A 115,343-nucleotide genomic window follows, 5' to 3' on the forward strand; every position below is an offset into this window, starting at 1 on the left:
TTTTGCATCATCTCGTTGTTGTGCATAGAGCAAGGTCGGTTTTAAGATATCTTTCCAGTAAGTATTTAATTGAGCATATTGTGATTGTAGCGATTGATTACTTAGGACTTGAAGTAACTCCACACTGTCTAAGTCAGTTTCTAATTCATGAAGATAATAACGATGCTGTTCATCTAGAGGTAACGCTGATAGCAAGCGATAGCTTTGCATTCGCAGCGATCCTGATTTATTAATGGCATGAGCATTACCTTGCACACTCAAAATAATATGGTTAGAAATCGCCATTCCCACCACACCCAATAGCGTGAAAAGTAACATCAAAATCGCTATCTGGTTAATAATTGAAAAACGGTAGTGCCATTGGATTTTATGTGTACTCATCGTTATTTTCCAAATTTATTCTGGCGCTATATTGCCTTAAAAAGACATCAAATGTCATATACTACTAAAGTGTTACCCCTAAATATCTGATAGAGATAATTTCACTGATAAATTACAGTGGTATTTGTTTAACTTATTAATTTAAAATAAAAAATTAAGAGTAACCCTATTAATACTTAGGTGTGAAAAGTCATTTCAGCTTAAAAATTAAACAAATATTTGCTTGATGCAGATCATGACTAATTAACAATTCTAATCGTAAAAAGGTGCCAATCTAACCGTTAACCGAGGTTGTTATGGCACTCACTCAACACCCAGAAAAAATGAGAAAAGGGGTGATCGAAGATTGGCATCCTGAAGATAAAGCTTTTTGGGAAAAGACTGGTCAAAAGATCGCTTCACGCAATTTATGGATTTCTGTTCCTTGTTTACTTTTATCATTCTGCGTATGGATGCTTTTTAGTGCCGTTGCAGTAAATTTGAACAAAGTTGGTTTTAACTTTACCACAGATCAGCTATTTATGCTGACTGCACTGCCTTCAGTATCAGGTGCTATTTTACGTGTTCCTTATTCCTTTGTTATTCCTATTTTTGGTGGTCGTCGTTGGACAGCGATCAGTACCGTATTTCTCATCATTCCTTGTATTTGGCTTGGTTTTGCAGTGCAAGACACCACAACATCTTATTCAACCTTTATTGTGATTTCACTTTTATGTGGCTTTGCCGGTGCAAACTTTGCCTCAAGTATGGCAAACATCAGCTTTTTCTTTCCTAAAGCACGTCAAGGTGGGGCATTAGGATTAAATGGCGGATTAGGCAATCTGGGTGTCAGCGTCATGCAGTTAGTTGCACCATTAGTGATTGGTGTTGGCATGTTTGCGATGTTTAGTGGTCCCGGTATTGTTCAGCCTGATGGTTCACGTTTATGGCTAGAAAATGCTGCATGGATTTGGGTTCCTTTCTTACTTATTCTGACATTTGCGGCTTGGTTTGGTATGAACGACCTTGCGGCTAACAAAGCGTCTTTAAGCCAGCAATTGCCTGTATTAAAACGGGGACATCTCTGGCTATTAAGTATTTTATACCTGTGCTCTTTTGGTTCATTTATTGGTTTTTCTGCGGGTTTTGCCATGCTTTCTAAAACCCAATTCCCCGATATTGTCATTTTGCATTATGCCTTTTTTGGACCTTTATTAGGCGCTTTAGCTCGCCCTGTTGGCGGGGCTTTATCGGATAGATTTGGGGGGATTAGAGTCACACTGATTAACTTTATTATCATGGCAATTTTCTCCGCGCTACTCTTCTTAACACTACCTGAAAACGGTGCTGGTGGCTCGTTTATCGCATTCTATGGCGTCTTTATGGTGTTGTTTTTAACCGCGGGTTTAGGGAGTGGTTCTACATTCCAAATGATTGCAGTGGTATTTAGAAAAATCACAGTTGACCGCATGAAAGCACAAGGTGTTTCAGATGAAGCTGCTCAAAAAGAAGCCGTAACAGAAAGTGCAGCTGCATTGGGTTTTATCTCTGCAATTGGTGCAATTGGTGGTTTCTTTATTCCTAAAGCTTTTGGTACATCACTGGCTATGACTGGCTCTCCTGCCGGTGCCATGAAAATCTTTGTTCTATTTTATATCGCCTGCGTCTTGATCACTTGGTTGGTCTATGGACGTAAACACAATAAACAATAATGACGAATTATACGCAATGTGAGCGCGCTCGCGCGCATTGGGAGAGTATCTGATGAGTAAGTTTCTCGATAGATTCCGCTATTTTAAGCAACTTGGTGATACGTTTTCACAAGATCACGGGCAAGAATTAAATGTTAATCGTGACTGGGAAAATAGTTATCGTAGTCGCTGGCAACACGACAAAATTGTTCGTTCTACTCACGGTGTAAACTGTACTGGCTCTTGTAGCTGGAAAATTTACGTCAAAAATGGGTTGGTTACATGGGAAACCCAACAAACTGACTATCCACGTACACGTCCTGATTTACCCGATCATGAGCCTCGTGGCTGTCCTCGTGGTGCGAGCTATTCATGGTATTTATATAGCGCGAACCGCGTTAAATACCCAATGGTACGTAAACGTCTAATTAAATTGTGGCGTGAAGCAAAAGCACAACATAGCGATCCCGTTGATGCATGGGCATCCATTGTGAACTCGCCAGAAAAAACGAAAAGCTATAAACAAGCTCGTGGGCGGGGAGGATTTGTTCGCTCTTCATGGTCAGAAGTGAATGAAATTATCGCAGCGTCGAACGTGTTTACAGCAAAAGCGTTTGGTCCTGATCGTATTATCGGTTTTTCGCCAATACCTGCTATGTCGATGGTGTCATATGCTGCGGGTGCGCGCTATTTATCTCTAATAGGGGGTGCATGCTTAAGTTTCTATGATTGGTATTGCGATTTACCTCCTGCATCACCTATGACTTGGGGTGAACAAACAGACGTTCCTGAATCAGCGGACTGGTATAACGCTTCTTACTTGATTGCATGGGGCTCTAACGTACCGCAAACACGTACGCCAGATGCTCATTTCTTTACAGAAGTTCGCTACAAAGGAACAAAAACCGTTGCAGTGACACCGGATTACGCTGAAATCGCGAAACTGTGTGACCAATGGTTAAATCCCAAACAAGGTACTGACAGTGCAATGGCAATGGCGATGGGACACGTTATTCTTAACGAATTCCACGTTAAACGCCAAACGGAATACTTTAGTAACTACGTGCGCACTTACACTGATATGCCAATGTTAGTGATGTTAGATGAACATGACTCTGGCAAGTTAGTTGCGGGTCGTATGTTACGTGCTTCTGATTTAGTGAACAATCTGGATCAGGAGAAAAACCCAGAGTGGAAAACCATTGCTATTGATGAGAAAACACAGCAATTAGTGGCTCCTCAAGGTTCGATGGGCTTTCGTTGGGAAGGTGCGGCTAAATGGAATCTTGAACCTAAAGACGGTAAAAGTGGTGAAGAAGTCACTTTACAATTAGGTCTTTTAGAAAACCACGATGATGTTGTTGATGTGGCATTCCCTTATTTTGGGGGTATCAAGAGTGAATACTTTGAAGGTGTTGCTCTGGATGATGTTCTCGTTCATAAACTCCCGGCTAAACGTATTACACTTGCCAATGGCGAAGAAAAATACGTTACAACCGTCTATGACTTGCTATTAGCCAACTACGGTATTGATCGTGGTTTAAATGATGAAAACTGTGCATCAAACTACGATGAAATCAAAGCCTATTCACCCGCATGGGCAGAAAAAGTCACAGGGGTAAGTCGTCAAGATATCACTCGTATTGCGCGTGAATTTGCAGATAATGCAGAAAAAACACATGGTCGTTCTATGGTGATTGTGGGGGCGGGTATTAACCACTGGTATCACATGGACATGACCTATCGTGGCATTATCAATATGCTGATTTTCTGTGGCTGTGTCGGTCAAAGTGGTGGGGGATGGGCACACTATGTTGGACAAGAAAAACTGCGTCCACAAACGGGTTGGTTACCATTAGCCTTCGGTCTTGACTGGCAGCGCCCGCCTCGCCATATGAACAGTACGTCATTTTTCTATAACCACTCAAGTCAGTGGCGTTATGAAACCGTATCACCAACAGCGTTGTTATCACCATTAGCAGATAAATCTCGCTTTAGTGGCAGCTTGGTCGATATGAACGTACGTTCAGAGCGTATGGGGTGGTTACCGTCGGCACCACAATTAAACGTTAACCCATTATCTATTGCCAAGAAAGCTCAACAAGCTGGCGTCAGTGCAACGGATTATACCGTTAATGCATTGAAATCAGGTGAGATCCGTTTTGCTTCAGAGCAACCAGATAACCCACAAAATTTTCCACGAAATTTATTTATTTGGCGTTCTAATTTGTTAGGTTCAGCAGGTAAAGGACACGAGTATTTACTGAAATACTTGCTGGGAACCGAAAACGGATTGCAAGGTAAAGATTTAGGCGAGCAAGGGCAAGTTAAGCCACAAGAAGTGGAATGGCAAGATAAAGGAGGGGAAGGGAAAGTTGATTTAGTGGTGACGTTAGACTTCCGTATGTCAAGTACTTGCCTATTTTCCGATATCGTTTTACCCACTGCCACATGGTATGAAAAAGATGATATGAATACGTCGGATATGCATCCATTTATTCATCCATTAACCGCCGCGGTAGATCCCGCTTGGGAGTCCAAAACCGATTGGGAAATTTATAAAGGTATTGCTAAAACCTTTTCTAAATTGTGTGTCGGTCATTTAGGGGTTGAAACCGATTTAGTGACACAGCCAATACAACATGACTCCGCCGCTGAAATGGCACAGCCTTTCGATGTGAAAGATTGGAAAAAAGGCGAATGCAATCTTATTCCAGGCAAAACAGCACCACACCTTATTCCTGTTGAGCGTGATTATCCAAATACCTATGCTCGTTTTACCTCACTGGGTCCTTTAATGGACAAATTGGGTAATGGTGGTAAAGGAATTAGTTGGAATACACAAGCAGAAGTTGATTTTCTGAAAAAACTTAATCGCGTTCGTCATGATGGTGTGGCAAAAGGACGTCCTGCGATTGAAACGGCGATTGATGCCGCTGAAGTTATTCTCTCTTTAGCCCCTGAAACTAATGGTCAAGTGGCGGTAAAAGCGTGGGATGCACTCAGTCAAGTGACAGGTCGTGATCACACGCATTTAGCTAAAGTAAAGGAAGACGAAAAAATTCGTTTCCGCGATATCGTTGCCCAACCTCGTAAGATTATTTCAAGCCCTACATGGTCTGGTCTTGAAGATGAGCACGTCTCTTATAACGCCTGTTATACCAACGTTCACGAAATGATCCCTTGGCGTACGTTAAGTGGTCGTCAGCAGTTGTATCAAGATCACGAGTGGATGCGTGCTTATGGTGAAAGTTTAGTGGTCTATCGCCCCCCTATTGATACTAAGGCGATTGATGCAGTTAAAGGTAAAAAACCCAATGGTTTCCCTGAAAAAGCGCTGAACTTTCTGACGCCTCATCAAAAATGGGGTATTCACTCAACATATAGCGATAACTTACTGATGTTAACACTGGGTCGTGGTGGCCCTGTGGTTTGGCTGAGTGAAGATGATGCCAAAGAGATGGGAATTAGTGATAACGATTGGGTTGAAGCATACAACAGCAATGGTGCGCTAACGGCAAGAGCGATTGTCAGTCAACGTATTCCTGATGGCATGATTTACATGTATCACGCACAAGAGCGTCAAATAAACCTGCCAGGCTCTGAAATGACTGGAATGCGTGGGGGTATTCACAACTCTGTGACACGCGTTTGCCCTAAACCAACCCATATGATTGGTGGATATGCTCAGTTGGCTTATAGCTTTAACTATTACGGCACTGTGGGTTCTAACCGTGATGAGTTCGTTGTGGTGCGTAAAATGAAACAGATTGATTGGCTTGATGGTGAAGGTGATGCTTATCAACAGACCCTGAATGGACAGGAGAAGGCATAATGAAAATTCGTTCACAAGTCGGTATGGTACTGAACCTCGACAAATGTATCGGTTGCCATACCTGTTCAGTAACCTGTAAAAATGTTTGGACCAGCCGTGAAGGCGTTGAATATGCATGGTTCAATAACGTCGAAACTAAGCCAGGTACAGGGTATCCCCAAAATTGGGAAGATCAAGAGAAGTGGAAAGGCGGTTGGATCAAAAATATTAAAGGTAAGTTAGTACCAAGAATGGGTAACCGTGTTGGTCTATTATCTAACATTTTTGCCAATCCCGATGTTCCCGCATTAGACGACTACTATGAGCCATTTGATTATGACTATGAGCATTTAAAAAATGCACCAGAAGGCGCATTACCGACAGCACGTCCTCGTTCGTTGATCACGGGTCAGCGTATGACCAAGATCGAAAAAGGCCCCAACTGGGAAGATGATTTAGGGGGGGAATTTAGCAAACGTGCTGCGGATAAAAACTTCGCCAATATGCAAAAAGAGATGTACGGGCAGTTTGAAAATACATTCATGATGTATTTACCTCGCTTATGTGAACACTGCTTAAATCCTGCTTGTGTCGCGACATGCCCTAGTGGTGCGATTTATAAGCGTGCGGAAGATGGTATTGTGCTTATCGATCAAGATAAATGCCGTGGATGGCGCATGTGTCTAACTGGATGCCCGTACAAAAAAATCTATTTCAACTGGAAAAGTGGTAAGTCAGAAAAATGTATTTTCTGTTATCCACGTATTGAAGCGGGTCAGCCAACATTGTGCTCAGAAACCTGTGTTGGACGTATTCGTTATTTGGGGGTGATGCTGTATGACGCAGATAAGATCTCACAAGCCGCCAGTGCAGATAACGAAAAAGATTTATATCAAAGCCAATTAGATATCTTCTTAGATCCCTTCGATCCTGAAGTTATTAAAGCCGCAGAAGAGCAAGGTATTCCATTAAGTGTGATTGATGCAGCACAACGTTCACCTGTGTACAAAATGGCTGTGGATTGGAAGCTGGCATTACCACTGCACCCTGAATATCGTACTTTACCCATGGTGTGGTATGTACCACCGCTGTCACCGATCCAATCTGTTGCTGATGCGGGTGTGTTACCACATACAGGCGTTTTGCCTGATGTAGAAAGCTTGCGTATTCCTGTTCAATATTTAGCAAATTTACTGACCGCTGGGGATACGGCACCTGTGTTATTAGCATTAAAACGCATGTTAGCGATGCGTCATTACAAACGTGCTGAAACGGTAGAAGGAAAAACTGACTTAAGTGCGTTAGAGCAAGTGGGGTTGACTGAAGCGCAAGCACAAGAGATGTATCGCTATCTGGCTATTGCCAATTATGAAGATCGCTTTGTTATTCCATCAAGCCATCGAGAACTTGCAAGAGAAGCTTTCCCAGAACGTAATGGTTGTGGTTTTAGTTTTGGTGATGGCTGCCATGGGAGTGATAGCAAATTTAATTTGTTTAACAGTCATCGCATTGATGCGATTGATATCACTTCAAGAACACCTCAGGATGAACGTCGTTCAGAGGAGAAAATATGATGATCTCTCTGAAAGTTATTTCTCATCTTTTAGATTATCCCACACAAGAATTATGGGATAACCGTGGCGAGCTTATTGATGCGTTACAGGAAGCCGATGAGCTTCCAGTAACACAAGTTGCAAAATTGATGGCGTTTATTCACGCGTTAACGCAACAAGAGTTATTAGATGCGCAATCTCAATACAGTGAGCTTTTTGATAGGGGTCGAGCACGATCACTGTTGTTATTTGAGCATGTTCATGGTGAGTCTCGCGATCGTGGTCAGGCAATGGTTGATCTGCTCAATCAGTATCAACAAGCGGGGATCACATTAAGTAGCCGTGAACTTCCCGACTATTTACCTACTTACCTTGAGTATTTAACACTTTTACCTGCAACAGAGTGTATTGAAGGGGTAAACAATATTGCGCCTATTTTGGCTCTGTTAGGTGAGCGTTTAAAACAACGAGGCAGTGATTATCACGCTCTCTTTGATGTATTGCTTTGTCTTTCACAAAGTGGGTTAGAAGCGTCACAACTCTCGGCTCAAGTCGAAAAAGAGCCGTTAGATGATACACCCGCGGCGTTAGATGCAGTGTGGGAAGAAGAACAAGTGACGTTTCTTGGCGAGGGTACGCAATGTGGCAGTAGCAATATTGTCCAACATCAGCGTCGTTTTGCACAAGAGACGGCAGTTCAATATCTCAATGTGGGGAATTCGTTGGGTACGGGAGCACAAAAATGAATTACATCAATATGTTATTTTTTGATATCTATCCCTATATTGCGGGTGCTGTTTTTATTATCGGTAGCTGGTTACGTTATGACTATGGTCAATATACATGGCGTGCTGGATCTAGTCAGATGTTAGACAAGAAAAACATGCGCTTAGCTTCTAACTTATTTCATGTGGGGATCCTCGGTATTTTTGCTGGTCACTTTCTAGGGATGTTAACGCCACACTGGGTGTATGGATCTTTCTTACCAATTGAATATAAGCAAATTATGGCGATGGTAGGTGGTGGTACGTGTGGTGTGTTAATGCTGGTTGGTGGGGTAATGTTATTAAAACGCCGTTTAACCAATCCACGGGTAAGAGCGACATCTTCATTTGGTGACATTATGATTTTAACGCTGCTGGTTGTTCAAGTTGCGTTAGGTTTGCTGACTATTCCCTTCTCTGCTCAACATATGGATGGTAGCGAAATGATGAAGCTGGTGGCTTGGGCACAATCTATCGTGACTTTCCACGGCGGTGCTTCAGCAAACCTTGAAGGTGTTGCATGGGTATTTAAATTGCATATCTTCTTAGGAATGACGATTTTCTTATTATTTCCATTCTGTCGATTAGTGCATATCTGGAGCGTGCCAATTGAGTATTTAACTCGTCGCTATCAAATTGTGCGTAATCGTCATTAATGAATACCCTTCTCCTGATAGTAAATTAGAGATCTTTTTATTGCGCTTATCTCACCCCCGCCCGCGGGGGTTTTTTTATCTCTTTTGCTTGCCTTAAAACATCAACAAAATTTTTGAATGGTTAAAGCAATAATCTTTAGATTCATTTAAGAATGGTTGCACTTATAATTCTTTTCAACGAAATGAATTTATATCAGACAATAAACAGTTAATTAAATATAGTGATATTTAATTAAATTTAAAGATTCAAAATCGATTATTTATTAATAATAAATAAACTTACTTGTAAATTTAAATTAATCTGAGTATTGCCATGTAAATTTGGTGCTATGATTTAATTGAGTCTTACCTCTATAAAACTATTGGAGATTATTATGAGCTTTAAATATCATCGTATTGATAAAAATAATGCCGCTGTTCTGTTGGTTGACCATCAAGCAGGATTACTCTCTTTAGTTAGAGATATCGAGCCTGATAAATTCAATAATAATGTATTAGCATTAGCTAATGCCGCTAAATACTTTAATCTACCTACCATTTTAACGACTTCTTTTGAAGATGGTCCTAATGGTCCTCTCATGCCTCAACTTGTTGAGATGTTCCCTGATGCCCCTTATATCGCTCGCCCAGGTCAAATCAATGCATGGGATAATGAAGACTTCGTCAAAGCAGTGAAAGCAACAGGTAAAAAACAACTGATTATTGCCGGTGTCGTGACTGAGGTTTGTGTTGCATTTCCAGCATTATCAGCACTTGAAGAGGGTTTTGAAGTCTTTGTTGTCACTGATGCTTCAGGCACTTTCAATGCTATTTCTCGTGACTCTGCGTGGGATAGAATGTCAAAAGCGGGGGCTCAATTAATTAACTGGTTTGGTTTAGCTTGTGAATTACACCGTGATTGGCGTAATGATGTTGAAGGATTAGGTACTCTGTTTGCTAATCATATTCCAGACTACCGTAATCTTATGACTAGCTATAATACTTTAACAAAAAAGTAATCGGTTAATTTAAGTTTTATCTAAAAATAGGGCTTATATTATTTTTCGACAAATATAATTTAATTGAATTTTAAATATATTAAATTATAGATATAAGTCCTTAATTAAAAACGGAATAGAAATGAAACGTCAAATATTAAAAACCACCGCTCTCGCGATGGCATTAAGTGTAGGTGTTGCACAGGCAGCTGAATATAAAGCAAGTACTGCTGAAGGCCCAATAAAAATAGTCAACTTAAAAGCCATGGAAGCACAAGTTCAAGCGAATATGGAAAAAGGTGCTTTTGGTTATATTCGTGGTGGTGCAGAAGACGAAAATAATTTACGTTCAAATACGTCTGCATTTGATAAAAAATATATTATGCCGCGTTCATTACAAGGCATCGAATTTTCTGACTTAGATTTAACAACAGAATTTTTGGGTATTAAATTAGATACGCCTATTATTCAGGCACCGATGGCAGCTCAAGGGCTTGCTCATCAACAAGGCGAAGTCGCCACAGCAAAAGGTATGGCAAAAGCAGGTTCTATTTTTTCATTAAGTACTTATGGTAATAAAACCATTAAAGAAGTGGCGGATGCTCAACCGGGTTATCCTTTCTTCTTCCAGTTGTATATGAGTAAAAATGATGCCTTTAACGAGTATATTTTATCTCAAGCAAAACAGTATGGTGCTAAAGGCATTATTATGACGATTGACTCTTCTGTTGGTGGTTATCGTGAAGATGATGTGAAAAATAATTTCCAATTCCCATTAGGTTTCGCCAACTTAGAAGCGTTTGCAAAAATCAGTGATGATAAATCTAAAACAGGTAAAGGGGCGGGTATTAGCGAGATTTATGCACAAGCTAAACAAGCCTTTACACCCGCAGATATTCAGTATGTGAAAAAAATGTCTGGTTTACCTGTGATTGTAAAAGGTATTGAATCACCTGAAGATGCCGATACTGCCATCAAAGCGGGCGCAGATGCAATTTGGGTTTCTAATCACGGTGGTCGTCAATTAGATAGCGCACCCGCAACAATTGATGTATTACCTGCGATTGCAAAAGTGGTGAATAAACGTGTTCCTATCGTCTTTGATAGTGGTGTGCGTCGTGGCTCACATGTCTTTAAAGCATTAGCTAGTGGGGCAGATGTTGTCGCGGTAGGTCGCCCAATTCTTTATGGATTAAATTTAGGGGGGGCTGAAGGTGTTAATTCAGTTATCCAACATTTAAATAAAGAATTAAAAATTAATATGATGTTAGGTGGCGCAAAAACAGTGAAAGATATTCAAGCCACTCAACTTTATACTGATGCAAGTTTTAATCAATAATTAGCTTATAAATTTAAAAATAATAAAACCCGCGTTCAATATTGAGCGCGGGTTTTTCTATCAACTTAAAAAATATTGTTAGTTTAAGAATTTATTTTTGGGTTGATGGTACTTCACCAAAACAGAGGTTATTTTGATTATTAATCCCTCCATCTGGTGAGGTATAACCTAAGCAACCTAACATCGAATCAAAGATATTGTGATGATAGAACGTGCGCTCCGCATCTTGATTACGTTTTAGATTATCAAATAACTGTTTATTTTCAGGTTCAGCTAAATAACTATCCGACATCCAAACTAAGAAAGGCACTTTAAATTGTTCAGGTGGGGCAATTTCTTTTGGTGTGCCGTGTAAGCCACCTTTCTCTGAAATAGATTCACCGTGATCGGAAGTATAAAATACAATGGCTTTTTTATCGCGTAATGTGTCGAGTATGCCATCAATAAAATAGTCGGTATAAAGAATCGAGTTATCATAAGCATTCACTAACTGCTCTTTTGTACACTCGTCATCCACATTTAAACATTCAGGTTGATATTTTTTGAATGATTCAGGGTAACGCTGTGAATACATAAAGTGAGATCCTTTAGTATGTAAAATCACTAAATGATTTCCTTTAGGATGCTGAGAAATCGCATTTGCCGTTTCAGCAATTAATAAGGTGTCATCAAGCTCTTTACCAAAGTTGCTATTTTTGGCGGTCATCATCTCTTTCATTGCGTAGTTATTTAAATCAAGTTTATTGTAAAACCACAACTCGCTTTGCATTGAGAACAGCTCTGATGACATACCTAGTTGGCTTAATACTGAGAAAATATTATTCTCTTTTAATGTCCGCTGATCGTTACTTTCAGTTCCATTTTCTCGTACAAACATACATTTTAAAGAGAGTTTTGTTGCGGTATCACAAGAAACACCTTGAAAGGCAACCAGATTTTTCTCTTGGCTTAATAGCGGATTGGTTTGGCGTTCATATCCTAATAATCCCATATGATCCCATCTTGCTGTTTCACCAATAATAAAGACAACATACACATCCTCGTTAGCCTTTGATGGTTGGTATGTGAAGTGATCGGCAGGATCAAAAATATTTTGACTATTAAACGTATCGTCATACTGCGTTATCGCGTATTGGAATAAAGGAATAATCCAATTTGTAGGTAAATAGGCATAACTTAAGCCACCACTATAGCTTGGCAAATCCAGATTATTTTTTATTTCATAGGCTTTTTGTTTTGAATCAAGCGTTTTTAAATAGGTAAAAACGGCCAGTGCAATCACTAGCATTTTGACCGTGTTTTTTAGCCAGATTTTTTTCTTTTGTTGCTTTGTTAGATTTTCCTCTGGTTTTTTACATAGCCAAATAAGCGTCAAGGGTAAAATAGATAATCCAATAATCCAAATAATCACATTGGGGCTAACTAGCTCTTTAGATAAATCTGTATCCGTAGTGAGTGTTGAAATAATAATGCCGTATCCAATGACGACGTCATAAAAAGAAATATAGTAACTTGCACAAACACTCACGACGAGAATAAAAGAGGCAACTATTTTAAAGAAAAGAGAGCCGAAGAAAGAGAGTAGTCGTAATAAAAAGAAGGTAAAGGCAATATTAACGGCAATTTCACCTAAAATATATAATGCATCAATGAGGGGGTTGTTTGTATTCTGTGTGCCGTATCGGCCAATGTAAACGGAAAGATTAAGAAAGAAACCAAGGTAGACAGCTAAAAAAAGGGCAATACTTTCTTTAGAAAACCGTAAAAACTTTAATTTTTGCATATTCAGTTATTATCAATTTATCGTATGTAGAGGTCTTTAAGACCGCGAAGTTGTTTTCAGGTTCAGTATTATGTTCTTTTTTTGCTTGAAATTTAAAAATTTTTTATTTGAATTACATTAATGTCAAAATTATTAATTTTAAATAGTTCAAATAGATAGGAATATTGATAGAGATATAAGAAAGTTGTCATCATTATATATGGCGAGACGCCAATAAAGGCAGATAAGAATGCATATTTATTATTTTGATTTTACAAATAATAAGTATTATTACGTTATAAGTATTAATGTATAACGAGTTTTGATAGAAACGCCAGTCGACATAAATATCGTCATTAGTGTCGAGCATTCCCTGCTATTTTAGTTTTCATTGTTTTTTACTCATTCAGCGAATTTTGTTTTTCTTTATTTTTCATCGTGTTGAAGAAAAATAAAAAAGAGTGCTTATTTGGCACACTCTCTGCATAGATAGAGGAGAGAATCAGGTAATAACCTGAAAGTTGATGAACACAGGAGCAATGTTGATGAAAAAAGTCATCACGGTCTGTCCGTATTGCGCCTCAGGATGCAAAATCTACCTGAAGGTGGAAAACGGTAAAATCATTGGTGCTGAAGGCGCTAATGGTTTAACAAACCAAGGTGAGCTGTGTCTGAAAGGGTATTATGGATGGGATTTTATCCATGATACTAAGATACTGACTCCACGTCTTAAAACACCTATGATCCGTCGTGAAAGAGGCGGAAAATTAGAATCGGTTTCTTGGGAAGAAGCAATTGAGTTTGCAAGTAGTAAGCTTCTTGCTATCAAAGAGAAATACGGTGCTAAATCTATTATGACAACGGGCTCTTCGCGAGGGCCTGGTAACGAAGCTAACTTCGTTATGCAGAAGTTTGCTCGTGCAGTTATCGGAAATAATAATATAGATTGCTGTGCTCGTGTCTGACACGGCCCTTCGGTTGCAGGTCTGCAGCGTTCGGTCGGTAATGGTGCTATGAGCAACTCAATCGTTGAGATTGAAGATACCAAATGTCTATTTGTCTTCGGCTATAATGCAGCAGACTCGCATCCTATTGTTGCTCGCCGTATTGTTAAGGCGAAAGAAAAGGGTGCTAAAATTATTGTATGTGACCCTCGTTACATCGAAACAGCACGTTTAGCCGATTTACACTTAGGCTTAAAAAATGGCTCTAACATTGCGTTATTAAATGCGATTGCGCATGTGATTATTGAAGAAGGATTACATGATAAATCCTTTATCGAAAATCACACCGAGCAATTTGAAGAATATTGTAAATTAGTTGAAAGCTATACACCTGAATCCGTTGAAGAAACAACCGGTTTAAGTGCTCAAATTATTCGCGAAGCTGCACGTATGTACGCGAAAGCAGAAACAGCAACAATTCTTTGGGGAATGGGTGTAACGCAATTCTATCAAGGTGTTGAAACGGTTCGTGCATTGACGAGTTTAGCCTTATTAACGGGTAATTTAGGTAAAAAATACGTCGGTGTTGGCCCAGTTCGTGGTCAAAATAACGTACAAGGTGCGTGTGATATGGGAGCATTACCTAACACACTGCCTGGTTATCAATACGTTACTGACGAAAAAGCGCGTGAGAAATTTGCTAAATTCTGGGGCATTGAATCCATGCCTGATGAAGTGGGCTATGCGTTAAGTGAAGTCCCTCATAATATCGATCATGGCTTATTAAAAGCGCACTACATAATGGGTGAAGATCCACTGCAAACTGAGCCTGATCTCGCCACAATCCGTAGAACGTTTGAAAAACTGGAGCTACTGATAGTACAAGATATCTTTATGACCAAAACAGCGTCTATTGCTGACGTTATTTTCCCTGCAACATCATGGGGTGAGCATGAAGGTGTTTATACGGCGGCAGACCGTGGTTTCCAACGCTTCTATAAAGCCGTTGAACCTGTTGGTGATGTAAAAACAGACTGGCAAATTATCAGTCTGATGGCAACCGCAATGGGTTATCCAATGCATTACAACAATACCAAAGAAATTTGGGATGAGTTGCGTGAGTTATGCCCGATTTATTATGGTGCGACTTACGAAAAAATGGCGGACTTGGCTTATATTCAATGGCCTTGCCCAACAGAAGATAGCCCTGGTACACAATATCTGTACGAAGGGGGTAAATTTGATACCCCTAATGGTAAAGGTCAATTCTTTACTTGTGAATGGGCGCCACCTATTGACAAGCTATCCGATGAATTCCCAATGGTACTAGCAACCGTTCGTGAAGTTGGACACTACTCTTGCCGTTCAATGACAGGTAACTGTAAAGCATTGGCGGCGTTGGCTGATGAACCGGGTTATGTTCAATTAAACACGGAAGATGCCAAACAGTTGGGTATCAAAGATCAGGAATTAGTCTGGATACGTTCTCGTCAAGGTAAAGTGATTACGCGTGCTGCGGTCAGTGATAGACCGAATAAAGGCGCTGTATATATGACTTACCAGTGGTGGATTGGGGCTTGTAACGAACTCGTTGCAGAAAACTTAAGCCCAATCACTAAAACACCTGAGTATAAATATTGTGCAGTATGTGTTGAGCCAATCAAGGAACAGGCTCAGGCAGAACACTATGTGAAAACGGAATATAGCAATATTAAACGTCGTTTAAGAGAAGCCGCCGAGGGCTAATCTGACCTAATTAATCTTGTTTTTCTGCCTTAAGACCGAGTTTATTGACCTTGTGTTAGTAAACTCGGTTTTTTTATGGTTTTTTATTGTTGTAGGGCTTTTTCTCTTCTGTTTATCGTCGAAAAATCACTTAACTTTTGTCTAAATATTCACCATGCGTTGGCTCACAATAAAAAAAGTAACATGTTACTTTTAACGTAATCTGTTTCTAAATCAAATGGATAAATTGCTTTTTATTTAATGCCAGCGCAGGATGTTGTCATGGAAATGAGTGTATGAAAACAACAACGAGATACCGTATGAAAAAACTCATTAATGCCCTACAAGCGTTTGGTAAATCCTTATATGGCCCCGTCTTGATATTACCTATTGTCGGTTTATATATCGCTTTAGGTAATGTCTTTGGCAATGGCAATCTTGCGGAATATATTCCGTTTTTAAATCACCCCGTTATTCAAAGTATTGGACAATTACTTGCGAAATCATCAGTGGCTATTTTAGTTAATCTGGCACTGATTTTTGCTGTGGGTATTCCCGTTGGTTTAGCGAAAAAAGACAAAGGCTATGCCGGTTTAATTGGCTTAGTGGTGTTTGTCATTTTCACGAATGCCATGAATATAACGCTAACACTACAAGGTAAGTTGGTTAGTGCAGATGAGATGCGAGCTGCTGGTCAAGGCATGGTATTAGGTGTCCAGGTTCTAGAGATGGGGGTATTTGCAGGTATTTTAACTGGAGCAATATCAGGATGGCTTTATAACCGTTATTCAGGTCGTCAATTTAACGGCATTATGGCTATTTACTCTGGTCACTGCTTTGTCGCCATTATTGCTATCCCATTCACCATTGCGTTGGCTGTTTTAATGTGTGAAGTTTGGCCTTTTGCTCAGGCGGGGATCACTAAGATGGCGCTCGTTATTCATGATTCTGGTGCTTTTGGTGCGCTGATTTATGGATTCTTAGAACGTATTCTGATCCCAACTGGATTACATCATTTAGTTTATACCCCATTCTTGTATACAGAATTAGGCGGTGTTGCAGATGTTTGCGGCACAACTTATCAAGGTGCAAGAAATATCTATTTTGCTGAAATGGCATGCCCTGAAGTTAAACAACTTAGTCGCACTGTGATTTGGGATGCACGCGGTATCGCTAAAATGTTTGGTTTAACGGCGGCAGCGGCAGCCATGATCTCTGTGGCTAAAAAAGAGAAAAAACAGATGGCGAAGGCGATTTTAATTCCGGCTGCTGCGACTTCCTTTTTACTCGGTGTGACAGAGCCTCTTGAATTTTCTTTCCTATTTGTTGCGCCTGTTCTGTTTTTAGTTCACGCCGTATTAACCGGCATTGGCATGATGTTGTTCTATCTATTAGGTGTTCATGCAATTGGTGCGAACGGTGTTATTGATTTCATTTTATATAACTTGCCATTAGGTACTGAAAAATCAAATTGGCCTATGTATATCGTGGTGGGTTTGATTATGTCCGTTCTCTATTTCGTTATCTTTAGAATCCTGATTTTAAAACTCAATCTTAAAACACCGGGGCGTGAAGATGATGATGAAGAGACGCGTTTATACAGCAAGGAAGATTACAAGAAAAAAGCAGAAAAAATCGCTACTTCTGAAGAAACGGCTGAAGTTATCAATGAGTTAGGTGAAACGATTATTGAAGGGCTCGGTGGACGTGACAATATCGAAGTGGTTGATAATTGTTATACCCGCTTAAGAGTCATTGTTAAAAATGTTGATGTCATTCATGAAGATATCTTGAAAAAAACGGGTGCTAAAGGCGTTGTGCGCCATGGTAATAACGTGCAAGTTGTTTATGGATTACATGTAAAAAAAATGCGTGAAGCGGTCGAAGCCGCACTTTAATAGGAGAAAGAAAGATGACTAAATCACCCTTTATCTTAAGTATTGCAGGCGGCGGAAGCACCTATACACCAGGAATTGTAAAAAGCTTAATGGTGCGTTTAGAGGATTTCCCACTGAGTGAAATTCGCTTATACGACATTGATCAAGAGCGTCAAGACACTATTGCACCTGTGGTTGAAAAAGTGATCCGTGATCATAGCGATACTATTAAGTTTACGGTGACAACAGATCCAGAAACTGCATTTGATGGTGCTCACTTTGTATTTGCTCAAATGCGTGTGGGTCAATACAAAATGCGTGAACAGGATGAAAAAATTCCATTGCGTCATGGGGTCGTTGGGCAAGAAACTTGTGGACCAGGCGGGCTTGCTTATGGTTTACGCACTATTTTACCGATGGTTGAATTAATTGATTTAGTTGAGAAATATGCCTCTTCTAATGCATGGATTGTAAACTATTCAAACCCTGCGGCGATTGTGGCTGAAGGTGTGCGTCGTTTACGCCCTCATGCTCGTGTATTGAATATCTGTGATATGCCTGTTGCGGCGATGCGTAATATGGCTGCCGTATTGAATGTTGATCGCCATGATTTAGATGTAGACTATTTTGGTCTAAATCACTTTGGTTGGTTTACTTCAGTACGCGTAAAAGGTGAAGAAAAACTGCCTGAATTACGCGAACATATTGCTAAGTTTGGTCTTTTAACCGAAGATGCGGCACAAACTGACCCACAACATTCTGATCCATCGTGGGTAAAAACGTGGCGTCATATTCAGCCATTAATGGAAGCATTCCCTGAATATATTCCAAACCCATATTTACAGTACTACTTGATGCCAAATTATATCGTGGAACATCAAGATCCTGATTACACTCGTGCAAACGAAGTGATGGATGGTCGTGAAAAACGTCTATTTGAAGCGGCGCGTGAATACAAAGAAACGGGTATTTTACCTGATGCATTCCATGTTGGTGTTCATGGTGCCTTTATTGTTGACGTGGCATGCTCTTTAGCTTTTGATTTACGCCAGCGCCACCTGGTGATTGTTGAAAATAAAGGGGCAATTGCTGACTTACCTTATGATGCGATGGTTGAAGTGCCTGCTTATATCACGTCTCATGGCCCTGAACCTATTCGAGTCGGCGATATTCCTCGTTTCCATCGTACTTTGTTGGAACAACAATTGGCATCAGAACAATTATTGGTGGAAGCAACGCTTGAAGGTAGCTATGAAAAAGCACTTGAGGCGTTCACTTTGAATAAAACCGTGCCAAGTGTGATCCATGCGAAGCAGATCCTCGATGATATGATCGAAGCAAATCGTGAATATTGGCCTGAATTACGCAAAGCTTATGTAAATGGTAAGCGTGTTTGATCTCAACACTTGCTGTTAATGAATAATTGAATAAAAATGCTGTTCTATCACCAGAACAGCATTTTCCTTTATGTTGGTAAGGACGATGTATCAATTAAGGTAACCGGTATGTCGGCACGATTATCATCTTTACTCTCAAGAGCAACAGACTTAACACGCGCAGAATATCGTATTCTCTCTTATTTAATTGACAACCCAACACGGGTTGGAAAACAGACGATTAGAGCGCTAGCACAAGCTAATTTTGTTTCGACAACGACCATTATGCGGCTTTGCCAGAAATTAGGTTTCTCTGGTTATAGTGAGTTAGTTTATTACTGTAAACAGTTGTTATCCACGACTGAAAAATCCCACCAATTGAAAAGTGATGAAAATGAGATAACAGAGCCTCTTTTTGATCAGTTTTTGGCGAATTATTTAAAAACCTTCACGTTAATTTCAGAGGAGAAAAGACACGCTTTTGTGGATTTAATTAACAGCAAGAATTCATTTTTTATTTATGGTGCTGGGTTTTCCCATATATTCTCAGAATATATCAGTAAGCGGTTACAATTGATTGGTAAAGATGCTTTTCTTTCTGGACTCAGTGACAGTAAAAATATCTTTATTAATAATGCTTCACGCTATACCGTTTTTATTGCGATATCTCGTAGTGGAGAGACAGAGCAAGTGGTTGAAAAGGCGAGAATAGCAAAAAGTATTGGTATGAAGATTGTCGCATTTACTCGAGCAAGTGCCAATCCGTTGGCTGAACTTGCTGATATTCATTTCCCCATTTATGACGATGCAGTGAATTATCATAGCGACACTATCGAGAGTTCATCTTTTGAATCAAATCTTGTCTTGATTATTGATTTATTACTCAGCCGAGCTCAACGATTTTAATTTATGCAATAACGCGATATGACTAAGCGACGGACTGATTTAAATAAAGCGTTAAAGGCAAGTCAGGGTGTGAGTTCATCGAATCAAATTTATGTGATGGATGAGAATCAACCGTTGGATAGCGAGAGAGTAAAACGATAAAATCTTGGTAAGCCTGATTTTTATTATCATGCGTAAAAATAGGTGTACCACTATGATTTAATTCATTATCTGCAATTAATAAAATATCAAGATATTGCGCATTATCGTGTTCATAAAGTACATTTTCTGGGGCGATTTTTTGCCAAGGTGTTCCTATGGGTTCGTTCGGTGAATGAACACGTAAAGTTCCCGTTTTATCCTTAACGTTATTCTTATTCATCATCACAATCATGGTGTGATCAACGCCATCTTTATGAACACCTTCAATAGAAAGCTCACTTAAAGAATCGGGTTGGGCAATTAATCTTAAATGAAACACAGTGGATATTGATTTAGGGGAGTTTTGATCTGTTAAGTGACGAGGCGTAAATGTATTACCTTGAATTAATAGCATCTTTAATTTTAATAAAGCTTGATAGGCTGTATTACTCTGCCAGCGATCATCAATGGCCCTAAAGTGTCTTTGTGCACCACTGTCTTCACGAATAAAACCATCTTCTTCAGTAAGAACAAAGGGCTGATACTCTAATCGAGAAATTGTTTTTATATCATGATCAAAAAGATAGCGTCCTGTTCGTGAGTGACGAAATGAAAGGGTAGGATCTTGTGCTAAGTAATCACCATATTCCATTAGTGTATTAATATCTTTTTCTTCAGCACCTAAGTGTTTTATTAAATCGATAACTACATTTTGAGGAATAAAAACATATTTATTATTTTTATATTCATTTTTTATTTCACTAATTTTATTTATAAGCAGGTTGTTCATATATAATATGCTCCATTGATGGTTAATATTATTAATAGTTAATTAGAGGAATAATAGTTAAAATATAATCATTTTTATTATAGATAGGGATTAATAAATTTCAAATTAATTAAAAAAAGAGAATGTAATAAAACTATTACACTCTCTTATATAAATAAAAAAATTATTTCAAGATTAAAGTATTTCTGGAATTGAAATACCTAAACGTTGCATCCGTGATAATAACGTGGTTCTTTTTAATCCTAATTTTAATGCAGCCCCTCTAGCCCCCGCAACAACGCCATTCGTTTCTCTTAATGCTTGAATGATCCTCTCTCGTTCTTCATCATCACTTTCTGGCGCATTTGTTTGCATGCGCTTTTCAATGGATGAAGGTTGAGTCAGTACCTGTTTTAAACGAGAGGGTTTATTAATATGCAACTCTTTTAACTGAAGGTTTAATGTTGAACCTCGGGTTAAAATAACCGCACGCTCAATAATATTTTCCAGTTCACGAACATTACCCGGCCATGGATAAAGTGTTAATTGTTCCAATGCGTTAGCTGGAATACAATCTATTTTTCTATCCATTCTTCGTGCAATTTTTTGTGTAAAATATTTTGCTAAAAGCGGAATATCTTCAGGTCGCTCTCTTAGCGGTGGAATAATAATAGGAAAAACATTAAGACGATAATAAAGATCTTCTCTAAACTCACCTTCATCTGTTAAATCATGGAGATCTTTATTGGTTGCCGCAATCAGTCTGACATCCACAGGAATAACTTTATTACCGCCTAATCTTTCTATTTCTCGCTCTTGAAGAACTCGCAACAGTTTAGGTTGTAATTCAATGGGCATATCACCAATTTCATCTAGAAATAGCGTACTTTTATCCGCCATTTCAAATCGACCAATATGTGTATTGGTTGCACCTGTAAATGCACCTTTATCGTGACCAAAGAGGTCGCTTTCTAAAAGACCAGAAGGCACTGCTGCGCAGTTCATTTTTATCATAGTCTTACTTTTTCGCTGACTTAGACTATGAATAGCGCGTGCAATTAATTCTTTACCTGTTCCTGTTTCACCTAATATAAGAACAGTGCTATCACTTTGTGCCACTAATTCAATTTGTTCGAGCACATTATGCATCGCATCGCTTTGATAAATAATCTCACTAAAACATGCATTATTATCTATCTGTTCATTAAGCCAAATGTTCTCATTCTTTAAGCTATCCTTTAAATGTGTTATCTCTTCATACGCGGCTGCATTTTCAATGGCAATACCAATACGCGCCGCAATTTGTTGAAGTAATTGGCAAGTATCGTTAGTAAAAACACTTCCTATTTCATGCGCTAAAATTAATAAACCGAGAGGTTTATGATTAAAAGCTAGTGGCAATAACAAAGCCGTCTGCATATTTTGCTTAACTAGACGCTTAATCAAAACATCTTCCTGATCTTCTTTATTAATATCAATTAAGACAGGTTTATTCTGATTAATAATTTCTTCGGCTTTGTTATTCGCGCTACTAAATTTACGTTGTTGACGAATGACAGATTTTCCAGTCTGATAACGACTAGAATAAAGAATACCTTCACTACTATTTTGTGATGAGGTACGACATAACATAAGACTAATATGGTTCAGTCCAAAAAAACGATGTATTTCTTTAGAGACTTCAGAAATAAGACCATCCATGTCTAGATGAGCTAATACGGAGTTTGTGACATCGACCAATATTCGATATTGGTTACGCTCATTACGAAGGCTCTCCATAGTTTCAGCATTGTTACTGCTTAATTTCATGACACCACCGATTGCCTTAAAAAATTAGCTATATTGTAGTAGGTTTATAATAAATTTATATCAATGACTGAATCATTTTTGATCCAACCCGCTATTTTTATATATGTAATGAAACTTAAAAAAATAAATGTATCAAATCATTATATAATTATATATATATCGCTTTGGCTTATCGTCAAATCTGTCGAATAATTTGACGAAATGACTGATTTGTTAATTAATAATCATTTTTATTTGAAAATTATTCTATTGAAAAATAAGGAATAGTTATATCAGAAATATATTGGCATGAACCGTGCTAGATCCCTTCTATTAATACTCTAATTATTACTCTTAATTAGAATGACTCGTTGCATTTATCGCCATATATAATGGCTATATAACAAAGATCAGGAGAATATGATGAACCGTTTCATCATTGCAGACCCTAAAAAATGTATTGGTTGCCATACTTGTGAAGTGGCTTGTGTCGTGTCACATCAGCAAGCAGACCAAGATAATTTAGCCATTGATCAAATTAGTGAGCAGAATTTCCAACCCCGCATTCATGTGATCAAAGGATTTTCAATCAGTACGGCAGTTGTTTGTCATCAATGTGAAGATGCCCCTTGTGCTAATGTGTGTCCGAATGGCGCTATCATTCATAACAAAGATTATTACTATGTCGATCAGGAAAAATGTATCGGTTGTAAAACCTGCGTATTAGCTTGCCCTTATGGCACTATGGAAGTGGTTTCTCGCCCAATTATGCGCAAATCAACTGCACTTAATGCGATTGAGGCATTTAAAGCGGAAGCAAACAAATGTGACTTATGCCACCACCGTGAAGCAGGCCCAGCATGTATTGAAGTCTGTCCAACTCATGCTTTAGTGTGTATTGATAGAGATGCACTTGAAGAGATGGTTAAAGAGCGTCGTCGTAAAGCCGCTTTTGAAACGGGTGCTGAATTGTTGTTCTAAGATCAATAATAGAGCAACTATGTGCTGATACTATAGTTGTTATTATTTATCTTGCTTCAATAAGGTATCGATATGCATGAAATTACGCTTTGCCAGAGCGCATTTGAGATCATAGATTCTCAAGCTAAATTAAATAATGCAAAAAAAGTAAAAAGCGTATGGATGGAAATTGGCGCATTATCTTGTGTTGAAGTCAGTGCACTTGAATTTTGCTTTGATATTGTTTGCAGAGACACCCTTGCTCAAGGCTGTGAATTGCATATTGAGGTTATCCCTGCGAAAGCATGGTGTTGGGACTGCCATCAAGTTGTCACTGTTTCAACCTTTAATGCCGGCTGCCCATCTTGTGGTAGCCAGAATTTGCGCGTTGAAAATGACGATGCAATGCGAATAAAGCAAATAGAGATCGAATAGGGGCTGTTATGTGTCTTGGTATTCCAGGCCAGGTTGTTGAAGTTGGAAAAACAATCACTGAAAGTGCAATGGTCGATGTTTGTGGTGTTAAACGAGAAGTCAATATTGCGCTAGTCTGTGAAGGTGAGCCTCATACGATGATTGGAAAATGGGTGCTAGTGCATGTCGGTTTTGCTATGAGTATTGTCAACGAAGAAGAAGCAAAAGAGACGCTAGATGCTTTGATGGCGATGGGAGAAGTGGAAGACGATGTCTCTGCTTTTCTTTATGGTGAAGAGGGCGCACCTAAGAAAAACTGAGTTAGTTTTGTACTATTGCATGATCCATTTCTTTTTTTTATACTTGAACTCTATCTTTTAAAAGCTGGGACGACCCAGCTTTTTGTCTTTGTATTCAGGGGACGACCCCAACTTATCGAGTGGGGCAAGTGATGTCTTGGATTATTCTTTTTATCGCGGGTTTATTAGAGATCGTTTGGGCTGTCGGCCTTAAGTACACACATGGTTTTACGCGTTTAACACCCAGTATTATTACCATTAGTGCGATGGTTGTGAGCATGGGCATGTTGTCTTACGCCATGAAAGGCTTACCAGCAGGTACGGCTTACGCGATTTGGACGGGTATTGGCGCAGTGGGTACTGCCATCTTTGGTATTTTGGTCTTTGGTGAGTCTGCGAATATCTATCGTTTACTCAGTTTAGCGATGATTATTTTTGGTATTATCGGGCTGAAATTAGCAAGTTAATCCCCAAATATTTGGCATAAAAATAATATGATTCACTGTAATATATTGATAATCAATAATTATTATTTCATTATTTGACTGTGAGCTTATTAGTATAAATGCAATGACCTATTTTGAGAATGGAGCCTGTTAATATTCATTCTATGTTCAGGATAAGTGATTCTGAATTCTGTTTTATTAAAGCGTATTTTAATCAGCTAAACGTAATTAAAAAATTTTTTAATAAAAAAACCACTCAATTGAGTGGTTTTTTATCGTTACGTATTAATCAATTACAGTGTAAATACACCAATGATCGCGATAACGCTGATAATTGCTGCACCACCATAGAATACCCATTTGCTTGCAGGTACATGCACTTTAAAATCGTGCAACGTATGGTGAATACGGTGTAATGCACACCAAACTGGCAGAATAATCATTAGCAGTAAGAACAGACGACCAATGATACTTTGGCTAAATGCCATAATACGGTCATAAGTAAATGCTTCTGGCGCAATACCCATAGGGATTAGGATACCGAGCAGGATGATGATTGCTGGAGAAACAATCGCACTCCACATACCACCTGCACCAAATAATCCCCAGAAAATAGGTTCATCAGAGCGCTTAGGAAGTTGATTCTGATTCATTATTTCCTCCTGGGTTACATCAACGCCACTGCCAGAATAACGGCAGTAACAACGATAGTGACAGCCCAAAAACCACGAATGATAGGTTCTTGTGGCATTTTTTCATCTTTAACAACGATAACCACTGCTTTGGGTGCAAGTTTGAACCAAGTCGCAGCGTGGAAGATTGTTGCAATAAGGGTCACAATGTTAATCAGCATTACGATTGGGTTACTCAGGAATCCAACGAAACCTGCCCAACTTTCGGGTCCATTTTTCAGTGCGAATACACCAAACAGTACAACCAGACTGAACCAAAGTTGTGGAAGACAAGTTCCTTCACGGGTGATATAGAAACGATAGAATCCAAGTTTCGTCCACCAGTTTGGTTGCATGCCACGAACATAAGGCTTACGTTTTGTTGTCATGTCTTGTTTCCTCCTTAACGTGGTTTCAGCATCGCAATGACAAAGTCTTGCGCACTGGCTGCTTTACCTTGCTGAATAGCGGCAGCAGGATCCACATGTTTTGGACAGACTTCAGAACAGTAGCCAACAAAGGTACAAGACCAGACACCGTTCTCACCATTTAACTGAGGCATACGTTCTTTTGCCCCATGGTCGCGACTATCTGTGTTGTAACGTTGAGCTAATGTAATCGCTGCTGGACCAATAAATTCTGGGTTTAGACCAAACTGCGGACATGCTGCATAGCAAAGACCACAGTTGATACAACCAGAAAATTGATGGTATTTCGCCATTTGAGCAGGAGTCTGTTTATTTGTCCCTTCTGAAGCCTTGCGATCGTTACCGATGATATAAGGTTTAATCGCTTCTAAGCTTTCAATAAAGTGAGTCATATCGACAACAAGGTCACGCTCAACGGGGAAATTACCCAGTGCTTCAACTCTTACACCGTCTGGGTATTCACGGATAAATGTTTTACAAGCCAATTTAGGCACTTTGTTGACCATCATGCCGCAAGAGCCACAAATCGCCATACGGCAAGACCAACGATAAGAAAGATCAGGCGCTAAATTGTCTTTAATATAACCCAATGCGTCCAGTAATGAGGTTTGCTCATCATAAGGAACATCATAAGTGACGAAATGAGGCGCTTCGTCCGTTTCTGGGTTATAGCGCATGACTTCTATTTTAACGTGCTTCATGTCATCAGCCATTCGCTTTCTCCTTATTCTGCTTGTCTTGTGCCGTCGCTTCACCACCATAGACACGTTTAGCAGGAGCCGATTTCGTGATCTTCACATCGCTATATTCTAAACGAGGAGCACCTTCTGGGTTATAGAACGCCAGAGTATGTTTTAGGAAATTCACGTCATCACGCTCAGTACAACCTTCGTCAAGACGTTGGTGTGCACCACGGGATTCTTTACGATTGATTGCGGAATGAGCCATACATTCAGCGACATCTAAACCAAAACCAAGCTCAATTTTGTACAGTAAATCTGTATTAAAGACGCTACTGGTGTCTTTAATTTCAACGCGTTTGAAACGTTCTTTTAATTCAGCCAGTTTATCAACAGTTTTTTGCATTAATTCAGGTGTACGATAGATACCGCAACCTTCTTCCATTGATTCACCCATTTCATCGCGAATTTGTGACCAGCTTTCAGAACCTTTTTGGTTCATTAAATTTTTCAGGTCATCTTCAATATCACGAGTACGAGCATCTAATGCTGATGCGTTAGCTGGTGCTGCTTCTTGTGCACAACGAACGGCTTCTTCACCGGCAAGACGACCGAATACAACCAGCTCTGCCAGTGAGTTAGAACCTAAACGGTTAGCACCGTGTAAGCCAACAGATGAACATTCACCCACAGCAAACAGACCTTTAATACGCGTCTCAGTTTGTTGGTTAGTTTCGATACCACCCATAGTGTAGTGAGCAGTAGGACGAACAGGGATAGGTTCATTTACAGGGTCAACACCCACATACGCTTTTGCCAGTTCACAAATAAATGGCAGACGTTCATGAAGTTTTTTCGCACCCAGATGACGTAAGTCAAGATGAACAACGTCACCACGGTGAGTTTTAATGGTACGACCTGCGCGCCACTCATGCCAGAAAGCTTGAGAAACTTTATCGCGAGGACCTAATTCCATGTATTTATTTTCTGGTTTACCTAATGGTGTTTCTGGTCCTAGACCGTAATCTTGTAGATAACGATAGCCATCTTTATTGACCAGAATACCACCTTCACCACGACAACCTTCGGTCATCAGGATACCTGAACCGGGCAGACCTGTTGGGTGATATTGAACAAATTCCATATCACGCAGTGGAACGCCATGACGTAAAGCGATACCCATACCATCACCCGTAACAATACCGCCATTGGTATTGAAACGATAAACACGTCCAGCACCACCCGTTGCCATAATGACTGCATTAGCACGAATTTGAACTTTCGTCCCTTCCATCATATTAATCGCAACAAGACCACGAGCGTGACCTTCATCAACAAGAATATCCAGAACAAAGTGTTCGTCGAAACGTTGAATTTGTGGGTATTTTAAGGATGTTTGGAACAGGGTATGTAGCATATGGAAGCCGGTTTTATCGGCTGCGAACCAGGTCCGTTCGATCTTCATCCCACCAAAACGTCGGACGTTGACTGACCCGTCTTCTTTACGGCTCCAAGGACAGCCCCAGAGTTCTAGTTGAGTCATCTCTGTTGGACAATGCTCAACGAAGTAATCTACGACATCCTGTTCACACAACCAGTCACCGCCTGAAACGGTATCATTGAAGTGGAAATCATAGGAGTCGTGAGCCTGAGTCACTGCTGCTGATCCGCCTTCTGCTGCCACAGTGTGGCTACGCATTGGGTAAACTTTTGAGATCAGAGCAATTTTCAGTTGAGGATTCGCTTCCGCAGCAGCAATTGCTGCTCGTAAGCCTGCGCCCCCGGCTCCGATTATCGCTATATCGGCATTAAAGGTTTGCACTGCGCTTCTCCATTGTTCAAGTGAAAATTGGAATAATTGTCTAGAATTCAATTCACTGACATTATTAATTTGTAATGCTATTTTTTTAAGCTATCCGTAACGAAATTGTTTCACTGCCTTGTGACTGCGCTTGATAACATCTTTATTATCATTGACTGTAATTTTAGTATAACGAAATGTAGGGCACCGAAATTTGATATGAATGATGGTTTTCCCGTATTTCGCAAAAAAAGTGTGATCTACACCAAGAATTCTGGGTTTTGATAATAAGCCACCAGAGAAACTTGAAGATTAAATAGAATATATTTGTCTAAATTGAAAATTATAAATAGTAATGAATAATCTATTTTTAAAGTATAGATAATTTTAATTAAAAATGACAATGATTTTTTATTACATATTGATTTTAAAAGGTAAATTTTTTTATCTTTCTTAAACCTAATTTAAATTAATAAAAGTCTATTCTAAAAACTAAAATAAATTTTTTACTATTTATCTAAAACAAATCGGTTTGTCTTGTTAATTGTTAATAAAATATTAATAATATTTCTAAAGGTTTTTAATACTCATCAAAATACGTAAATTTAAATAGAAAGTTAACTTTGAAGTTTAGATGAGTTTAGCTATTTAAATATAAGCATAGTGTTAGTTTATTGTTATTCGTAATTGAGAAAAAGAATTATTCTAATTAACGCTTATTATCAAATAATAAAAAATCACTGAGTTTTTTACCCTAAACTGCTGTTTATTTAAACGGTAAAAGATGCCAAAAAGTAGATATTTTGTAGAGTTACATTTATTTATCTTATGTGTTTTTACTTAAAAAAAAACAAAAATCAGTGAAAAATATAAAATGAACCCCCTCTTTATTAGGAGAAATTTGTCTGTTGAAGAGGATGCGAGTAAACTGCACGCTTTGTTTTCTGTTGGAGTTTTTCGTTCATGAGTGAAATCGCGGATTGGCAGCCAAGCGCCTCAATCGCCAACTTACTAAAAAAGGCGAAAATAGTCAGTAATATTAGGCGTTTTTTCACTGATCGTGGTGTGTTAGAGGTTGAAACACCGATGATGAGTCAGGCTACCGTTACCGATGTTCATCTTTACCCATTTGAAACTCAATTTGTGGGGCCTGGTGCTTCTCAAGGGCTAAAACTTTATTTGATGACAAGCCCTGAATACCACATGAAGCGTTTATTAGCTGCAAACAGTGGGCCGATTTATCAAATGGGACGTTGCTTCCGTAATGAGGAAGCCGGTAGATATCATAATCCGGAATTTACGATGCTAGAATGGTATCGCCCTTGTTTTGATATGTACCGGTTGATGAATGAAGTCGATGATTTATTGCAAGAAGTGTTAGATTGTGAGGCTTCAGAGTCACTCTCTTATCAACAAGCATTCTTGCGTTATCTTGATATCGACCCTTTATCAGTAGATAAAGAGAAGTTGCGTGAAGTGGCCGCAAAACTGGATCTATCAAATATTGCCGATACTGAAGAAGATAAAGATACGTTACTTCAGTTGCTATTTGTTTCTGGGGTTGAACCTCATATCGGTTTAGAAAAGCCAACCTTTATCTACCATTTCCCTGCATCACAAGCCTCATTAGCTGAAATCAGCTCTGAAGATCATCGTGTAGCAGAGCGTTTTGAAGTCTATTTTAAAGGTGTTGAGTTAGCGAACGGATTTCGTGAATTAACGGATGCGCAAGAACAACGCCATCGCTTTGAACGTGATAATCGTCAACGTGTGGCAATGGGATTACCAGAGCAACCTATTGATGAGCGCTTTTTAGCCGCTCTTGAAGCAGGGTTACCTGCGTGTTCAGGTGTGGCTTTAGGGGTTGATCGCCTTATTATGCTAGCGTTGGGTGTTGAACGCCTTAGTGATGTTATTGCATTTCCTGTTTACAGGGCATAAGTGCGATATCGATAGTATTAAAAAGAGAGCCTTGGCTCTCTTTTATTTTTTAGATTTTCGGTTTTGTCTTCGTTTTTCTTCTGCTTCAAGCGCTTTTTCTTGAAACTTTGCAAACTTGTTTCCTGTTGCCTCTTTCATATAGCGATAATTAAGAAACCAGAACGTAATACACGAAAATAAAATAACCCACCAAATTAAAAGTAGCTTTAATGTAGAATTAACACCCAGCATTAAATGAAAACTAATTAAGACCATTAAGCTAACAAATATCGAGCTAAATAATCCTCCTGTAATTTGCGGCATATATTTTTTTAAAGGGGTGATACTGATTAATGGCAAAATAATGGCCATAGAGAACAGTACGCCAAATGTGGCAAACATAATAATTGAGATAGGTTCATCAAAGCTTAGAAACCAATCCGTTATACCCAAAAAAGAAAAGGGAATTTCTATCATAAAGCTGCCTCCCTACTAGGATAGAAAAGAGGAATATCTTTAAAATTAAAAATCAGTTTAAACAAGATATTGGGAAAAATATGTATTTCAGTATTATAGAGTGTGACGGATTGATTAAAAAATTCACGTCTATCGGCAATACACTCTTCTAATTCTTTCGCTTGCATTTGTAATAAGTGTAAATTTTTCCCACTGATAAGATCAGGGTATTTTTCAGCAATTATGAGTGATTTTTTTATTTGTGGTAATAACTGATTAGCTAAATTAATTTTTTGTTCTAATGCATCTACATGTAAATAGTGCTCTCTATTTTCAGCTAATTTTTCAAATAAGGCTTTCTCATGAACCATTGCTTTTTGTGTAATCACTATCAGCATGGGGATCAAATCGGCTTGTTTTTTTAATAAAACATCAATATTAGCGAAGGCTTTATAGCAATTATTTTTTAATATCACCATATTATTATAAATCATGACTAACTGACGTATTAAAAAATACATCAAGATAAGAATAAAAATGATAAATATAAGCCATTCCATATATCAATTACCGAGGAAGAGAAGTGTTACTAAAATAAAGCGTTAGTATGCCGTTTTGATAATCCATAGGTATCACTAGAATGGAAAAGATAACAAAAAGGGCAATGATAACGATGATGGTTGCGTTACGACGAAAAGGACGCGCTTTGTTCCAACGCACAACATAATCTTGTGGTGATAAACCTAATAGATAATGAGGAGCACTGTGTGTGATAACAACTTCATCATTGATAGATTCTGCACTCCCTATCAATAAATAAGTCGTATCTGCTTCTAAGATATATTCCTTAAAACGTTTATTATTATATTCCAGATCTTGATGAGGATTGATACCAAGATGAACTAAAGGTTTATCAAGGGCAAGAATTTGAATTGATCCCGTATCATCTGCCATTGTGAAATTATTAATCTTCTTTTCACAGAGTGTTTGGTGATAGCTTTTTTTACCTTCTTTATTTGTAGATATGTCATATTCATAATAGATGTAGCCATAACACTCTTTTTGACCCAAGCGACTCATTAATTTCTTGCCCGCAGTTATCTTACCTTCAATTTCAACAAGCCCAATGGCTAAAGAGCGAATTTTAGATGTCGCTAGAATTTTTTGAAAACGTAAAAAACGTTTTTCAGGTGTTCTTTTGACGATTTGGTAAACGAACATTAAAACGAAACTTAAAAAGAATAATCTTTGGTCAATAAACAAGCTGAAGCTTAAACTCAATAATAAAAGGCTAATAAATACCGTGTTTATCAATGCCGAAAACTTAGACTCACCTTCCATTTGTAATTGCTGATAATTTTTTATCGCTTTTTCACCAATATTTCCAATATGATTTGAAATGCCATAGGAGAAGAGCAAAATGACAGCAAATGCAATACAAGAGATAAGATTAACAACAGAATCTTCACCGCTAAGATAAAGGTTATTTTCTCGTGAAAAAAATAGGTAATTTCCAGCAGCAAAAACGATCCCTAAAAAGGGAACAATACCTAAGTTGTTCTTCTTTTTTTGAGCGCGTTTACTGCGTAAAAAATAGATTAATGCACCTACAGCACAGCCGATAGAAAAATAAATTAACACTGCAATTTATCCTTAATGCGGTTATTTAAAATGAATTCCTTCAAACTTCATTTCTTCTTTGGGTATTTCTAGTAATTGCATATGTTCAAAGCGGAAAAGGCTTGCAATTAAGCTATCAGGAAACATCTCTATTGCGGTGTTGTAGTTAGTCGTTGCATCATTAAACCCTTCACGACGTTGAGCTATTTTATTTTCTACATCACTAATACCTGTTTGAAGTAGCGCTAATTGTTCACCTGAAATTAATGTCGGATAATTTTCAGCAAGGGCAATCATGCCTCGTAGTGCTGTATTCATCTCATTTGCTGCACTGATTTTTTCATTAATACTTTGTGCTTTAAAATAGCGTTGTCTTGCGTCACTTAATGCAATAAATACACTTTTTTCGTGTTCCATGGCTTTTTCAACGACTGCCATTAATTGAGGAATTTGGTCAGCTCTTTGTTTCAAAATAACATCAATATTCGCAAACTGATTATTGACTTGATTACGAGTCGTAATAAGAAGGTTGTAAATTGAGATCCCCCAACCGATAAAAATAACAATACTAACAAGTAAAATAATAGCTATTATTGCCATAGTAATCCCTTCCTCTAAATATTTTATAAATAGTGATAGCTAAATTAAAAAGTAATTATAATTTTTAATTAAATTATTAGAGTAAATTAGAGGAAGATGAAGGAATATACAATCAGAAAGGGCGCAATTATCGAGGATACTCGTCATACTTCAAGTTGCAGCGTTGTTGACTACATTCATTCGTACTAGTCACATACTTCTGTATGCTCCTAGCATCTCATTCATTTGTCGCCTAGCTGCATCTTGAATTATTTAGAGTATCTACTGGCTATACTCTAATAGCTACACATTGAATTATCTAGAATATCTACTTGTTAGACTGCAAGTTGCAGCGTTGTTGACTACATTCATTCGTACTAGTCACATACTTCTGTATGCTCCTAGCATCTCATTCATTTGTCGCCTAGCTGCACCTTGAATTATTTAGAGTATCTACTGACTATACTCTAATAGCTACACATTGAATTATCTAGAATATCTACTTGTTAGACTGCAAGTTGCAGCGTTGTTGACTACATTCATTCGTACTAGTCACATACTTCTGTATGCTCCTAGCATCTCATTCATTTGTCGCCTAGCTGCACCTTGAATTATTTAAGCGTAAATAAAAAACGATGAGTTATTTAGCTTGTTTTTGTAAGAATTTAACGCCTAAATCAGGGAAGTCTGTAAAGACACCTTCAGCACCCGCTTGGTTATAAATGATGTCATAAAGCTGATCACCATCTTTTGCGTATTTAGGCAGTTTATCAATACGGACAGTAAACGGATGAATGGCCAGTTTATTCGCATGAGCATCGGCAGCCATACCGGTTAAGGTGATTTTTTCTGGCGTTGAATCTGTCTCAACTAACATATGATAATCAGGGCCGATAGCATCAGCATAAGTCGCAATTTCTTTCATTGCACCTGGCTTAAACATCCACTCATAGCTGTAGTTTGTCCATGTACCATCAGGTTGTTTCTCATAAGTCTCATTCCAGTCGGTATAAGCTATTAACTGAACAAGTTTTAGATCCATACCCATTTTGGGCATCAATTCTGTTTTGATGCGTTTTAGGTCGTTAGCATCGAAGGATTGCAGATAAACATTGTCAGTTTTTTTTGTATAACCATATTGTTTAAGTACTTCTAGCACTTTGGTAGTAATGTCTTTACCTTCTTGCTCATGGAACCAAGGTGCTTTAATTTCAGGGTAAATACCAATATCTTGGCCTGTTGATTTGTTTAGACCTTGGATAAATTCAATTTCTTCTTGGAAAGTATGTACACGGAAATCCGATTTGCCCATAGGGAAACGGTTTGGATAACTTTGGACTTTTTTACCGTCAACAATGTCAAAGCCTTCAGTAAATTTCAGCCCTTTAATTTCTTCAAGCGTAAAGTCGATAGCGTAATAACGACCATCTTTTCTTGCTCTATTAGGATAACGCTCAGCCACATCTGTTACACGATCAAGATAGTGATCATGTAAAACAACGAGTTCGTTGTCTTTGGTCATCACTAAGTCTTGTTCAAGATAATCTGCACCTTGGGCATACGCTAACGCTTTGGCAGGAAGTGTATGTTCAGGCAAATAACCACTTGCACCACGGTGAGCGATAACGACCTTATCACTTGCCGCTTGTGCGATTGCACTTAAAGATAGAGTTAAAAGAACGCCTGCAACTAACGGTTTTATTTTAAAAGATGTACTCATAAAGCTGCTCCATTTTAATTCTACGTACAATAAAGTTATGTACAGTTGGCAATAAAAAAGCCACATCAAAAGAAATGATGTGGCTTCGTTTTTAGAGATGAGATTTAATCAATTTCATAAATAATCAGTTAGCGATTATTCATATTTCTGAAGCATTTCACGTTTGTGTTTGGTTTCTGAAACCATCACGATAAGTAATAATACAACAGACAGCGCACTACCGCCGATCATGACCATAAAGCCACCATCCCAGCCGAAGTAGTCAACTGTGTAACCTACGATAGCACTTGCTGCAACAGAGCCCCCTAAGTAGCCGAATAGACCCGTAAAGCCTGCCGCTGTACCTGCTGCTTTTTTCGGTGCAAGCTCAAGCGCATGCAGACCAATCAACATAACAGGACCGTAGATTAAGAAACCGATAATTAACATACACGCCATATCAATATTCGGGTTACCCGCTGGGTTCATCCAGAATACGATAGTTGCGATTGTTACCAAGGTCATGAAGAACACGCCAGTCGCACCACGGTTACCTTTAAACACTTTATCTGACATCCAACCACATAACAGTGTGCCTGGAATACCCGCGTATTCGTATAAGAAGTAAGCCCATGATGATTTATCCATCGCGAAGTCTTTTACTTCACGCAGATAAGTTGGTGACCAGTCCAGCACGCCGTAGCGCAGTAAGTAAACGAACACGTTCGCGATTGCAATCATCCACAGAAGTTTGTTAGGGAACACATACTTCATAAAGATTTCTTTTGCAGTCAGTTCTTGCTCGTCTGTTTCTTTATAATCAGGTGGGTAGTCGTTTTTGTACTCTTCAATCGGTGGAAGACCACAAGATTGCGGGGTATCGCGCATTAATGCGAATGCAATCATTGCAACTAAAATTGCTGCAAATGCTGGCATATATAACGCTGCTTTCCAGTCGTTAAACCATGCCATACCTAATAAGAATAGTAATGGAGGTAAACCACCACCGACGTTATGCGCACAGTTCCAGATAGAAACGATACCGCCACGTTCTTTCTGTGACCACCAGTGCACCATGGTACGTCCACAAGGAGGCCAACCCATGCCTTGGAACCAACCACAAAGGAACAACAGAACGAACATTATCATAATGCTCGAAGTTGCCCATGGCACAAAGCCCATAAATAGCATCACTAAGGACGCTAAAATAAGACCTGCTGGTAAGAAATAACGAGGGTTAGCACGGTCAGAGAATGAGCCCATGATAAACTTAGAGAAACCATAAGCAATCGAGATCCCTGATAAAGCGAAACCGAGGTCACCTTTAGAAAACCCTTCTTCTACAAGATAAGGCATTGCTAACGCAAAGTTTTTTCTTACTAAATAATAAGCAGCGTAACCGAAGAAAATCCCCATAAAGATCTGCCAACGCAGACGACGATAGACAGGATCTATCTGCTCTTTTGGCAAACGCGCTTTATGTGGCGCAGGTCTAAACAGACTTAACATATTAGCCTCCGATGGCTTTATTTTAATATGTTGATATTAAATAATGACAAAACGAACAATGAAGTTATCAAAAAACTTTCTTTAACGAACTTAATAGTAAACTTATACAATCAAATTTACTGTGAGGTATTACTCAGTTGTCGAATAATTTTTCAAGATGTGCAATTTTGAGTGATATGTTAACTTTATCAAATACTTTTTGTTAAATAATTTGTGATTGGTATCACATATGTGGTTTTAATTTTTCACTCGTGAGCGTTTCTCTTTCGTTTTTGCTCATTATCAAACATTAACCACATTTTTTGTGTATCTTATACACTATAATTAACGCTAAAGAATAATTAAGCGTTTGCTGAATGTAATGTGAGAGGGCATCTCTATGATGAGCGGTTCACCAGTGACAGAAACTGATGTCATTATTATTGGCGGGGGAGCAACCGGTGCAGGCATGGCAAGAGACTGTGCACGCCGTGGATTACGTTGTGTCCTGCTAGAAAGACATGATATTGCAACCGGTGCAACCGGTCGAAATCATGGATTGTTACACAGTGGTGCGCGTTATGCAGTAACAGATCCAGAGTCAGCGCGTGAATGTATTGAAGAAAACATGATTTTAAAACGGGTCGCTCGTCATTGTGTCGAAAAAACGGATGGCCTTTTTATTACTCTTCCTGAAGATTCTTTAGAGTTTCAACAGACCTTTATTCAATCTTGCCAAGCTGCAGGTATTGATGCTCAAGCGATTTCACCCGAAGAAGCTATTCGCTTAGAGCCATCTGTTAATCCGAATTTGATCGGCGCAGTTAAAGTACCAGATGGTACTGTCGATCCTTTCCGCTTAACTGCTGCAAATATGTTAGATGCCCGTGAACATGGCGCTCAAGTACTGACTTATCATGAAGTCGTTGGGCTTATTCGTGAAGGCGATCGTGTTAAAGGCGTGAAAGTTTACGACCATCAAACGAAAAATTTGTATGAAATTCGCGCACAAATAGTTGCAAATGCGGGGGGGATTTGGGGACAAAAAATCGCTGAGTATGGCGAGTTAAAAGTGCGTATGTTCCCAGCCAAAGGGGCGTTGTTGATTTTGGGTCATCGTATTAACAATATGGTGATCAACCGCTGTCGTAAACCAGCTGATGCTGATATTTTAGTACCTGGCGATACTATTTCATTGATTGGTACAACATCAACTCGCGTACCTTATGATGAAATCGACAATATGTATGTTACCCCTGAAGAAGTCGATATTCTTATCCGTGAAGGTTCAATGTTAGCGCCAAAACTGGCTCAAACTCGAATTTTACGTGCCTATGCTGGTGTGCGTCCTTTAGTTGCAAGTGATGATGATCCTTCTGGTCGTAATGTTAGCCGTGGGATTGTTTTACTCGACCATGCACAACGTGATGGATTAGAAGGTTTTATTACTATTACTGGCGGTAAATTAATGACTTACCGTTTAATGGCTGAATGGGCAACAGATAAAATCTGCGAAAAATTAAATGTCTCTGCTAAATGTACAACCGCAGAAGAAGCCTTACCTGGCTCCCGCCAATCAGCAGAGCAAGCATTACGTAGCGTTGTTTCATTACCTGCGCCAATTCGTGGTTCTGCGGTTTATCGCCACGGTGATTTGGCGAATAAATTATTGAGCAATGAACGTAGCGATAAGAGTTTAGTTTGTGAATGTGAAGCCGTTACCGCTGGGGAAGTTCGCTATGCTGTTAACTCTTTAACCGTCAATAACTTACTTGATTTACGACGCCGTACTCGTGTGGGGATGGGAACATGCCAAGGTGAGCTTTGCGCTTGTCGTGCAGCGGGTTTATTAAATCGTTTACAAGTCACGACGCCTCACGAGTCAGAACAACAGCTTGCTCATTTCTTAAATGAGCGCTGGAAAGGTATTCGCCCCATCGCTTGGGGTAATGCGTTACGTGAAAGTGAATTCACCAGTTGGGTTTATCAAGGTTTATGTGGTTTAGATGCTGATATGATAGAAAACGCAGCTCCAGCGGAGGCAGATAATGAAATTTGACGTCATCATTATAGGTAGCGGGCTAGCAGGTTTAACCGCAGGTATTCGTCTTGCTGAAGCCGGCAAGTCTTGCGCAATTATCAGTAATGGTCAAAGTGCACTACATTTTTCATCAGGTTCGTTAGATTTGTTAACTCATCTTCCTGATGGTTCGTTAGTGACTCAACCTAAAAAAGCGTTGACAGCATTGGCGGAGCTTGCTCCTAAGCATCCTTATAGCCGAATGGGGGATATTCAGGTTTCAGCCTTAATTGAACAAGCCCAAGCATTATTATCCAGTACAAAAGGTCTTGAATATCAAGGTAATGGTGATGAAAACCATTATCGTATTACACCTGTTGGGCGTTCACGTATGAGCTGGATGAGTCCAAAACGTGTACCAACTCATGGTATTGATCAAGCATTGCCATGGAAAAAGCTGGCTGTTGTTGGCATTGAAGGCTTTTTGGATTTTCAGCCACAATTTGCAAGTAATACGCTGAATGAGCAAGGTGTAGAGTCTATTCCTTATCATATTCACTTACCGCTATTAGACAGATTACGTGATAACCCAAGTGAATTTAGAGCTGTCAATATTGCGCGCTATTTAGATAAGCCTGAAAATACGAAAGCATTAGCGGAAGAGCTGAAAAAGCATATCGATGATAGTGTTGAAGCCGTTATTTTACCTGCGTGTATCGGACTGGATGCCGAAGAGCCGGTGACGCTACTTCAAGAGCTTGTGGGCAAGCCTATCTGTTTATTACCAACATTGCCGCCATCACTATTAGGTATTCGCTTACATCAAGCGTTAAAGCAGCGTTTCCAAAAAGCTGGCGGTTTAATTATGCCTGGCGATCGTGCAGAACAAGTTGATTTAATTGGTAATAAAGTTACAGGTATTCATACTCGAAACCACACTGATATTCCTATTCGTAGTGAGCATGTTGTATTGGCAACAGGTAGTTTCTTCAATAATGGATTAATTGCAGAGTTTGATCGTGTTTATGAACCTTTGATGGAACTTGATTTGCTAGAGACATTACCACGCAATGAGTGGACACAAGTCAATGTCTTTGCAAAACAGCCTTATATGCGATTTGGTGTCGATACAGATAGCCAATTAAGACCGATGAAATATGGCGAAGTCTTAGAGAATGTTTACGCCATAGGTGCTGTATTAGGTGGGTTTGATCCCTTAAATGAAGGTTGTGGCGCAGGTGTTTCAATGATCAGTGCACTTTATGCTGCACAACAAATTTTACAGCACAATAAATCAGAACAGACCACATCTGCGGTTGTGGAGGCAGCACAATGAGTTTACATGATAACAGTTTTGAAGCGTGTATTAAGTGTACGGTTTGTACGACTTACTGCCCAGTTGCAAAAGTAAATCCTCTTTATCCTGGTCCTAAACAAGCGGGCCCTGATGGTGAGCGTTTACGTTTAAAAGATCCAATGCTCTATGATGAAGCATTGAAATATTGCACTAACTGTAAGCGTTGTGAAGTTGCTTGTCCGTCAGATGTGAAGATTGGTGACATCATTTCGCGTGCGAAACTGAACTACAATACAAAAACACCAAAACTTCGTGATGCTATTTTAAGTCATACTGATTTAATGGGAACATTATCAACGCCAATGGCGCCGATAGTAAATACTATTACAGGATTAAAACCTGTTCGTCAGATCTTGGATAAAGCACTTAAAATCGACCATCGACGTGAATTACCAAAATACTCTTTTGGTACATTTAGAACATGGATGAAAAAACAGGTTGAAGAACAGGCACGTTTTAAAGATCAAGTTGCCTTCTTTCATGGTTGTTATGCGAATTATAACCACCCACAATTAGGGAAAGATTTAGTTAAAGTATTCAACAAAATGGAGATTGGTGTTCAGTTATTGAAACGCGAAAAATGCTGTGGTGTTGCATTAATTGCGAATGGTTTTGTTAAACAAGCTAAAAAACAAGCCGCTGTAAACCTTGAATCTTTGACAGAAAAAATTGTTGAAAACAATATTCCTGTTGTTGCCACATCATCAACCTGTACTTTCACTATTCGTGATGAATATGAACATATTCTCGATATTGATACATCAAAAGTACGTGAAAATATTGAATTAGCGACACGTTATATTTATCGCTTATTAGAAGAAGGTCGTGAATTACCACTGAAACATACTCCACTAAAAGTGGTGTATCACACACCTTGTCATATGGAAAAAATGGGATGGGCTGCATATTCTATTGATTTAATTAAACGTATCCCTGGTGTTGAGGTCATTGTTTTAGATTCTCAATGTTGTGGTATTGCAGGAACTTATGGTTTTAAATCTGAAAACTACGATGTTGCTCAAGGTATTGGCGCAGGTTTATTCCGTCAAATTGAAGAGAGTGGCTGTGATTTGGTGATCACAGACTGTGAAACCTGTAAATGGCAAATTGAGATGTCAACGACGAAAAAATGTGAACACCCCATTAGTTTATTGGCAAGAGCATTATAAGTATTACCTATAAGATAATAAAAAAGTAATTGATTACTAAGATAACAAGCAGATAGGGAGTAAAAGAGGATCTTTTATTCCCTTTTTTTATATTCAATAAAAAAGATGTGAAATATAAGATAATAAGGAAATGACCTATCCCTAATATTGTGACGCACTGATTATGTAAATACTCTTATTTTTAATGAGAGATATAGGTGTTTTGATAAAGCCAAATATTTTGGATCTTTTTAAGTGTAATATTTTGCCCATCAACCAGCGAAAGCGCTTGTTTTCCCGCCTCGTTAATAATTGGAATATCTAATGCATGAGCTAATACGGTTGTATTAGACAGTGGATTCCCATGACTTAATAAAATACCTTTGATTTTGTTGGTATCAAGAGCCATTAATGTAGAGGGATGAAGCTGTTTTGTGACGAGAATTGCGTTTGTATATGGGGAGTGTGTGACAGGCGTAGGCGCTGAAGTTAAATAGCGTAGTAATCGAGATAAAATATCATCTAAATCACTTTCACGAGCACGCATATTATCATCATCCATTTGCGCATAAGTATCTATTAAATCAATGAAGGTCTGCTGTAAGGCAAATTCAGCATTACAGTGATGTTTGCTTATCATGCTACAGACAGTCAGTTGTAATTCGGCATTTTCTAATAAGAAACGGTGACTAGAAAAAATATGGGCATTTTGTTCTCCAATTTTGCGCTCTGCAGCTTCAGTTAACCAGTCGATATCCTTTTTGGAGCGCTCGATCGCTTTCACAAAACGTTTTTGCTCTTCAAGTAATAAATGAGAGGATATCTTTTTACGAGGGATCACAAAACGATGATAAGGATATAGCCAAACAGGCGCGGTGATCACTCTGACAGGTTCGTAATGTGTATTTTTAGGGTGAATATTAAAATGAGAAAAATTTTCGCTTAATCGCCGTTTTTTAATTATCACGGTTTTATGCGCTGCTTTTTCGGCTTCTTCAAGCGAAGCTCCTAATGCAATGCTATTGGCGGCAGCCAAGGTGCCTTCTACAATCGGTGCCGAACTTAATGTGACGTTAGTGGCAACGTTATGCTCAAGATTAGCGATAGCGAGTGCTGCATTTTGTGCGGAATGATAACTATCGAGTAAAACGAGTACACCTTGTTTGCTATAACATTTTTTAATTGTTGTAAGTATCGTTTCGGGTAACACTTCATGAGAAAGATCAGAGGGGGTTTGATAGTTGGTCGCAATGGCTATTTTTACTTGGTGATTTACAGTCTGATTAACGAGTTCTTTAATCCCATTGGCGAGTGTAAGACTCTTTGAAACTAATACGATACTGACCATAAAGCACCTTTTTTGTAAATACAAACAGGGAGATAAACACTCCCTGTTTACTCAGGCTTTAATAAAGCCATTCCCGCCCTAATTGGTCGGCAGTTAAAATCGCGGCATAAACTTTATCGGAATCGACGTCAAATGGCATGTTGTAAATTGTCTCACCTTCAGCACAACTTAACTCAGCAACCGCCATGATTTTTTCATTTAATTCATCGCCAGTGGCATTAATACCTAGCTCTTCTAACGTGACGGGTAGACCGACTAAAACACAGAAATCAAGGAACTCTTCTAACTCTTCTAATGGACTATTTTCTAACACTAACTGGACTAATGTACCAAAAGCGACTTTTTCACCGTGATACATGTTGTGACACTCTTCTAATGCCGTAAACCCATTGTGGATAGCATGAGCAGCGGCAAGACCTGCACTTTCAAATCCAATACCACTTAAAAAGGTATTAGCTTCAATAATATTTTCTACCGCACTTGTACAAACACCTCGGCTGACAGCGAGTTTAGCTTTGTATCCATCTTCTAATAACGTGTTATAGCAAAGTTCTGCAAGGGCAAGCGCCGCGAGCGTTGAACGCCCCCCAGCCATAGTCTGTTTTTGGGCATGACTGCAGGCTCTTGCTTCAAAGTAGGTTGCTAAAGCATCTCCCATTCCTGCCACCAATAAACGCGCGGGTGCAGAAGCGATGATATTCGTATCCATTACAACCACGTCGGGATTTGTTGGATAGAAAAGGTAACTATCGAATGCGCCTAATTCAGTATAAATAACAGAAAGAGCACTTGTGGGGGCGTCAGTAGAAGCAATGGTTGGGGAGATAACAACAGGAAGTTGGCATTTATAAGCAACAGCTTTAGCTGTATCAAGTGTTTTACCGCCCCCAACGCCGATGATCACAAGAGAGGCTTGTGCTTTTGCTAGTTCAGATAGTCGATTGATTTCGTTGTGTGTACATTCACCATTAAAAAGCTCAAAGTGTCCATTAACTTCATACTGAGACATACTATCTTTAACGGTACTACCGACGAGATCCATAACAAATTTGTCAGCAATAATCAGTGCTCTATCACCAAAAGGCTTTGCGTACTTACCAATGTGATATAGCGCGTCTGGTCCTTGAATATATTTAGCGGGGGATTGAATAACTTTTAACATAATAGACTCCTACTATTCGCAAAAGAGAGTAAAAAATCCTTATGGTGAAACTCGTCATCCAACTGACATATAACAATATGGAGATGTTTCAAGAATACATTAACAGTTTAATGGATGAACAAAATAATTTATTGTAAATAATTAAGGCTTTTTATATTAGCATGTGAAAAATATCCTAATACTGATATTTAAGTCATATTTTGTGAATTGTTTAACTAATCATGCTAATTAATTGCTATATGAAATATTTACGTAAAATAATAAATTTTCTCAGTCGGAATAAAGCTTCATAAAATTGGCTTATGAAGCTTTATTATTTGAATTATGACATTAATATCATTATTTTTTTGCGAGGAGAGACAGATTATGAGTGAATTTCAGCATAATCTTGTTTTTGATTTTCTTGTGCGAAAAAATAGCGCAAAATAAAATTCAATAAAATTCCATAAGCCGGCAAGAAAAACAGCATACAAATGGTTAATTTGAATGCATAGTCGACTAAGGCAATTTCAACCCAATTCGCCGCCATAAATTCATCTGTACTGCGATAAAAGGCAATAAAGAAGAAGGCAAGCGTATCAAGTAAATTACCAAAGAACATTGCTGCACTTGGTGCTACCCACCATTTCTGTTGTTGTCTTAAACGATTAAAAACAGACACATCCATAATTTGACCTAACACATAAGCCATAAAGCTAGCTGTCGCAATTCTTGCCACCATAATATTAAAGTCAGCTAATGAGGCAAATCCCTGCCAACTGCCTTGGAAAAAGAGCGTTGAGATCAGGTAAGAAATCGTTAATGCAGGTAGCATAACGGCGGTAATAATGCGTCTGGCAAGTGGTGCACCGTAAATACGTACCGTTAAATCTGTTGCCAGAAAAATAAACGGAAAGGTAAAGGCACCCCAAGTGGTATGGAAACCAAAAATGGAGATGGGTAATTGTACAAGATAGTTACTAGAAGTAATTATCAGGATATGGAACAGAGAAAGCCATAACAGTGCCACCGCTTTTTGGCGGGGAGTAAACGTATACATAAATTGTACCTTTTTAGTGATTGGGGTGAGGGAACCCAATAAAACAGTGATTTCTCTCTTAGATGAGAGGATGCGCATAATACGCCTGTTGCGCAACAAAAGCAAAGGTTAGCGAAAAACGCCGTAAACCCTCGCCCAGTGCGGGCGGGGATATAAGGCGAAAAGCCCGCAGGGCTTTAAAGATCAATCAAGCGTTGACTGGCTCTGAACGTAGGCTCTGAGTGTTTCAATCGTTGCCCCTCCGGTGCTACAGACAAAGTACGACCTTGACCACAAAAGTCCCGTTTTACTTTGCGTCCGTAAATGTGTGTTTTGCTGGCGCAGCAGGCGCGACGATACTGATTTCAGATTGTTGACCATCACACTGACCGCCAGTTTTGGCGGGTAAGCAACCAGCAGATGCACATGGTCAGGCTCTCCGTCCATCTCAATAATTTCGCATTCAAGTTTTGCCGCAGCGGAGTCAAATGCATCACGCAGTTGAGCGAGCATCAGTCCGTCAAATAGCTTACGTCGATACTTTGTCGTAAAGATCAGAGGCACGACCAGTTTACTGACACGGTGCCGCTTTCTGAGGGGTTCCGCCAGTAAATCATTATGATTACTCAATTGATATATTGCCCTAACATGTTAAAATAAAAACATTATATCAATGAGCGCTGATGATGTTAAGAGCAACAAAAGTACGCATCTACCCAACACCAGAACAGGCTGAATATCTCAACGCTCAGTTCGGTGCGGTTCGTTTTGCGTACAACAAAGCGCTGCACATCAAGAAAGACGCTTACCAGCGGCACGGCGTAAATTTAAACCCGCGTAAAGACCTTAAACCGCTGCTTGCCGTGGCGAAAAAATCCCGCAGATATGGGTGGCTTAAAGAATATGATTCAATTGCATTGCAGCAGGCGGTGATTAACCTTGACGTGGCTTTCTCCAACTTTTTTAATCCGAAACTAAAAGCCCGTTTTCCCACGTTTAAAAGTAAGCATGGCAGACAATCTAGCTATCATTGTGTCGGGATCAAAGTCATTGATGGCGCGATAAAAATCCCGAAAATCGCACCGATTGAAGCGCGTTTACATCGTGAAATTACGGGGGCGCTGAAAAGTATCACACTGAGCCGCAGCGCAACCGGAAAATACTATGCGTCACTACTCTGTGATGACGGGGTAGAAGCACCGGCAAAGCCAACATTGATATCAAATATCACGGGGCTTGATGTGGGGCTGAGTCATTACGCCATCAAATCAGACGGCAATAAGATTGCTAATCCGCGCCACCTTATCAATGCCAGCCGTCACCTACGTCGAAAACAAAAAGCCTTATCTCGCAAGCAAAAAGGGAGTGCTAATCGCCGTAAAGCCCGAATACAGCTTGCAGGTGTACACGAACGGGTAGCCAATGCCCGTGCTGATTTTCAACACAAACTCTCTCGTGCAATTGTTGACGAAAACCAAGCGGTAATTGTAGAGACACTGAAATCGGCGAATATGATGAAAAACCACTGTCTGGCTCGCGCTATCGGTGATGCAGGCTGGCATGGTTTTATCACAAAGCTGGAATATAAAGCCGCAGAAAAAGGCGTCCATCTGGTAAAACTGGATCAATGGTTTGCCAGTTCGAAAACCTGTCATTGCTGCGGTCATAAAATGTCAGAAATGCCACTACATAAGCGTATCTGGCAATGCCCTGAATGTGGAGTTGAACATGACCGAGATATCAATGCGGCAATCAATATCCGACACAAGGGCATATTGGAATTACACGCGGCGGGACTCGTCGTTTCAGCCCATGGAGACCCGCGTAAATCCGTCGTACAGAGGGTTGCGGTCTGAGAAGTGGGAAGCCTCGCCGTTTACGGCGGGGAGCAGTCACGAGGAATACCTTTGTGCTTAATGTGCCGTGATGTGAACACGAAAGCGCGATATAATGACACAATCTGTCAGTATAAGAAGAATGGTTAATAGAATGAATGCTCAATTTGATGATGCAACTAAGACATTAGATACTCTAGGATTACGTTGTCCTGAGCCAGTAATGTTAGTTCGTAAAACGATAAGAAATATGGCATTAGGCGAGACGCTTTTAGTCATTGCGGATGATCCTGCAACAGTACGTGATATTCCTGGTTTTTGTCGCTTTATGGAGCATGATTTATTAAATCAAGAGACTGAATCTGCCCCTTATCGCTATCTTATTCGTAAAAAAGAGAGCAATCTGTAATTTACATTGTAAATATTGCTTACCTGCGCGCTAAAAAATAGCCCAAACTCCAACTTAGCTGAAGTTTGGGCTTTGTGATTTTAGTGTACTTACTTTTTATTTGAGGTGTTAACTTTTACTCTTAGTAGCCTTACCGCATTGGCTGTAACTAGTGCGGTTGCACCGGAATCAGCAAGAACGGCAACCCAAAGTCCAGTGATACCTAATAAGCTTGTTACTAAGAATATCGCTTTTAAGCCCAGTGCTATGGCGATGTTTTCACGGATAATTTTACGTGTCGCACGAGATAATTTAATAATTTCAGGTAAGCCCGTTAAACGGTTATGTGTTAATGCAGCATCCGCTGTTTCAAGTGCAACATCAGTACCGCTTCCCATCGCGACACCAATGGTGGCCGCTTTCATTGCTGGCGCATCATTGATACCATCGCCCACCATCATTGTGTTATGCGTTTTGCTAATTTCCATTACTGAAGTCACTTTATCTTCGGGCAGTAATCCAGCTCGGAAATCCATACCTAGTTTTTTCGCAATAGCAGCTGCTGCTCTTGGATTATCACCCGTTAGCATAACGGCATTGATGTTCATCTCTTTCAATAATTTCATTGATTCAACAGCATCACTGCGTAAAGTATCTTGCATCGCAATAACACCGATAAGTTGGCTCTCTTTTAAGACAACAACAACGGTTTTACCTTCATCTTCAAGACGTGCAACTTCTTGTTGCCATTGAGAAGAGAGCGATGTCGCTTCTGATAATTGAGAAGGGGCGCTCACTAGGATGTGTTGACTATTTAAATAACCTTCAATGCCTTTACCCGCTAGCGCTTTACGCTCTTGTGCTTCAACAACAAGCACTCCTTCATCTTGTGCTTTATTGATAATTGCTTTTGCTAATGGATGATGAGAGCCAATTTCGACGGATGAAGCAAAAGTCAGCACTTCTTTTTCATTAAATCCAGATTCAGCTACAATATCAGTAACTTGAGGTTTCCCTTCTGTTAATGTACCCGTTTTATCTAATGCGATAGTATTAACTGTGCCTAATTGCTCTAACGCTGCACCGCCTTTGATCAACGCTCCGCGTTTAGTTGCTGCCGCTAATGCTGAAGTGATTGCCGCTGGTGTTGAGATAACCAAAGCACAAGGACAACCAATGAGTAATAGCGTTAAACCGCGATAAATCCATGTTTCCCACGGTTGTGAAAACAACAGGGGGGGAACAATGATAACCAGTGCGGAGAACAGCATTATCGCAGGGGTATAGTAACGGCTAAAGCGGTCAATAAAGCGTTCAATAGGGGCTCTACGCTCTTCAGCTTCTTCAATCAATTGCAAAATACGGTCGATAGCATTTTGCCCCTGCTCAGATACCACCTTCATCTGTACCGATCTATCCACAGATAAACAACCCGCAGCCACTTTTTCACCTTGTAGGCGTTCTACTGGTACGGATTCACCGGTTAATGCACTTTCATCAAAGCTTGCAAATGCGCTGACTAATTCTGCATCTGTTGGTAAACGAGAACCTGGGGCAATTTCGATAATATCGCCAGGGCGCAGTTGCGCAACAGGAACTGTTTGTTTTTTGCCATCTTTGATTAATGTCGCTTCTTCTGGCACCAATGCCATTAATGCACTTACACCACGACGAGCACGCCCTGCGGCGTAAGACTCTAACATCTCGCCAATCATAAACAGCAAAATAACCATTGCGGCTTCTTCGGTAGCATTAATAAAGAGTGCCCCAATTGCGGCAACGCTCATTAATGTTTCGATAGCGAATGGTGTACCACTGCGAATAAGTTGTAAGGACTTTTTCACAATGGGGAATAAACCAATTAAGGTGGTTGCAATAAAGGCAGCACGGCCGGCTTGAGGGTCAATAAACTCTGCACCCCAGCTAATGACCATTAAAAGCGCCAAGACAATAACAAATGCGCTCTCTTTTAATAAGCTCTGCTTAGCGACTTTTTGGGATTGAGGTGATGAGAGATCAAAAAGTTCAAAACCTGCACTGTTAATTGCCGCGATCACGTCAGCGCGTAGATCGCTATCTGCATCAACGACCAATTTTTCAGTGGCAAAAAGGACTTTTGCTTGTTTTACACCCGCGACTTTAAGTGCGGCTGTTTCAATTTTTTGAGCGCAACTCGGACAATCCATTCCTTGCACTTTCCAACTAAAGCGTTGCTGTGCAATCTTTTCTGGCTCAATGTTAGAAACAGGGGCGTTGATATCACAGCTTGCATGAGCATGATTGTGCCCATCGTGATTATGTTCGTGAGAATGCTCGTGATGATGCTCATCCTCGCATTCAGGATCACTTTTATCTATCTTAGTATGAGAATGTCCGCTTTCTGTATGTGAGTGCGTACTATTCTCAGAGTGACCTGAACAGCATTGAGAGCTTGAGCAGCAAGCATCGGTATGTTTATGATTATCGTGTTGATGAGCATGTTTAGTCATAACTGGCTCTCCTTGTTCAACAAAGTAAAGTCTAAATTCATTTCTGATAAGTACTTTACAGCTTGGAGTAGAGTCCAGAGTCAAGATATCAACGGTATATTCATTGGCAAAAAGTGCTAACTAGGTCAAAAAATTAACCCCTCATTCTATTTTGTAAAGACAAGGGGTTAATCGATACTAAAGAAATAAAGCTCTAACAATGAAGAAATGCCCAATAAAATAACAGGCGCTGACAAGCCCTTTGGATGCTGAAAATGAGAAGCGGAAGCGATTAATTAGCCATATGGAGTAAGCAATTACTAACAGGAATGAACCCACCATGACTGACAAGTTGTAATCATTGCTTAAGTAGAAGAATTTTTCACCTGCAATCCAAAACATAGCAAATGCCGCTAATAAAGTTAACGAGGCTGGAATTGCTAATTTATCGAGCTTAGTCCAGACAATCGCTAAAATGATAATGAAAGCAAGAATAACGAATCCAAGTAAAGGAAGATAGAAAGAGAGTTGGAGCGGTAGTAAAAAGCTTACCATATAAAGTATATAGCTCAGAAAAACCAAAGCAAAAGAAGGTAGTAAATACTTACTATCAAAAATTCTTAAGATATCAGAAAGTAGTGTCGCTAATAATGCACCTACAATAAGGTAGCTATTAATATTGTGTTCGGGAACTTGCCATGCCCAAAGTAATAAAAGGAGTAACGTGATAGGACGGAATAACCATTGTTGCCAATTAGGGCCTCGATATGCGGCATCGATATAAAGCCATCCGGAGAATAATACGGCGAGAAAAGGCCAACTCATAATATCTTCCTTATATTCAGAACTGTTTTATTATTCATAACAGAAAGATTAATTTAAGAATAGCGGTTAATGACGAAATTGATGGACTTATTAAAATAATATAAAGCACACTATTTTTTTGTCCATATAACGATAGGAACTAATGTAATGAATAAAGCGGCTATTTTAGGAATTGCGATACTAATCATAATTATAGCGTCGGCAACTTATCGTTTTTTTGAACAAAAAAAACAGCGGATAAGTGACGATAATTCGCCTATTAAACTTTATATGGTTGAAATAATTGATAAAAAAGAAATTGCAGCAAATGAACGGCGCTCAAGAGAAAATGACGTTAATGGTCCAGAAACAACATATTATTATCAAGTTACTTTTCGTTTAACTACTGATGAGCGTAAAGATTTAGTGTTAAAAATTGATAAATCATCTTATCAAGATATCGAACCTGGAATGAAAGGACGTCTATTTATGCAGGGAAGTCGTTTTATTAAGTTTGAAACAGATATGCCAAGTAATGATCAAGACAATAAATAAGATAATATATTCATGATATTGGCAATCTCTGGGGCTAATTGTCGACCCCAGATAATTGCGAGGGTATAACACTATTTATGGCTGCTGTTTGGTTTTGTTTTTCTGTTTTTCTTCGTATTCTTTACGTAATTCTTTTTGTATTTTTAAGAGTTCAAAGATCCCAAAGAAGAAAACACGAAATTGTAATGCTGTTGACGGTTTTTGATCTTTAGGTTGTCCTGCTTTATACATAACGATTTGTAATCCATGCATGATTACCATAAAAATCAATGCGATATCCATAAAATATTTTAGAGGCTTAGGAAATGGAGACATAATATTTAAAAGTAGAAAGCCCCAAACACCGATCATTAAAAATCGGCCAAAAAAGATTAACATAGCAGCTCCATAAAAAATTAAGCAGATAAACTGCGAATATAAAGACGGTACGCGACTTGTCCTGCGATCTTCTCTCTATGCAATGTCCAATGAGTCGGAATTGTATAAGTCTGCGCTTTAACTTCTTCCTCAATATAAATATAGCAATCTTGTGCTAACCAATTGTTATTTTCTAATAATTGGATAGTGTCTGACAACATGCCTTTATGAAAAGGAGGATCTAAAAAAATGACATTATAAGGTGAACCTTGTTTGGCGAGATATGACAGTGCACTGTCTTGAATGACATGTCCATTCTCTGCATTAAGTAAGGTTAAGTTTGTGGTAATTTGTTGGGCGACTGCGCGTTCATATTCGATAAACGTGGTTTCACGCGCATAGCGAGAGAGGGCTTCAATACCTAAACCACCGCTTCCTGCAAAACAGTCTAGGCAGCGGGCATCTTGGATAACAGGCATTAGCCAATTAAAGAGTGTTTCTTTCACTCTATCCGTTGTCGGTCGTAATCCTTGGCTATCAAGAACAGGAAGTTTACGACCACGCCATTTTCCCCCAATTATTCTGATTTGTCCCATTGAGGCTTTTTGTGGTTTTTTGGCCATATTATTTTGATTTATATCGTTTAAACGTGAGTTCTGGAGTGTCTTTTAGAATAAGGGAACCGTGTCTGTCGTTATATCGATGACTTCCCTTGATTTAATCAGCAATAATTTACCATAAAATTCGTATAAAAGATGCGTTTATCCATGATCAAATGATAGACTTCATTATTATTTTCAATATCGTCAATGTAATCGCGCCATGATTTAGTGCGAGGAGTTTAGTAGCTAATGGCAAAAGAAAAAAAAGGTTTTTTCTCGTGGCTCGGTTTTGGGCGTAACAAAGAAGAAAATATTGAGCAAGAGAAAGAACAGCAACGTTTAGAAGAAGCGCGTCTGGCTCAAGAAGCGGAAGCGCAACGCCTTGCGCAAGAAGAAGCCCAGCGCCAAGCGGAACTGGAAGCAGAGCAAGCGCGTCTGGCTCAAGAAGCGGAGGCGCAACGCCTTGCGCAAGAAGAAGCTCAGCGCCAAGCGGAACTGGAAGCAGAGCAAGCGCGTCAAGAAGCTGCGCGTTTAGAAGAAGCGCGTCTGGCTCAAGAAGCGGAAGCACAACGCCTTGCGCAAGAAGAAGCCCAGCGCCAAGCGGAACTGGAAGCAGAACAAGCGCGTCAAGAAGCCGCACGTTTAGAAGAAGCGCGTCTGGCTCAAGAAGCAGAAGCACAACGCCTTGTGCAAGAAGAAGCCCAGCGTCAAGCGGAACTGGAAGCAGAACAAGCGCGTCAAGAAGCCGCACGTTTAGAAGAAGCGCGTTTGGCTCAAGAAGCGGAAGTACAACGCCTTGCGCAAGAAGAAGCCCAGAGCCAAGCAGAACTGGAAGCAGAACAAGCACGTCAAGAAGCGGCGCGTTTAGAAGAAGCGCGTTTGGCTCAAGAAGCGGAAGTACAACGCCTTGCGCAAGAAGAAGCCCAGCGCCAAGCGGAACTGGAAGCAGAGCAAGCGCGTCAAGAAGCCGCACGTTTAGAAGAAGCGCGTCTGGCTCAAGAAGCGGAGGTACAACGCCTTGCGCAAGAAGAAGCCCAGCGCCAAGCAGAACAAGCACGTCAAGAAGCGGCGCGTTTAGAAGAAGCGCGTCTAGCTCAAGAAGCGGAAGCGCAACGCCTTGCACAAGAAGAGGAAAATAAACGTCTCGCTATTGCACAAGTAGAAGCTGAGGATATTGGATCTTTACGCGAAGAAGTGCTTGCAGATAAAGTTGTTGAGCAAGAGAAACCAAAGAAAGAAGGCTTTTTTAGCCGACTGAAAAAAGGTTTACTGAAAACTCGTCAGAACTTAGGTTCAGGATTCCTTGGTCTATTTCGTGGTAAGAAGATTGATGATGAGCTTTTTGAAGAGTTAGAAGAACAACTCTTAATTGCGGATGTGGGCATGGAAACCACAACTAAAATCATCACTAGCCTGACCAAACATGCCACTCATAAAGATCTTAAAGATGCCGAAGCGCTTTACGGAAAACTGCGTGAAGAGATGGGCGATATTTTAAGTAAAGTTGATAAACCATTAAATATTGAAGGTAAAAAACCTTTTGTTATTTTAATGGTTGGCGTTAACGGAGTGGGTAAAACAACCACAATCGGAAAATTAGCGCGACAATACCAAGCTGAAGGTAAATCTGTCATGTTAGCGGCGGGGGATACATTCCGAGCAGCCGCTGTTGAACAGTTACAAGTTTGGGGCGAGCGTAATCATATCCCTGTTGTGGCACAACATACTGGCGCTGATCCTGCATCGGTTATTTTTGATGCAATTCAATCAGCCCAAGCAAAAGGTGTCGATGTTCTTATTGCTGATACCGCAGGACGATTGCAGAATAAATCCCATTTAATGGAAGAGCTGAAAAAAATCGTTCGTGTTATGAAAAAATTAGACGAAGAAGCACCACATGAAGTGATGTTGACGTTAGATGCAAGTACCGGACAAAATGCAGTTAGTCAGGCAAAACTCTTTAATGAAACCGTTGGGCTAACTGGATTAACATTGACTAAACTTGATGGTACAGCAAAAGGAGGCGTTATCTTCTCCATTGCTGATCAGTTTGGTATTCCTATTCGTTATATCGGGGTAGGTGAAGGTATTGAAGATCTACGTCCGTTTAAGGCCGACGATTTTATTGAGGCTCTGTTTGCCCGCGAGGAGTAGTTTTAATGATCCGCTTCGAACACGTCAGCAAGGCTTATTTAGGTGGAAGACAAGCATTACAAGGGGTTGATTTTCATCTTCGCCCTGGTGAAATGGCTTTTTTAACGGGTCACTCTGGCGCCGGTAAAAGTACATTGCTTAAGTTAATTTGTGGAATAGAACGCCCAAGTGATGGTGCTATTTGGTTTGCTGGTCATGATATCAGTAGACTAAAAAACAGTGAGATCCCTTTTTTGCGCCGCCAAATTGGGATGATCTTCCAAGATCACCACTTATTGATGGACAGAACGGTTTATGACAATGTTTCTCTTCCCTTGATTATTGCTGGCGCAAGTGAAGAGGATATTCGACGAAGAGTTTCAGCTGCTTTAGATAAAGTAGGACTATTGGATAAAGCGAAAAATTATCCTATTCAACTCTCTGGCGGTGAACAACAACGTGTTGGTATTGCGCGCGCAGTTGTGAATAAACCGACGGTTTTACTCGCAGATGAGCCAACAGGTAACCTTGATGGTGAGCTTTCAGAAGGTATCATGCGCCTTTTTGAAGAGTTTAACCGTGTTGGCGTAACGGTGTTAATGGCGACACACGATATGTCGCTGATAGAACGCAGAAATTATCGCATTCTTACATTAGGGCAAGGCAGAATGGTGGGAGGGCAAAATGGCTAAAGCAAAAAGTTCCCGTAAATCAATGCCAACGCCAGGCGCAAAAACCAAGGCACTAAAAGGGGGAAGACGCGAACAGTGGCGCTATGCATGGCGTAATACAATGGCTGATTTTTTACGCCAGCCGCTCTCCTCTTTTTTAACGGTAATGGTTGTCGCTATCTCTCTCACCTTGCCTAGCATCTTTTATATTGTGTGGAAAAATGTTTCTACTGCGGCAGAACAATGGTATCCAACACCACAATTAACAGTTTATCTTGATAAATCTCTTGACGATTCATTGGCTGAAGCCACAATCAAGAAAATAGAAGCGTTAGAAAAAGTTGAGAATGTTAACTATCTTTCACGACAAGATTCACTAGTGGAATTCCGTTCTTGGTCTGGTTTTAGTAGTGCATTAGATATGTTAGAAGAGAATCCATTACCAGCCGTTGCGATTGTGACGCCCGTTATGGAGCCTAGCGATCAACAATTAATGGTGAATTTGCGTGATACAGTCGCGAAAATACCCGGTGTTGACGAAGTAAGAATGGATGATAGCTGGTTTACTCGGCTTTCAACGTTAACTTCATTAGTTGGGCAAATTGCTTTGGTGATTGGTACATTGATGGTTGTTGCTTTGTTATTGGTGATTGGTAACAGTGTGCGCCTCAATATTTTCAGTCGCCGTGACACCATTAATGTGATGAAACTAATTGGTGCCACTGACGGCTTTATTATGCGTCCTTTCCTTAATTGGGGATTGATCCTCGGTTTTATTGGTGCCGTATTTGCCTTGATCTTTTCAGCGCTACTGGTGTGGAAACTTTCTGATGTAGTGACTCAAGCCGCGACCGTGTTTGGAACGTCATTTTCCATTTCTGGGCTAAGTTTTGATGAATCTATCATTCTTATTCTTGTTGCTATGACAATTGGCTGGCTTGCCGCATGGTTGACGACAATGCAGCATTTGCGTCAATTCACACCAGAATAATGAATTAGCGCGTTTTTATCTTATTTTCTGCATCTGAGAAGATATTTTTTATCAGGCTGGGTTACGTTAATATCGTCACCCAGCCATTTTATCGACGGCTTGTCTCTGGCATAATAATGAACGCACTCTTTTCTACAATAAGGCAACAGTCATATTTGCTTCTGTGATAGAAAAGTACAAAGATATGTAAACATAGATGCGAGATGAACCTTTAGTCTTTATGCTGGTCAAATAGCCGTTATGATAAAAATACATCGTAAAAACCTTAACAGGCTTCCCATTTAAGCTATATTTAAAAGGCTCATCTACTTTTCCTTATCGCGATAATTTTAATTATTCATTTGATTTTCATGAGGATTTGAATGACAAAAGAAATGCAATCCTTAGCATTGGTTCCGCAAGGCAGCATCGAAGCGTATATACGTGCAGCCAATTCCTATCCGATGTTAACCGCAGAGGAAGAAAAGGAACTCGCTGAACGGCTGCATTACGATGGTGACTTGGATGCAGCAAGAACGCTTATCCTTTCACATCTGCGCTTCGTTATTCATGTTGCTCGCAGCTATTCAGGTTATGGCTTACCACAAGCTGATCTTATCCAAGAGGGTAACATCGGTCTGATGAAAGCGGTTCGTCGTTTTAACCCAGAAGTGGGTGTCCGATTAGTCTCTTTTGCTGTGCATTGGATCAAAGCTGAAATTCACGAATATGTACTACGTAATTGGCGTATCGTGAAAGTCGCAACGACAAAGTCACAACGTAAACTCTTTTTTAATCTGCGGAAAAATAAAAAGCGTTTAGGTTGGTTTAATCAAGATGAAGTGGAGCTTGTGGCAAGAGAATTGGGCGTATCAGAAAGTGATGTCCGAGAAATGGAATCACGAATGTCAGCGCAAGATATGGCATTTGATATGACCGCTGATGATAGTGATGACTCACATCCTATTGCTCCTGTACTCTTCTTAGAAGATAAGTCTTCTGACTTTGCTGATGGCATTGAAGAAGATAACTGGGATAATCATGCAACGGATAAACTGACGTCAGCAATTGAAACTCTTGATGAACGTAGCCAAGATATTATTCGTGCTCGTTGGTTAGATGATGATAACAAATCGACGCTGCAAGACTTAGCGACAAAATACGGTGTTTCTGCTGAGCGTGTTCGTCAATTAGAAAAAAATGCGATGAAGAAATTGCGTTTAGCGATTGAAGATTAATCACATTTCAGATCACGCATACGCGTTCATAAAGTAGAGTATGTTATAAAAGCGATATGAAAATATCGCTTTTTTTGTTGCATGGAGAAAAGAACGTGAAAATCGTTATCGCCCCTGATTCATTTAAAGAAAGTTTAAGTGCGAAAGACGTTGCAATGGCAATAAAACAGGGTTTTTCACGTTCTTTCCCCAATGCGCAATATTGTTGTATTCCCATGGCGGATGGCGGTGAAGGAACGGTGACATCGCTGGTGGATGCAACGCAAGGCCGTTTTATCTCTACTCAAGTGTGCTCGCCTTTAGGTAAACAAGTAACCGCAACGTGGGGGCTCTTAGGTGATAACAGTACTGCCGTGATTGAAATGGCACAAGCTTCGGGTCTTCATCTTATCCCTTTATCTCAACGCAATCCCAATTTAACGACCAGTTACGGTACGGGGGAGTTAATTAATGCGGCACTTGAAATGGGCGTTAAAAAAATCATTTTAGGATTAGGAGGAAGTGCTACAAATGACGCAGGTGCAGGTATGATGCAAGCACTGGGTCTTGGTCTTAAAGATAAGTTTGGCACATCTTTGCCTTTTGGTGGACGCTCATTAGCCCAGCTTTATTCTATTGATATCACGAAGCTTAATCCTAAATTAAAACATATTGAAATCGAAATTGCCTGTGATGTCACGAATCCATTGTGTGGAGAAAAAGGGGCATCGGCTATTTTTGGCCCTCAAAAAGGAGCCACTAAGGATGATATTGCGCAGTTGGATAACGCACTACACCATTTTGGTACTTATCTTGAGAAAATAACGCAACGCAGTCTTATCAATATAGCTGGAAGTGGCGCGGCAGGAGGATTGGCTCTGCCTTTGCTTGCATTTACGCAAGCAACACTTTCGCGAGGTGTTGAATTAGTTGCTCATGCTGTTGAATTAGAAAAACAGTTAATCGATGCAGATTTAGTCATCACTGGCGAAGGTCGAATGGATAGTCAATCGGCACAAGGTAAAACTCCAACAGGGGTCGCTTTGCTGGCAAAAAAATACCACCTTCCTGTTATTGCGTTGGTCGGTGGTTATTTACCTGATTATGATGTGGTTCATCAGCAGGGAATTGATGCCGTTTTCTCTATTGTTCCGGGTGTTTCTACATTGGACGATGCGCTTAGTAATGCACAATATAATCTTAGTGAGACGGCTTATAATGTGGCGAGGCTTTATGCTTTAGACTTCAAGGTGTAGCGTTGTTGACTAGTCAGATATTATTGTATGCTCCTAGCGACACCTTGAATTATTTAGAGTATATGTTTGCATATAAATCAAGTTGTAGGATTATTTAAAACATAGAGATCAGATTGTTGTGATGGATTAAATTGATGGTGTGTTAAAAAAGCATGTGCAATATCATATCCTTTTTCTTCTGCAGATAAGCTGGTTGCTTGCCAATGAGTAATATTAGGATATGCAGCTAAGCATTCTGTCAGTAAATAATGTCCAACACCACGACGGCGAGTCACTTCTCTGACCATAAAATCGGTAATCAAGGCGTTATTATCTGATAGTCTAACCCAGCAAGCAGCTAATAATCGTTCATTAAATCTTGCTACAAAGAGTCCATTCTGGTCGTTGATCTCATTTTTTAGCGCTGATTGATAACGTCTATCTTGCCAAATTTTGTCTAAATCAATACGGTCTTGTTCAGAGCGCTGTGTGAGTTTTTCTATGGTTAGTTTCATTTAATATCCTGTTAGTTTGCAGTGTGTTTTTTTTCTTTTAATGAAGGCATTAAGGTTTTAATGGTGAAACACAATGCCAAACTCGTTAAGATCACACAAGAGTAAAAGACATACTCATAGTTATTGCCAGTCACAAAATAGACCGAAATCATAGGGCCTGCCGCCATTCCACAATAACGAATAAAATTATAAATCCCCATTGCCGTTGCTCTCATCGTACTAAAATGACTCGTTAATAATGTGGTATGAGTTGGCATTGTTAACCCTAAAGAAAGCCCATATAACACAGTTAAACCAAGCATTACAGGTAATGAGGTTTGCCAAAAGAGTGCAAACAGCGTCAACATCATTAAGTTGATACAAGACGTAATAATCACGCCATATTCTGCGCTAAATAGATGGCAAATTCTGCGGTAAAGATAGCTACCTAAGATAAGTGCAATCGACATAGGTAGATATAATCCACCTATTTCAGTGCTATTAAGCTGATAGAGATGAAAAGCAATTAAGGGTAAAAAAACCAGTAGACAAAAATAGTTATAAAACACCATAAAACTCATGACAAATACAGATTTACCCGCAGATGCCGTAAGAACTTGTTGCATTGCAGACACGCTTTTAAAGGCTTCTTTCTGCTCAGGGCGTGTTTCTGGTAAATAAAAGAGATGGGTAATAAGCAAAATAACACCGACAACGGCCAAGAAAATGAAAATGCCTTGATATTGATAATGTTGTGCTAAATATCCACCTAATAAAGGGCCACAAGCTGGGGCTAGTGCTAATAGCATTTGATACGATCCCATCGCTTTAGCACGCTCGTTTCCTTGGTAAAGATCGCCAAGAATAGTGGCTGCAACCACAGGAATAGCCGCAATACCGATAGCTTGGATCACACGCCAAAAAATTAATAAACGAATAGAATCAGACCAGACACACCCTAATGCACCTACAATAGAAATTGCTAATCCACTGAGAAAAATAGGTTTTCTTCCCCATTTATCAATCAATGAGCCGTAAAAGAGTTGCATAACAGCCATAGCAAAAGTAAATGCAGATACCGTTAAATTAACCAATGATAACGAGGTATTAAATTGTTGCTGGATCAAAGGGAGCACAGGGGTATAGATATTTTGGGCTAAAGAGCCTAGTAGTGCACTAAAACAAATGAGATAAAACAGACTGCGGATTGATAATTTCATGATATTGCCTCTTTTCCTTTTTTTTGTTTCCATGGAAACAAAAATATAATAGCAATATTTTGAATGTTGTAAATACTTTTGATACTATTTTATTAAATAATTTTTCCAAGGAAACAAAATGACAAAAGAGACGGTGACAACACAAGACTTGTTAAAAGGATTAAGTGATTTTTTGCATCTTAAAGATGATAGAACGGATAGTGATTATAAAAAAATATTAGAAGAGAACGGGTTAGATAACTATTCACTAACAGAACTGCATGTGATCCATTGTATTGGTGAAGAGAGTATGAGAAATCTCACCACCATCAGTGAATATATGTCCATGACCCGAGGTGCAGTCTCAAAAATTTGTAGCCGATTACAAAAGAAAGGGGCGATTGAAAAAATAAAGTTAGTAGATAATCAAAAAGAAATATTTTTTATCTTAACAGAAGAGGGAGAACGTCTTTTTCATGCACATGAGGTGCTGCATCAACAATCCAAAGCAAAATGGTCTGCATTATTTGAGCAATATGACCAACAGGAAAAGCAGGTGATTAAACGTTTTTTTACTGATGTTGCGGATTGTTTTCGTCATTCGTGATAGATAAATTTGAAAAGAAAACCCCCATACCATGAGATACAGGGGGGAAATAATTATTTCTTATCTTCAGCGATGCGATTACGGATATTATCAGCACGCTCTTTTGATGGTGGGTGAGAATCAAACATACTTGAATCACCGCCACCTAATTTTGCAAGTTTTTCAAAACCAGTGACTAAGCCCGCAGTATTAACACCACGTTTTGTTAGCAAATCATAAGAGAAATTATCCGCTTCTGATTCTTGGTGTTGAGAGAACTGGGCGTTAATTAATTTTTGACCCATTTCTGCTAATTGAGAGCTGCTTAATTGTGCCGCTACACCACCAGCTGATGCTGCCGCTGTACGTGCAGCAACTGTTGCGTGAGCAACTTGGATTGCTTTACGCGTATGACCTAAGGCAACGTGACCCATTTCATGACCTAACACGCCTTCAACTTCGTTATCGGTCATCAGATCCATTAAGCCACTGTAAACACGCACACAGCCGTTAGCCATTGCCCATGCATTTACATCTTTGGTCATGTAAACTTTATAGTTTACTGGTGTGCCATTCACTTCATTACCTAACGCTTTAGCAATATTATTTAAACGTTTAGTGTAGGTACTATTTGCAGGCGCAACTTTATTTTGCGCATCCATCTCTTTACAAGCATCATTTGTTAGCGCTTTGATATCGTCATCGCTTAATGTCGCTGCTTGGAAAAGTTGGGTTCCTGATTTTGTCAGCATATCGGTATTAAGGTTTTTACAACCAGAAAGTAGTGCCGCTGATACCATCACCGTAGCAAGTAATTTTATTTTCATTTTTTAATTAAGTCCTTTTCTGCTTGGCAGTTTATATAATTGCGAATTAAATTCGAGCAGAAGAATAGCAGTGCTTATCTATTGGTGCAATATAAGCATTTTATATGAGAGATATTATCTGAATATATATTTTTCTCTTTTTTCAGTACGAATGTATTATTTTCTCTTATCTTAATCGAGCGTAATAAAAATAGAAAAATAGATTTAACTTCTTTAAATTTAAGAGAATTACTTGATAGCTTAATTTTGATGAAATGATTTTTACAGAGATAAATATTATATAAATCATTTAATTATACTTACCTTAAGTGTGAGTGAGGCGATTTTGTATTTATTTAGAATAATATCAAAGGAAGGTTGTATTTAGATGTGTTTTTTATTTGTTTAATGCTGACAAAATTTATATTCTTGATATTTATTGCTTATTGGTAAATAAACAGCGATGTTTAAAACACCGCTATTCAGATTAAACTGAAAGTGAATAAAGTGATATCAAAGTCTTATGAAACCATTAATTCACTGATAAGCATCAAAGGGCGATTCATACGTTTCCCTGATTGTTGATTGAAAAAATGGAGATTTTCAGGATGAATCGTAAGGCCTATTTTATTGCCAATTTTCACGCCGTGGTCGTTTGGCGCACGAATAACAAGAGGTTGTTTTTGTTTATCGCACGTTGTGGCATAAATTAAAACATCTGCACCGAGAGCTTCAATAAATTCAACATCAACATGAAAAAGAGGATGTTGATGGCTAATCATTAAATGTTCAGGACGTAAACCTAATTTAATGGTTTGAGAAGAAAAATGCTGAGGTGAAACGGCAATATGCCCATCCGCGATTTCAATCACATTATAATTAATCGTGACATCTAAGATATTCATTGCTGGAGAACCCATAAATGTCGCCACAAACACAGAGGCTGGGCTTTCATAAATATCTAACGGCGTGCCTACTTGCTCTATATTTCCTTGATTTAAAACCACCAGTTTATCGGCTAATGTCATCGCTTCTACCTGATCGTGCGTTACATAAATCGATGTTGTGGAAAGTTTTCGCTGTAATTTTTTGATCTCCAAACGCATTTGAACCCGTAATTTAGCATCAAGATTAGAAAGGGGCTCATCAAATAAAAAGACTTTAGGATCACGAACAATGGCTCTGCCCATCGCGACACGTTGACGTTGCCCACCTGACAGTTCTTTAGGTTTTCTATCAAGTAAATGGCTGATTTCAAGCATTTTAGCCGCATTTGTAACGAGCTCTTCAATCTTGGTTTTGGGTGTTTTTCGATTACGTAAACCATATGCCATATTGTTATAAACTGACATATGAGGATAAAGGGCATAGTTTTGAAACACCATGGCAATATCACGTTCACTAGGCTCATACTCATTAACCCGTAAATTATCAATAAATAAATCACCTTGTGTAATGGTTTCTAATCCTGCAATCATTCGTAGTAAAGTTGATTTACCACAACCACTTGGACCAACTAATACCACCATTTCACCTTGCTCAATAGAAAGATTTATTTTTGAAATGGCTTGATGGCCATTTGGGTAACACTTTTCTAAATTTGTGAGAGTGACGGTTGTCATGCTATTTCTCCGTATCAATAAAACCTTTAACAAAGGCGCTTTGCATCAAAATGACAATCAGGACGGGAGGCAACATTGCAATTAACGTGGTCGCCATGATCTTATTCCATTCAACAACACCATCAGAAACCGCAACCATCTGTTTAATGCCCATTACAATGGTGTAGTAGTGAGTATCTGTTGTGATCAACATTGGCCAAAGATATTGGTTCCAGCCATAAATAAAAGTGATAACAAATAGGGCGGCGATATTGGTGCGAGAAAGAGGAAGTAAAATAGTAAAAAAGAACTTAATAGGACCAGCGCCATCAATTTTAGCAGCTTCAATTAATTCAGGAGTAATAGTAAGAAAAAATTGGCGAAATAAAAAAGTGGCTGTGGCGCTGGCAATTAATGGAATGGTTAAACCTGCGTAAGAATTCAACACATTGAGATCCGTAACTACCTCAAATGTCGGCATAATGCGGACTTCAACAGGCAACATCAACGTAAAAAAGATAGTCCAAAAGGCGAGCATTCTTCCCGGAAATCGAAAGAAAACGACGGCGTAGGCGGATAAAATCGAGATTGTTAATTTCCCTATGGTGATCACCACTGCCATAATCAATGAATTCAATAACATACTATTAATTGAAATGGCGCTATTTTGTGTGGTGCCTGCCTGTAAAAATACCGATTTAAAAATTGTCATGCCTTCAGTACCAAACCAAAGGGGAGAACCAGTGGCAAATTCGGTGTTTTGATGTGTTGTTGCCACAAGTGCAATCCAGATAGGGAACGCAACAGAAAGTATGCCGATAATAAGAATAAAATGGCAGAAAGCATGAAATAAAGGTCTACGTTCAACCATCAGTAAGCCACCTTTTTCTCAACATAACGAAATTGAATAATGGTTAATATCGCGACAATAAACATCAAAATAACGGATTGTGCGGCGGAAGAGCCTAAATCTAATCCGACGAAACCATCGTTATAGACTTTATAAACGAGCGTTGATGTACTACTCCCTGGACCACCTTGTGTCATCGCATGGATAATGGCAAACGTATCAAAAAAGGCATAAGCAAAATTAACCACAAGTAAGAAAAATGTAGTGGGAGAAATTAAAGGGAGACTGATAGTCATAAAGCGCTTAATAGGGCCACTACCATCGATAGCTGCGGCTTCTAAAAGAGATTTAGGGACAGATTGCAATGCGGCGAGGAAAAATAGAAAGTTATAACTCACTTGTTTCCATGTCGCTGTTAAGATCACCATCCACATAGCGTGATGTGTATTAAGTACAGGATCCCAATTAATGCCTATTTTTTTTAATTGTTGGCTTAATACACCAATCGTGGGATCAAGCATAAATAACCAAAGAAAACCCGCAATAACCGGCGCAATAGCATAGGGTGAAATTAATATAGTGCGATAAAAAAGTTTACCTCGCAAAATTTGCTCAGCAATGCCTGCCAAAACAAGTGCTAATAACATTGATAAAAATACGACACTGATACTGAAAAGAAGTGTCGTGACCAAGCTATCAAAGTAATAACGATTGCTAAAAAGTCGCTGGAAATTTTCAAAACCAACAAATTCTCGACTAAGCCCAAATGCATCTTCTAATTGAAATGACTGAAAGAAAGCTTGTCCAGCAGGCCAAATAAAAAAGATAAGCGTGATAGCTAATTGGGGGAAAATCAGCGCTAGTGGTAACCCTTTTTGTTTAAAATAAATGGATTGAGATGCCATACTATATCCAGTAAATCGATAAAAACAGAAGGCGAGCTATTTTGCTCGCCTAATCTAAGTGACTATTGCTGAGTACGTTCAAAACGGCGTAATTGCTCATTTCCACGTGTAACTGCATTATCTAACGCAACTTGAGCACTCTGTTTCCCTGACCAGACTTTCTCTAACTCTTCATCAACAATTTCTCGTGTTTGCAGAAAATTACCAAAACGTAATCCTTTTGAATTTGCGGTAGGCTCTGACGTTGTCATTTGTAATATTGCGGTATCAGCCCCAGGGTTTTTCTGATAAAAACCTTGCTGCTGTGTTAATGCATAAGCTGCTTTAGTGATTGGTAAATAACCTGTTGCTTGGTGCCAATCGGCTTGCACTTCAGGGCTTGAAAGATAGGTGAAGAATTTGGCAACGCCGTTATATTCGGCATCTGGGCGCCCTGACATAACCCATAACGATGCCCCGCCAATAAGCGTATTTGCTGGTTCTTGTACGAGAGTATCGTCGTAAGGCAATTGACTAACACCAATATCAAGACCTTTCATATTCTCTTTAATACCCGCAAAACCTGCGGATGATTCCATCACCATGGCACACTCTTGGGTATAAAAGAGAGGCATTGCATCCGATTGGCGTCCGCCATATTTGAAAATACCTGATTTAGACCAATCTGCCATTTGTTGAATATGCGCTACAAAAGGTGCTTTATTAAATAGAAACGTGGTATCAAAACCATCGAAGCCGTTATTTTTTGTCGCAATAGGTAAATTATTGCGCGCACCAAAGTTTTCGATTTGTGTCCATGATTGCCATGTGGTGGTAAATCCACATTTAACACCAGAATCGAGCAGTTTTTGAGATACGGCTTCCATCTCTTTCCATGTCTTTGGTGGCTGTTCTATTCCTGCTTTTTTAAAGAGGGCTTTATTGTAATAAAGTACAGGCGTGGAACTATTAAATGGCAGTGACATCATTTTGCCATCAGGAGTGGTGTAATAGCCTGTAACAGTAGAAAGATAGCGATTAGGATCAAAAGGTTCGTTGGTTTTTTCCATTAATTGATAAACAGGAAAAACAGCTTTTTTAGCTCCCATCATACTGGCTGTACCCACTTCGAATACTTGCACAATAGCAGGTTGGTTTTTAGCGCGAAATGAAGCCACAGCACTCGTCATTGTTTCAGCGTAAGTGCCTTTATAAACAGGCTTTATCTCATATTCAGATTGACTGGCATTAAAATCAGAGGCGATTTGATTGACTTTCTGACCGAGCGCACCCCCCATTGCATGCCACCATTCAATTTGTGTTTTTGCGTGTGTAGGAGAGGTAAATAACGCCATCGCAACAGCAAGACCTGTTATTGATTTTATCGACATGCAGAATTTCCTTTTTAATCGAAAGTTAAAGGTGCAATCTAATCTTCGAATTACCCTAAATGTTATTTATGACAAAGGGGTGACAATTAAATGAAGATATATTGATGGTATGACTGTCAAATTGCTGTCATAAATGGTTGTCATGATGTCGGCACAAATGAAAAGGAGAGAGAAATGAAGATAGCTGCTCACCGAGGTTTTTCTGGAAAAGCCCCTGAAAATACATTGGCTGCGTTTAAAATGGCGATTGATTTCGGGTGCGAATGGATTGAAACGGATGTGCAATTAACGGCGGATTATGTTCCAGTGCTTATTCATGATAAAACAGTGAATCGTTGCACGAATGGGCAAGGTGCTGTGCGTTTTCATACCTTAGATGATTTACATCGCCTTGATGCGGGAAGTTGGTTTAGTTCACTCTATCAAGGTGAGAAAATTCCTTCTTTAAGACAAGGATTGCAGCTAATTAAACGTTCAGGAACAAAGCTTAATATAGAGCTGAAAACATGGCCTGATGATGATGTTGAGCGTTTATGCTTAGCCGTTTCTGACATGATAAAAAGTGCAGATATTCCGAATGAGCAAATTTTATTTTCTTCTTTTGATACGCATGCACTTATCGTTATGAAACGATACCTGCCTTATATTCGCAGAGGCCAATTATGGGACGAGATCCCTGATAATGCGTTAGAAACACTAAACGCAATTGATGGTTTTAGTGTGCATTGTAATTACAAATATCTTACGCAAGAACAAGCCCAATTGTTAAAACAAGCAGGCTATGAAATTTATTGTTATACCCCTAATAATCCTGAAGAAGTGAAAGATTTTGAGCAATGGGGTGTTGATATGCTGATCACTGATATGCCTGATGTTTATCAAATAGCAAAATGAAAAAGCGCTAACTCTTCCTCGTACTTTTACTGAATAAGGCGTTATCGATATATTTGATAACGCTTTTTATCCTTTTCCTTTCAAATACTATTTACAGAAATTAAATAAGAGAAACGTTGAGTAATAGATGTTTTCTTTACATTCTCTGCTATTATCCTGCGCAATTAATGAATAGATATTGTTCAATACGGTAATGTTTATCTCATTAAAAATAAAAATGGGGAAAATGGTTAGCGAATATAGTGACCTTATCAATCCAGCCTCTAAGGGTAGAGGTGCGTTATTTCTACTTTAATTGCCAATAATATTATTGAGAGTGAAATATGAAAGAACTCGTTGTGGTTGCTATTGGAGGCAACAGTATTATTAAAGACAATGCTAGCCAGTCTATCGCTCATCAAGAACAAGCAGTACAAGAGGTTGCCGCCCATATTAGTGATATGGTGGCTGAAGGGTACAATATTGTATTAACTCATGGTAACGGGCCACAAGTTGGGCTTGATTTACGTCGCGCCGAAGTGGCACATGTGCAAGAAGGTTTACCATTAACACCATTAGCCAACTGTGTTGCTGATACACAAGGTGGTATTGGTTATTTAATACAACAAGCGTTAACGAATAAGCTTAGTGTTGAACAAAATACACAAGCAATTACCCTTATCACACAAGTTGAAGTTGATAAAAACGATCCCAATTTTATTTCTCCAACTAAGCCTATTGGTGCATTTTTCTCTGAACAAGAGATGGTGCAATTAAAGCAAGAAAATCCGCAATGGCACTTTGTTGAAGATTCTGGTCGTGGTTATCGTCGTGTAGTTGCCTCGCCCATTCCCCAACATGTTATTGAATCTAAGGCAATTAAGTCACTATCAGAGTGTGGTTATATCGTGATTGCTGTGGGGGGCGGTGGTATTCCAGTTATTAAAAATGAACATGGTAATTACCAAAGTGTTGATGCTGTTATTGATAAAGATCTGTCATCAACATTGCTCGCCAAAGAATTACATGCAGATATTCTTATCATCACCACAGGTGTTGAAAAAGTCTGTATTCATTTCGGCAAACCAGAACAAAAAGCGTTGGGTGAAACGACGGTTGCAGAAATGACACAATATATGCATGAAGGGCATTTTCCTCCAGGGAGTATGCTTCCTAAAATTGAAGCTAGCCTCTCATTTTTAGCTGCGGGTGGAAAAAGAGTTATTATCACAACGCCAGAAAAGTTAGCTTCTGCCTTAAAAGGTGAAACTGGAACACATATTGTTGCTTAATTATCTTTATCAGTAGTGTACGATTATTTCATTGATAAGCGCCTTATTTGTAAAAAGTAAGGCGCTTATTTTATGGGAGTCTTAAAGATAGGGAACTATTAAGTAGGATGATTAGCAGGATAGGCTTTTGCATAATGACGAGGATTTAATCTTGAAAATAATCCTATAGTCACAATCACTAAAATAGCATGGAATGCCCATGCATAAGTAAAGCTTCCATCCGACTGGCGTAATAGCACAGCAACTAATGGGCCAAACGCGGCAATAATAAACCCCCCGCCTTGCATTAAGGCTGATAGAGCTCCCGCTTGCGCTGGATCAGGAATATGATCCAGCGCGACAATCATCATCATGGAAAAACATCCACCTAAGCCACAACCTAAGAAAATACTCCAAAGATAAGGAGCACTCATTGGAATAATCATGATTGCGGCAAAACCGATAAATTGGCTTATTAATGTTACCGTAAGCCAAAAACGTCTATCGTGATTTTTAGCTGCTAAGAAAGGAATAATTAACGCGGCGGAGGCTTGGAAAAGGGAAAGGATGGCGACAAGTGAGCCACTTTGTGCGCTTGGCATTCCTAGTGATTGGTAGAAAGGTGCCAACCATGCCACAACAGAGGCGTAACCTGCATTAACACAACCAAAACCTAAAATAAGCAATCCTGTTCTAGGGCGCCAAATTAAGGTATTGAGTGATATTTTATTAGTAGAGGTGACACTGTTTTGAATTGAAAAAAGAATAGCGATAAAGGCAAAACCTGCGGGAAGCGCAAACCAAGCTAAAGCATTTTGCCACTGGCCATAATTTGCCGTAAGAAGAGGGGATAATTGCGCTCCGAGTGCACCACCTCCCATTAACATGGCGGAATATAGCCCCATCATAATAGGTGTTCGATTTCCAAACCATCCTTTAATAATGCCGGGAAATACCGCTTGAATATAGGCAACGCTTAAACCGCAAAAGAGGGCTGTCAGCAATAGTTGATTACCATCAGAAACATAAGCCCGAGAAAATGAGCCTATAAGAAGCATCAACATTGCGACTAAAAGTCCTTTACGTACTTGAATATAAGGCTGTAAGAACGGAACGATTAGTGCACCTACGCCCATTAAAAGCATGGGTAATAGCGTGAGTAACGAGACTTGGCTATAACTCATTCCTGTTGAAATAATAATATTGTCAATAACAGGGCCGGGGCTGGTTAAGAAAGGGCGTAAATTTATCCCAACTAGAATAATAGTGAGGATAATCTGCCATGTTTTTTTTCTTGGTAAGGCAGTCATTATAATTCTCTGATAAACATAAATATTGTCTATTGTATAGACAATATCTGTATAAACAAATGGCTATATTGAATATTTAAGTGTTATTTACAGTAAAGGGGGGCTAGGTATCTGCATTATTGGGATGGAGAGGCGAGTGTTTCATTATTTTAAAAATAAAACTAATAAATCGCTTAGACAGCGTAAGAGATAGTGATGTGAAAAGAGATTGGTATTACTAATGTTTTTCTATCTTATAAAAAGATAATGTTAATTTTAGTTTATTTATAAAGATAAACATTATCTCTTATTAAAGAAATGTTTATCTAAATCGATCTTGATACTAAGAATAGATAATTTTATGGATAAGTTTTACCTCTATAACTTAGCTTCCACTGTTTAATTTGGCTTTTAGGGTTAATTAATGTGAATTCATAGTGTTCAAAATGAGAAAGTACTTTTTTAAATTCAACTGTCGCTTTATCTAAATCCCATGATTTAGGGAAATAAAAACCATCAAAAGAAATATTTTCTAATCTGGCAATAAATTGATGGATAAATTCATCAAAACCCGCGTAAGTCAGTGCGATTTTGCCTGTCCAATCAATATGGAAAGTATTATTGGATTGACGTTGGAAAGTAATTTGATGCTTTGTACACTCATCATGCCCTAATAAATAAAGACTAAAAGCAGGGATTTCTGCGTATTCTTCATCCTCATCTTCATCACTATGGATTTGAGGGGCGATATCAACATTAAATTGATGAGTCACAAAGTTATCAAAATCGAAAGGCGCATTTCCTGTGTTGAGTAAAATACCTTGGTCGTCAGACCAATAAGTTGAGGAGAGTGTACAGCAGTGATAATTATCCCAGACAATTTGATCTTGCCAGTGTGCAAGGCTGGTATATTCTTGCTGATCATCTGATCCTTCATCATCACTATCAGCACAATAATCTTTACCCTCGCTTAAATAGTAATCGGCGCTTCTAAGGTGAAGATCAAACCAAAGTTGTCCATTTTTATCTAATCGACCAGACCAAACAAATTCTTTGATTGTATGAGGTTTAGGGTAAGCGCTATCAATAAAAGTAATGGTACGTAATGCTGTGGTCATGGTTTATGTTCTTTTTAATGTGAGTATTTTTATTCTAAAATACCATAAATTACATGATGTAATAGACTGCAAACAAGTGAGAAAGTAATGTTAATGGCATTAAATCAGCAACTACCTATTCCTTCTATCCCCTATGAAAATGGAAAAGGAGAGAGATGGCCATTAATTGATGGCAAATACGCTTTTCCACAAGACTATATTGCGTTAATTACACAATATGGTTCAGGCGTGATAGCCGATTTTATAACGTTATTTAATCCCTTTAGTAAAAATGAGTATATTGATTTTTTTCAACAAAAAGTGTGGATCCTTGAAGATTTTAATTCATTAATCAATGACGATCCTGACTACTATACTTTTGTTCTGTATCCAAAAGGTAATGGGCTTTTACCTATTGGTATTACTGATAATGGCGATACTCTTTTTTGGGTTGTTTCATCTAATGATAGTAATTTATGGACCATGGCAATTATTCCATCTAGATCCTCTGAGGTAGAATTTATTGCAGAAAATCTAACAGGATTTTTAGACGGTGTATTATCAAAACGAATACGTTGTCAGTCATTTCCGACGGGGTTTCCATCAGAAAATATAACGTTTATTTCAAACTGTTGATAGGTTAATTGCCTATGGGTCATTGAGTGACTCGTTATGTCGTGGTAAGCCCAATAGGGTTGGACATACTAAAGCGAATAAACCTACTCAACATAATATATTTACTTTAGTGTTATAGAAAGCGTGTGAAAAAAACAAAAAAGCCTTTTCTGAAATACCCAGAAAAGGCTTTTTATAAAAATAGACCTAACTGACTAGGATCAGTTCATGCCGTATTTTTTCAGTTTCTTACGCAGTGTGCCGCGGTTAATGCCCATCATTTGCGCTGCACGCGTTTGGTTGCCACGGGTGTACTGCATTACCATGTCCAACAATGGCTGTTCAACTTCAGCCAATACTAGCTCATATAAGTCATTAACATCTTGACCGTTTAATTGAGCAAAATAGTTCTTCAGTGCTTGTTTAACTGAGTCACGTAAAGGTTTTTGGGTCACCTGATCTTGTGAATTTACGGTGGCAACTGTTAGTACGTCTGAATTTACGCGTTGTTCGAACATAGTTCTGTCAGCTCTTTTATTTATTTACGCAAAAAATTTTCGAAATATGCTTCCAACGCCTCCAGCTGTTCGCTGGCATCCTCTATGGCGTTGAAGGAGCGCCGAAACTGGTCATCAGGGGCATGTTCCTTGAGATACCAAGAGACATGCTTGCGTGCAATGCGAGTTCCTTTGCCTTGACCGTAAAAGTCGTGCAACTCACGCACATGCTTTTGCATTATTTGTTGTACCTCTGCAATCGGCAGAGGGGGCAACAACTCACCTGTGTCCAGATAGTGCTGGATTTCCCGAAAGATCCAGGGTCTTCCCTGAGCAGCGCGACCGATCATCAAAGCATCGGCTCCAGTGTAGTCTAATACTGCTCTGGCTTTTAGCGGGTCTGTTATGTCTCCATTCGCAATAATGGGAATAGAAACACTCTGCTTAACTGTCCGAATGCTGTCGTATTCGGCTTCCCCTTTGAACAAACACTCGCGTGTACGCCCATGAATAGTGAGAGCCTGAATACCACAACGTTCAGCCAATTTGGCAATCTCTACACAGTTACGTTCATCAGGTGACCAGCCAGTACGGATCTTGAGAGTAACAGGAACATCTACCGCGTTAACCACAGCAGAGAGGATCTCTGCGACAAGGTCGGGATGACGAAGTAATGCTGAACCCGCTAGCTTTTTATTCACCTTTTTTGCAGGGCAACCCATGTTAATGTCGATAATTTGAGCGCCACTATCTGCGTTTATTTTCGCAGCAGCCGCCATATCAACGGGATCACTTCCTGCAATTTGTACGGAGCGGATCCCTAATTCATCACTGTGTACCATTCGTAATCGTGACTTGTCTGTCTGCCAAACCTGAGGATTGGAAGAAAGCATTTCAGAAACTGTCATACCCGCACCCATATCATAGCAAAGTGACCGAAAAGGTCGGTCTGTAACGCCAGCCATGGGAGCCGCGATAAGGCAATTTTTTAACTGATACTGTCCGATTCGCATAGATGAAAAGAGGGCCAAACTGTGACTGCAAGGGCGCGTATATTACGCATTTTTTGCCAGATATGAAAGGACAAAGTTTAACCAAATTGCGAAAAAAAGTTACTTGTTTACACTTGATTTTTTATAAATTGATTATTTAACCAATAAAAACATAATGTTATGTTTTTCTAAAAAATTAAAAATTGACGCTATTGAATTGATAAACAAGCGGAACTCAGTAAAGTTTATCAGGCAAAAATGTGATTAATGCCTGATAAACAATAATTAAGTGAAATTTTAACGTAATAAGATTATCTCATTTTGGTTAATATTTGTTCACTGTTATTTTTTCACACCGGTAATACGACACCACTCTTCTTTTTCAGCAACAGGATCTAAGCTAAATAGTCCTTCATAGGCTGCCGCTACCCCTTCTGCTTGTGTCGCTAACACCCCAGAAAGACCTAGGTGTCCACCTTGACGCGGCAGTGTACTGATCACTGGCGCAAGCTCACGTAATGGACCTGCTAAAATATTCGCGACGACGACATCAGCACTGAGGTTATCTGGCTGGTCTTTTGCAAGATAGAGTGTGAGTGCGTCAGAAACGCCATTACGCTGTGCATTATCACGACTCGCTTGAATAGCCTGAGGATCGATATCAATACCAATCGCTCTTGCTGCACCCAGTTTTAATGCCGCAATCGCTAAAATGCCAGAACCACAACCGAAGTCGATAACCGTTTTACCTGCTAAATCCAAACCATCAAGCCACTGAAGGCACAATGAGGTAGTAGGGTGGGTACCAGTACCAAACGCAAGACCAGGGTCTAGCATGACGTTTACGGCGTTAGGATCTGGCACTTCACGCCAGCTTGGGCAAATCCATAAACGCTCGCCGAAACGCATCGGGTGGAAGTTGTCCATCCATTCACGTTCCCAATCTTTATCTTCCAGTTGCTCAACTTTGTGCAGGAAGCCTTGACCGAGTAATGGCGTATTCTCTAACATCGCCACAACGATTTTCATGTCAGTTTCTGCATCATATAAACCGATAACATCAGTATCACCCCAAAGACGAGTTTCACCCGGTAAAGGTTCAAAAATAGGGGTATCGTGACTATCTTGGAAAGTCACTGAAACGGCACCGCTTTCAACCAATTCATCACCAATAGCTTCTGCATTAGCGGCGGTTGCATTAAGTCTTAATTGTATCCAAGGCATAATTAGTCTCTTTAAAAACGTATTCACTGTAATGATGCTGATTGGGGCAGAGTATGCTCTCCAAATCGATTAGCCACAAGAAATGCGACTAAGCTCAATAACAGGGATGGAATAATAGGGTGGAATCCAGCTATCTGAATATTAAAAGTTGCGAGGGTGGCATAGAGTATGGCGCCGGTGATCATGCCCGCAATAGCACCATAACGATTCGCTTTTTCCCAATAAAGCCCAAGAACTAAAGGCCATAAGAAAACAGCTTGTAGGCCACCAAAAGCAAGTAAGTTAAGCCAAATGATCATTGAGGGTGGGTTCCATGCCGCAAACAGCAGTAAGATACCTAAAATCAAGGTTGAAAGGCTTGATAAACGAGAGATACGCTTCTCATTCGTGATTGCATGCGGAGCGATATTGAGATAGAGATCTTTGACCAAGGTTGCTGATGATTGTAACAGTTGTGCATTTATCGTCGACATAATGGCAGCCATAGGTGCAGCAAGGAAAATACCCGCCGCAATAGGTGGCAATACTTCAACCATTAATGTTGGAATAACTTGATCAGGCACAGTCAGATCAGGAATGATAGCCCGACCCAATGCGCCAGCAAAGTGCATACCAAACATTAATAATGACATGACGATTGTGCCGATTATGATCCCTTTATGCATGGCTTTACTGTCTTTGTAAGAAATACAACGTACCGCTGTATGTGGCAAGCCAATAACACCAAAACAGACAAGTACCCAGAATGATGCCATAAACGGACCACTTAAAATTCCATCAGCACCTTGGGGAGAGATTAATGCAGGATCGAGGGTATTAAGCTTTTGTATCGCGACATCTAATCCACCTGCTTTATAGATAATGGCAAACAAAAGAATAAAGGTACCAAGCAGCATCACAAGACCTTGTAAGGCATCGTTTAATACGCTGGCTCTAAATCCGCCAATTGCCGTATATAGCGCAATAGAGATCCCAAAGATCAGCAAGCCGAATTCATAAGGAATGCCTGCTGCAGTTTCTAATAAGCGTGCTCCGCCAATAAATTGCACTGTCATAGCACCGACAAAAGCGACTAACAGGCTTAAACTGGCGAACCAGACGAGGAAACGGCTTTTGTAGCGAGCATAGAGCATGTCATTTAAGGTCACTGCATTATAACGGCGCGCTAAAATGGCAAATTTTTTCCCTAAAACACCCAATGAGAGCCAGATAGCGGGAAGTTGGATCATTGAAAGTAATACCCAACCAATGCCATATTTATAGGCAGCCCCCGGTCCGCCAATAAAGGAGCTTGCACTGACATAAGTTGCAGTGATAGTCATGGCTAGTACGAAGCCACCCATGGAGCGGTTACCAAGAAAATATTCGTTAAGAAACTCACCTTTTTCGCGCTTACGGTAAGCATAAGCTGACAGCAGAAAGACCAGCAGAAGGTAGCCAATCAGTGGCACTATGACCTCAGTTTGCATCGTCATGCTTATCTCCTAACGGCATATCTTTGAAAAAGTAGCGCACCATCAGATAGCACAACAGAAAAAACAAAACAGGTAGAAATAAGCATGAGAGCTCAAACCAAATGGGTAAACCCGTAATGCCGAGTGTGTTATCAGGTAAATAGGCGGTAATTAACCAACCCAACAAATATATAAAAGTTAAAATTAGGGCCCAAAGGGCTTCTTTGTGGGCCTGAACAAAACGTTTGTCCATCTGTTCTCCCAATTTTAATAGGGTTAAAAATGATGGGAGGATTGTACGGGAAAGTGAGTATTGATTCAGTGAAAATTAATCACAAAGTCATGATGGAGTACTAAAAATGAATTATCTTGTTGTTTTAAAAGGATTAGTGATGGGCTTGTCTATTAATCAAGAGATAAAATGTTGAAATAATCATCCTAAATAAAATGTTTGAGACAATTGAAATAGGAAAAAAGAAGAGCAAACACGGAAATCAATTGATCAAATGTAGTGCTCTTCTTGGCTTTTACTCATCTCATAAATTAAAAATTAAAGGGCATTTTTTATTCTTTCTAAACCTTCTTTGAGAATGGCACGAGGGCAAGCAAGGTTAATACGGATATAGTTATCTCCATTACTTACAAACATATTTCCACCTTCTAATAAAATGCCTGTCTTATTGGCAAAATAGAGTGAAAGTTGTTGGTTATCGATATCTTTAGGTAAATAATCTGCCAAATTAATCCATGCTAAATAGGTCGAATCAGGTATTTTAAAGTTTGCTTTTGGAAAATGAGTTTGAGTAAATTCTTGTACCAATTTAAAATTATCATCAAGATAGCTTCTTAGTGCTTTTAGCCATTCATCACATTGAGAATAAGCTGCTTTTGTGGCAACTAAACTTAATGGTGAAATAAAGTCATCATAAAGGCGAAGCCACTCTTTTTTGACTTCTTCATTTTTAATAAAAATATGAGACGTTAAATTACCGGCAAGATTAAATGTCTTACTTGGTGCCATACAGGTAACCATTTTCTCATAATGAGGGAAGAGTTTAGCAATAGGTATGTGTGTCACACCGTTACGTAATAAATCACAATGTATTTCATCTGATATTATCCAAATATCATTTTCAACACAGAGTTTTCCCATCTTAATTAGCTCTTCTTTTGTCCACACTTTACCGGTTGGGTTTTGAGGATTACATAAAATAAAAAGCTTAATATTGAGCGAGTTATCTTTAATTTTGCGTTCCATATCGGCAAAATCGACAGCGTACTCACCGTTTTTTTCTAATAAATCAGAGTAGAGCACTTGGCGAGAGTTATAATCACCTGCTTGTTTAAAGGGCGTATAAGAAGGTGTTTGAATAAGGATACTTTCATCTTCTTTTATTAATAAAGGCACTAGGCGATTTAATGCAGGAATAATACCTGGTGATAATACGATTTCATGCGGATCAATTTCCCAATCATAATGTCTTTGGCACCAATCTTTAAATATTTGGTAATACTCTCCATCATACACTTTGGTATAACCCAATATTTTTCTATCAAGGCGTGCCTTAATGGCATCAAGAATTTCAGGCGGAGTAGAGAAGTCCATATCCGCGACCCACATTCTAATAAACTCATTATCAGCAAAGGTAAATTGCGTGTCTTTATCTGCTTTAAAAATATATTGGCGCCAACCATCATAATTTAAAGCATCGGTATTTTTTCTATCTATAATTTCGTCAAAGTTATATTTCATGGTTAAGCCTTTAATATATCTAATTTAATTACATAAATTTTAAGAAAGGAGAAATACAAAGTAGGATGCCTGTAAAGATAATTAAATGCAGTGATCCACCTTTATAACGGTGTAATGAAGGTACTTTGTAAACTAAATAAGCAGGAATAAGACAACCCACAATTCCGAAAATAGGGCTTTCTGATTAATGTTTTCTGTGGCAATCGCCAGTGCATAATTTTTTCATTCTTCTTTTGAGAGAGAGGCCCTATCAACTTTTTGTTTTAATAAGGTCATACATGTAATCCCATGTGAAAGTAATATTTATAGTATTTGTTTTGTTAAATTTATTTTTGGAGCATGATTTTTAATCATTTTGTATTAGTTGAATAACAATACTTCGAGAATAATTTTAGCAATTAGGGTAATTAATTATTTCTCCATATTGGAAGCAACACGGACTTATTTATTAATAAAGTTCGATAAAATTGGATTATTGATTAATTATCTTTGATAAAAACGTTATTTTGATTAACGTCACAGAGGTGTAAATAGGATGGATCTTGACAAAACAGATATGGGGATCCTTAAGCTGTTACAAGAAGAAGGGCGGTTAAATAATGCAGAAATTGCTAAACGTGTTTTTTTATCCCCACCCGCTTGTTGGAAGCGACTTAAGGCGTTAGAAAATGGGGTGATAAAGCATTATCGAGCGATAATTGAACCTAAGCATCTAGGGTTTAATTTTTATGCATTTATGAACATCACGTTAGATTTGCATTCTGAAGATAATATGGCGCATTTTGAGCAAGAAATTATGAAAATTGATAATGTCATTTCTTGCCATAATATTTCAGGGCGATATGACTATATGTTGCAGCTGGTCGTTAAAGATATGGAAGATTTTCATAATGTTTCAATGATGAAAATACGCGCAATTGGCAATATCAAAGAGATGAACACCAGTTTTAGTATTCGAGAAATAAAACCTTTTAAAGGATTTCCTATTAAATAAATACCCATTAGAAAATCAGCAATAAAAAAGGCATAGTAAATAAACTATGCCTTTTCTTGTTAAGTGAGAAAGATTATTTCTCAGCTAAACCTAGACGTTTTTCAAGGTAGTGAATGTTTGTACCACCTTTTTGGAAACTTTCATCATTCATAATGAACTGGTGCAGTTCAATATTGGTTTTAATGCCATCAATGATAAGTTCTGCCAACGCATTTTTCATTCGAGAGATCGCAATTTCGCGTGTTTCACCGTAAGTGATCAATTTACCAATCATTGAATCATAGTGAGGTGGAACAGTATAACCTGCGTAAATATGTGATTCCCAACGTACGCCAAATCCACCAGGTGAGTGGAAACGAGTAATAGTCCCTGGGCTTGGCATGAAGGTTTTTGGATCTTCTGCGTTGATACGACATTCAATGGCATGACCATGAACGTTAATTTGATCTTGCGTTACGGATAAAGGTAAGCCAGATGCAATACGTAACTGTTCTTTGATTAAGTCAATGCCTGTGATCATCTCTGTTACTGGATGTTCAACCTGAATACGGGTATTCATCTCAATAAAGTAGAATTCACCATTTTCATACAGGAATTCGAATGTACCTGCGCCACGATAGCCGATTTCAATACAGGCGTTCGCACAGCGTTCGCCGATATTTTTACGGATTTCAGGGGTAATACCCGGAGCCGGTGCTTCTTCAACCACTTTTTGGTGACGACGTTGCATTGAGCAATCACGTTCAGCCAAATAGATTGCATTACCCTGACCATCAGCCATAACTTGAATTTCAACATGGCGTGGGTTTTCAAGGTATTTTTCCATGTATACCATGTCGTTGCTAAATGCCGCTTTGGCTTCCGCACGCGTCATTGTAATGGATTGTTCTAGATCTTTTTCAGAACGAACAACCCGCATACCGCGACCACCACCGCCACCAGAGGCTTTGATGATAACTGGGTAGCCAATACGTTTAGCAATTTCAATATTTTTCGCAGTATCGTTACCTAAAGGACCGTCTGATCCTGGCACACAAGGAACACCCGCTTTTTTCATCGCTTCAATAGCAGAAACTTTATCACCCATTAGGCGGATGGTTTCAGCTTTGGGGCCGATAAAAATAAAGCCTGAGCGTTCAACTTGCTCTGCGAAATCAGCATTTTCAGACAGGAAACCGTATCCTGGATGAATGGCTTGTGCGCCACTGATCTCAGCCGCTGCAATAATTGCAGGGATATTTAGGTAACTTTTTGCTGAAGCAGCGGGACCAATACAGATAGTCTCGTCTGCCAGCAGAACGTGCTTTAAATCACGGTCTGCCGTGGAGTGGACGGCAACTGCTTTTATCCCAAGCTCTTTACATGCTCTTAGGATACGCAGTGCTATCTCACCACGGTTGGCAATGAGGATTTTTTCTAGCATGGACCTGCCTCGTTATTCGATAACAAAGAGTGGAGCGTCAAACTCAACGTTGTCGCCATCTTGGCAAAGGATAGATTTAACAACACCCGCTTTGTCAGATTCAATCTGGTTCATCATTTTCATTGCTTCAACGATGCACAGAGTATCGCCTACATTGACTTGCTGACCGACTTCAACAAATTTCTTAGCTTCAGGGCTTGGTGAGCGGTAGAACGTTCCGACCATTGGTGAACGAACAACATGACCGCTGATTTCTTGCGTTGGTGTAGCCGCTGGTGTTTCTGGCGCTACGGGCGCAACTGCATTGGCTAATGCAGGTTGAGGAGCCGCTGGTGCCGCAAAATATTGCTGAGGAGCCATTTGACCCTGAAGGCCAGAGTTACGACTAATACGTACTGACTCTTCACCTTCAGAGATTTCCAGTTCAGAAATGCCAGACTCTTCGACTAGCTCGATCAGTTTTTTAATTTTACGAATATCCATGAGTTGATTCCGTACTCTTTTTGATGTTTTTTATTAAGACAAGCGGCTGACCGCTGCCTGTAAAGCAAATCGATAACCTTCTGCACCTAATCCACAGATTACGCCTGTTGCGATATCGGAGAGATATGAATGGTGGCGGAAAGGCTCCCGACTGTAGACATTGGATAGGTGAATTTCAATAAATGGAATATTCACCCCTAATAATGCATCACGCAGTGCAACACTGGTATGCGTGAAAGCTGCAGGATTGATTAATATATAATCGACATTACCCCGAGCTGCATGAATTTTATTTATCAGCTCAAATTCAGCGTTAGACTGAAAATGACTGAGTTTCACATTTAATGCCTGAGCATCTGCTGACAAACTTTGAACGATATCATCCAGAGTTAAGTGTCCGTAGGTTTCCGGCTCTCTTGTTCCAAGCAGGTTTAAATTCGGACCATTCAGGAGCAAAATATGAAAATTTTCCGACATTATGCTTCTATCTCCGTCAATTCGTCAACGAAATGACAAAATAACCTGTGCTTTTCGTTTTGTCATCTTTTATTGTATCCAATGCGACGATACATATCACAAAGTCCGACATTATAGACATTTCACAGAAGATAACAGCAAAATACTGGTCTAATCAGGGAATGAAGGGTTTATTTTGATGAAAAGTTAAAAGTGTTTACAAGATTGTAAACGCGAGAAAGCAAAATAAATAAGTGACTAAAAAACCATCATAACATCACGTTATTTATTGATGTCATTGGAAATCTGAACTTCTTTGAGGTCAGTCATCAATATATATTACAAATGTGATCTACATCACAATTTTCTATCTATATCACCTACAATAAAGCTTACTCTGGCATTAAATAAGGTGAATTAATGCCAGAAATAAGCAGATAAAACTCAAGAATTAGCGAAAAGCCCGCAGGGCTTTAAAGATCAATCAGGCGTTGACTGGCTCTGAACGTAGGCTCTGAGTGTTTCAATCGTTGCCCCTCCGGAGCTACAGACAAAGTACGACCTTGACCACAAAAGCCTCGTTTTACTTTGCGTCCGTAAATGTGTGTTTTGCTGGCGCAGCAGGCGCGACGATACTGATTTCAGATTGTTGACCATCACACTGACCGCCAGTTTTGGCGGGTAAGCAACCAGCAGATGCACATGGTCAGGCTCTCCGTCCATCTCAATAATTTCGCATTCAAGTTTTGCCGCAGCGGAGTCAAATGCATCACGCAGTTGAGCGATCATTTGTCAATAGCTTACGTCAATACTTTGTCGTAAAGATCAGATGCACGACCAGTTTACTGACACTGTGCCGCTTTCTGAGGGTTCCCGCCAGTAAATCATCATGATTACTCAATTGATATATTGCCCTAACATGTTAAAATAAAAACATTATATCAATGAGCGCTGATGATATTAAGAGCAACAAAAGTACGCATCTACCCAACACCAGAACAGGCTGAATATCTCAACGCTCAGTTCGGTGCGGTTCGTTTTGCGTACAACAAAGCGCTGCACATCAAGAAAGACGCTTACCAGCGGCACGGCGTAAATTTAAACCCGCGTAAAGACCTTAAACCGCTGCTTGCCGTGGCGAAAAAATCCCGCAGATATGGGTGGCTTAAAGAATATGATTCAATTGCATTGCAGCAGGCGGTGATTAACCTTGACGTGGCTTTCTCCAACTTTTTTAATCCGAAACTAAAAGCCCGTTTTCCCACGTTTAAAAGTAAGCATGGCAGACAATCTAGCTATCATTGTGTCGGGATCAAAGTCATTGATGGCGCGATAAAAATCCCGAAAATCGCACCGATTGAAGCGCGTTTACATCGTGAAATTACGGGGGCGCTGAAAAGTATCACACTGAGCCGCAGCGCAACCGGAAAATACTATGCGTCACTACTCTGTGATGACGGGGTAGAAGCACCGGCAAAGCCAACATTGATATCAAATATCACGGGGCTTGATGTGGGGCTGAGTCATTACGCCATCAAATCAGACGGCAATAAGATTGCTAATCCGCGCCACCTTATCAATGCCAGCCGTCACCTACGTCGAAAACAAAAAGCCTTATCTCGCAAGCAAAAAGGGAGTGCTAATCGCCGTAAAGCCCGAATACAGCTTGCAGGTGTACACGAACGGGTAGCCAATGCCCGTGCTGATTTTCAACACAAACTCTCTCGTGCAATTGTTGACGAAAACCAAGCGGTAATTGTCGAGACACTGAAATCGGCGAATATGATGAAAAACCACTGTCTGGCTCGCGCTATCGGTGATGCAGGCTGGCATGGTTTTATCACAAAGCTGGAATATAAAGCCGCAGAAAAAGGCGTCCATCTGGTAAAACTGGATCAATGGTTTGCCAGTTCGAAAACCTGTCATTGTTGCGGTCATAAAATGTCAGAAATGCCACTACATAAGCGTATCTGGCAATGCCCTGAATGTGGAGTTGAACATGACCGAGATATCAATGCGGCAATCAATATCCGACACAAGGGCATATTGGAATTACACGCGGCGGGACTCGTCGTTTCAGCCCATGGAGACCCGCGTAAATCCGTCGTACAGAGGGTTGCGGTCTGAGAAGTGGGAAGCCTCGCCGTTTACGGCGGGGAGCAGTCATCTAAGTTTGGTTCTTCTGGTTAGGTTGGGCTTCTTTCGACGGTGCAATCCAAGAAATCCCTAGTCCGTTGATTGGTGCTCTTATCAGGTACGCACTGTAATCTTTCGATACCGCAGCGTGATTCGGAGGCAGAGCCGGAATTTCGTTTTCCGGTACGTTTTACTACCACAATTTGCCTGTTTATCCTTTCGGAGACCGGGCTAAGTCCGAGTCAATCAAGTGGTGCATTTGAGTTAGTGTCTTTGAATGGTTTTAAGGAAGTAGTGACAAGCTAGCTTCCCGTTGCTAAGATTGGATTGTTAAGGTCGAATCGTTAGCAACTATGCACCGATTTAGATTAGCAGAGCCGAAGTGATGTCACAATCATTTCGGCTCTGTGCCTTCTGGAGTATCACAAAAAAATCCTTCTGTATTTCAATCCGCAATGCTCGCCGCAAGATGAAAATTTATTTTCCATCGAGGAAGCGTCATATCATCTAACGCTCGTTGAGTCGCCATACTCCCGAAGCTAATAAGTGCTAATCGTGTACTAATTTAGTGCTAAATAAGTGCTAATTCTGGAAGCCCTCCCCGCTGTCGTACTAATCATGTGCTAATTAGGTGCTTCGGTAGTGCTAGTTTTAAATGGCAAATTTATGTTGGGTAATTTACAGGCACGACGGCGACGTATACAAATCGCGTGCTTAGGGAATAAATTCCCTAATACCCTTTTTCAATCTCTACGAGCTATTTCTAATCATGCAGGATAGGGATAGTGATCCCAAATGTAGCCACATTTGATTCTATCTCCCCTGAACTTGCAGTTGGCTGTTAAAGCAAAAATGAAATTAACCTCGATTTTTCAGATTTCCGTTCATCATTAAAAACACTACCGCCCTCGTTTTACTCGGTTGGTCAAATCGCTTCTTGCCATAAAACAAGTTTGTGACTTTCAGCGATTTCGCATCGTTTTACTTGTCAGTTTGCATGATGTTAAAAACGCACTCAGAAGCTCGCAAAACCGTTCTAAACTTTGGGTGTTTTATAGGGTGATCGTGTCTTAAAATCGTTTTGAGGGGCTTTGATGGGGATGAACGGGCGGTTTTCGCGAACTAACTCGCCCGTTTAACATAAAAGGGATTATTTGAAGGGGGTAGATTTCCAACGTGCTTCTAACTTTTCTAATAGCTCAAACGTTATTTCTTGAACAAAATTTTTCATGGTAGGATGAAAACTCGCTATTAAAACGACTTTTTGATTTGAATTGGTCATATATTTTAAGGTAAACACTTCAGTCTTACCATAGGGAGTCCCTAAAAGAACCTTTTCAGGCCCTCTCCTAATCGGATTCCCTATATGCTGATAAAGCCATTGGTCAGTCATGACTTGTTCTAACCCAAACGGGATTTTATTGGGGAATACCCAACCATTTTTAATATTATTTGGGATTAATGTCAGTGTAATTTGAGAGAGCGTTTTTAATGGGTTTTTAAATGATAAAAAAACATATTCTTTGCTCATCCGTAACTTTAAAGTGATATCACCCGAATTGCCTTGCGGTTTAGTTTTATAAGGAATTAACCCGTCGTTATAAAGTTCATCATAAGTATCCCCTAATCGCCGTACTAAGGCTTCAATATTTACACTCATTGGTATAATCCTTTCGCTCTATTTAATCGGTGTAGTTCAGCTAAAACCTTATCTAATTCTTCATCAGGAGTATTATATTCCGCTTTTAAACATCGTCGCTCTATTTCCCAATTTCGTTCAACCGCTTTTTTTAAATCCTGACCGTCATACTCTTTTCGACGCAGTTTTGTATCATCGTCTAATTCAACCCAACTATTATTTCTGCCACCGTAGGTTTCACTGCATTTTTGGTGTACCGATTTAGGGATAGCAACGGATGCTACATTATCTAATGCTATATCTAATTGGGTTTCAGTCATTGTTTCATCTAAATTTGTTAAATAAATTTCGACTGCGGCTTTTGACGGAATATGGTCAACTTCATAGATCCCCCCTTTAGAGAGTTTTTTCAATTTTCCGTAATAATCGACTTCTAAAAAATTCACGATCCTTTTTTGAAAATAGACATAAATAGCAGGCACTTCCCCCCAAGGGTCGACAATAATAAAATCATTAAAATCGTCTTCTTCCAATGGAAAGGTTTCTACCCAACCATTCTGCCGTTCTTCTGGAAAACCGGGAGGCGCATTCAACGTCTTTTCAGGAATAGGGTTAGGCAAGCGCCAAATTTCTTGGGGCTCGGGTAACGGAAGTGGCGGTGTGGTATAGCCCACCTCCCCCCCATCATGGATAAGGGTCTCTTGACGCCCATTATTTAAACTGAATTTAACAGTTTGAAAAGCATCACTGGGGTTTGAGGGGATATATTCTGCGGTATTCCCTGCCATATCCCAATGAAATTCTCCATCAATATCGGGATCTGAAAATGACGCAGTACCATCTTCATGACGTGTAGCAAATCGGACTCTGACATGATTAAGTCCACTGGCCTCATTGACGATATAGCCGGCGACTTTATTGGCATATGCCGTATTTTCATTTTCAACAATCCGAAATCGCACACCTGTGATGACGGTACTTTTTTTATGCGCAAGCTGTCGTAGCGTGGCTTCTTCCGCATAATTTTGTCCTTTGATAGTCTGCGGTGAACGAGAAAATCCGCCAACCAGAAGAGGAAAATTAATAATTCTTCCAATAAAGAGTTGGTCTTCATTTGGGTCACCCGCCGGCTCGGAGTGAAATAGTAAAGTTAAAAGTCCTCCCCGAGAAGCCGTCGCTACATCTTTCATCGCTTTCACAATTTTAATCACGCGTTGATGAGAAGAAGCCGTCGGTTTCAAAATGGGTTTAGGTAATTCAATGGGTTTAGGTGGAGCATAGGATAGTGAGCGTGCCTCCATAAAAAGTTTAGCGGGCATGACAGAAACCGGTGTTACTTGTCCCCCCGCAGTCGTTCTTCCTTCCTCGTTATTTTTTCCGTGAATAAGGTATTCAGGCATCTATCGCTTCCTAAAATAAAGAGATTTAATGAAGTAAGAATAGTGAATAAAAAAGATATTGATTCAGTAATAATTGAAATACGGATAAGACCCATTATGTTAAACGGACGAGTTTACACCTTAAAACCGCCCGTTAATCACCATCAGAACGCATCAGCACGATTTTAAGCACCAAATACACCCCATAACACCCAAAATCCACCCTGAAAGTTTAGAACGGTTTCTGTGCCGTTTTGGCTCATTTTTAACATTTCTTTTTTTAAACCTAAAAATACGGTTAAAGTCTTTAAAAGCACGCAATTCTTTATGAGGGAACGTATGAAAACGAAAAAAAAATTAAAAAACGAAACTGAAATGCGTAAATGGAAAAGGCTCAACCAAATGGTAAAAAGGAAAAATCGGTTTAGTCAGGCGCAAATAGAGCAATGGAAAAAGGAGCAAGAAGACCAAGAGCAACGAGATGCATGGCTTACTGAAAGTGAAGAGGCGATAAAACGCCACATGAGAGACTTGTAGCGTTTAACATAAAAGGGATTAGAAGAACCTATCTGTTGATTTTAATGAAATAGAATTGTTTTTTATTTTAATCACAGTCATACCTATTAAAAATAAAAAATGCAGTGCTTTTTTCTGCACCTTTGTAGATAAAAGTTCCAGTAACTGGGTAGGTAGAATTGTTAAACCAATGTTTATCACACCAACTCATCCTTACCATTCTTAATACATTATCTTTAAGTTTATCACTGATTTCATTGGTTATTTTTATTGATGTGGTGTAGCTGAATATAAGTCCGTTCTCAGTGGATTTTACTTTTTCAGCCACAGTATAGTCATCAATTCGTTTTGGTAAATTTTTGTTTAATATGATAGAAGTAGATTTCAGCTCATTAATGATTTCTAATTTTGAATTGGCAAATGATGAGGCACTAAATGTCATAGCACTTGTAATTAGCAGAAACAGAAATATTTTGAAATTCATTCAAGAACCTATTTTTTTATTGTAAATCAATTAATTAATTAATGTATCATGATACAAAAACTGACATTATCAAGTGGTAATCATAATATAATTGTTAAGTGCGGATTTTCATGGTTCGCATTTTTTTTTGGATTTTGGCCATTTTTGTTTAGAAAAATGTGGAAGGTCGGTTTTTTCTGGCTATTTTTTTGCATCTTTTGGACTGTTTTAAGCATCTGGGCCCATTCTGATGGATCGCAGTTTTTAATTTTAGTTTTATGGCTTGTTAGATTGGGGTATTCAATAATTCAAGGGTTCAGCATCAACGGATTGTATGTTGATAAGTTAACTAGCATGGGTTATGTAATAACTAAAAAAACATAAAATAATACCTAATGCCCCAATGTGGTACCAATTATAACGGAGCGAAGCGACATCGTCATCTTGTCTTTGCTTTTCTCCATGATTGGCTCTTGGGTCATGGTTTCTTAGCTTGTTCCTTTAGCGAAAAACGCCGTAAACCCTCGCCCAGTGCGGACGGGGATATAAGGCGTAAAGCCCGAATACAGCTTGCAGGTGTACACGAACGGGTAGCCAATGCTCGTGCTGATTTTCAACACAAACTCTCTCGTGCAATTGTTGACAAAAACCAAGCGGTAATTGTAGAGACACTGAAATCGGCGAATATGATGAAAAACCACTGTCTGGCTCGCGCTATCGGTGATGCAGGCTGGCATGGTTTTATCACAAAGCTGGAATATAAAGCCGCAGAAAAAGGCGTCCATCTGGTAAAACTGGATCAATGGTTTGCCAGTTCGAAAACCTGTCATTGCTGCGGTCATAAAATGTCAGAAATGCCACTACATAAGCGTATCTGGCAATGCCCTAAATGTGGAGTTGAACATGACCGAGATATCAATGCGGCAATCAATATCCGACACAAGGGCATATTGGAATTACACGCGGCGGGACTCGTCGTTTCAGCCCATGGAGACCCGCGTAAATCCGTCGTACAGAGGGTTGCGGTCTGAGAAGTGGGAAGCCTCGCCGTTTACGGAGGGGAGCAGTCACAGTTTTACTAAAGTTCGACCTGTCACTTGATTATCCATAATCATCTGAGCATAACGTGGAACTTCATCAAGTGTAATCTCTGTCATTGCTTGCTGATAGAATGTATCAGGTAGCAATTTTAATAAACGTTGCCAAACTTGGGCGCGTTTTTCTGCTGGGAAATAAACAGAGTCGACACCTTGTAAGCGAACATTACGTAAAATAAAAGGCATCACGGTTGTTGGCAAAGAGAAACCCCCCGCTAATCCACAAGCTGCTACTGTTCCGTTATAATTTGTCTGTGACAGAATATTGGCAAGAATTTGCCCTCCGACGGTATCAATTGCTCCCGCCCAGCGCTGTTTATCTAAAGCTTTGCCAGCAGGTTCAAACTCTTCGCGAGTGATAATGTTTTTGGCTCCGAGTTTGCGTAAATAGTCATGGTTACTGGCTCTACCACTCAATGCGGTAACTTGATAGCCTAATGCTGTGAGTAAACTAATCGCGGTGCTTCCGACACCACCACTGGCTCCAGTGACTAAAATATCACCGCTTTCAGGTGTGATACCGCCTTGTTCTAATGCCATCACACAAAGCATGGCAGTAAAACCCGCAGTTCCGATTGTCATGGCATTTTTTAAAGTGAGTCCTTCTGGTACGACGGTTAACCAATCGCCTTTTACCCCCGCCTTTTGCGCAAGACCCCCCCAGTGACTTTCACCGACTCCCCAGCCGGTTAATAAGACATGTTGACCAATATGGAAACGAGGATCTTCGGTGTGATGAACAATCCCCGAAAAATCGATTCCGGGTACCATTGGGAATTGGCGCAGTATTTTCCCTTTACCTGTGATCGCCAGCCCATCTTTATAGTTAAGCGTTGAGTAATGAATGTCGACAATAACCTCATGAATAGGCAGTGTTTTTTCATCGATACTTTGTACGCTGGCACGGAGTTTGTTGTCATTTTGTTCTACGATTAATGCTTTCATCTTGGCCCCTCATCGATTTCTATTTGTGTCATGATAGGCGATTTTTCAGATCTCGTCGTGATTGCGCACAATATCTATTGTAATAATGAGACAAATAATCCTTTTTTAGTGTATAAACGGGGGTTCTATGTTTATTGATGCAGAGATTATTCTGAGTTTTATCTTTTGGTAATTAGATAACAGCGTTAATGGGTTACGATTAGATAAAAATTAGCATTTCTCTTTATTGCTTGAAGTAAAGATAATGTGTTGCCTTATGAGTATTCGAGGTGGGTACTTTGGGGGGGATCTCAGTCAATTTTTGCTAATAAAACACCATTTAATATCAATAGAGTGATTGTACTTATTCAAATGTATAAATTTTATTTGAACTTGCAATGAGACTTTTGAGTCACAGTGTGGCAACGAAGTGAGATTTCTCTTTATTGATGTGAACGTTGTTTGTATTGTTACATAAGTTAAATATGAACAGCGTAGGATCGAAATTATGCGTTAATCGTTCTAATTAGCCCATTTTTATGCAGTTTTTTTCTGCTCCAATTGGGAAAAGTAACGTAGAATATTGTGCCTTTAAGATTATTTACGTGTCCACTTTAATCTAAGTAGTGAATCGCGCCTTGTCGCTGCTTATTGTGGTTGATAGAGTAGACGGATTTTTCCGTCCCGGCTTGCAGGATTATCCTTTCGTATGTTTAAAAAATTTCGTGGCATGTTTTCCAACGATTTGTCTATTGACTTGGGTACCGCCAATACCCTTATTTACGTCAAAGGACAGGGTATTGTTCTCGATGAACCCTCCGTTGTCGCTATTCGTCAAGATCGCGCTGGCACATCAAAAAGTGTTGCAGCTGTTGGGCATGAAGCCAAACAGATGTTAGGGCGTACACCTGGGAATATCGCTGCTATCCGTCCAATGAAAGACGGTGTGATTGCTGATTTTTATGTAACCGAAAAAATGCTTCAGCACTTCATAAAACAGGTTCATAACAATAGCTTTATGCGTCCAAGTCCTCGTGTATTAGTTTGTGTACCAGTAGGGGCTACTCAAGTAGAACGCAGGGCAATCCGTGAATCAGCATTAAGTGCAGGTGCTCGCGAAGTGTTCTTAATTGAAGAACCTATGTCTGCTGCAATCGGGGCAGGATTACCTGTTTCTGAAGCAACAGGTTCAATGGTGGTCGATATTGGTGGCGGTACAACAGAAGTCGCCGTGATTTCATTAAACGGTGTTGTTTACTCTTCTTCTGTTCGTATCGGCGGAGACCGTTTTGATGAAGCTATCATTAACTATGTACGTCGTAACTACGGCTCACTGATTGGTGAAGCAACAGCTGAACGTATCAAACACGATATCGGTTCAGCTTATCCTTCTGATGAAGTTAATGAGATCGAAGTTCGCGGCCGTAACCTTGCAGAAGGTGTACCTCGTAGCTTTACATTAAACTCTAATGAAATTCTTGAAGCCTTGCAGGAGCCATTAACAGGTATCGTAAGCGCCGTTATGGTTGCATTAGAGCAATGCCCACCAGAATTAGCCTCTGATATTTCAGAGCGCGGTATGGTATTAACGGGTGGTGGTGCGTTGTTACGTAACCTTGACCGTTTATTGATGGAAGAAACAGGTATTCCTGTTATTGTTGCTGAAGATCCACTGACTTGTGTTGCTCGTGGTGGTGGTAAAGCATTAGAAATGATCGATATGCACGGTGGCGATCTGTTTAGCGAAGATTGAGATTAATTCTAACAAGGGAGAATGGATTCCCCCTTGGTGAGAATATTAACGCCTGTTTTTTTACTTCTCCGTGTGAGTGATTTTAGAGTTTATGAAGCCAATTTTTAGTCGGGGTCCTTCCCTGCAACTAAGATTAATAATCGCCGTGGTTATCGCCATTTCTTTATTGATTGCTGATAACCGTATTGGCGCATTTTCTAAAGTCCGCCAGTATCTTGATACTGCAGTTAGTCCCTTCTATTTTCTTGCAAATGGCCCTCGCCGTTTCCTCGATCAAATTTCAGAAACCTTTGCCACGCGTGAGCGTTTGCAATTTGAGAATCAAGCGTTAAGGAAAGAGTTATTAGTTCGCAGCGGTGAAAGCCAATTACTGGAGCAATTTAAGCAAGAAAATGCCCGTTTACGAGAATTACTTGGTTCACCTTTGCGCCAAAATGAACAGATGACAGTAACACAAGTGCTGTCTGGTAATAGCACGCCTTATCGAGATCAAGTGGTTATTGATAAAGGAACCAATGATGGCGTCTATGAAGGGCAACCTGTCATTAGTGATAAAGGTGTTGTAGGACAAGTTATTGCCGTAAGTGAGATTACGAGTCGTGTGCTATTAATATGTGACACTTCTCATGCATTACCTGTACAAGTTTTACGTAACGATATTCGTGTTATCGCCTCTGGTGCGGGGTGCGCCGATGATTTATTGTTAGAAGCATTACCTGCCAATATTGATATTCGTGTAGGCGATGTTTTAGTGACATCAGGATTGGGGGGGCGTTTCCCAGAAGGGTATCCTGTTGGTGTGGTATCTTCAGTTAAAGTCGATAATCAACGGGCTTATTCCGTGATTAATGTTCGACCTTCAGCAGAGTTACAGCGTTTACGCTATTTGCTTTTATTATGGAATGCATCAGATAAAATGGGGGAGCCTCCTCTGCCTTCAGAGGTTTATAACGCAGCTAATGAGCGTTTAATGCAACTGATGCCTCAAGTTTTACCTAATTATGAACAAGCAGGACCACCGCTTCCTCGTTCTATGTCTCAAGAGCCGTTAGACAATACAGCTGAAGGCACTAACGGAAATGCGACATCTGTTACAACACCTGCTGCAACCAATACACCTGCTAATACAAATAGAAGTAGGTAGACACAATGAATCCATATCAAAGTCGTGGGCGTTGGGTTGTTTGGCTCTCTTTTCTTGTCGCATTAGTTTTACAAATTATGCCGTGGCCAGAACAGTTAGAAGTATATCGACCTATTTGGCCGATGTTATTTCTTATTTATTGGATAACAGCAATTCCTCATCGTGTAAGTGTCGGAACCGCGTTTGTCTTAGGTATGATTATGGATCTAGTCCAAGGAACGACCTTGGGTGTTAATGCATTGGCCTACACGTTAGTGAGTTATGTTATCGCCTTTAAATATCAGCTTTTTTGCAATCTAGCATTATGGCAACAAGCTTTAGTGGTGATGTTAAGTGTTGTTATTGTTGATCTCACTGTATTTTGGGCAGAATTTTTACTTTCACCCGTGACTTTTCACCCTCAAGTATTCTGGAATAGCCCAGTCAGTGGTATTCTTTGGCCATGGCTTTATTTTTTACTTCGCAAAATCCGTCACCAGTTTTTAGTTCACTAAGTTATTGGATCATGGCGGTCACTTTTGCGTTATCGTCATGAGGACATGATTTGTGACCACGCTTTATCTGGCTTCCAGTTCACCAAGAAGACGTGAACTTCTCGCGTTATTAGATGTTGAATTTAGTATTATTACGCCAGCAATTGATGAAATTTGGCAACAAGGTGAAAAGCCAGAAGAGTATGTTCTTCGTCTAGCAAAAGAGAAATCACAAGCAGGTGTAAAACAAGCACCTTATGATTATCCCGTTTTGGGTTCTGATACTATTGTGGTTCATGATGGACATATTCTTGAAAAACCTCGTGATAAAACCCATGCTGCACATATCCTACGTTCACTTTCAGGCGCAACACATCAAGTGATGACAGCAATTGCTCTCTCTAATAGAACACGCACATTGAGTCAATTAGTCGTCACACACGTCACTTTTAGAGAGATGACAGAGAGTGAGATTAGCGCGTATATTGAGTCAGGGGAGCCAATGGATAAAGCTGGCGCTTACGGTATTCAAGGAAAAGGAGGTCGTTTTGTTCAACGGATTGAGGGAAGTTATCATGCTGTTGTCGGATTGCCTCTTGTTGAAACCGAAGCATTGATAGCTCAATTTTCGTCTTTAGCTAATGAGAAGGATATTTCATGACAGCTGAGTTATTAGTGAATGTGACGCCTTCTGAAACTCGTGTTGCCTATATTCGCGGAGGCATACTTCAAGAAATTCATGTCGAAAGAGAAGCTAAACGGGGTATTGTCGGAAACATCTACAAAGGTCGGGTAAGTCGCGTATTACCCGGGATGCAAGCTGCATTTATTGACATTGGGCTGGATAAAGCCGCTTTTCTACATGCTTCTGACATTATGCCTCACACTGAATGTATTGCAGGTGAAGAGCAGAAAAAATTTAATGTTCGTGATATTGCACAACTGGTGCATCAAGGACAAGATTTAATTGTACAAGTGGTTAAAGATCCTTTAGGAACCAAAGGTGCTCGCCTTACCACGGACATTACATTGCCTTCTCGCTATTTAGTGTTTATGCCAGGTGCGTCTCATGTAGGCGTTTCTCAGCGAATTGATAGTGAAGAAGAGCGTGAGCGCTTAAAGTTACTCGTTGAAGAGTATTGCGATGAAAATGGTGGTTTTATTATTCGTACTGCCGCCGAAGGCGTTGGTGAACATGAAATTAAGCAAGATGCTGCTTTTCTTAAACGCCTATGGAATAAAATCATTGAACGTAAGAAAAGAAATAAAACCCGTATTCAAATTTATGGTGAGCTGGCTTTAGCACAGCGTATCTTACGTGATTTTGCGGGTTCCGAATTAGATAGCATACGAGTTGATTCTAAATTAACTTACAATCAATTACAGGAATTTATTGGTGAATATATTCCTGAATTAACCGCTAAACTTGAATTACACCAAGGCAATCAGCCTATTTTTGATCTCTATGGTGTAGAAAGTGAAATTCAGCGAGCTTTAGAGCGTAAAGTTGAATTAAAATCAGGCGGTTATCTGATTATCGATCAAACGGAAGCAATGACCACTATTGATATTAATACTGGGGCATTTGTTGGTCATCGAAATTTAGAAGAAACGATTTTTAATACTAATATTGAAGCAAGCCAAGCCATTGCTCGTCAATTACGGTTACGTAATTTAGGCGGTATCATCATTATTGACTTTATTGATATGAATAATGATGAACATAAACGCAGAGTATTAGCATCACTTGAACAAGCACTAAGTAAAGATAGGGTGAAAACGACTATTAATGGTTTCTCTCAACTCGGCTTAGTGGAAATGACACGTAAAAGAACACGGGAAAGCCTTGAACATGTTCTTTGTGATGACTGCCCAACTTGCCAAGGGCGAGGTACGGTAAAATCTGTTGAAACGGTTTGTTATGAGATTTTACGTGAAATAGTGCGGGTGCATAAAACGATTGATGCAGATCGCTTTTTAGTTTATGCCTCCTCAGCAGTTGCAGAAGCATTAAAAGGCGATGAATCACATGCATTAGCCGAGGTTGAAATTTTTGTTGGTAAACAAGTGAAAGTGCAAACTGAGCTACTCTATAGTCAGGAGCAATTTGATGTGGTGATGATGTAATGGATTCGCCTTCCTAATGAATATGATGGCAGAAAGGAGACAAAATGAAGCGGCTGCCTAAATACCTGTTAGTGATAACAGTCTTTTGCCTCATCGTTTTTGCCTTGATATTAAGCGGATTTCGTTATTTTCTACCTCGCTTAGATAGTTATCGCCCTGAAATAGAATCGTATCTTACGAAACAACTCAATAGCCCTGTCTCAATGACAAAGATCATGGGAGAGTGGCGGAATTTTGGCCCTGATATTCAAGTAGAAGGGCTGAATATTACCAATAAAGATGTCAACGTTATGGCAGAAAAAGTCACTTTTTCTTTTGACGTTTGGCGTTCATTATTCGATTTTCGCCTTCACTTTCGTGAAATGACCTTTGAACAGTTATATGTGAATTACCACAGACCTCTTTTTACTGGGCAAAGTGGGGATATAACGTTAACTGAACCTGATAATATCTCTTCAATTTTCCTTGAGCAGTTTGATCGCTTTAAACTCATTGAAAGCCGTTTTGTTTTTTTAACTCCTTCGGGAGACACGAGTACATTACATGCGCCTGAATTGATGTGGTTAAATCAAAAAAACCGTCATCGCGCTCAAGGTGAAGTCACGCTGGATACACCAACTAATCATTATGGTGGTTTAAAGGTACGTCTTGATCTCTATACCACCGAGAGTGGCTTAATCGATAACGGTAACGTATTTCTTACCGCAGATGACATTGATATCTCACCTTGGCTGAGTCAGTGGGTAAAAAATAATAGTGGCGTAGGTGAAGCGAAAGCCAGTTTGTCTAACTGGATTGAAATTACTCAAGGGCGTATCACTGGTAGCCAGTTGCAAATTCACCAAGGTGAAATGGACTGGAGTAGTAATGGAACCTCGCACGTATTAAATGTTGAAGATTTAATATTGCGTATGAGAAGGCAAGAAAATGGTTGGCTTGCGGATATTCCTTATACTCGAAAAATTACAATGGATGGGGAAGAGTGGCCTGATGGTTATTTAGCTGTTCTTTATCAACCAAAAGAAAAACAACATGATGAAGCGTGGCGTATTCGAGCCAAAAATATTGAGTTAGATAGATTATATGCGGTATTGCCATTATTCTCTTTTTTAACACCCGATTTTGTTCGTCAATGGCAATATCGCCAATTTTCTGGTGTGGTTAATGATTTTGCATTAGACCTCACACCTGAACACTTTGAGCAAAGCGTAATAAATCTCTCTTGGGAGAATGTGAGTTGGAAGCGTTGGCAAGAGATCCCTTCTGTACAACATTTCAGTGGGAAATTAAAAGGCAGTATGCAACAGGGAGAACTTAATTTCACCCTAGCAAACAGTGAAATAGATACTGGAAAATTGTTTAAAGCACCGCTGAATATTGAAAAAGGGAAAGGCGCGATTTATTGGACTTACTCAGGAGATGATTTATCTCTTTGGAGTGAAGGATTAGATATTCAAGCGACATCAGCATGGGTAGCGGGTGATTTTCGTTATGAAAAGCAAGGTGAAGATCAGCTGCTTTCTATACTTTCTGGTGTAAGAGTCACAAATGCAGGAGATACATGGCGTTATCTACCTGAGGAGTATGTGGGGAAAGCGCTAACAGAATATCTCTCGGAGGCGATTATTGCAGGGAATATCGATAATGGAACCTTTATTTTCCATGGCGACCCCGCCGATTTCCCTTTTGATAATCACAAAGGGTGGTTCCAAGTTTATGCCCCAGTTAAACAGGCAACCTTTAAATTTGATAGTGAATGGCCTGCATTATTCAATTTGGATATTAATCTAGATTTTAAAAATGATGGGCTATGGATGTCTTCTACACAAGCAAAAGTGGGTAAAGCAACCGCTACGAATTTAAGTGCAGTGATTGAGAGTTATCGACAAGAGCGGATCTTAATTAACGCGGATATTCAAGCTACGGGCGATGAGCTGAAAGAGTATTTCTTAGATTCTCAAATGGCGAGTATTGGGCATACACTCGAAGAGCTTAATGTCGCAGGAAACATTAACGGCACATTGAAATTAGATATTCCTTTTGGCGGCGAAGATGTGGTTGCTTCGGGTGATATTAATTTAAAAAACAATGATGTTACATTGAACTTTATGGATACCACCTTAAAGGGCGTTAGCGGACAATTTCGTTATCACAATGATAAACTTGAGAGTGATACGTTAACGGCTAATTGGTTTGGGCAGCCTCTCGCTTTCTCATTTATGAGTCATAATGATAGGGATAATTATCAGGTCGATGTCGGTTTAAAAGGCCAATGGGATATTCAAAAAATTCAAGGTTTACCTCGCGATATTCAACAGAAATTTAGTGGTGTATTCCCATGGAAAGGAAATGTGAATGTTAAGATCCCCGAAAAAGGTGATGTTGATTATCAAGTCGATTTAACTGGAGATATCAACACATTAAGTAGCAAACTTACAGCACCTGAAACACAAGATTTAAAAAATTCATCGCCGATTGTTATTTCTGCAAAGGGTAATAGTGAAGCCTTAACCTTAAATGCCAGTGCTGAGAAACAGTGGAAACTGAATAGCCAATGGTCATTAGGAAAACAGCTACGCTTATTGCAAGGCAATGTGGTGTCTTCTTCTATTCAATTACCAGAGTTGAGTTCACAACAACGCTTAACTATCGCTATTAAAGGATTAGAGGGTGATAAATGGTTGCCGACATTAATGGCTTTTTCGTCTTTAACGCCATCTGAAAATAAAGTCACTTTTCCTGATAATGTACATATCAGTTTGCCAGATTTAAATTTTGCAGGGCAAAAATGGGATGATCCTCAAACTGAAATTATGCACGTTACTGAGGGAATAAAATTCGCTTTCTCAGGCAGTGAATTACGAGGCGATGTGTTTATTCCTGCAACACCCGCACCTTGGCAAGTTAATATTAATTATCTTTATTTTAATGGTTTTTCATCTTCTCAAGAGGAAAAACCATTAAAAATGGCAAATATTTCTGATCCCAATACAGTAAAATTTTCTGTGAAAAGTATTCCTCCTATTGATTTTGAATGTCAGGAGTGTTGGGTCAATGGCCTGCTTTTAGGGAAGATAGAAGGTTCATTAAAACAAAATCAAAATGCTTTATTTTTAACTGACGGTAAATTAGAAAATAGTAGTGGGGAATTGTCGGTTAATGGTGTGTGGTCTCAAGATAATGCGGGCAATAATACAACAAAACTAATGGGAAAATTAAAAGCCGAAGAAGTTGACGAAATGGCTGCCTATTTTGGTTACATTATCCCGATTATTCAATCCCCTCTTGACGCAGATTTTTCGTTACAATGGCGTAATACACCGTGGAACTTTGAACTGGCGACTTTGCAAGGTGATATTAAATCCACCCTGGGCAAAGGACGTATAGAGAAAGTTAATGTAGGACAAGCCGGTAAGTTGCTTCGCCTTGTGAGTTTTGATGCACTTTTACGTAAATTACAGTTTGATTTTAGAGATACTTTTAGTGAGCATTTTGAGTATGACTCGATTAAGAGTGAAATTACGATTAATCAAGGTATTATGAATGCAGAGAGAGTACGTATTGATGGTGTTATTGCCGATATTGCGATAAGTGGGAAAGTGGACTTACTTGGACGTAAAATGGATCTACAAGTTGTAGTCACCCCAGAGATTTCAGCTACAGTCGGTGTTGCTACGGCTTTCGCAATAAACCCAATTGCAGGCGCCGCGGTGTTTGCGGCATCAAAGGTTCTGGGACCACTTTGGAGTAAGATTTCAGTTATCCGTTATCACGTGACCGGAACTATGGAACAACCCAAAATTGACGAAGTACTGCGTCAGCTTAAGGAGAATCAGGCGTTATGAAAAAAGTTAATGTCGCACTTTTGCAACTTTGTAGCGGAAAAAACATAAAAAATAATCTGGCGCAAATCGAGCAACAGATTAAGCAATTACCCGATTCAGTGAAGCTTGTATTAACACCTGAAAATGCGTTACTTTTTTCAAACTCAAAAGATTACCATAAACACGCTGAAATTCAGGGCGATGGGCCTTTACAAAATGCTATCGCTAAAATGGCTCAGCGTTACAAAGTGTGGATCTTAGTAGGTTCTATGCCTTTAATTAGTCGTGACTCTCCAGATCAAATTACCAGCAGTAGCTTGGTCTTCGATGATGAAGGTGTTATTCGTGCTCGTTATGACAAAATTCATATGTTTGATGTGAGTATTGACGATGAACAGGGCGAATATAATGAATCTTCTATTTATCAACGTGGTGAACGCCTAACCGTGGTTGATACTCCAGTTGGGAAATTAGGTTTAACGATCTGTTATGACCTCCGTTTCCCCGGTATTTTCCAAGCATTAAGAGAAAAAGGAGCAGAGATTATCTCTGTACCAGCGGCTTTTACTCGTTTAACAGGGAAAGCGCACTGGGAGCCTTTATTACGTGCTCGTGCGATTGAGAATCAGTGTATTATCTTAGCACCAGCACAAGTGGGTACTCATGATACGCGCAGAACTTGGGGTCATACCATGGCGATTGATGGTTGGGGGAAAGTCTTGAAAAAGAATCCCGATGCCGTTAGTGCGCTAACGCTGAATGTTGGCGTTGAGAGTCTGCAAGGTATGCGTGAACAGATACGGGTTGTAAAACATAATCGCTTTCGCCCGAAACTGACCCACTTAATCAAAAAAGTTAAGGATAAAGAAGAATTATGAGTTTAGCTGTTGTCAGCGAAAGTCTGTTGGAAGCAAACAAACTTAGTTTAGATGATTTAGCATCAACACTAGAGCAGCTTGCACAGCGTCAAATTGATTATGGTGATCTTTATTTTCAGTCAAGTTATCACGAGGCTTGGATCCTTGACGATCAGATTATTAAAGATGGCTCTTACAATATTGATCAAGGTGTTGGCGTTAGAGCAATTTACGGTGAAAAAACTGGTTTTGCTTATGCCGACCAACTTACGCTTAATGCGCTTAATCAAAGTGCCCATGCTGCGCGTAGTATTGTTCAGGCTAAAGGCAATGGTCGTATCCATACTTTAGGTGCTATTCAACATTCTCCGCTATACAGCTTAAACGATCCACTGCAAAGCCTCTCCCGTGAAGAGAAAATTGCACTATTGCATGAGGTGGATAAAGCCGCTCGTGCTGAGGATAAACGCGTTAAACAAGTTAATGCATCATTAACGGGTGTTTATGAGCATGTCCTTGTTGCCGCTACCGATGGTACGTTAGCTGCGGATGTACGTCCTTTAGTTCGCCTTTCAGTGAGTGTGCTGGTGGAAGAAGATGGCAAACGTGAGCGTGGTGCAAGTGGTGGTGGTGGTCGCTTTGGTTATGACTATTTCTTAACAAAAGTAAATGGTGAAAGCCATGCAATCACTTATGCTCGTGAAGCCGTACGTATGGCATTAGTGAACTTATCAGCAATTGCTGCGCCTGCTGGAACAATGCCTGTGGTATTGGGTGCGGGCTGGCCGGGTGTGTTATTGCATGAAGCTGTGGGGCACGGTTTAGAAGGTGATTTTAACCGTCGTGAAACCTCTGTATTTTCAGGCCGTATTGGTGAGAAAGTCACTTCTGAGCTTTGTACGATTGTTGATGATGGTACTCTCGAAGGTCGCCGTGGCTCTGTTGCTATTGATGATGAAGGTATTCCGGGTCAATACAATGTATTAATCGAAAACGGCATTTTAAAAGGCTATATGCAAGATAAGATGAATGCTCGTTTAATGGGGGTTGCGCCAACAGGAAATGGTCGTCGTGAGTCTTATGCGCATCTGCCTATGCCTCGTATGACAAACACCTATATGTTAGCTGGTAAATCTTCACCAGAAGAGATTATCGCTAGTGTTGATCGCGGTATTTATGCGCCAAACTTTGGTGGCGGTCAGGTTGATATCACATCGGGTAAATTTGTTTTCTCAACCTCAGAAGCTTATTTAATCGAGAATGGAAAAATAACAAAACCAATTAAAGGGGCAACGCTGATTGGTTCAGGTATTGAAGCCATGCAACAGGTTTCGATGGTGGGGAATGATCTCGCTTTAGATAAAGGGGTTGGCGTTTGTGGTAAAGAAGGGCAAAGCCTCCCTGTTGGTGTAGGGCAACCAACATTAAAATTGGATAAAATTACTGTCGGCGGAACTGCTTAATTATTGTTATAGTTATCTATACGTATTGTAAAAACTCCATCTTATGATGGAGTTTTTTATCTGAATAACAGTTAAAGGAGCTAACGAATGGGAAAACGTTTATTGCCCGTGCTTATTGTTGTTGCGGTTTTATTTGGTGTGCTTTACAAAGGACTTCTACCTGAAAGCCAAGTACCCGATCCATCTTCATCAGCACCTATTCCGACATCATCAAGTCATAATCTAAATAGACCTGCACAACAACCTCTGTCCATTGACGAAAAAACACAATCAAATAAAGTGGCTGATTATTTACAGCGTCATCAGCGGTTACCTGATTTTTATCTCACCAAGAAAGAAGCGAGAGCACAAGGCTGGAATGCGAAAGAAGGCAATTTATGTGAAGTTTTACCTGGAAGGGCAATTGGGGGCGATCGCTTTATGAATCGTGAAAAACAGCTACCAGAAGAGACAGGGCGTCAGTGGTATGAAGCGGATGTGAATTATCATTGTGGCCATCGTGGTAGTGACAGATTGCTCTATTCAAATGATGGGCTGATTTATCTCACTACCGATCACTATCGTACAATGACAAAGGTTGCCCCTTAATGAAACAGGTTATCTTCGATTTTAAAAGACTGGTCGATAGAGATGCCTTTTATCACGATTTTGCACTGCAATTTCAGTTAGATGATAAATTTGGCGATAACCTAGATGCATTATGGGATGTGTTAATGGGAGGAATAGCGCTGCCAGTCAGTATTGTTTTCAAGCATTTTCCTCATCATTCCCGTGATTTTCAACCTTTGGTGCAGTTGATGCAAGAAGCAGAAAATGAACTGGGTAAAGACGTTTTAAGCTTTCATTGTGAGCATACAACAAAGTAAAGCAGAATAGAAAATACGCCCTGAAAATCGCAGTGAGGTTGAGTTTACACTGCGTTTTCAGGATGATCCGGTTTTATGACGATTCTGATAAATCTTTTAGATATTGAAAGAGTAAGCGGAATGATTTTGGCGGCTTATTCGCTTCTTTTTCTTTTTTCGCATTACGGATAAGAGTGCGTAATTGTTGGCGATCAGCCATCGGATAAAGTGCAACCACTTCTTCAATGACTTCATTGCCACCTTCGATAAGGCGAATTCGCAGATCTTCAAGTTTATGTAACACTAAAATCTGTTGGTTGTGACGGTTTTTGAGTTTATCAAGCGCTTGGCGGATCGGCTCTTCGTCCACATTGCGCAGTAGTTTTCCAATATATTGAATTTGGCGACGGCGTGCTTCACGCTGCACTTTTTGTGCTAATTGAATAGAGGTTAATAATTTTTCATCTAATGGCACACGCTCTAATTCTTGTGCACTTAATTCAACTAATTCAGTGCCCAGTTTTTTGAGTGCTTCAGCATCACGTTTAATTTCGCTTTTGCTGACCCAGATGATTTCGTCCTCTTCTTCCTCTTCTAACGAAGCATCGTCAAATTCAGGATTGAGGTAATGCCACTCTTCAGGCTGCTTTGCCATAATAAAAATTCCTGTTGCAGAGTAAGCCGGGAGTGTGATTTGGTGAATGACCAAAAGCCCGACGGGTGATAACATTCATATATCTTCTATTGTAACTGGGAAAATCGCTTGTTGACCACCTGTCAATTGATTTACTTTGCTGAAAATAAGTAAAAAGCGGTGTTCTCCTTAGGAAAAATGGTTCTCAATGAATAATTCAGATCAGGTAAAACAGCTTGAAGACGCCGTCTCACTCGCATTAGAGCTGGCAGCAAAACAGTGTGATGGTGCTGAAGTCGCTATTAATAAATCGACGGGTATTAGTGTCAGTACGCGTTATGGTGAAGTTGAAAATGTGGAATTTAACAGCGATGGCGCGTTAGGTATTACAGTTTATCAACAACAACGTAAAGGCAGTGCCTCTTCAACCGATTTAAGTCCTGATGCGATCAAACGCGCGGTACAAGCTGCTGTGGATATTGCGCGTTATACTTCTGTTGATCCTTATGCAGGCCCGGCGGATCAAGAGTTATTAGCATTTGATGCCCCTTTCCTGGATCTTTACCATCCTACCGACATCACGGCAGATAAAGCGATTGAATTAGCATCAAGAGCAGAAAAAGCCGCTTTAGATAGCGATAGCCGTATCATTAATACCGAAGGGGGCAGCTTTAATAGCCACAGTGGAACCCGTGTATTTGGTAATAGCCTTGGCTTATTAAAAAGCTATTCATCTTCACGCTATTCTATGTCGAGTTGTGTTATTGCTCGTGATGGTGAGGATATGGAGCGTGACTATGCTTACACCATAAGTCGTCGTTTTGATGATCTCGAATCACCTGAATGGGTAGGTCAAGAGTGCGCACGCCGTACGTTATCTCGCCTTGCACCTCGTAAACTCCCCACCATGAAAGCACCCGTTATTTTTGCAGCAGATGTTGCGACAGGCATTTTTGGGCATTTAGTTGCGGCAATCAGTGGCAGTATGATTTATCGTGAATCTTCTTGTTTACTGGATAGTTTAGGTAAGCAAATTTTCCCTCAGTGGTTGAGTATTCAAGAGCGCCCTCACTTAATGAGAGGTTTGGCGTCAACACCGTTTGATAGCGAAGGCGTACGTACAACCAATGCTGAAATTATTAAAGATGGCATATTACAAGAGTGGTTACTAACTACGTATTCAGCAAGAAAACTGGGTTTAAAAAGTAATGGTCATGCTGGTGGTATTCATAATTGGTATATCCCAGGACAAGGTTTATCGTTTGATGAGCTGTTAAAAGAGATGGGAACAGGCCTTGTTGTTACCGAATTGATGGGACAAGGGGTCAGTACCGTAACGGGGGATTACTCTCGTGGTGCGAGTGGTTTTTGGGTTGAAAACGGTGAAATTCAATATCCTGTAAGCGAAGTGACTATTGCGGGTAACTTAAAAGAGATGTGGGCAAATATTGCTACTATGGGTGATGATATTGAGATGCGCAGTAATGTTCAGTGTGGATCGTTGTTATTACCAGAAATGAGTATTGCGGGTGAGTAAATTTTAGGCATTGATTATCACCGTTAATCTCAGCCCGTAATGGGCTGAGATATCGCGTTTATTTTGAGACGCTAAAAGTAAGACGGGAACCTTCAGCGATGCTTAACGGTGTAATTCACCAGCAGCTTCTGGTTGATATAGAATTTCCAATACTTTAACCTTAGTTTCAAGGCCATTTGGCAGCTTCCAACTGATCTCATCATTAATTGCTAAACCCAGTAGCGCAGCACCCATTGGTGCCATAACGGAAAGTTCAGTGGCGCTGTCTTTTAATGAAGCGGGATACACTAAGGTACGAGTACGTTCTTCATTGTTTTTTAAGTCCATAAAACGGACTTTGCTGTTCATTGTGACAATATTAGCAGGGATATCAGCTGGTGTAACAATGTCAGCACGATCTAATTCTTCATTCAATGCTTCAGCAATCGGGCTATCTGCAAATGCCGGTTGTTCAAGTAATGAATCTAAACGTTCTGCATCAAGTTCGTTGATGATAATTGTTGGCTTTGTCATACCACACTCCAATTTATTCCAATGCAAAACAACACCCCCACGGGTGAGGTGGGGGTGTTGTTAAACTCATATAAGAGATAATAGGCGGTTCTGTATAAAAAAGAAAGAGACAACGATCACAGTCTCTTTCGGGTTATTTAGTTAAGAAATGCTAATCTATTGTTTTCTATTACGATTATTCTTCATCAAACCCTGATTCAAATAATGCGATAATAGCATCAATAGCTTCATTTTCATCACTACCACTGACTTCTATATCAATTTGACTGCCTTGCTCTGAATCTAACATCAGCATAGCAATCACACTATCCGCTTGCGCTTCAACCCCTTCGTTGTTGCGCAAAATGACGGTTGATTGAAATGTTTTTACTAAATCAAACAACTTCATTGCAGGCCTTGCATGCATACCGAGTCGATTTTTAATCGCAACTTGTCGATATTGGGTCATTTGCGTTTTTCGAGTGTTCTGTGGCGTGATTGTACGTTTTTCCCTCTAGAGCGGAAATAATCGGCGAGTTGCTCAGCAACATAAACTGAACGGTGTTTACCCCCCGTACAACCAATTGCCACCGTCAAATAACTACGGTTATTGGTTTCTAGCATCGGCAACCAAAGTTCAAGATAGCTTCTCGTTTGATAAATAAAGTTATGCACTTCGGTGTGTCTATCTAAGAATGCCGCGACAGGGCGATCGAGACCTGTCATTGGACGCAGTTTAGGATCCCAATGTGGATTCGGTAAGAATCGCACATCAAAAACATAGTCTGCATCAATAGGAATACCATGCTTAAAACCAAAGGATTCAAAGACCATTGTTAGCTCGCGTTCACGCTTTCCTAATAAGCGAGTACGCAGCATTTCTGCAAGCTCATGAACTGACATTTCAGAGGTGTCAATAATGAGATCAGCCCGTGATCGTAATGGTTCAAGCAGATCACTTTCGGTATCAATGGCCATTTCTAGCGAAAGATTTTTGGTTGAAAGCGGGTGAAGACGTCGAGTATCACTATAACGACGAATTAAGGTATTTCTATCTGCGTCTAAAAATAAGAGTTGTGGAGAATATTCAGCGGGTAAACTTTCCAGCGCTTTTTCGAAGATCTCCGGCGACTCTGGCATATTTCGGACATCAATACTGACTGCGGCAGCAGAAGCATCACGTTCAGCCAGTGTTTTTGCGAGCTCAGGTAAAAGATCAACAGGTAAGTTATCAACACAATAAAATCCCATGTCTTCAAGCGCACGCAAAGCGACTGACTTACCTGAACCAGAGCGTCCGCTGACTATCATCAGCACCATGAGGTAGCTCCCCTATAATTTCCCAGTGATGAATATCATTCCACTGTAATGCTATTCGCGTCCTACTAAACCCGTAGGGGTTATTCTGTGATAATCTGATAAAGCTCTTCATCACTTTGTGCGGAGCGTAGTCGGCGACATAAATTTTTGTCTGCCAACTGTTTTGCAATCAAAGACAGTGTGTGTAAATGTTCCTTACATTGTGTCGCAGGAACGAGTAATGCGAACAACAAATCGACAGGCTGATTATCAATAGCGTCGAAGGCAATAGGTTCGCTTAGGTGAAGAAACACACCAACTACTTTTTCTGTTTCATCACTTTCAATACGTCCATGAGGAATAGCTAAACCACCCCCAATCCCTGTTGTACCGACTTTTTCACGCGTTAATAAGGCTTCAAATATCAGTGTTTCGGGTAAATTAAGTGCTTTTGCTGCATTTTCACTGATAATTTCTAACGCGCGCTTTTTACTCGTGCAATGTACATCATTATGCGTACATGCCAGAGAAAGTACGTCGCTAATATTCATCTTTGTATCGTTGTTCATTGTCTTATTCACTTAGACCAGCAAACCAGATGCCACAAAGTGACATCTGGTTTTGTGTTACTGATATTGATTAGGCATTGGCTTAAACCGAGTCATAAACAACACAGTAACTTCGCCGATTGTATTCCCATTTCACAATGGGAAATGAATTAATGTTGTCTCAGTTTATCTTTGTGTTTGGTTAATTGACGAGCCAGTTTATCCATTAATCCATCAATTGCTGCGTACATATCTTCTGCTTCTGCAGAAGCATGTAATTCACCGCCATTAACTTGAATGGTCGCTTCCGCGATTTTATTCACTTTCTCGACTTTCAGGATGACCTGAACGTTATTAATTTTGTCAAAGAACTGAGGTAATTTCGCGCTTTTTGCTTTGACGGTATCACGCAGAGCATCGGTTAATTCAATATTATGACCAGTGATTTGAAGTTCCATAGTGTCTTCCTTCTCAATTATGCTCAAACCAACTCTTTGCGTTGATTTGAAGGCGGGATGGATAATGACTCTCTATACTTCGCAACAGTGCGTCGAGCAACTTGTATTCCAAGCTCTGCGAGCATATCAGCCAGTTTACTATCACTAAGTGGTTTCGCTGGATTTTCTGCTGCGATTAGTTTCTTCACTAAAGCCCTGATTGCTGTTGAAGAGGCTTCGCCTCCGCTATCAGTATTCACATGGCTAGAGAAAAAATACTTCAATTCGAAAATTCCTCTTGGGCAATGCAAAAATTTTTGCGTTGTTACTCGAGAAATGGTGGATTCGTGCATTTCAACCTGTTCAGCAATATCTGCCAACACAAGGGGTTTCATATGCTCTTCACCCAATTCGAAAAATGCCTGCTGTGTGTCAACAATGCAATGAGCGACTTTTAATAATGTCTCATTACGGCTTTCTAAACTTTTTATCAGCCATTTGGCTTCTTGTAAATTGTCACGAATAAATTTTCCATCGCTTTCATTTTGAGTCGATTGACCCAATGCTGCGTAAGTTTCATTTATTCGTAGGCGAGGAATGCTATCTGTATTTAACTCAACTTGCCAGCGTTCACCTGATTTTTTTACCAGTATATCTGGAATAACATACTCTGACTCGCCTGTATCAATACTTAATCCGGGTTTAGGATCAAGAGACTGGATCAGTTCAATAACAGATTTAAGCGTCTCTTCTCGTAACTTCGCTTGACGCATCAGTTGACGAAAATCACGGTTACCTAGTAACTCTAAATATTGGCTAATGACTAACTGCGTTTCTTTAAGATAGGGTGTTTCTGTTGAAAAAGCGGATAGCTGAATCAAAAGACACTCTTTTAAATCACGAGCAGCAACACCAATAGGATCAAAGCGTTGAATACGTTTTAATACGGCTTCGACTTCATCAAGCTCTAATTCATCATCGCCCATTCCAGCCAGGATGTCATCTGTTGTGACAGTTAAATATCCTGTTTCATCAATAGCATCGATAATACTTATCGCAATTGCTTTGTCTGTTTCTGAAAATGGTGTGAGATCAGCCTGCCATGTTAGGTAATCTTGCAATGAGGCGGTTGTTTCACCTTGATACAGAGGTAGTTCATCATCAGTATAGTCACTACTGGTGCCTGAAGGTGTACCTGCCGTGTAGATTTCTTCCCATTGCGTATCTAAAGGGAGATCATCAGGCATCTCTTTTTGTTCTAAAGCATCCAGCGTGTCGAGTTCTTCAACGTCGTTTTCAGTTGTTGTTTCTGTTGTCGGATCTGACGGATCTGCTGTATGAGCGGTATCATCTGAAACGGGATCGGGTTGATCGTCGTCTTGTTCTAGAAGTGGATTAGATTCAAGTGCTTGCTGAATTTCTTGTTGTAATTCAAGCGTCGAAAGTTGCAACAAACGAATAGCCTGTTGTAGCTGTGGCGTCATTGCCAGTTGCTGACTAAGACGAAGTTGCAGACTTTGTTTCATAATAATGCGAAGAGTCCTTTGCTGTTGTCATCCATGACAGAGTAAAAAGTGAATCAAAGATTACAGGCGGAAACCTTCACCTAAGTAAACACGTTTAACTTGCTCATTTTCAAGAATTTCTTCTGGTGAACCATGCGCAATAAGGTGACCTTGGCTGACGATATAAGCACGTTCGCACACATCTAATGTTTCACGCACGTTATGGTCAGTAATCAGTACACCTAATCCATAATCACGTAGATGCTGGATAATTTTTTTAATATCTAATACTGAAATAGGGTCAACACCCGCAAAAGGTTCATCTAATAAAATGAATTTAGGGTTTGCTGCCAATGCCCGTGCGATTTCAACACGGCGACGCTCCCCTCCTGATAATGATTGCCCTAAACTGTTACGTAAGTGGCTGACATTAAACTCTTCTAGCAGTTCTTCGGCTCGATCTTTTCGTTCTTCAGGCGTTAAATCATGGCGGATTTCTAAGATCCCCATAATGTTGTCATAAACGCTTAAACGTCTAAAAATAGACGCCTCTTGAGGAAGATAGCCAATGCCTTTACGTGCTCGTTCATGTAACGGTAACAGCGTAATGTCTTCATCATCAATGGTAATACTACCTGCATCACGGGCGACAATACCAACAACCATATAGAATGTGGTTGTTTTACCTGCACCATTGGGTCCAAGTAAGCCGACAATCTCACCTGAATTAACGTTCAAGCTGACATCACCGACAACGGTACGCCCTTTGTATGCTTTTGCTAAATTTTCAGCTTTTAACAGCGCCATAAAGTGTTACTTACCTTTGTTGTTAACACCAGGGCCTTTCTCTTGCAACTGGGAAGGCAGTAAAACAGTAGTCACTTGTTTACCTTTACCGCTAAAAGCTTCCATTTGCTGAGTTGGGACGAGATAAGTGATCTTATCACCGGTGATATTACTGTCTAATTGTTCAAGATAGGCTTTACCCGTTAAGGTCATTAACTCTTTATCCATTTCATAGGTCATTTTTTCGCCACGACCTTTGATAGGTTTACCATCATCTTGTAACTGATAAAAAGTCACTGGGTTACCAAATGCTTCTATAATGATCTTTTTGGAGTCACCACCTGGGCGTGTGACAATAACTTTATCAGCACGAATATCGATAGATCCTTGTTTGATCACAACATTTTGTGTAAAGGTTGTGACGTTTTTTTCGAGATCAAGCGATTGTTTCTCTGAGTTCACAACAATAGGTTGTTGTGTGTCATCTTTAAGCGCCATCGCAGGTACACTTATCGCTAAAAGTGTACCGATAATCAGTGTATTACGGATTTTTTGATTCATTAGGGATCTCATAATAGGTGTTTACCTTTTCAATCAGCTCTGCACGTTTCTCACGCAGATTGCCTCGCATTTTTAAGCCGACTGATTTCAGTCCGACGCCGATAATAGTCACTTCATCATCAGAGGAAACATCCTGTGTGTCCAAATTTGCGATAGCGTTGTCTGTGCTTATTCTCTGTAGTTGAGAGTCATCCGTTAGGCTATCAATTTGAACATCGCCATAAAGATAGAGCATTTTACTGTTTGTTAGCTTGGCTTTATTTGCGCGTACTGTCCATGTTGCATCCCCTGTCGGTGAATAGGTGGTTAAGACAGGGTTAGTAAACCATGTAAACTTTTGCTGAGCATAATTTTTGACATCATCAGCAACCAGTTTATATCCGAGTATACCCGTTGGCTCGTAAACAAAAGAGATCGATGATTTGGATTGGTAGGTAGGTTGACCATCATCAACAATCTCACCCTCACCGAACTCAGTGTTATTAGTGTAGTTCCAGCCAATCAGCCCAAGGGCGATAATGGCAAGAATTAAGGTAAACCAGGATTTTAATTTATTCATTCTGTATCGTTATACGTTAAATCGAAAGACCTTTAGCTTCTTCAAGCCGACCTTGCGCTAAAAGGATTAAATCACACAATTCTCGTACTGCTCCACGACCACCTGCAATGCGAGTGACATAATTAGCACGAGGTATAAGTAATGGATGAGCATCTGCCACAGCGACAGAAAGTCCCACTTTTTCCATTACAGGTAAATCAATCAGGTCATCACCAATATAGGCTGTTTGTTCAGGTTTAAGGTTTAGTGTATCTAACAGTTGTTGATACGCCAAAAGCTTATTATGCTGACCTTGGTAAAGATATGTAATGCCAAGGGTTTTAGCACGATCTTCTAACAGTTTAGATTGACGACCTGTAATGATAGCAACCTCAATGCCAGATGTAAGCAAACAACGGATGCCGTACCCATCACGGACATTAAAGGCTTTTAATTCTTCGCCATTATTACCCATATAAATGAGCCCGTCCGACATCACACCATCAACATCACAAATCAGCAATTGGATTTTTTCTGCTTTTTTGATGATTTGTTCGCTTACTGCACCATAACAAGTTTCTATCAGTGTATTCATTTTTATCCTTCGAACGTTATGACTATCTTATACAACACCGGCCTGTAATAAATCATGCATATGTAAAACGCCTAACAGGATATCACTATCTTGTTCTGTGACTAAGAGCGAGGTGATATGTTTTGCTTGCATTAAATTTAGTGCTTCAACGGCTAAACAATCTGGGCGAATACGAATACCGCCTCTTGTCATCACATCTGAGATTTTGGCATTGTTCAGATCTATCCCTAAATCAAATATTCTTCGTAAGTCACCGTCAGTAAAGATACCATTGATCAGCATATTGTCATCGCAAATGACGGTCATACCTAGTTTTTTACGGGTTATCTCGACAAGCGCTTCACGTAAAGTGGCCTCTTTAGTCACACGTGGAATATCGGCGTCTTTATTCATTAAATCACTGACATGAAGGAGTAATTTTCGGCCTAATGCACCACCTGGGTGAGAAAGCGCAAAATCTTCAGCAGTAAAACCACGGGCACGTAAAAGAGCGATGGCTAGCGCATCCCCCATAACCAAGGTTGCTGTTGTACTGGTTGTTGGTGCAAGCCCTAAAGGACAGGCTTCTTTAGGGACTTTGATACAAAGATGAATATCAGACGCTTTCCCCATTGTACTTTGAGGAGTGCGTGTCATACAAATCAGTGTTATTTGTTTACGTTTAAGTACGGGAATAAGCGCGAGGATCTCGCTGGCTTCACCGGAGTTTGAAATCGCTAGAACGATATCTTTTTCTGTCACCATTCCTAAGTCACCGTGGCTGGCTTCACCAGGATGCACAAAGAAAGAAGGTGTTCCTGTGCTGGCAAATGTGGCCGCAATTTTGTGTCCAATATGCCCTGATTTCCCCATCCCCATCACAATGACTCGTCCTTGACAGTGAAATATTTTTTCACAAGCACGGGTAAAATCATCGTTAATGTATTGTTCTAGTTCAGCTAATCCATCACGTTCAATATGAAGAACTTTTTTACCTGCTTGCTGAAAATCAAACTCGGTCATTTTTTTGTACCATTTATTTTAGGTTAAGAGAGAATGTGCGACGCACAACACCGTAATATAAACAATAAAGCAAACTAACAAGAATATCCCTTTTCCTCTATTAAGACGTTGTTTACGCCCTAATGAAAAGAGAGAAAACAGTAAACTGGCGACACCAAGTACAGCAAAGCTAAAATAAAAGGCGTGCATATTAAATGTGCTTGGTGAGAGTAATGCTGGCATTCCCAACACAAAAGTTAGATTGAATATATTAGCACCTATAATATTCCCTAATGCTAATTCATTCTCGCGTCTTAGTGCTGCCACAATGGTTGTTGCTAACTCAGGAAGGCTTGTTCCAATAGATAGCAAGGTTAAACCGATAAAAAATCCACTAAGATGATACTGTTGCATTAAAATAAAGGCATTATCTAATATCATCTGGGTTGCCACGGGTATGATCAGTAAAGCAATGACAACCCAAAACAGGGCAACAGAATTACGGGGATTTGTCTGTAATTCAAAACGCGTTAAGGTTTCTAAAGGTAACACGTGACGCTCTTGTGCTAGGGTTTTATGCATTGTTTTTATCATGAGAAAAATAGATGCAAAGCCAATAAAAAAGAGCAGTGTACCTTCTCTAAGCCCCAAATTTCCGCTAGAAACAATAATACCAACGAGCATGATGACTATAATCATCAAGGGGAGCTCTTTTTTTAGTACTGCGGACTGAATGTTCATGGGGTAAATCATCGCGCCAATACCCACGATGAGGAGAAGGTTGGTGAGTGTCGAGCCAATGGCTGTCCCGATCGCGATGTCAGGAAAATTATGAACAGCAGCATCTGCTGAAACAAAAAGCTCAGGCAGTGAAGTACCTGTACCGACAATTAAAATACCGATAACGGCTGGCGGGATTTTTAACGATTGCGCAAAAACGCTCGCACCATAAACTAATCGGTCTGATGCATAAACGAGTAACATCAACCCAAAAATTAAAAGAGACAAAGTAATCAACATGCCATCAGTTTTCCAACAATGAGCGAATAAAGAAAAAACCAATAAGACAGGGCTGATAAAAAAACATATTGTCAAAAGGTTTTGCTAATTAACCATATTTTGACTAGCCAAGCACGAAAAGTAAAATTAACCGTGCAATAAATTGCTAAATAGTGGTGATTTCTTTGTAACATAGCGAATGACCTGCCAAAATAGCGTAAAAATTCGTTTATGCAGACAGGCTTGAGGATGTTTTATTCATGAACGCACAATCTGATAATCTAATTGAAGTGCGCAATATGAACTTCACTCGCGGTAGCAGAAAGATCTTCTCTGAGATCAATCTTGTTGTGCCGAGAGGAAAAGTGACTGCGATTATGGGCCCTTCAGGGATTGGTAAAACAACCTTGTTACGCCTAATGGGAGGACAAATCCTTCCCGATAGTGGTGAAATTTGGTTCGATGGCGACAATATTCCTGCGCTATCACGTTCTGCGTTGTATCAAGCAAGAAAGAAAATGAGTATGCTTTTTCAATCAGGCGCACTGTTCACAGACATGAATGTGTTTGAAAATGTGGCATTTCCACTGAGAGAACATACAAATTTGCCTGAAGCACTGATACGTACAACAGTGATGATGAAACTTGAAGCCGTAGGTTTACGTGGTGCCGCAAATTTAATGCCTTCTGAATTATCTGGCGGCATGGCGAGAAGGGCAGCATTAGCAAGGGCTATTGCACTTGATCCTGAGCTCATTATGTTTGATGAACCTTTTGTTGGGCAAGATCCTATCACTATGGGGGTGCTTGTTAAGCTAATTGATGAGTTAAATCATGCGCTTGGTGTGACTTGTGTTGTGGTTTCCCATGATGTGCCTGAAGTGTTAAGTATCGCTGATTACGCCTATATTGTCGCAGAGCAGAAAGTGATTGCGCAAGGCAGTGCACAAGAATTACAGGGGAATCCCAATAGGCAAGTAAGACAGTTTTTAGATGGAATTGCTGATGGCCCTGTGCCTTTCCGTTTTCCTGCGGGAGATTATCAGGACGACCTATTAGGACGAGGAAATTAGTACGTGGTAAATTTATTAGCTCGTATTGGCGCTAGAGCGTTGGCGATTTTTGCGACATTCGGTCGAGCGGGGATTATGCTCTTTCGAGCATTAGTCGGTAAACCGGAACTCCGTAAACAGTGGCCTCTCTTAATGAAGCAACTGTATAACGTTGGCGTTCAATCTTTATTAATTATTATGGTGTCTGGCTTATTTATTGGCATGGTGTTGGGATTACAAGGTTATCTTGTACTGACAACATTTAGTGCTGAAGCTAGCCTTGGCATGATGGTTGCACTCTCATTATTAAGAGAATTAGGCCCCGTCGTCACGGCATTATTATTTGCTGGTCGTGCGGGCTCAGCCTTAACAGCCGAAATTGGTTTAATGAAAGCGACAGAACAAATTTCTAGTTTAGAAATGATGGCAGTTGATCCTTTACGACGTGTCGTTGCGCCTCGTTTTTGGGCGGGGCTTATTAGTATGCCATTGCTTTCACTTATTTTTGTTGCCATTGGTATTTGGGGTGGTGCAATTGTGGGAGTGGATTGGAAAGGGATCGATGAAGGCTTTTTCTGGGCATCTATGCAGGGTGCCGTTGAATGGCGACTCGATTTAGTGAACTGCTTTATTAAAAGTGTCGTTTTTGCCATTACTGTCACTTGGATAGCGCTCTTTAACGGGTATGACGCAATCCCAACATCAGAAGGGATTAGCAGAGCAACAACACGTACTGTTGTTCATTCATCGTTAGCCGTATTGGGTTTAGATTTTGTGCTAACAGCACTGATGTTTGGGAACTAAGTCATGCAAAGTAAAAAAATTGAAGTTTGGGTTGGTCTATTTGTTCTGATTGCGTTAGCCGCGGTGATTTTCTTATGCCTTAAAGTCGCTGATATTAAAGAAATGGGTAACCAACCGACTTATCGTGTTTATGCCAGTTTCGGTAATATTGGTGGGTTAAAAGAGCGCTCTCCAGTTAAGATTGGCGGTGTGGTGATTGGTCGTGTTGCTTCTATCACTTTAAAAGAAGAAAGTGAAGGGAACTATCGTCCTGAAGTCGCGCTCGATATTCTGAGTATTTATGACCACATTCCAGAAAGTAGCTCACTGTCTATTCGTACATCGGGTTTATTAGGTGAACAGTTCCTTGCATTGAATTTGGGTTTTTATGATGAAGCATTAGATTCTACTCTGTTAGAAGATGGAGGACGGATCACAAATACCAATTCAGCAATGGTATTAGAAGACCTAATTGGTCAATTCCTTTATAAAACAGGTGAGGGTGATGATTCAGCTAAATCTGAATCTAAACCGACAGAAGAACACTCTGCATTACCTTAATCATTAATTCCTATACGATGCACTTATACATTTAGCTAAATTTAGCGTAATAAATGCATCGTATTATTGAAACCCTATTTGAGGAGAAGCGAACCTATGTTTAAACGCTTATTGATGGTCGCACTATTAGTGATAACGCCTTTTGCAATGGCGGTCGATAAAACCAATCCTTATGCATTGATGGAAGATGCAGCACAAAAGACCTTTAGTAAATTAAAAAATGAACAGCCTGAAATTCGTAAAAACCCTGAAGTTTTACGTCAAATTGTTCAGCAAGAATTACTGCCTTATGTACACATTAAATATGCAGGTGCATTAGTGCTAGGGCCGCATTATCGTAATGCAACACCAGCACAACGCGAGGCTTATTTTACAGCATTCGAAGCGTATCTTGCTCAAGTTTACGGTCAGGCATTAGCGATGTATGAAGGTCAAGAGTATCGTATTGAGCCTGCAAAACCGTTTGCAGATAAATCAACGCTCACTATCCGTGTCACCATTATCGATACAAATGGTCGCCCGCCTGTTCGTCTTGATTTCCAATGGCGTAAAAATAGCAAAACAGGTGAATGGCAAGCTTATGATATGATTGCTGAAGGTGTCAGCATGATCACAACAAAACAGAATGAGTGGTCAGATATTTTAAATTCTAAAGGTGTTGATGGTTTAACTAAACAGTTAGAGATCAGTGCTAAAACACCAATCACACTGGGTGAGAAAAAATAACATGTCAGCTTCGTTAAATTGGGAAAAAAGGGATGATGTCCTCTATTTCCAAGGAACGCTAGATCGTGAAACGTTATTGCCTGCTTGGCAACAACGTAAAGCCTTATTAGCTGATATTAATATCATTGACATTTCTGCCTTAGAACATATTGATTCAACAGGATTGGCACTTTTTGTTCACTTAAAGGCAGAAATGGAAGCACAAAATCGTCAATTTATTATTCAAGGTGCCAGTGAGCGTTTTCAGACTTTAATTACACTCTATGATCTTGATGAAATTATGAATATTGCCTAATACCGATTTTAAGTAAAGGTATTAAAAAGCCCCCTTCGTGATACTTTTATCATTAAGGGGGTTTTTGATGGTTTAAGAGTAGAGCGGATTCCATTAGGATAGACGACTGATTATTATTTTAACGTTGAGATTGAGCAATTATGGATACAAACGAAATCAAACAAGTATTAATGGACAGCCTGTCTTTAGATGAAGTTATCGTTAATGGTGATGGTAGTCATTTTCAAGTTGTGGTTGTTGGCGCAATGTTTGAGGGAATGAGCAGAGTAAAACAACAACAAACCATTTATGCCCCTTTGATGGAATATATCGCAGATAATCGTATTCACGCTTTGTCTATTAAAGCCTACACACCTGAAGAGTGGAAGAGGGATCGTAAACTTAACGGGCTTTGAGTCAGTAGGTATACAGCGTACAGCAAAATAAAAAGAGAGTTCTACAGATGGATAAATTTAGAGTACAAGGACCAACCTGTTTATCAGGTGAGGTCTCTATTTCAGGCGCAAAAAATGCCGCATTACCAATCCTGTTCGCTGCGATCCTTGCCGAAGAGCCAGTAGAATTAACGAATGTTCCTAAATTAAAAGATATCGATACAACGATTAAGTTACTTAATCGCTTAGGAACTAATGTTGAACGTAATGGCTCTGTTTTCGTTGATGCTCGTAACATTAATGAATTTTGCGCTCCTTACGAGTTAGTAAAAACCATGCGTGCTTCTATCTGGGCTTTAGGTCCGCTGGTGGCGCGTTTTGGTCAAGGTCAGGTTTCTTTACCGGGTGGTTGTGCCATTGGTGCTCGTCCTGTTGATCTTCATATTACAGGTTTAGAGCAATTAGGTGCTGAGATCACACTGGATGAAGGTTATGTAAAAGCACGCGTTGATGGGCGTTTAAAAGGCGCACATATTGTCATGGATAAAGTGAGTGTGGGCGCGACTATTACGATTATGACTGCTGCGGTATTAGCTGA

110 protein-coding genes and 3 pseudogenes (2 of these 113 only partly in view) are annotated in these 115,343 nt (G+C 39.8%); 54 read left to right on the top strand and 59 right to left on the bottom strand.

Annotated features, from left to right (window positions below; genetic code table 11):
• A protein-coding gene (narX, locus tag SB028_RS02355; protein ID WP_069368201.1) for a nitrate/nitrite two-component system sensor histidine kinase NarX crosses the window boundary here: on the bottom strand, positions 1–381 show its beginning. The gene continues 1,425 nt to the left of window position 1, outside the view; only the first 381 of its 1,806 coding nucleotides appear in the window; it begins with the start codon at positions 379–381; its stop codon lies beyond the left edge, outside the window.
• A 296-nt stretch (positions 382–677) separates the two neighbouring features.
• On the opposite strand from narX, the gene SB028_RS02360 reads away from it, so the two are divergent.
• The 7 genes from SB028_RS02360 to SB028_RS02390 all read left to right on the top strand — a co-directional run bounded on the left by SB028_RS02360 (position 678) and on the right by SB028_RS02390 (position 11,154).
• Positions 678–2,072, top strand: coding sequence for a NarK family nitrate/nitrite MFS transporter (locus SB028_RS02360; protein ID WP_069368202.1), 1,395 nt, complete (start codon positions 678–680; stop codon positions 2,070–2,072).
• Between the two features lie 52 nt (positions 2,073–2,124).
• Positions 2,125–5,886: a nitrate reductase subunit alpha gene (locus SB028_RS02365; RefSeq protein ID WP_069368203.1), complete on the top strand. Its 3,762-nt coding sequence runs from the start codon at positions 2,125–2,127 to the stop codon at positions 5,884–5,886.
• Positions 5,886–7,439 (top strand): nitrate reductase subunit beta, encoded by a 1,554-nt coding sequence (gene narH, locus SB028_RS02370; RefSeq protein ID WP_069368204.1) that lies wholly within the window; start codon positions 5,886–5,888, stop codon positions 7,437–7,439. The genes SB028_RS02365 and narH overlap by 1 nt, the downstream gene beginning before the upstream one ends.
• Entirely contained in the window at positions 7,439–8,164 is a 726-nt protein-coding gene (narJ, locus tag SB028_RS02375; RefSeq protein ID WP_069368233.1) for a nitrate reductase molybdenum cofactor assembly chaperone, read from the top strand. Before narH ends, narJ begins: the two co-directional genes overlap by 1 nt.
• On the top strand, positions 8,161–8,838 hold the full coding sequence (gene narI, locus SB028_RS02380; RefSeq protein WP_069368205.1) for a respiratory nitrate reductase subunit gamma: 678 nt from the start codon (positions 8,161–8,163) through the stop codon (positions 8,836–8,838). Before narJ ends, narI begins: the two co-directional genes overlap by 4 nt.
• Positions 8,839–9,212: 374 nt before the next feature.
• On the top strand, positions 9,213–9,836 hold the full coding sequence (gene ycaC, locus SB028_RS02385; protein ID WP_023583682.1) for an isochorismate family cysteine hydrolase YcaC: 624 nt from the start codon (positions 9,213–9,215) through the stop codon (positions 9,834–9,836).
• A gap of 121 nt (positions 9,837–9,957) precedes the next feature.
• Positions 9,958–11,154, top strand: a complete 1,197-nt coding sequence (locus SB028_RS02390; RefSeq protein ID WP_069368206.1) for a lactate oxidase — start codon at positions 9,958–9,960, stop codon at positions 11,152–11,154.
• A 91-nt stretch (positions 11,155–11,245) separates the two neighbouring features.
• Here SB028_RS02390 and eptB read toward each other — a convergent pair whose 3' ends face one another.
• Entirely contained in the window at positions 11,246–12,937 is a 1,692-nt protein-coding gene (gene eptB, locus SB028_RS02395) for a kdo(2)-lipid A phosphoethanolamine 7''-transferase (protein WP_069368207.1), read from the bottom strand.
• Positions 12,938–13,461: 524 nt separating this feature from the next.
• On the opposite strand from eptB, the gene fdhF reads away from it, so the two are divergent.
• From fdhF to SB028_RS02415, 4 genes are all read left to right on the top strand, one after another.
• Positions 13,462–15,606, top strand: coding sequence for a formate dehydrogenase subunit alpha (gene fdhF, locus SB028_RS02400; protein WP_077885108.1), 2,145 nt, complete (start codon positions 13,462–13,464; stop codon positions 15,604–15,606).
• Between the two features lie 299 nt (positions 15,607–15,905).
• Positions 15,906–17,483, top strand: coding sequence for a PTS transporter subunit EIIC (locus tag SB028_RS02405; RefSeq protein WP_069368234.1), 1,578 nt, complete (start codon positions 15,906–15,908; stop codon positions 17,481–17,483).
• A gap of 14 nt (positions 17,484–17,497) precedes the next feature.
• Positions 17,498–18,859, top strand: a complete 1,362-nt coding sequence (locus SB028_RS02410) for a 6-phospho-alpha-glucosidase (protein ID WP_069368209.1) — start codon at positions 17,498–17,500, stop codon at positions 18,857–18,859.
• A 108-nt stretch (positions 18,860–18,967) separates the two neighbouring features.
• A complete protein-coding gene (locus SB028_RS02415) occupies positions 18,968–19,744 on the top strand; it encodes a MurR/RpiR family transcriptional regulator (protein WP_069368210.1) in 777 nt (258 codons plus the stop codon).
• A gap of 22 nt (positions 19,745–19,766) precedes the next feature.
• On the opposite strand, the gene SB028_RS02420 is transcribed toward SB028_RS02415, so the two are convergent.
• Both SB028_RS02420 and SB028_RS02425 read right to left on the bottom strand, forming a co-directional pair.
• The gene (locus SB028_RS02420; protein ID WP_069368211.1) at positions 19,767–20,654 is read right to left on the bottom strand and encodes a 2OG-Fe dioxygenase family protein; all 888 of its coding nucleotides are present in this window, start codon (positions 20,652–20,654) and stop codon (positions 19,767–19,769) included.
• A 174-nt stretch (positions 20,655–20,828) separates the two neighbouring features.
• Positions 20,829–22,442 (bottom strand): sigma 54-interacting transcriptional regulator, encoded by a 1,614-nt coding sequence (locus SB028_RS02425; RefSeq protein WP_069368212.1) that lies wholly within the window; start codon positions 22,440–22,442, stop codon positions 20,829–20,831.
• A 402-nt stretch (positions 22,443–22,844) separates the two neighbouring features.
• On the opposite strand from SB028_RS02425, the gene hydN reads away from it, so the two are divergent.
• The 4 genes from hydN (at position 22,845) to sugE (ending at position 24,561) form a co-directional block, all read left to right on the top strand.
• Complete coding sequence (gene hydN / locus SB028_RS02430; RefSeq protein WP_069368213.1) at positions 22,845–23,402, top strand: electron transport protein HydN; 558 nt, start codon at positions 22,845–22,847, stop codon at positions 23,400–23,402.
• Between the two features lie 72 nt (positions 23,403–23,474).
• Positions 23,475–23,816, top strand: coding sequence for a hydrogenase maturation nickel metallochaperone HypA (gene hypA / locus SB028_RS02435; protein ID WP_069368214.1), 342 nt, complete (start codon positions 23,475–23,477; stop codon positions 23,814–23,816).
• 8 nt (positions 23,817–23,824) lie between these two features.
• Positions 23,825–24,115, top strand: coding sequence for a hydrogenase maturation factor HybG (gene hybG / locus SB028_RS02440; RefSeq protein ID WP_069368215.1), 291 nt, complete (start codon positions 23,825–23,827; stop codon positions 24,113–24,115).
• A 131-nt stretch (positions 24,116–24,246) separates the two neighbouring features.
• Positions 24,247–24,561, top strand: coding sequence for a quaternary ammonium compound efflux SMR transporter SugE (gene sugE / locus SB028_RS02445; protein WP_069368216.1), 315 nt, complete (start codon positions 24,247–24,249; stop codon positions 24,559–24,561).
• A gap of 272 nt (positions 24,562–24,833) precedes the next feature.
• Here sugE and frdD read toward each other — a convergent pair whose 3' ends face one another.
• From frdD to frdA, 4 genes are read right to left on the bottom strand one after another with little or no spacing between them, the layout of a single operon-like run.
• A complete protein-coding gene (gene frdD / locus SB028_RS02450; RefSeq protein WP_069368217.1) occupies positions 24,834–25,193 on the bottom strand; it encodes a fumarate reductase subunit FrdD in 360 nt (119 codons plus the stop codon).
• Between the two features lie 14 nt (positions 25,194–25,207).
• On the bottom strand, positions 25,208–25,600 hold the full coding sequence (gene frdC, locus SB028_RS02455; protein ID WP_069368218.1) for a fumarate reductase subunit FrdC: 393 nt from the start codon (positions 25,598–25,600) through the stop codon (positions 25,208–25,210).
• 14 nt (positions 25,601–25,614) lie between these two features.
• Positions 25,615–26,352 (bottom strand): succinate dehydrogenase/fumarate reductase iron-sulfur subunit, encoded by a 738-nt coding sequence (locus tag SB028_RS02460; protein ID WP_069368219.1) that lies wholly within the window; start codon positions 26,350–26,352, stop codon positions 25,615–25,617.
• Positions 26,345–28,141: a fumarate reductase (quinol) flavoprotein subunit gene (gene frdA / locus SB028_RS02465; RefSeq protein ID WP_069368220.1), complete on the bottom strand. Its 1,797-nt coding sequence runs from the start codon at positions 28,139–28,141 to the stop codon at positions 26,345–26,347. Before frdA ends, SB028_RS02460 begins: the two co-directional genes overlap by 8 nt.
• Positions 28,142–29,083: 942 nt before the next feature.
• On the opposite strand from frdA, the gene epmA reads away from it, so the two are divergent.
• Positions 29,084–30,061, top strand: a complete 978-nt coding sequence (gene epmA / locus SB028_RS02470) for an elongation factor P--(R)-beta-lysine ligase (protein ID WP_069368221.1) — start codon at positions 29,084–29,086, stop codon at positions 30,059–30,061.
• Between the two features lie 42 nt (positions 30,062–30,103).
• On the opposite strand, the gene SB028_RS02475 is transcribed toward epmA, so the two are convergent.
• From SB028_RS02475 to glpT, 6 genes are all read right to left on the bottom strand, one after another.
• Positions 30,104–30,517: a hypothetical protein gene (locus SB028_RS02475; protein WP_069368222.1), complete on the bottom strand. Its 414-nt coding sequence runs from the start codon at positions 30,515–30,517 to the stop codon at positions 30,104–30,106.
• Positions 30,514–31,056 carry a LemA family protein gene (locus SB028_RS02480; protein WP_069368223.1) on the bottom strand — a complete coding sequence of 181 codons (543 nt, stop codon included), beginning with the start codon at positions 31,054–31,056 and terminating at the stop codon, positions 30,514–30,516. Before SB028_RS02480 ends, SB028_RS02475 begins: the two co-directional genes overlap by 4 nt.
• Positions 31,057–31,063: 7 nt before the next feature.
• Positions 31,064–32,137, bottom strand: coding sequence for a hypothetical protein (locus SB028_RS02485; RefSeq protein WP_069368224.1), 1,074 nt, complete (start codon positions 32,135–32,137; stop codon positions 31,064–31,066).
• Between the two features lie 21 nt (positions 32,138–32,158).
• On the bottom strand, positions 32,159–32,716 hold the full coding sequence (locus SB028_RS02490) for a LemA family protein (RefSeq protein ID WP_069368225.1): 558 nt from the start codon (positions 32,714–32,716) through the stop codon (positions 32,159–32,161).
• A 619-nt stretch (positions 32,717–33,335) separates the two neighbouring features.
• Positions 33,336–34,415 carry a glycerophosphodiester phosphodiesterase gene (gene glpQ, locus SB028_RS02495; RefSeq protein ID WP_069368226.1) on the bottom strand — a complete coding sequence of 360 codons (1,080 nt, stop codon included), beginning with the start codon at positions 34,413–34,415 and terminating at the stop codon, positions 33,336–33,338.
• A gap of 135 nt (positions 34,416–34,550) precedes the next feature.
• The gene (gene glpT, locus SB028_RS02500; RefSeq protein ID WP_069368227.1) at positions 34,551–35,903 is read right to left on the bottom strand and encodes a glycerol-3-phosphate transporter; all 1,353 of its coding nucleotides are present in this window, start codon (positions 35,901–35,903) and stop codon (positions 34,551–34,553) included.
• A 379-nt stretch (positions 35,904–36,282) separates the two neighbouring features.
• Between glpT and glpA the strand changes: the two genes are divergently transcribed.
• Genes glpA through glpC form a run of 3 tightly spaced genes read left to right on the top strand, consistent with a single transcriptional unit; the run spans position 36,283 to position 40,428 of the window.
• Entirely contained in the window at positions 36,283–37,941 is a 1,659-nt protein-coding gene (glpA, locus tag SB028_RS02505) for an anaerobic glycerol-3-phosphate dehydrogenase subunit A (RefSeq protein WP_260663932.1), read from the top strand.
• Positions 37,931–39,238 carry a glycerol-3-phosphate dehydrogenase subunit GlpB gene (gene glpB / locus SB028_RS02510; protein WP_069368228.1) on the top strand — a complete coding sequence of 436 codons (1,308 nt, stop codon included), beginning with the start codon at positions 37,931–37,933 and terminating at the stop codon, positions 39,236–39,238. The genes glpA and glpB overlap by 11 nt, the downstream gene beginning before the upstream one ends.
• Positions 39,235–40,428: an anaerobic glycerol-3-phosphate dehydrogenase subunit GlpC gene (gene glpC, locus SB028_RS02515; protein ID WP_069368229.1), complete on the top strand. Its 1,194-nt coding sequence runs from the start codon at positions 39,235–39,237 to the stop codon at positions 40,426–40,428. The genes glpB and glpC overlap by 4 nt, the downstream gene beginning before the upstream one ends.
• A 181-nt stretch (positions 40,429–40,609) precedes the next feature.
• On the opposite strand, the gene SB028_RS02520 is transcribed toward glpC, so the two are convergent.
• The 4 genes from SB028_RS02520 to tnpA (SB028_RS02535) form a co-directional block, all read right to left on the bottom strand.
• Positions 40,610–41,755 carry a phosphoenolpyruvate-utilizing N-terminal domain-containing protein gene (locus tag SB028_RS02520; RefSeq protein WP_069368230.1) on the bottom strand — a complete coding sequence of 382 codons (1,146 nt, stop codon included), beginning with the start codon at positions 41,753–41,755 and terminating at the stop codon, positions 40,610–40,612.
• A gap of 58 nt (positions 41,756–41,813) precedes the next feature.
• Complete coding sequence (locus SB028_RS02525; protein ID WP_248620532.1) at positions 41,814–42,917, bottom strand: glycerol dehydrogenase; 1,104 nt, start codon at positions 42,915–42,917, stop codon at positions 41,814–41,816.
• A gap of 364 nt (positions 42,918–43,281) precedes the next feature.
• On the bottom strand, positions 43,282–43,956 hold the full coding sequence (locus SB028_RS02530; RefSeq protein WP_069368232.1) for a 7-cyano-7-deazaguanine/7-aminomethyl-7-deazaguanine transporter: 675 nt from the start codon (positions 43,954–43,956) through the stop codon (positions 43,282–43,284).
• Positions 43,957–44,139: 183 nt separating this feature from the next.
• On the bottom strand, positions 44,140–44,565 hold the full coding sequence (tnpA, locus tag SB028_RS02535; RefSeq protein ID WP_318859765.1) for an IS200/IS605 family transposase: 426 nt from the start codon (positions 44,563–44,565) through the stop codon (positions 44,140–44,142).
• Between the two features lie 56 nt (positions 44,566–44,621).
• Here tnpA (SB028_RS02535) and SB028_RS02540 point away from each other — a divergent pair, with 56 nt between their 5' ends.
• Positions 44,622–45,791 carry an RNA-guided endonuclease TnpB family protein gene (locus tag SB028_RS02540; protein WP_318860131.1) on the top strand — a complete coding sequence of 390 codons (1,170 nt, stop codon included), beginning with the start codon at positions 44,622–44,624 and terminating at the stop codon, positions 45,789–45,791.
• Between the two features lie 133 nt (positions 45,792–45,924).
• Positions 45,925–46,179, top strand: a complete 255-nt coding sequence (tusA, locus tag SB028_RS02545) for a sulfurtransferase TusA (RefSeq protein WP_069368408.1) — start codon at positions 45,925–45,927, stop codon at positions 46,177–46,179.
• Between the two features lie 89 nt (positions 46,180–46,268).
• Here tusA and SB028_RS02550 read toward each other — a convergent pair whose 3' ends face one another.
• Positions 46,269–48,647: a zinc/cadmium/mercury/lead-transporting ATPase gene (locus tag SB028_RS02550; protein WP_069368407.1), complete on the bottom strand. Its 2,379-nt coding sequence runs from the start codon at positions 48,645–48,647 to the stop codon at positions 46,269–46,271.
• A 177-nt stretch (positions 48,648–48,824) separates the two neighbouring features.
• Complete coding sequence (locus tag SB028_RS02555; RefSeq protein WP_069368406.1) at positions 48,825–49,451, bottom strand: lysoplasmalogenase; 627 nt, start codon at positions 49,449–49,451, stop codon at positions 48,825–48,827.
• Positions 49,452–49,598: 147 nt separating this feature from the next.
• Here SB028_RS02555 and SB028_RS02560 point away from each other — a divergent pair, with 147 nt between their 5' ends.
• A complete protein-coding gene (locus SB028_RS02560) occupies positions 49,599–49,985 on the top strand; it encodes a DUF2500 family protein (protein ID WP_069368405.1) in 387 nt (128 codons plus the stop codon).
• 75 nt (positions 49,986–50,060) lie between these two features.
• Here the strand turns inward: SB028_RS02560 and SB028_RS02565 are convergent, their stop codons facing one another.
• Both SB028_RS02565 and rsmD read right to left on the bottom strand, forming a co-directional pair.
• Complete coding sequence (locus tag SB028_RS02565; RefSeq protein ID WP_069368404.1) at positions 50,061–50,363, bottom strand: DUF1145 family protein; 303 nt, start codon at positions 50,361–50,363, stop codon at positions 50,061–50,063.
• Positions 50,364–50,380: 17 nt separating this feature from the next.
• Positions 50,381–50,965 (bottom strand): 16S rRNA (guanine(966)-N(2))-methyltransferase, encoded by a 585-nt coding sequence (gene rsmD / locus SB028_RS02570; protein ID WP_069368403.1) that lies wholly within the window; start codon positions 50,963–50,965, stop codon positions 50,381–50,383.
• A gap of 228 nt (positions 50,966–51,193) precedes the next feature.
• Here rsmD and ftsY point away from each other — a divergent pair, with 228 nt between their 5' ends.
• The 5 genes from ftsY (at position 51,194) to SB028_RS02595 (ending at position 57,191) form a co-directional block, all read left to right on the top strand.
• A complete protein-coding gene (ftsY, locus tag SB028_RS02575; RefSeq protein WP_318859766.1) occupies positions 51,194–53,098 on the top strand; it encodes a signal recognition particle-docking protein FtsY in 1,905 nt (634 codons plus the stop codon).
• Between the two features lie 5 nt (positions 53,099–53,103).
• Positions 53,104–53,769 carry a cell division ATP-binding protein FtsE gene (gene ftsE, locus SB028_RS02580; RefSeq protein WP_023583735.1) on the top strand — a complete coding sequence of 222 codons (666 nt, stop codon included), beginning with the start codon at positions 53,104–53,106 and terminating at the stop codon, positions 53,767–53,769.
• Positions 53,762–54,739: a permease-like cell division protein FtsX gene (gene ftsX, locus SB028_RS02585; protein ID WP_318859767.1), complete on the top strand. Its 978-nt coding sequence runs from the start codon at positions 53,762–53,764 to the stop codon at positions 54,737–54,739. Before ftsE ends, ftsX begins: the two co-directional genes overlap by 8 nt.
• A gap of 362 nt (positions 54,740–55,101) precedes the next feature.
• Positions 55,102–55,956, top strand: coding sequence for an RNA polymerase sigma factor RpoH (gene rpoH / locus SB028_RS02590; RefSeq protein ID WP_023583733.1), 855 nt, complete (start codon positions 55,102–55,104; stop codon positions 55,954–55,956).
• A 95-nt stretch (positions 55,957–56,051) separates the two neighbouring features.
• Positions 56,052–57,191, top strand: coding sequence for a glycerate kinase (locus SB028_RS02595; RefSeq protein WP_069368401.1), 1,140 nt, complete (start codon positions 56,052–56,054; stop codon positions 57,189–57,191).
• Positions 57,192–57,268: 77 nt separating this feature from the next.
• Here the strand turns inward: SB028_RS02595 and panM are convergent, their stop codons facing one another.
• A complete protein-coding gene (gene panM, locus SB028_RS02600) occupies positions 57,269–57,685 on the bottom strand; it encodes an aspartate 1-decarboxylase autocleavage activator PanM (protein ID WP_069368400.1) in 417 nt (138 codons plus the stop codon).
• An 11-nt stretch (positions 57,686–57,696) separates the two neighbouring features.
• Positions 57,697–58,884, bottom strand: coding sequence for an MFS transporter (locus SB028_RS02605; RefSeq protein WP_069368399.1), 1,188 nt, complete (start codon positions 58,882–58,884; stop codon positions 57,697–57,699).
• 118 nt (positions 58,885–59,002) lie between these two features.
• Between SB028_RS02605 and SB028_RS02610 the strand changes: the two genes are divergently transcribed.
• Positions 59,003–59,470 carry a MarR family winged helix-turn-helix transcriptional regulator gene (locus tag SB028_RS02610; RefSeq protein WP_069368398.1) on the top strand — a complete coding sequence of 156 codons (468 nt, stop codon included), beginning with the start codon at positions 59,003–59,005 and terminating at the stop codon, positions 59,468–59,470.
• A 53-nt stretch (positions 59,471–59,523) separates the two neighbouring features.
• Here the strand turns inward: SB028_RS02610 and SB028_RS02615 are convergent, their stop codons facing one another.
• The 5 genes from SB028_RS02615 to ugpB all read right to left on the bottom strand — a co-directional run bounded on the left by SB028_RS02615 (position 59,524) and on the right by ugpB (position 64,981).
• Positions 59,524–60,276, bottom strand: coding sequence for a M48 family metallopeptidase (locus SB028_RS02615; protein WP_069368397.1), 753 nt, complete (start codon positions 60,274–60,276; stop codon positions 59,524–59,526).
• Positions 60,277–60,776: 500 nt separating this feature from the next.
• Entirely contained in the window at positions 60,777–61,877 is a 1,101-nt protein-coding gene (locus tag SB028_RS02620) for a sn-glycerol-3-phosphate import ATP-binding protein UgpC (RefSeq protein ID WP_069368396.1), read from the bottom strand.
• A gap of 1 nt (position 61,878) precedes the next feature.
• Positions 61,879–62,727: a sn-glycerol-3-phosphate ABC transporter permease UgpE gene (gene ugpE / locus SB028_RS02625; protein ID WP_069368395.1), complete on the bottom strand. Its 849-nt coding sequence runs from the start codon at positions 62,725–62,727 to the stop codon at positions 61,879–61,881.
• Positions 62,727–63,611, bottom strand: a complete 885-nt coding sequence (gene ugpA / locus SB028_RS02630; protein WP_069368394.1) for a sn-glycerol-3-phosphate ABC transporter permease UgpA — start codon at positions 63,609–63,611, stop codon at positions 62,727–62,729. The genes ugpE and ugpA overlap by 1 nt, the downstream gene beginning before the upstream one ends.
• 62 nt (positions 63,612–63,673) lie before the next feature.
• Positions 63,674–64,981: a sn-glycerol-3-phosphate ABC transporter substrate-binding protein UgpB gene (ugpB, locus tag SB028_RS02635; protein ID WP_069368393.1), complete on the bottom strand. Its 1,308-nt coding sequence runs from the start codon at positions 64,979–64,981 to the stop codon at positions 63,674–63,676.
• A gap of 174 nt (positions 64,982–65,155) precedes the next feature.
• Between ugpB and SB028_RS02640 the strand changes: the two genes are divergently transcribed.
• Positions 65,156–65,875 (top strand): glycerophosphodiester phosphodiesterase family protein, encoded by a 720-nt coding sequence (locus SB028_RS02640; protein ID WP_069368392.1) that lies wholly within the window; start codon positions 65,156–65,158, stop codon positions 65,873–65,875.
• A gap of 323 nt (positions 65,876–66,198) precedes the next feature.
• The gene (locus SB028_RS02645; protein WP_069368391.1) at positions 66,199–67,146 is read left to right on the top strand and encodes a carbamate kinase family protein; all 948 of its coding nucleotides are present in this window, start codon (positions 66,199–66,201) and stop codon (positions 67,144–67,146) included.
• 98 nt (positions 67,147–67,244) lie between these two features.
• Here SB028_RS02645 and SB028_RS02650 read toward each other — a convergent pair whose 3' ends face one another.
• On the bottom strand, positions 67,245–68,435 hold the full coding sequence (locus SB028_RS02650; RefSeq protein WP_069368390.1) for a cyanate transporter: 1,191 nt from the start codon (positions 68,433–68,435) through the stop codon (positions 67,245–67,247).
• A gap of 338 nt (positions 68,436–68,773) precedes the next feature.
• Complete coding sequence (locus SB028_RS02655; protein WP_069368389.1) at positions 68,774–69,532, bottom strand: hypothetical protein; 759 nt, start codon at positions 69,530–69,532, stop codon at positions 68,774–68,776.
• 87 nt (positions 69,533–69,619) lie between these two features.
• Here SB028_RS02655 and SB028_RS02660 point away from each other — a divergent pair, with 87 nt between their 5' ends.
• Positions 69,620–70,147: an SMI1/KNR4 family protein gene (locus SB028_RS02660; protein WP_197672853.1), complete on the top strand. Its 528-nt coding sequence runs from the start codon at positions 69,620–69,622 to the stop codon at positions 70,145–70,147.
• A 200-nt stretch (positions 70,148–70,347) separates the two neighbouring features.
• Here SB028_RS02660 and fis read toward each other — a convergent pair whose 3' ends face one another.
• The 7 genes and pseudogenes from fis to SB028_RS02695 form a co-directional block, all read right to left on the bottom strand.
• Positions 70,348–70,644 (bottom strand): DNA-binding transcriptional regulator Fis, encoded by a 297-nt coding sequence (gene fis, locus SB028_RS02665; RefSeq protein WP_004245342.1) that lies wholly within the window; start codon positions 70,642–70,644, stop codon positions 70,348–70,350.
• 20 nt (positions 70,645–70,664) lie between these two features.
• Positions 70,665–71,636, bottom strand: a complete 972-nt coding sequence (gene dusB / locus SB028_RS02670; protein ID WP_069368388.1) for a tRNA dihydrouridine synthase DusB — start codon at positions 71,634–71,636, stop codon at positions 70,665–70,667.
• 321 nt (positions 71,637–71,957) lie between these two features.
• Positions 71,958–72,839: a 50S ribosomal protein L11 methyltransferase gene (gene prmA, locus SB028_RS02675; RefSeq protein ID WP_069368387.1), complete on the bottom strand. Its 882-nt coding sequence runs from the start codon at positions 72,837–72,839 to the stop codon at positions 71,958–71,960.
• Between the two features lie 23 nt (positions 72,840–72,862).
• The gene (panF, locus tag SB028_RS02680) at positions 72,863–74,308 is read right to left on the bottom strand and encodes a sodium/pantothenate symporter (RefSeq protein WP_069368409.1); all 1,446 of its coding nucleotides are present in this window, start codon (positions 74,306–74,308) and stop codon (positions 72,863–72,865) included.
• Entirely contained in the window at positions 74,298–74,546 is a 249-nt protein-coding gene (locus SB028_RS02685) for a YhdT family protein (RefSeq protein WP_069368386.1), read from the bottom strand. Before SB028_RS02685 ends, panF begins: the two co-directional genes overlap by 11 nt.
• Positions 74,547–74,843: 297 nt before the next feature.
• Positions 74,844–76,046 (bottom strand): MalY/PatB family protein, encoded by a 1,203-nt coding sequence (locus SB028_RS02690; RefSeq protein WP_069368385.1) that lies wholly within the window; start codon positions 76,044–76,046, stop codon positions 74,844–74,846.
• Positions 76,047–76,074: 28 nt separating this feature from the next.
• Positions 76,075–76,224, bottom strand: a pseudogene (locus SB028_RS02695) (hypothetical protein); the annotation flags it as partial.
• Positions 76,225–76,581: 357 nt separating this feature from the next.
• Between SB028_RS02695 and SB028_RS02700 the strand changes: the two are divergent.
• Complete coding sequence (locus SB028_RS02700) at positions 76,582–77,040, top strand: Lrp/AsnC family transcriptional regulator (RefSeq protein ID WP_069368384.1); 459 nt, start codon at positions 76,582–76,584, stop codon at positions 77,038–77,040.
• 73 nt (positions 77,041–77,113) lie between these two features.
• Here SB028_RS02700 and accC read toward each other — a convergent pair whose 3' ends face one another.
• From accC to tnpA (SB028_RS02720), 4 genes and pseudogenes are all read right to left on the bottom strand, one after another.
• Positions 77,114–78,463, bottom strand: a complete 1,350-nt coding sequence (gene accC, locus SB028_RS02705; RefSeq protein WP_069368383.1) for an acetyl-CoA carboxylase biotin carboxylase subunit — start codon at positions 78,461–78,463, stop codon at positions 77,114–77,116.
• Between the two features lie 12 nt (positions 78,464–78,475).
• On the bottom strand, positions 78,476–78,946 hold the full coding sequence (accB, locus tag SB028_RS02710) for an acetyl-CoA carboxylase biotin carboxyl carrier protein (RefSeq protein WP_069368382.1): 471 nt from the start codon (positions 78,944–78,946) through the stop codon (positions 78,476–78,478).
• 33 nt (positions 78,947–78,979) lie between these two features.
• On the bottom strand, positions 78,980–79,423 hold the full coding sequence (aroQ, locus tag SB028_RS02715; RefSeq protein WP_006535378.1) for a type II 3-dehydroquinate dehydratase: 444 nt from the start codon (positions 79,421–79,423) through the stop codon (positions 78,980–78,982).
• Between the two features lie 459 nt (positions 79,424–79,882).
• Positions 79,883–80,303: pseudogene (tnpA, locus tag SB028_RS02720) on the bottom strand (IS200/IS605 family transposase).
• Positions 80,304–80,359: 56 nt separating this feature from the next.
• Between tnpA (SB028_RS02720) and SB028_RS02725 the strand changes: the two are divergent.
• Positions 80,360–81,529 carry an RNA-guided endonuclease TnpB family protein gene (locus tag SB028_RS02725; RefSeq protein WP_318860131.1) on the top strand — a complete coding sequence of 390 codons (1,170 nt, stop codon included), beginning with the start codon at positions 80,360–80,362 and terminating at the stop codon, positions 81,527–81,529.
• A 1,159-nt stretch (positions 81,530–82,688) separates the two neighbouring features.
• On the opposite strand, the gene SB028_RS02730 is transcribed toward SB028_RS02725, so the two are convergent.
• A complete protein-coding gene (locus SB028_RS02730; RefSeq protein WP_069369145.1) occupies positions 82,689–83,198 on the bottom strand; it encodes a DUF6392 family protein in 510 nt (169 codons plus the stop codon).
• Positions 83,195–84,577 (bottom strand): S-type pyocin domain-containing protein, encoded by a 1,383-nt coding sequence (locus SB028_RS02735; RefSeq protein ID WP_318859783.1) that lies wholly within the window; start codon positions 84,575–84,577, stop codon positions 83,195–83,197. Before SB028_RS02735 ends, SB028_RS02730 begins: the two co-directional genes overlap by 4 nt.
• Before the next feature lie 318 nt (positions 84,578–84,895).
• On the opposite strand from SB028_RS02735, the gene SB028_RS02740 reads away from it, so the two are divergent.
• A complete protein-coding gene (locus SB028_RS02740; RefSeq protein WP_069369147.1) occupies positions 84,896–85,093 on the top strand; it encodes a hypothetical protein in 198 nt (65 codons plus the stop codon).
• A gap of 67 nt (positions 85,094–85,160) precedes the next feature.
• On the opposite strand, the gene SB028_RS02745 is transcribed toward SB028_RS02740, so the two are convergent.
• Positions 85,161–85,556 (bottom strand): hypothetical protein, encoded by a 396-nt coding sequence (locus SB028_RS02745; protein WP_069369146.1) that lies wholly within the window; start codon positions 85,554–85,556, stop codon positions 85,161–85,163.
• 48 nt (positions 85,557–85,604) lie between these two features.
• Between SB028_RS02745 and SB028_RS20690 the strand changes: the two genes are divergently transcribed.
• Together SB028_RS20690 and SB028_RS02750 are read left to right on the top strand one after the other, a co-directional pair.
• A complete protein-coding gene (locus SB028_RS20690; protein WP_368911131.1) occupies positions 85,605–85,919 on the top strand; it encodes a DUF2628 domain-containing protein in 315 nt (104 codons plus the stop codon).
• A 164-nt stretch (positions 85,920–86,083) separates the two neighbouring features.
• A pseudogene (locus SB028_RS02750) lies at positions 86,084–86,566 on the top strand (RNA-guided endonuclease InsQ/TnpB family protein); the annotation flags it as partial.
• Positions 86,567–86,602: 36 nt separating this feature from the next.
• Here SB028_RS02750 and SB028_RS02755 read toward each other — a convergent pair.
• Positions 86,603–87,577, bottom strand: a complete 975-nt coding sequence (locus SB028_RS02755; RefSeq protein ID WP_318859784.1) for an MDR family oxidoreductase — start codon at positions 87,575–87,577, stop codon at positions 86,603–86,605.
• 688 nt (positions 87,578–88,265) lie between these two features.
• Here SB028_RS02755 and mreB point away from each other — a divergent pair.
• From mreB to SB028_RS02805, 10 genes are all read left to right on the top strand, one after another.
• On the top strand, positions 88,266–89,309 hold the full coding sequence (mreB, locus tag SB028_RS02760; protein ID WP_023582893.1) for a rod shape-determining protein MreB: 1,044 nt from the start codon (positions 88,266–88,268) through the stop codon (positions 89,307–89,309).
• Between the two features lie 91 nt (positions 89,310–89,400).
• Positions 89,401–90,453, top strand: a complete 1,053-nt coding sequence (gene mreC / locus SB028_RS02765; RefSeq protein ID WP_069368726.1) for a rod shape-determining protein MreC — start codon at positions 89,401–89,403, stop codon at positions 90,451–90,453.
• A 5-nt stretch (positions 90,454–90,458) separates the two neighbouring features.
• Positions 90,459–90,947: a rod shape-determining protein MreD gene (gene mreD / locus SB028_RS02770; protein ID WP_069368725.1), complete on the top strand. Its 489-nt coding sequence runs from the start codon at positions 90,459–90,461 to the stop codon at positions 90,945–90,947.
• 52 nt (positions 90,948–90,999) lie between these two features.
• Positions 91,000–91,587, top strand: coding sequence for a Maf family protein (locus SB028_RS02775; protein WP_069368724.1), 588 nt, complete (start codon positions 91,000–91,002; stop codon positions 91,585–91,587).
• On the top strand, positions 91,584–93,053 hold the full coding sequence (rng, locus tag SB028_RS02780) for a ribonuclease G (RefSeq protein WP_069368723.1): 1,470 nt from the start codon (positions 91,584–91,586) through the stop codon (positions 93,051–93,053). Before SB028_RS02775 ends, rng begins: the two co-directional genes overlap by 4 nt.
• A gap of 44 nt (positions 93,054–93,097) precedes the next feature.
• A complete protein-coding gene (gene yhdP, locus SB028_RS02785; RefSeq protein ID WP_318859785.1) occupies positions 93,098–96,898 on the top strand; it encodes an AsmA2 domain-containing protein YhdP in 3,801 nt (1,266 codons plus the stop codon).
• Positions 96,895–97,755 carry a deaminated glutathione amidase gene (gene nit1 / locus SB028_RS02790; protein ID WP_069368721.1) on the top strand — a complete coding sequence of 287 codons (861 nt, stop codon included), beginning with the start codon at positions 96,895–96,897 and terminating at the stop codon, positions 97,753–97,755. Before yhdP ends, nit1 begins: the two co-directional genes overlap by 4 nt.
• Positions 97,752–99,197, top strand: a complete 1,446-nt coding sequence (gene tldD / locus SB028_RS02795) for a metalloprotease TldD (RefSeq protein ID WP_069368720.1) — start codon at positions 97,752–97,754, stop codon at positions 99,195–99,197. The genes nit1 and tldD overlap by 4 nt, the downstream gene beginning before the upstream one ends.
• An 87-nt stretch (positions 99,198–99,284) precedes the next feature.
• Complete coding sequence (locus tag SB028_RS02800) at positions 99,285–99,785, top strand: ribonuclease (RefSeq protein ID WP_069368719.1); 501 nt, start codon at positions 99,285–99,287, stop codon at positions 99,783–99,785.
• Positions 99,785–100,063, top strand: coding sequence for a barstar family protein (locus SB028_RS02805; RefSeq protein WP_069368718.1), 279 nt, complete (start codon positions 99,785–99,787; stop codon positions 100,061–100,063). Before SB028_RS02800 ends, SB028_RS02805 begins: the two co-directional genes overlap by 1 nt.
• 73 nt (positions 100,064–100,136) lie before the next feature.
• Here SB028_RS02805 and yjgA read toward each other — a convergent pair whose 3' ends face one another.
• Positions 100,137–100,697 (bottom strand): ribosome biogenesis factor YjgA, encoded by a 561-nt coding sequence (yjgA, locus tag SB028_RS02810; protein WP_069368739.1) that lies wholly within the window; start codon positions 100,695–100,697, stop codon positions 100,137–100,139.
• A 187-nt stretch (positions 100,698–100,884) separates the two neighbouring features.
• Here yjgA and pmbA point away from each other — a divergent pair, with 187 nt between their 5' ends.
• A complete protein-coding gene (pmbA, locus tag SB028_RS02815) occupies positions 100,885–102,213 on the top strand; it encodes a metalloprotease PmbA (protein ID WP_069368717.1) in 1,329 nt (442 codons plus the stop codon).
• 102 nt (positions 102,214–102,315) lie between these two features.
• Here the strand turns inward: pmbA and rnk are convergent, their stop codons facing one another.
• The 12 genes from rnk to SB028_RS02875 form a co-directional block, all read right to left on the bottom strand.
• Positions 102,316–102,726, bottom strand: coding sequence for a nucleoside diphosphate kinase regulator (gene rnk / locus SB028_RS02820; RefSeq protein WP_069368716.1), 411 nt, complete (start codon positions 102,724–102,726; stop codon positions 102,316–102,318).
• 175 nt (positions 102,727–102,901) lie between these two features.
• Positions 102,902–103,174, bottom strand: a complete 273-nt coding sequence (npr, locus tag SB028_RS02825) for a PTS phosphocarrier protein NPr (RefSeq protein WP_069368715.1) — start codon at positions 103,172–103,174, stop codon at positions 102,902–102,904.
• On the bottom strand, positions 103,171–104,025 hold the full coding sequence (rapZ, locus tag SB028_RS02830) for an RNase adapter RapZ (protein ID WP_023582880.1): 855 nt from the start codon (positions 104,023–104,025) through the stop codon (positions 103,171–103,173). Before rapZ ends, npr begins: the two co-directional genes overlap by 4 nt.
• A gap of 80 nt (positions 104,026–104,105) precedes the next feature.
• Positions 104,106–104,573 (bottom strand): PTS IIA-like nitrogen regulatory protein PtsN, encoded by a 468-nt coding sequence (ptsN, locus tag SB028_RS02835; RefSeq protein WP_023582879.1) that lies wholly within the window; start codon positions 104,571–104,573, stop codon positions 104,106–104,108.
• A gap of 149 nt (positions 104,574–104,722) precedes the next feature.
• Positions 104,723–105,010 carry a ribosome hibernation promoting factor gene (hpf, locus tag SB028_RS02840; RefSeq protein WP_036913954.1) on the bottom strand — a complete coding sequence of 96 codons (288 nt, stop codon included), beginning with the start codon at positions 105,008–105,010 and terminating at the stop codon, positions 104,723–104,725.
• Positions 105,011–105,033: 23 nt separating this feature from the next.
• Positions 105,034–106,515 carry an RNA polymerase factor sigma-54 gene (gene rpoN, locus SB028_RS02845; RefSeq protein ID WP_069368714.1) on the bottom strand — a complete coding sequence of 494 codons (1,482 nt, stop codon included), beginning with the start codon at positions 106,513–106,515 and terminating at the stop codon, positions 105,034–105,036.
• A 60-nt stretch (positions 106,516–106,575) separates the two neighbouring features.
• Complete coding sequence (gene lptB, locus SB028_RS02850) at positions 106,576–107,301, bottom strand: LPS export ABC transporter ATP-binding protein (protein WP_006535352.1); 726 nt, start codon at positions 107,299–107,301, stop codon at positions 106,576–106,578.
• A 6-nt stretch (positions 107,302–107,307) separates the two neighbouring features.
• Positions 107,308–107,841, bottom strand: a complete 534-nt coding sequence (gene lptA, locus SB028_RS02855) for a lipopolysaccharide ABC transporter substrate-binding protein LptA (RefSeq protein ID WP_069368713.1) — start codon at positions 107,839–107,841, stop codon at positions 107,308–107,310.
• On the bottom strand, positions 107,822–108,400 hold the full coding sequence (lptC, locus tag SB028_RS02860) for an LPS export ABC transporter periplasmic protein LptC (protein WP_023582876.1): 579 nt from the start codon (positions 108,398–108,400) through the stop codon (positions 107,822–107,824). The genes lptA and lptC overlap by 20 nt, the downstream gene beginning before the upstream one ends.
• A 16-nt stretch (positions 108,401–108,416) precedes the next feature.
• Positions 108,417–108,974: a 3-deoxy-manno-octulosonate-8-phosphatase KdsC gene (gene kdsC / locus SB028_RS02865; protein ID WP_069368712.1), complete on the bottom strand. Its 558-nt coding sequence runs from the start codon at positions 108,972–108,974 to the stop codon at positions 108,417–108,419.
• A 27-nt stretch (positions 108,975–109,001) separates the two neighbouring features.
• Complete coding sequence (gene kdsD, locus SB028_RS02870; protein ID WP_069368711.1) at positions 109,002–109,976, bottom strand: arabinose-5-phosphate isomerase KdsD; 975 nt, start codon at positions 109,974–109,976, stop codon at positions 109,002–109,004.
• Positions 109,977–109,994: 18 nt separating this feature from the next.
• Positions 109,995–110,975 carry a calcium/sodium antiporter gene (locus SB028_RS02875; RefSeq protein ID WP_069368710.1) on the bottom strand — a complete coding sequence of 327 codons (981 nt, stop codon included), beginning with the start codon at positions 110,973–110,975 and terminating at the stop codon, positions 109,995–109,997.
• A gap of 239 nt (positions 110,976–111,214) precedes the next feature.
• On the opposite strand from SB028_RS02875, the gene mlaF reads away from it, so the two are divergent.
• From mlaF to murA, 7 genes are all read left to right on the top strand, one after another.
• A complete protein-coding gene (gene mlaF, locus SB028_RS02880) occupies positions 111,215–112,027 on the top strand; it encodes a phospholipid ABC transporter ATP-binding protein MlaF (protein ID WP_069368709.1) in 813 nt (270 codons plus the stop codon).
• Between the two features lie 3 nt (positions 112,028–112,030).
• Positions 112,031–112,810 carry a lipid asymmetry maintenance ABC transporter permease subunit MlaE gene (mlaE, locus tag SB028_RS02885; protein ID WP_069368708.1) on the top strand — a complete coding sequence of 260 codons (780 nt, stop codon included), beginning with the start codon at positions 112,031–112,033 and terminating at the stop codon, positions 112,808–112,810.
• 3 nt (positions 112,811–112,813) lie between these two features.
• Positions 112,814–113,350 (top strand): outer membrane lipid asymmetry maintenance protein MlaD, encoded by a 537-nt coding sequence (gene mlaD / locus SB028_RS02890; RefSeq protein WP_069368707.1) that lies wholly within the window; start codon positions 112,814–112,816, stop codon positions 113,348–113,350.
• Between the two features lie 96 nt (positions 113,351–113,446).
• Positions 113,447–114,076, top strand: coding sequence for a phospholipid-binding protein MlaC (gene mlaC / locus SB028_RS02895; RefSeq protein ID WP_069368706.1), 630 nt, complete (start codon positions 113,447–113,449; stop codon positions 114,074–114,076).
• Between the two features lies 1 nt (position 114,077).
• The gene (mlaB, locus tag SB028_RS02900) at positions 114,078–114,371 is read left to right on the top strand and encodes a lipid asymmetry maintenance protein MlaB (protein ID WP_069368705.1); all 294 of its coding nucleotides are present in this window, start codon (positions 114,078–114,080) and stop codon (positions 114,369–114,371) included.
• A 140-nt stretch (positions 114,372–114,511) separates the two neighbouring features.
• On the top strand, positions 114,512–114,766 hold the full coding sequence (ibaG, locus tag SB028_RS02905; RefSeq protein WP_006535338.1) for a BolA family iron metabolism protein IbaG: 255 nt from the start codon (positions 114,512–114,514) through the stop codon (positions 114,764–114,766).
• A gap of 47 nt (positions 114,767–114,813) precedes the next feature.
• Positions 114,814–115,343 carry the 5' end (the start) of a UDP-N-acetylglucosamine 1-carboxyvinyltransferase gene (gene murA / locus SB028_RS02910; RefSeq protein WP_069368704.1) on the top strand. Its footprint extends 733 nt past the window's final position, so only the first 530 of its 1,263 coding nucleotides appear in the window; its start codon is at positions 114,814–114,816; its stop codon lies off the right edge, out of view.

This window comes from Proteus vulgaris, from assembly GCF_033708015.1.
GTDB lineage: Bacteria > Pseudomonadota > Gammaproteobacteria > Enterobacterales > Enterobacteriaceae > Proteus.

Coding starts and splice junctions, on each gene's coding strand:
- SB028_RS02360 (WP_069368202.1), top strand. CDS start 678: ATGGCACTCACTCAACACCCAGAAAAAATGAGAAAAGGGGTGATCGAA.
- SB028_RS02365 (WP_069368203.1), top strand. CDS start 2,125: ATGAGTAAGTTTCTCGATAGATTCCGCTATTTTAAGCAACTTGGTGAT.
- narH (WP_069368204.1), top strand. CDS start 5,886: ATGAAAATTCGTTCACAAGTCGGTATGGTACTGAACCTCGACAAATGT.
- narJ (WP_069368233.1), top strand. CDS start 7,439: ATGATCTCTCTGAAAGTTATTTCTCATCTTTTAGATTATCCCACACAA.
- narI (WP_069368205.1), top strand. CDS start 8,161: ATGAATTACATCAATATGTTATTTTTTGATATCTATCCCTATATTGCG.
- ycaC (WP_023583682.1), top strand. CDS start 9,213: ATGAGCTTTAAATATCATCGTATTGATAAAAATAATGCCGCTGTTCTG.
- SB028_RS02390 (WP_069368206.1), top strand. CDS start 9,958: ATGAAACGTCAAATATTAAAAACCACCGCTCTCGCGATGGCATTAAGT.
- eptB (WP_069368207.1), bottom strand. CDS start 12,937: ATGCAAAAATTAAAGTTTTTACGGTTTTCTAAAGAAAGTATTGCCCTT.
- SB028_RS02405 (WP_069368234.1), top strand. CDS start 15,906: ATGAAAAAACTCATTAATGCCCTACAAGCGTTTGGTAAATCCTTATAT.
- SB028_RS02410 (WP_069368209.1), top strand. CDS start 17,498: ATGACTAAATCACCCTTTATCTTAAGTATTGCAGGCGGCGGAAGCACC.
- SB028_RS02415 (WP_069368210.1), top strand. CDS start 18,968: ATGTCGGCACGATTATCATCTTTACTCTCAAGAGCAACAGACTTAACA.
- SB028_RS02420 (WP_069368211.1), bottom strand. CDS start 20,654: ATGAACAACCTGCTTATAAATAAAATTAGTGAAATAAAAAATGAATAT.
- SB028_RS02425 (WP_069368212.1), bottom strand. CDS start 22,442: ATGAAATTAAGCAGTAACAATGCTGAAACTATGGAGAGCCTTCGTAAT.
- hydN (WP_069368213.1), top strand. CDS start 22,845: ATGAACCGTTTCATCATTGCAGACCCTAAAAAATGTATTGGTTGCCAT.
- hypA (WP_069368214.1), top strand. CDS start 23,475: ATGCATGAAATTACGCTTTGCCAGAGCGCATTTGAGATCATAGATTCT.
- hybG (WP_069368215.1), top strand. CDS start 23,825: ATGTGTCTTGGTATTCCAGGCCAGGTTGTTGAAGTTGGAAAAACAATC.
- sugE (WP_069368216.1), top strand. CDS start 24,247: ATGTCTTGGATTATTCTTTTTATCGCGGGTTTATTAGAGATCGTTTGG.
- frdD (WP_069368217.1), bottom strand. CDS start 25,193: ATGAATCAGAATCAACTTCCTAAGCGCTCTGATGAACCTATTTTCTGG.
- frdC (WP_069368218.1), bottom strand. CDS start 25,600: ATGACAACAAAACGTAAGCCTTATGTTCGTGGCATGCAACCAAACTGG.
- SB028_RS02460 (WP_069368219.1), bottom strand. CDS start 26,352: ATGGCTGATGACATGAAGCACGTTAAAATAGAAGTCATGCGCTATAAC.
- epmA (WP_069368221.1), top strand. CDS start 29,084: ATGAGTGAAATCGCGGATTGGCAGCCAAGCGCCTCAATCGCCAACTTA.
- SB028_RS02475 (WP_069368222.1), bottom strand. CDS start 30,517: ATGATAGAAATTCCCTTTTCTTTTTTGGGTATAACGGATTGGTTTCTA.
- SB028_RS02480 (WP_069368223.1), bottom strand. CDS start 31,056: ATGGAATGGCTTATATTTATCATTTTTATTCTTATCTTGATGTATTTT.
- SB028_RS02490 (WP_069368225.1), bottom strand. CDS start 32,716: ATGGCAATAATAGCTATTATTTTACTTGTTAGTATTGTTATTTTTATC.
- glpQ (WP_069368226.1), bottom strand. CDS start 34,415: ATGAGTACATCTTTTAAAATAAAACCGTTAGTTGCAGGCGTTCTTTTA.
- glpT (WP_069368227.1), bottom strand. CDS start 35,903: ATGTTAAGTCTGTTTAGACCTGCGCCACATAAAGCGCGTTTGCCAAAA.
- glpA (WP_260663932.1), top strand. CDS start 36,283: ATGATGAGCGGTTCACCAGTGACAGAAACTGATGTCATTATTATTGGC.
- glpB (WP_069368228.1), top strand. CDS start 37,931: ATGAAATTTGACGTCATCATTATAGGTAGCGGGCTAGCAGGTTTAACC.
- glpC (WP_069368229.1), top strand. CDS start 39,235: ATGAGTTTACATGATAACAGTTTTGAAGCGTGTATTAAGTGTACGGTT.
- SB028_RS02520 (WP_069368230.1), bottom strand. CDS start 41,755: ATGGTCAGTATCGTATTAGTTTCAAAGAGTCTTACACTCGCCAATGGG.
- SB028_RS02525 (WP_248620532.1), bottom strand. CDS start 42,917: ATGTTAAAAGTTATTCAATCCCCCGCTAAATATATTCAAGGACCAGAC.
- SB028_RS02530 (WP_069368232.1), bottom strand. CDS start 43,956: ATGTATACGTTTACTCCCCGCCAAAAAGCGGTGGCACTGTTATGGCTT.
- SB028_RS02540 (WP_318860131.1), top strand. CDS start 44,622: ATGTTAAGAGCAACAAAAGTACGCATCTACCCAACACCAGAACAGGCT.
- tusA (WP_069368408.1), top strand. CDS start 45,925: ATGAATGCTCAATTTGATGATGCAACTAAGACATTAGATACTCTAGGA.
- SB028_RS02550 (WP_069368407.1), bottom strand. CDS start 48,647: ATGACTAAACATGCTCATCAACACGATAATCATAAACATACCGATGCT.
- SB028_RS02555 (WP_069368406.1), bottom strand. CDS start 49,451: ATGAGTTGGCCTTTTCTCGCCGTATTATTCTCCGGATGGCTTTATATC.
- SB028_RS02560 (WP_069368405.1), top strand. CDS start 49,599: ATGAATAAAGCGGCTATTTTAGGAATTGCGATACTAATCATAATTATA.
- SB028_RS02565 (WP_069368404.1), bottom strand. CDS start 50,363: ATGTTAATCTTTTTTGGCCGATTTTTAATGATCGGTGTTTGGGGCTTT.
- rsmD (WP_069368403.1), bottom strand. CDS start 50,965: ATGGCCAAAAAACCACAAAAAGCCTCAATGGGACAAATCAGAATAATT.
- ftsY (WP_318859766.1), top strand. CDS start 51,194: ATGGCAAAAGAAAAAAAAGGTTTTTTCTCGTGGCTCGGTTTTGGGCGT.
- ftsE (WP_023583735.1), top strand. CDS start 53,104: ATGATCCGCTTCGAACACGTCAGCAAGGCTTATTTAGGTGGAAGACAA.
- ftsX (WP_318859767.1), top strand. CDS start 53,762: ATGGCTAAAGCAAAAAGTTCCCGTAAATCAATGCCAACGCCAGGCGCA.
- rpoH (WP_023583733.1), top strand. CDS start 55,102: ATGACAAAAGAAATGCAATCCTTAGCATTGGTTCCGCAAGGCAGCATC.
- panM (WP_069368400.1), bottom strand. CDS start 57,685: ATGAAACTAACCATAGAAAAACTCACACAGCGCTCTGAACAAGACCGT.
- SB028_RS02605 (WP_069368399.1), bottom strand. CDS start 58,884: ATGAAATTATCAATCCGCAGTCTGTTTTATCTCATTTGTTTTAGTGCA.
- SB028_RS02610 (WP_069368398.1), top strand. CDS start 59,003: ATGACAAAAGAGACGGTGACAACACAAGACTTGTTAAAAGGATTAAGT.
- SB028_RS02615 (WP_069368397.1), bottom strand. CDS start 60,276: ATGAAAATAAAATTACTTGCTACGGTGATGGTATCAGCGGCACTACTT.
- SB028_RS02620 (WP_069368396.1), bottom strand. CDS start 61,877: ATGACAACCGTCACTCTCACAAATTTAGAAAAGTGTTACCCAAATGGC.
- ugpE (WP_069368395.1), bottom strand. CDS start 62,727: ATGGTTGAACGTAGACCTTTATTTCATGCTTTCTGCCATTTTATTCTT.
- ugpA (WP_069368394.1), bottom strand. CDS start 63,611: ATGGCATCTCAATCCATTTATTTTAAACAAAAAGGGTTACCACTAGCG.
- ugpB (WP_069368393.1), bottom strand. CDS start 64,981: ATGTCGATAAAATCAATAACAGGTCTTGCTGTTGCGATGGCGTTATTT.
- SB028_RS02640 (WP_069368392.1), top strand. CDS start 65,156: ATGAAGATAGCTGCTCACCGAGGTTTTTCTGGAAAAGCCCCTGAAAAT.
- SB028_RS02645 (WP_069368391.1), top strand. CDS start 66,199: ATGAAAGAACTCGTTGTGGTTGCTATTGGAGGCAACAGTATTATTAAA.
- SB028_RS02650 (WP_069368390.1), bottom strand. CDS start 68,435: ATGACTGCCTTACCAAGAAAAAAAACATGGCAGATTATCCTCACTATT.
- SB028_RS02655 (WP_069368389.1), bottom strand. CDS start 69,532: ATGACCACAGCATTACGTACCATTACTTTTATTGATAGCGCTTACCCT.
- SB028_RS02660 (WP_197672853.1), top strand. CDS start 69,620: ATGTTAATGGCATTAAATCAGCAACTACCTATTCCTTCTATCCCCTAT.
- fis (WP_004245342.1), bottom strand. CDS start 70,644: ATGTTCGAACAACGCGTAAATTCAGACGTACTAACAGTTGCCACCGTA.
- dusB (WP_069368388.1), bottom strand. CDS start 71,636: ATGCGAATCGGACAGTATCAGTTAAAAAATTGCCTTATCGCGGCTCCC.
- prmA (WP_069368387.1), bottom strand. CDS start 72,839: ATGCCTTGGATACAATTAAGACTTAATGCAACCGCCGCTAATGCAGAA.
- panF (WP_069368409.1), bottom strand. CDS start 74,308: ATGCAAACTGAGGTCATAGTGCCACTGATTGGCTACCTTCTGCTGGTC.
- SB028_RS02685 (WP_069368386.1), bottom strand. CDS start 74,546: ATGGACAAACGTTTTGTTCAGGCCCACAAAGAAGCCCTTTGGGCCCTA.
- SB028_RS02690 (WP_069368385.1), bottom strand. CDS start 76,046: ATGAAATATAACTTTGACGAAATTATAGATAGAAAAAATACCGATGCT.
- SB028_RS02700 (WP_069368384.1), top strand. CDS start 76,582: ATGGATCTTGACAAAACAGATATGGGGATCCTTAAGCTGTTACAAGAA.
- accC (WP_069368383.1), bottom strand. CDS start 78,463: ATGCTAGAAAAAATCCTCATTGCCAACCGTGGTGAGATAGCACTGCGT.
- accB (WP_069368382.1), bottom strand. CDS start 78,946: ATGGATATTCGTAAAATTAAAAAACTGATCGAGCTAGTCGAAGAGTCT.
- aroQ (WP_006535378.1), bottom strand. CDS start 79,423: ATGTCGGAAAATTTTCATATTTTGCTCCTGAATGGTCCGAATTTAAAC.
- SB028_RS02730 (WP_069369145.1), bottom strand. CDS start 83,198: ATGAGTGTAAATATTGAAGCCTTAGTACGGCGATTAGGGGATACTTAT.
- SB028_RS02735 (WP_318859783.1), bottom strand. CDS start 84,577: ATGCCTGAATACCTTATTCACGGAAAAAATAACGAGGAAGGAAGAACG.
- SB028_RS02740 (WP_069369147.1), top strand. CDS start 84,896: ATGAAAACGAAAAAAAAATTAAAAAACGAAACTGAAATGCGTAAATGG.
- SB028_RS02745 (WP_069369146.1), bottom strand. CDS start 85,556: ATGAATTTCAAAATATTTCTGTTTCTGCTAATTACAAGTGCTATGACA.
- SB028_RS20690 (WP_368911131.1), top strand. CDS start 85,605: ATGATACAAAAACTGACATTATCAAGTGGTAATCATAATATAATTGTT.
- SB028_RS02755 (WP_318859784.1), bottom strand. CDS start 87,577: ATGAAAGCATTAATCGTAGAACAAAATGACAACAAACTCCGTGCCAGC.
- mreB (WP_023582893.1), top strand. CDS start 88,266: ATGTTTAAAAAATTTCGTGGCATGTTTTCCAACGATTTGTCTATTGAC.
- mreC (WP_069368726.1), top strand. CDS start 89,401: ATGAAGCCAATTTTTAGTCGGGGTCCTTCCCTGCAACTAAGATTAATA.
- mreD (WP_069368725.1), top strand. CDS start 90,459: ATGAATCCATATCAAAGTCGTGGGCGTTGGGTTGTTTGGCTCTCTTTT.
- rng (WP_069368723.1), top strand. CDS start 91,584: ATGACAGCTGAGTTATTAGTGAATGTGACGCCTTCTGAAACTCGTGTT.
- yhdP (WP_318859785.1), top strand. CDS start 93,098: ATGAAGCGGCTGCCTAAATACCTGTTAGTGATAACAGTCTTTTGCCTC.
- nit1 (WP_069368721.1), top strand. CDS start 96,895: ATGAAAAAAGTTAATGTCGCACTTTTGCAACTTTGTAGCGGAAAAAAC.
- tldD (WP_069368720.1), top strand. CDS start 97,752: ATGAGTTTAGCTGTTGTCAGCGAAAGTCTGTTGGAAGCAAACAAACTT.
- SB028_RS02800 (WP_069368719.1), top strand. CDS start 99,285: ATGGGAAAACGTTTATTGCCCGTGCTTATTGTTGTTGCGGTTTTATTT.
- SB028_RS02805 (WP_069368718.1), top strand. CDS start 99,785: ATGAAACAGGTTATCTTCGATTTTAAAAGACTGGTCGATAGAGATGCC.
- yjgA (WP_069368739.1), bottom strand. CDS start 100,697: ATGGCAAAGCAGCCTGAAGAGTGGCATTACCTCAATCCTGAATTTGAC.
- pmbA (WP_069368717.1), top strand. CDS start 100,885: ATGAATAATTCAGATCAGGTAAAACAGCTTGAAGACGCCGTCTCACTC.
- rnk (WP_069368716.1), bottom strand. CDS start 102,726: ATGACAAAGCCAACAATTATCATCAACGAACTTGATGCAGAACGTTTA.
- npr (WP_069368715.1), bottom strand. CDS start 103,174: ATGACCCAATATCGACAAGTTGCGATTAAAAATCGACTCGGTATGCAT.
- rapZ (WP_023582880.1), bottom strand. CDS start 104,025: ATGGTGCTGATGATAGTCAGCGGACGCTCTGGTTCAGGTAAGTCAGTC.
- ptsN (WP_023582879.1), bottom strand. CDS start 104,573: ATGAACAACGATACAAAGATGAATATTAGCGACGTACTTTCTCTGGCA.
- hpf (WP_036913954.1), bottom strand. CDS start 105,010: ATGGAACTTCAAATCACTGGTCATAATATTGAATTAACCGATGCTCTG.
- rpoN (WP_069368714.1), bottom strand. CDS start 106,515: ATGAAACAAAGTCTGCAACTTCGTCTTAGTCAGCAACTGGCAATGACG.
- lptB (WP_006535352.1), bottom strand. CDS start 107,301: ATGGCGCTGTTAAAAGCTGAAAATTTAGCAAAAGCATACAAAGGGCGT.
- lptA (WP_069368713.1), bottom strand. CDS start 107,841: ATGAATCAAAAAATCCGTAATACACTGATTATCGGTACACTTTTAGCG.
- lptC (WP_023582876.1), bottom strand. CDS start 108,400: ATGAATAAATTAAAATCCTGGTTTACCTTAATTCTTGCCATTATCGCC.
- kdsC (WP_069368712.1), bottom strand. CDS start 108,974: ATGAATACACTGATAGAAACTTGTTATGGTGCAGTAAGCGAACAAATC.
- kdsD (WP_069368711.1), bottom strand. CDS start 109,976: ATGACCGAGTTTGATTTTCAGCAAGCAGGTAAAAAAGTTCTTCATATT.
- SB028_RS02875 (WP_069368710.1), bottom strand. CDS start 110,975: ATGTTGATTACTTTGTCTCTTTTAATTTTTGGGTTGATGTTACTCGTT.
- mlaF (WP_069368709.1), top strand. CDS start 111,215: ATGAACGCACAATCTGATAATCTAATTGAAGTGCGCAATATGAACTTC.
- mlaD (WP_069368707.1), top strand. CDS start 112,814: ATGCAAAGTAAAAAAATTGAAGTTTGGGTTGGTCTATTTGTTCTGATT.
- mlaC (WP_069368706.1), top strand. CDS start 113,447: ATGTTTAAACGCTTATTGATGGTCGCACTATTAGTGATAACGCCTTTT.
- mlaB (WP_069368705.1), top strand. CDS start 114,078: ATGTCAGCTTCGTTAAATTGGGAAAAAAGGGATGATGTCCTCTATTTC.
- ibaG (WP_006535338.1), top strand. CDS start 114,512: ATGGATACAAACGAAATCAAACAAGTATTAATGGACAGCCTGTCTTTA.